This is a genomic window from Marinobacter sp., from assembly GCF_041687235.1.
Taxonomy (GTDB): Bacteria; Pseudomonadota; Gammaproteobacteria; order Pseudomonadales; family Oleiphilaceae; genus Marinobacter.
Map to the genome: position 1 here is coordinate 17,632 of NZ_JAWLCH010000012.1, position 95,925 is coordinate 113,556.

Below are 95,925 nucleotides of genomic sequence, written 5' to 3' on the forward strand. Positions count from 1 at the left end.
TGCCGCCGGCCTGCGTTTCGGCCACTGCGGCTGGAACACCGGCACCGGCCCGACCCCGGAAGCGCCGTTTGGTGGCATGAAGGCTTCTGGTATTGGCCGTGAAGGCGGCCTGGAAGGTCTGTTCGAGTTTGTGGAAGCTCAGACAGTGCCAAGAGGCTTTTGAGAGAAGCTATCTCCAAAGCGAGATAAGCGCGGGGGCGGGCCTCTGTTCAGGACTGTCTGTGGCCAGGGACGGCCACAGCCAAGCGCACATGGATGTGCTCGTAGCGTGTCCTGAATAGAGGCCCGCCCTCGTGCTTTTCCCCTCAAAAAGAGGGCTAACCCAAGCCCAAAAGAAATCCCGCTTTTCTCCTGTTATACTCTTCGACCTGTTTATTTAACCAGTAGCGAACCGATTCTTTATGGACGTCTCCCACATCATCGATCCCCTGAACGATGCCCAGCGTGAAGCTGTTACCGCTCAGAACGATCACCTTTTGGTTCTGGCCGGCGCCGGAAGTGGCAAAACCCGTGTTCTGGTGCACAGGATTGCCTGGTTGATGACCGTGGATCGGGTGCCGCCGACGGGTATCCTGGCGGTGACCTTTACCAACAAGGCCGCCAAGGAAATGCGTTATCGCATCGAGCAGATGATGCAGATTCCTGCCCGTGGGCTCTGGTTCGGCACCTTTCATGGCATCGCCCATCGGCTGCTGCGTTCGCACTGGAAAGACGCCGGTCTGCCGGAGAACTTCCAGGTATTGGACAGTGACGACCAGCTGCGGCTGATCAAGCGGGTGATGCGGGAAAACCAGATCGACGAGAGCAAGTGGCCGCCGAAACAGGCCCAGTGGTTTATCAACAGCCAGAAGGACGAAGGGCTGCGGGCAGATCACATCCAGGAGAATCCGGGCGATCATTTCCTGTCGATCATGCTGAAGGTCTATCGTCAGTATGAAAAGCTCTGTCAGCAAGGTGGTCTGGTGGATTTTGGCGAGCTGCTGCTGCGTTCCCACGAACTCTGGCTGCATCGGCCCGAGCTTCTGGCCCATTACCAGAGCCGGTTCCAGCATATCCTGGTGGACGAGTTCCAGGACACCAACACCATTCAATATGCCTGGCTGCAGGTGCTGGCCAGCAATCGCGTGCCAATGACGGTGGTGGGGGACGACGATCAGTCTATCTACGGCTGGCGGGGTGCCAAGGTTGAGAACATCCAGCAGTACCAGCGGGATTTCCCCAATGCCCGGTTGGTGCGCCTGGAGCAGAACTACCGCTCAACCCAGATGATCCTGAAAGCGGCGAACGCGGTGATCGCCAACAACCAGGGCCGGCTGGGCAAGGAACTCTGGACGGACGGCCCGGAAGGTGAACCGATCAGCCTCTACGCGGCGTTCAACGAGCAGGACGAAGCCAACTACATCGCCGATAGCATCTCCGCATGGGTGCAGGATGGCAACCTGCGCAGCGAATCCGCCATTCTTTACCGCTCCAACGCCCAGTCCCGGGTGCTGGAAGAATCCCTGATGCGCCAGGGCATTCCTTACCGGGTGTACGGTGGCCTGCGCTTCTATGATCGTCAGGAGATCCGTAACGCATTGGCGTACCTGCGTCTGGTCCAGTATCGCCGCGATGACGCAGCCTTTGAGCGGGTGGTGAACGTGCCGCCCCGGGGCATCGGCGCCAAGAGCCTGGCCGAGCTTCGGGAATACGCGACCGAGCAGAGCATCTCATTGTGGGAATCCGCCGAGCGTTTGCTGGAAGCCGGGCAGGTTAAAGGCCGGGCCAAAACCGGACTGCAGTCGTTTATCGCCATCATTGAAGGCCTTTCCGAAATGGTAGGCGATGCGTCGCTGCAGGGCCTGATGAAACAGACCATCGAAAACAGTGGTCTGAAAGATTACCACGCCAGTGAAAAAGGCGAGAAAGGCCAGGCCCGGGTGGAAAACCTTGAAGAACTGGTCAATGCCCTGTCTGACTATGAAGTGGAGGATGGCGTCGATCCGCTGGCGGAATTCATTGCCCAGGCGGCCCTGGATGCCGGCGAGTCCCAGGCGGAAGACCATGAAGACAGCGTTCAGTTGATGACCTTGCACTCCGCCAAGGGTCTGGAGTTCCCGTTGGTGTTCCTGGCCGGTGTGGAAGAGGGGCTGTTCCCCCATGGCATGTCTCTGGAAGAGCCTGGCCGCATGGAAGAGGAGCGCCGTCTGGCCTACGTGGGCATAACCCGGGCCATGAAAAAGCTGGTGCTTACTTACGCCGAATCCCGCCGTTTGTACGGTCAGGAAAAGTTCAATGCGTTGTCACGGTTTGTCCGGGAGATTCCGGGCGATTGCCTGCAGGAAGTGCGGCTACGCAATACGGTAACCCGCCCCGCTATGGTGGCGCGTCCGAATGAGAGCATGTTCAGCCAGGATTCGGCGCAGCAATCGGGGTTCAGCCTGGGGCAGCGGGTGCGTCATCCCAAGTTTGGCGAGGGCATCGTGATGAATTCCGAGGGGAGCGGGCACCATACTCGGGTGCAGGTGAACTTTGATGAGGGTGCCAAGTGGTTGGTTCTGGCTTATGCGCCTCTGGAGGCCTGTTAGATTCCGCGCGGTTATGACGTGGCTTGAGTTTTTGGAGTTATGCCCAGGGACGGGTAGCGCTCTCCAAAACACGCTCCTTGCGGCACATCCCTGTGACGCTTGGGCTCCGCCATCCATGGCTCCGCACAGTTTTGGACAGCGCTACCCGTCCCTGTGCGTCTGAAAATTCGTGGCGTTCCGCGCGTCGATCTGGCGTCAGCGGTCTTACATCAAAACCGCGTAAATCACACCCGCCAGAACAATCCTGTAAACCACATACGGCCACATCCCCACCTTGTTCAGCCACTTCAGGAAGAAGTGGATCGCAGTAATGGCCATCAGGAATGAGGTCACTCCACCGATCAGGAAACCATTCCAGTCGACGATCACATCCGAGGTTGCCACTTCCAGCAGTTTCACGGCCGATGCCAGCACGATGATGGGAATTGCCAACAGGAACGAGAACCGGGAGGCGGTTTCCCGGGTCATGCCGAGGAACAGGCCGGCGGTGATGGTGACGCCGGAGCGGGAGGTTCCGGGGACCAGGGCCATGGCCTGGGCGATGCCGACCAGGACGGCGTCTTTCCAGTTGAGTTTGTCGAGGGTGCGCTGGCGTTTGGGCAGCCAGTCCGCAAGGCCCAGTAGCAGGCCGAAGAACAGGGTGGTGAAGAAGATGACTTCCACCGCCCGCAGTTCGTTGTCGATCATGTCCAGCAGGGCCAGGCCGGCCAGGCCGGCAGGGATGGTGCCGATCACCAGGTACCAGGCCAGGGCCCCCTGGCCGACGATTTTGCGCTGGCCAATGGAGATCAGTCCGTCCCGGGCGATACCAAAGACATCCCGCCGGAAATAGAGCACAACCGCCAGTAAGGTTCCCACATGCACGGACAGGTCGAAACCCACGCCCTGATCGGTCCAGCCGAACACGGCCGGGGTGAGGATCAGGTGGGCGGAGCTGGAGATGGGGAGGAATTCGGTCAGTCCCTGGAGAAGGCCAAGGAATAGGGCCTGAAAAACGTCCATTGCGTGGATTCCGTCAGAGTCAGTGCGTCAGAAATGTGGCCGCGATATTAGCAGGGTGGGGGTGAGCTGAACAGCTGATGCAGGTAATGCCAGCGCCGTGATCAATGCTCGGCGCTGGCTGCCGGGGTGCTACGCGGGGAATCGATCCCGGGTCTTGTTGGCAATGCGAACAAGCACCAGCATCAGTGGCACTTCCACCAGCACACCAACCACGGTTGCCAGCGCAGCCCCCGACTGTAGACCGAACAGGGCAATAGCGGCGGCGACCGCCAGTTCGAAGAAGTTGCTGGCGCCGATCATGGCTCCGGGTGCTGCGATGCAGTGGCGTACGTTCCAGAGCCTCGCCCAGCCGTAGGCCAGGAAGAAGATCAGGAAGGTCTGCACAATCAGTGGCACGGCGATCAGTACGATATGGAGCGGGTTGTTCAGGATCACTTCGCCCTGGAAGGCGAACAGCAGCACCAGGGTGACGATCAGCGCCGCCGGGGTGACCGGGCTGAGCCGCTTCATGAACACGTCGTCATACCACTGCTGGCCGTGGCGGGAGATCAGGGCGCGACGGGTCAGGTAGCCGGCTGTCAGCGGAATCACGATGTACAGGACGACGGACAGCAGCACGGTATTCCAGGGTACCTGGATGTCGGAAATGCCCAGCAGGAACACAACAATCGGCGCGAAGGCAAACAGCATGATGATGTCGTTCAGCGATACCTGAACCAGGGTGTAGGCGGCATCGCCTTTGGTCAGGTAACTCCACACGAATACCATGGCGGTGCAGGGCGCCGCACCCAACAGGATCGCGCCGGCCAGGTACTCGCTGGCCAGTTTCGGGGCAATGAATGGCTCGAAAACCACCATGAGGAAGAACGAGGCGATGGCAAACATGGTGAAGGGCTTGATGAGCCAGTTCACGATGGTGGTGATGGCCAGGCCCTTCGGCTCTTTTCGCACCCCGACCACTGCACTGAAGTCAATCTGCGCCATCATCGGGAAAATCATCGCCCAGATCAGTATGGCGATGGGAATGGAGACCTGCGCGTATTCGAAACGGGACAGGGTTTCCGGCACCACGGGCGCAAACTGGCCCAGGGCGACGCCGGCGATGATGGCCAGAGCCACCCACACCGACAGGTACCTGCCGAACAGGTCCATGCCTTCGCCGGAGCCTTCTGCCTGACTGGTCTCGGTATTGCTGCTCATTGCCTTTCCCTCACATGGACCGCTGGTTGACGCGTTTGGACACTTCTTCGGCAGTTTCGACCCGCTCCGAGTAACGGTCGGTCAGGTAGTCGCTGCGATCCCGGATCAGCAGGGTAAACTTCACCAGCTCCTCCATGACATCGACGATTCGATTGTAATACGGGGAGGGCTTCATTCGGTCGTTATCATCAAATTCCAGAAACGCCTTGGGCACCGACGACTGATTGGGGATGGTGACCATCCGCATCCAGCGCCCCAGCACCCGCAACTGATTGACAGCATTGAATGATTGGGAGCCGCCACAGACCTGCATCACGGCCAGGGTTTTGCCCTGGGTGGGGCGCATGCCCCCGATAGACAGCGGAATCCAGTCAATCTGGGTTTTCATGATGCCGGTCATGGCACCATGACGCTCGGGTGAACACCAGACCATGCCTTCAGACCACTGGGCAAGATCACGCAATTCCTGGACTTTCGGGTGTGAGGCGTCTTCCGCGTCGGCCAATGGCAGGCCGCGGGGATTAAATACCCGGGTTTCCGCGCCCATGGCTTCAAGCAATCGGGCAGCTTCTTCAACGGCCAGTCGACTGAACGAGCGTTCCCGCAACGAACCATACAGCAACAGAATCCGTGGCGGATGTGACGAAGGTTTTGCCTTGAATAGCTGGTCCGCTGTTGGAGCGCTGAACAATTCCGGATCGACGTTGGGGAGGTCCTGGTCCTGGGTGCTCATTTTTTTGCCGGATTCCTTTACTCGTGGAGAGGTTGAATCTATTATGCATAAAAATAGATATTCATTAAAGCGAATATATGGAAGGTCGGATATGAAGCGCCGCGTTTTGTTCGTTTGTACCGCCAACAGTGCCCGCTCCCTGATGGCAGAAGCCTTGCTCCGGAACATGGCCGGAGACCGGTTTGAAGTGGCCAGCGCCGGTACCGAGCCAACCAGCCCCCACCCGATGGCACTGCAGGTCCTTGAGGAAGCCGGCATCGCCACTGAGGGCTTGCACAGCAAACAGCTGGCGGATGTTCAGGGGCAATACTGGGATTACGTGATCACCCTTTGCGAGAAAGCGGCCAGTGAGTGCGGTACGGTCTGCCAGCCAGCCCAGCAGATTGCCTGGGATTTTCCAGATCCGGTACCGGCAAACCGCCACGCCACCTTTGCCCTCACTCTCAAGGAAATCAGGGAGCGCATCGCCCTCTTTGCACTGGTGCATCAGAAAGAAACCGGGCCGAAGCCGGCCAGTTACGACCCGGTGGCGGTGTTCAAGGCGCTGGCTGACGACTTCCGCCTGTCGGCGCTGTTACTTATCCGCAGCCAGGAACAACTCTGCGTCTGCGAGCTTACCGAGGCATTTGAGGCACCCCAGCCAAAGGTCAGTCGGCATTTGGCCATTTTGCGGGATGCTGGCCTTCTGGCAACGGACCGACGGGGCCAATGGATCTACTATTCCCTGAATCCGGAGATTCCACAGTGGCTAGGCCGGGTGCTGGATGAAACCGCCAGTCATAACGCCCGATTGATAGAGAACCCGCTTGCACGGTTGCAGGCCATGGCAGACCGCCCGTCTGTCCAATGCCTGTAATACACCCGTTGTTTAATGTAAGGAACAGAGTCATCAGGAGCAAGGCATGACCAAGATCAAGGTAGGCATCAACGGATTTGGCCGCATCGGCCGGTTGGCGCTGCGGGCAGCGTGGGGTTGGCCCGAGCTGGAATTTGTCGCCATCAACGATCCGGGAACAGACGCGGGGAGTCTCGCGCATTTGTTGAACTTTGACAGTATTCATGGCCGCTGGAGCCATGAAGCCCGGGCAGACGGCGACGACATGGTGATTGACGGCCAGCGCCTGCGTGTGACCCGCAACCGGGCTATCTCGGACACCGATTGGTCCGGCTGTGACCTGGTGATCGAGGCCAGCGGTGTGAACAAGAAAGTGGAGGTGCTTCAGGCCTATCTGGATCAAGGCGTCAAGCGGGTGGTGGTCTCCGCCCCGGTCAAGGAAGCCGGTGCGAAAAACATCGTGGTTGGCGTCAATGACGATATTTTCGACCCGGCCAACGACCGTATTGTTACCGCTGCCTCCTGCACCACCAACTGCCTGGCGCCGGTGGTGAAGGTGATTCATGAAAAACTGGGCATCAAACACGGTTCTATCACCACCATTCACAGCCTGACCAATACCCAGACCATTATTGATGCGCCCCACAAGGATCTGCGCCGGGCGAGAGCTTGCGGCAGTTCACTGATACCCACCAGCACCGGTTCTGCGACGGCGATTATCGAGATATTTCCGGAACTGAAAGGGCGGCTGGATGGCCACGCCGTGCGCGTGCCGCTAACCAATGCGTCGCTGACTGACTGCGTGTTCGAAGTCGAAACGGCCACAGACAGAGACACCGTAAACCAGTTGTTGAAAGAGGCCGCCGAGGGTGAACTGAAGGGTATTCTGGGCTACGAAGAGCGCCCACTGGTGTCCATCGACTACAAGACCGACCCGCGTTCCTCCATTGTTGATGCCCTGTCCACCCTGGTGGTCAACGGCACCCAGGTGAAAATCTACGCCTGGTACGACAACGAATGGGGCTACGCCAACCGCACCGCGGAGCTGGCGCGCAGGGTAGGTTCTGCCTGATATGACCGCCGCCATCCGACAGTACCTGGTGATCACCGGCAACTACTGGGCCTTTACCCTGACGGACGGTGCCCTGCGGATGCTGGTGGTGCTGCATTTCCACCAGCTGGGTTACTCGCCCCTGGAAATTGCCCTGCTGTTCATCTTCTACGAGTTCTTCGGGGTGGTGACCAATCTAGTGGGCGGGTACCTGGGTGCCCGCATGGGCTTGAACCGCACCATGAACATCGGGCTGTTCCTGCAGATTGTGGCGCTGGCCATGCTGGCGGTGCCGGCGGCGATGCTCACGGTGCCCTGGGTGATGGCGGCGCAAGCATTGTCCGGCATTGCCAAGGACCTGAACAAGATGTCCGCCAAGAGCGGCATCAAGCTGCTGGTGCCCGATGAGCAGCAGGGCACCCTGTACAAGTGGGTAGCGATTCTCACCGGCTCCAAAAACACTCTCAAGGGTGTCGGCTTCTTCCTTGGTGGTGTGTTGCTGATGGCAGCCGGCTTTACGGGTGCGGTCATCATCATGGCAGTGGCTCTGGGGCTGGTCTGGCTGGCCAGCCTGTTCCTGCTGGGGCAGGACCTGGGCAAGAGCAAGGCAAAGCCCAAGTTCAGCGAGATTCTTTCCAAGAGCCGGGCTATCAACGTCCTCTCCGCGGCACGCATGTTTTTGTTCGGGGCCCGGGATGTGTGGTTTGTGGTGGCTTTGCCCGTGTACCTGCACACGGTCTTCGGCTGGGACTTCTGGAAAGTAGGCGGTTTTATGGCCACCTGGATTATCGGCTATGGCTTTATCCAGACCATTGCACCGCGCATCACCGGAAAGATGGAGGGCAAACAACCGGCGGTGCTCTGGGCGGCCGCCCTGGCGCTGGTTCCTGCCGCCATTGCCATTGGCCTGACGGCGGGCTGGTCACCGCAGATCGTGATTGTTGGTGGGTTACTCTTATTTGGCGTGCTGTTTGCCGTCAACTCGTCCCTGCACAGCTATCTCATCGTCAGCTATGCCCGTGGTGACGGGGTTTCCCTCGATGTCGGCTTCTATTACATGTCGAATGCCGCTGGCCGGCTGCTGGGAACGATTCTTTCCGGGTGGGTGTATCAGGCCTGGGGGCTGGAGGCCTGTCTCTGGATATCATCGGGTTTGGTGGCCATGGCAGCATTACTGTCGGTGTTGTTGCCCGAGCGGCGACCGGTGGTGGCTTGAGTTGGGGTCAGAAACGAATGACCAACCCGGCAGCTGCTTCCACCTGCAAGTAGCCACTGCTGTCGAACCTGAGCTCGCATCCGCCGGAGCAGAACACTGAACCTCCCGAGTTAAGGGCGGTGTAAACGCCGCGAAGATCCAGCCTCAGGCGTAGTTGTTCAGTCAGGAAAAACTGATACCCGCCACCCAGGGACAGGGCCGCCCGGTGGTGGGTTTCGTATTTGGAATCGTCCGGCTCCAGCCGGGTAACCCCGAACACACCAGAGACAAACCCGCCGTGATTTTGCCCGCCCGGGAAATACAGCCCGCCGAACTGGAGTTGGTAGATCGTCAGGTCGATGGAATCCACGCCCGGTGCGAACAGGCCATTGTCCAGTCGGGCCGAAGTGCTCTGCCGACCGAAATAGAGTTCTCCCTGTTTGCCGGGCTCTGCCAGATCAAAATTGAACGCCAGGCCCTGGCTGGCGGAATCCCGGAAGTCGATCTGGTCTGACGTGCTGGCGCCGGCGGTCTCGATATCCACCGAACTGCTCATGCGAAAACCTGCAAACGGCGCCAGGCTCACGTCCGCCGCCCCGGGAGTCGGTGTCAGGCTCAATGCGAGTAGCGCTGCTATGGGAATTCGGGGATTCATACAGTTGCTCCGATGCCTGGGTCGATGGTGGTTGGGCAGATTCCATGTAACGATACTACCATTGCGGGTCACCAGGCCTTGCCAATGATCCACAGGCACCAAAGTAGCATGGGCGAAACAGCCCCCGTGAAGCTACGCTTGGTCCATCGCTCGCATAAAAGACAACAAGAATGATCGACCTGCTAAGACGCTATCCCCTTCCTGTCATTGTTCTGGCCCAACTATTCGGCACCTCGCTCTGGTTCAGTATCAACGGTGTCTGGCTGTCGCTGTCCGCGGAACTGGGGCTGACGGAAACCGATCTGGGCCGGCTGACCCTAGCGGTACAGGCGGGGTTTATCGCCGGTACCCTGACCATCGCCGTGACCGGTCTGGCGGACCGCTTTGGCGCCAGCCGGATTTTTGCGCTCTCAAGCCTGCTGGGTGCCCTGGTTAATGGCGGGTTTGTTTTTGCCGCAGGTGCACCGCCACTGGATTTCCTCCTGCGATTCGCCACCGGTCTGTGTCTTGCTGGCATATACCCCCTGGGCATGAAAATGGTGATCGCCTGGACCCCCAAATACGCCGGCGCGGCACTGGCCTGGCTGGTAGGCATGCTTACCCTTGGCACCGCCCTGCCACACCTGATGCGAGGCGCAACGCTCGGTATGCCCTGGGCGTGGCCGCTGATGGCGGCGTCCTGCCTGGCACTGGCCGGAGGTTTGCTGGTGTTTCTGCTGGGCGACGGGCCGCATCTGCCGAAAAGCAGCGGCCGGCTGCCCCTCAGCCAGGGGATGGCAGCCCTGCGTATCCCGAGATTCCGGGCGGTGGCCGGTGGCTACTTCGGCCATATGTGGGAACTCTATGCCTTCTGGACACTGACGCCCCTGTTGATCGGCCGGGAACTGCAGCGTCTGGGGCAGGGTGATGCACTGGTTCCCTGGTTGTCGTTCGCAGTGATTGGTATCGGTGCTGCCGGCTGTGTTGGCGGCGGCCGGCTCAGTCGAACCCTGGGCAGCGAATGGGTGGCCCGGCGGGCATTGATCGTGTCGGGCACCATCTGTCTGTTATATCCCTGGCTGAGTGGTTTATCCCCGGTGTTTCTGATGGCGTTGCTGCTGGTGTGGGGTGTTGCAGTGATCGCGGATTCGCCGCAGTTCTCGGCACTGGCCGCCGAGACGGCGCCCCGTGAGTCCGTGGGATCCTCGTTGGCGGTCATGAATGCCGTAGGATTTGGCCTGACATTACCGGCCATCTGGCTCACCAGCGGCCTGTGGGGGCAGCTGGGAGTCTGGGTAGTGCTGCTTTTGGTTCCCGGCCCAGTTCTGGGTTTGTGGTCCCTGGGAAGAAAGCCGTCTACACCGGCAAGCTCATGATTCCAGCCAGCTGACGATCTCGTCCCGCCCGGGAATGGAGCCGCTGTGCACCACCTTGCCGTCAATAGCTACGGCGGGCGTGGACATGACCTGATATTCCATGATTTTGGCCGGATCGGTGACTTTTTCGACGGTTACGGTTTGTCCCAGGTCGTTTGCCACTCGCTCGATCGTTTCAGCCGTTGTAACGCATTTCTTGCAGCCGGTTCCGAGAACTTCAAAGGTTTTCATGGGTTTTCTCCTGATAATGGTTAACGGTAAACCTGCCCTCAGGTCGTGGCAAACAGCCACGGCCCTATGGCATTGATAACCCAGCCGACCACCATAAAGTTAGCCAGCAGGATGATGAAAATCAGCGCAAGCAGGCGGAATGTCATCACCTGCTTGAGCATGATGAATTCCGGGAAGCTGGCCGCTACAGTGCTCATGCAGAAGGCCAGGGTGGTGCCCACGGGCAGCCCCTTGACGATCAGGCTCTCCATCACCGGAATGACGCCGGTGGCGTTGGAGTAGAGTGGCAAACCGGCGAAAACAGCGGCCGGCACGCTCCACCACTGGCCGGAGCCGAGGTTGTCGGCAAACCAGCCATCGGGTACGAAGCCGTGCAGGGCCGCGCCAAGGCCAACGCCGATCAGTACCCACTTCCAGATTCGCCCAACGATTTCCCGAAGTTCCTCTTTGGCGAATTGATGGCGCTCGGCAAAGGTCATCTTTCGGGATTCAGGTAGTTCCGGGTTTTCAGGCTGTTCATGGGCCTCCTTTGCGGCCTTCTGATAGGCTTTGGCGGCGAAGTCCTTCAGCCAGCGCTCGCCTTTCAGACTGTCGAGTATCATGCCGCCGACGATGCCGACCATCATGCCGATCACCACATAGGCGAGGGTGAATTTCCAGCCAAGCAGGCTCCAGAGCATGATCACCGCAACCTCATTGATGATCGGTGATGTGAACAGGAATGCCATGGTGATGCCCAGCGGAATCCCGGCGCTGGTAAAGCCCAGAAACAGCGGAATGCTGGAGCAGGAACAGAACGGTGTGATTGCACCGAAGCCAGAGCCGAAGACATAGCCGGCAAGCCGGTTCTTGCTCTGGATATAGGCACGCACTCGCTCGAGGTCCAGGGCGGCGCGGGCAAGTGCAATGATGTAAATCATCACCACCAGCAGGAACAGAATCTTGGTGGTGTCCTCAATGAAAAAATGAACGGACGTGCCTATCTTTGTGGCCGGATCCAGGCCAAGAAGGCTATAGGTCAGCCAGGTGGCAAAATCAGAAAAGTAATCGAGCATTGCCGTTTTGCGCCTCTGTTAATGAAACCTGATAACCTGAAGACGAATAACCGGCCGAAAGGATACTTTTGATTTGTCCGGCAATGGTGTTTCAAAATCTGAATGTCGGTGGTTGGCTGCTGTCTAAACCCTGGGCACTGAAAAACTGCAGAGGAGGAGTGCTGAAAATGGCATTTGAGTGCGTTTTGCAAGCCTGGCATAACCATCAGGCAGAACTGCGCCATTTTCTGCTCGGCCAGTTGGGCGAGCCCGCATTGAGTGACGATATGCTTCAGGAGGTGTTTCTCAAGGCAATGCGCGAGGGGCGCTCCTTTTGCGAGCTGGACAATCCCCGGAGCTGGCTGTTCCGGGTCGCCAGGAATGCGTTAACGGACCGTTATCGTTTGCAAAAGCACTGGGTGCCGGTGCCTGAGTATTTGCCCGATCATCCCGGCGATGCGGTGGATCCGGTGGCGGAGCTGGACGTTTGTATCCGGGGGGCATTGCCCGAGCTCTCGGACGAAGATCGAGAGATTCTCGAAGCCTGCGATCTGGGGCCGTTTTCCCAGGAAGAATTTGCCTGCAAAGAAGCCATCTCACTGCCCGCCGCCAAAGCGCGCATTCGTCGTGCCAGGCAACGACTGCGGGATCAGTTGGCGATCCGCTGCAAGGTTGTTCTGGATTCATCGGGCAAGGTTTGCTGCCATGCCGCCAATCGTGCGGTCTGACCGGCCACGTGGCGAAGCACCAAGAATTCTTGTGCTTTCCGGTTACGATGCTGCCAGTCACAGGCGTTGGCGCGAACAGATGATCGCCATGTTTTCGGGCTTTGAATGGCAGAGCCTGGTATTGCCGGCCAGGTTTTTCCGTTGGCGCATCCGAGGTAATCCACTGAGCTGGCTCAGCGAGCCAGTCCTACAGGAACGTTGGGATCTGATTATCGCGACATCCATGGTGGATTTGGCAACTTTGCGGGGTCTACACCCACGCCTTGCCAATACCCCCTCCCTGCTCTACATGCATGAAAACCAGTTCGCCTTTCCGGTATCCCGTGGCCAGAACACCAGTGTGGATCCGCAGATGGTCAACCTTTACAGCGCTCTGTCGGCCGATTGCGTGGTGTTCAACAGTGGCTGGAATCGGGACAGTTTTCTAGACGGCGTCGATTCTTTCTGCCAGAAACTGCCTGACAGGGTGCCCGAAGGGCTGATCGAAACTCTGCGCGATAAGTCCCGGGTGATACCGGTGCCGATTGAAGACCGGTTGTTTGCTGAGCGCCCGTCACTGGCGGACCGAAACTGTCCGCATCTGCTCTGGAACCATCGTTGGGAATACGACAAAGGGCCCGATCGTCTGCTGAATTTGCTGCAGGTGCTGGAACAGCGCTCGGTACCGTTCCGGTTGAGCCTGGTGGGCGAGCGGTTTCGCCGTTATCCGAAGGCATTTGACCGGATCCGCGAACGGTTTGATCCTTGCATCGAACACTGGGGATTCCTGGAAAGTCGTGAAGACTACGATCATCTGCTGCGCCAGGCGGATATTGTTGTCTCCACAGCACTGCATGATTTCCAGGGTCTGTCCATGCTTGAAGCCATGGCGGCCGGCTGCATGCCCCTGGCTCCGGACCGGCTTGCCTATCGGGAATACGTGCCGGAACTGTGTCGCTATGACAGCTATGAACAGGATTTGGAGCGAGAGGCGGAAGCTGCCGCCGACAGCCTTGAAGCGCTGCTGGCAAAAGGCGCGTCAGCCTGCCCGCCAGAGGCTTGGCGAGCGTCCAGGCTGGCGGTTGATTACCAGTCCCTGTTTAACGGTCTGATCAATCCCGGCTCTTGCCGGTCCTGATCCTGTTTCTTCCCCAAACCTGTCTTAGATCAAACCGGCCCCCTTGCGGTTGTCACCGTCGATACTAGACTCAAAGCTGTCTGTCGGCCTCACCACAGGGAGTCGTGGCCATGGAGTTCCATACCCTCGACGGCAATGAAGCGGTGTCCTCGGTGGCTTACCGCCTGAGCGAGACCATTGCCATCTATCCGATTACCCCCGCTTCAGTGATGGGCGAACACGCTGATGACTGGGCGGCTATGGGCAAACCCAACCTCTGGGGTCAGGTGCCCAGCGTCGTGGAAATGCAATCTGAGGCAGGCGCTGCCGGCGCCATGCATGGTGCGCTGCAGGCGGGCTCACTGGTGACTACCTTCACCGCCTCCCAGGGGTTGCTGCTGATGCTGCCCAACCTGTACAAGATTGCCGGTGAACTGTCGCCGTTCTGCATGCACATTGCCGCTCGCAGCATTGCCACTCACGCCCTGTCTATCTTCTGCGACCATTCCGATGTGATGAGTGCCCGCGGTACCGGATTTGCCCTGCTGGCTTCGGGGTCGGTTCAGGAAGCCCAGGATATGGCGGCGATCGGCCACGCGGTAACCCTGGAAAGCCGGGTACCGGTAATGCATTTCTTCGATGGGTTCCGGACCTCCCATGAGATTTCCAAGATTGCAGCGCTCAGTGACGAGGATTTGCAGGCGCTGGTATCGCACGAAGGGGTGGAAGCACATCGTAGCCGTCGGATGACGCCGGACCGGCCAGTGGTTCGCGGCACGTCCCAGAACCCGGACGCTTTCTTCCAGGCCCGGGAGGCCATCAACCCCTTTTATCAGGCCTTTCCAGAGACGCTTGAGGGCGTGATGGACCGGTTTGCCGGGATTACCGGTCGCCAATACCGGCTGTTTGATTATGTCGGCCATCCGGAGGCTGACAGGGTGGTCATCCTGATGGGCTCGGGCGCCGAATGCGCCCATGAAACGGTGGAATGGTTGATGGAGCAGGGCGAGAAGGTCGGCGTTCTCAAAGTGCGCCTGTTCCGGCCCTTTGCCACGGACCGTTTCCTGAGCGCCTTGCCTGAGACTGTAAAGCATCTGGCCGTGCTGGATCGAACCAAGGAGCCAGGGGCCCAGGGTGAGCCCCTGTTGCTGGAAGTCAGTGGCGCCTTGATGGAAGCTTACAGCCGGGGCGATCGCCAGGTGCTGCCCCGGGTGATCGGGGGCCGCTATGGTCTGTCTTCCCGGGAATTTACCCCGGCCATGATCTGCGCCATTTTCGACCAACTGAAAGCCGAAGCCCCGAAAACCCGTTTTACCGTCGGCGTGCGGGACGATATTACCCATCTGTCGCTGGACGTGGACAGCGAACTGGATATTGAGTCCCCGAAAACCCGCCGGGCCCTGTTCTTCGGTCTGGGTGCCGATGGCACTGTCAGCAGTAACAAGGCCAGTATCAAGATTTTGGGTGAGGGCACGGACCTGTTTGCCCAGGGACATTTTGTCTACGACTCAAAGAAATCCGGGGCCACGACAGTGTCCCACCTGCGGTTCGGACCGCTGCCGATCCGCTCCAGCTACCTGATCAACAGGGCCCAGTTCGTGGCCATTCATGCGCCCCAGTTCCTGGAGCGTTTTGATGTTCTGGAACACGCTGCCGAGGGAGCCACGGTGCTGCTGAATGTACCTTGGCCAAAAGAGGAGGTCTGGGACCGGTTGCCCCTTGAGATCCAGCGGGTTCTGGTCGAGCGCAAGGCTCACCTGTTTGTGATTGATGCTGCCGAGGTGGCGGAAAAAGCGGGGCTGGAGCGGCGGATCAACACGGTAATGCAGGTCTGCTTCTTCGCCCTGGCGGATATCCTGCCCCGGGATGAGGCCATTGCCCGCATCAAGGAATCCATCCGCAAAACCTGGGGCCGCCGCGGGCCGGAAGTGGTGCGCCGCAACGTGGAGGCTGTGGATTCGGCCCTGGGCAATCTGCACGAGGTACCGGTACCGGATAAGGTAACGGCAAACCGCACCCGACCACCGAGGGTGCCTGAGGATGCGCCGGACTTTGTCCAGAAAGTCACTCGCCTGATACTGGAAGGGCAGGGGGACAAACTGCCTGTCAGTGCTTTTCCGCCGGACGGTACCTGGCCCACGGGGACCAGCCAGTATGAGAAGCGAACCATCGCCCTGGAAATCCCCATCTGGGAATCCGACCTCTGTGTGCAGTGCAACTTTTGCGCAATGATCTGCCCGCACACCGCGATCACCAGCAAGGTGTTTGAGCCCGAGACGGTCAAAGGGGCGCCAGAGGCGTTCGAGGTGGTGCCGGAAACCCACACCTCGGAGCTGGAGGGGCTGGATTACCGCATTCAGGTGGCGCCGGATGATTGCACCGGCTGTGGTTTGTGCGTTGAGGTCTGCCCCGCGAAGGATCGGACCCAGCCCAAGCGGAAGGCCATCAATATGCAGCCGATTGAAGAGCACCGTGAAGTGGAGGCGGACAACCTGGCGTTCTTCCGGCAATTGCCGGATGTGCCCAGGGATCGTATTCCCCGTGATTTCAAATCCCTGCCGCTGCTGATTCCCCTGTTCGAATATTCCGGCGCCTGTGCCGGCTGCGGCGAAACCCCTTACATCCGTCTGCTGACGCAGTTGGTGGGGGACCGGCTACTGATTGCCAATGCCACCGGCTGCTCCTCGATCTACGGTGGCAATCTGCCCACCACGCCTTACACGGTTAATGCTGACGGCCGGGGGCCCACCTGGAACAATTCGCTGTTTGAAGACGCCGCGGAGCTGGGAATGGGCATGCGTCTGGGTCTGGACAAGCTTGTGGGTCGGGCCCGGCAGTTGCTGGACCAACTGCAGAGCCAGTTGCCAGAGGGGCTTTATGCCGACCTGACCGGTACCTGCACCACGGTTGATGAATCGGCTATGGCATCGCGGCGCACAGCGATTGAGCAGCTTCACCGCTGGCTGGCAGACCAGCAGGGGCCAGAGGCCCGGGAGCTCGACAGCCTGGCCGACGAGCTCTGCCCGAAAAGTGTCTGGGTGATTGGTGGGGATGGCTGGGCCTACGATATTGGCTATGGTGGTCTGGACCACGTTCTGGCTTCGGGTCAGAATGTGAAACTGCTGGTGCTGGATACCGAAGTCTATTCCAACACGGGTGGCCAGCAATCCAAGGCGACGCCCATGGGAGCCATTGCCAAGTTTGCCTCCGCTGGCAAGGCAACCCGCAAGAAGGATCTGGGCCTGCTCGCCATGAGTTATGGCCATGTCTATGTGGCCCAGATTGCCATGCAATCCCACAGCAACCACACCACCAAGGCCCTGCAGGAAGCGGAGAGTTTCGATGGCCCGGCTCTGATCATTGCCCACAGTCCCTGTATTGCCCACGGTTACGACCTGGTGCACTCCCCGGCACAGCAGAAGCGGGCGGTGGACAGCTGGGCCTGGCCGCTGTATCGGTTTGATCCCCGGCGTATCCACGAGGGGCTGCCGCCCCTGCAACTGGACTCCCTGCGCCAGAAAGTCACCATGAAGGCCTACATGCAGGAGGAAGCCCGGTTCCGGATGCTGGAGCTGAGGGATCCCCAGCGCTACGAACAGCTAGTGGCTGCGGCTTCGGAGGCGGCCAATGAACAGCGTGAGCTCTACAAGCAGCTGGCGGGGATCCACTTTGAGCCCCACGAATCGTCCGGCGCAGATAACGAGAAGGGAGAAGGTCATGACTGAGCTGGCAACCCGTTGGCTGGGACTGGAGCTCCGCTCGCCCCTGGTGGTCGGCGCCAGCCCGCTGACCGATGACCTGGACGCCCTGAAAGCCTGCGTTGATGCAGGGGCGGGTGCCGTGGTCATGCATTCGCTGTTCGAGGAGCAGTTGGTGGCGGAGCAAATGGCGGCGCATAAGTTCATTGACTCCCACATCAACATGGACGCCGAGGCCCGATCGTTTTTCCCGGAATCCGAGTTGTTCGAGATGGGATCGGACAGCTACCTGCAGCGATTGGAGCTGCTGCGACACTCACTGGGTGTGCCGGTGGTTGCCTCACTCAACGGCATCTCGACGGGGGGCTGGACCAGGCATGCACGTGAGCTGGAAGGGGCCGGCGCCCATGCCATCGAACTGAATCTCTATGACCTGGCCTCGGATCCGAAGGAAACAGCCGAAGCACTGGAACAGCGGCAACTTGCGGTTGTGAGGTCAGTGGCCGAGCAGGTGAGCATTCCGGTCAGCGTCAAGCTATCGCCTTTCTATTCGGCATTGCCGGCTTTTGTGGCAGGCATTGAAGCGGCTGGCGCCCACGGGCTGGTTTTGTTCAACCGTTTTTACCAGCCCGATATGGACCTGGACGAGCTGGAGTTGAGCCGGGAAGTGGTGCTCTCGTCCAGCGCCGAGCTGCCCTTGCGCTTGCACGCGGCGGCCATGCTGTATGGCCAGACATCACTGGAAATGGCGGTTTCGGGTGGCGTTCACAGTGGTGATGATGCGGCCAAGGCAATTCTTTCGGGCGCTTCCGCTGTGCAGGTGGTTTCCGCCCTGCTGTCGGAGGGCGCCGGCGCCCTGTCGAGGATTACCCGGGAAATGACTGGTCGGCTTTCCAGGATGGGGTACAGTTCAGTTTCCGAAGCCCGGGGCGTTTTGTCCATGGCAAACGCCCCGAACGCCCGGACCTGGGAACGATTGAATTACGCCCGCCTGCTGCATGGCTGGAAATGATGCTCAGAGGCTTTGTTCGGGCACTTCCCGGATCCGCCCGTGTTCGTCAATGGCGACATAGACAAACAGTCCCTCGGTCACCTTGCGCGGATGCTTGGCGGTACGGTCGAGGGTCCACACTTCCACACTGATTTTCATGGAACTGCGACCGATATCTACCAGCTCGCAGTAGCAACCCACCTGAGACCCTACCCGTAATGGCGAAAGAAATTCCATCCGGTCCATGGCCACGGTGGCATTACGGCCCTGGGAAATACGCCCGGCCATGGTCGCAGCAGCGATATCCATCTGCTTGACCAGCCAGCCCGCGAAGACATCGCCATTGGCGTTGGTATCAACGGGAAGGGGGATTACCTGAAGGGTGAGTTCACCACGGGGCGTGGGTTTGTCATCGTCATACGCGGTCATAATACTGCCTTCTTGCGAGCCTGGAATTGTTTTAACTCGCATGGTAACGGCCTGAAGCGCCGCTGCAAGCAAATTTGAACATTCCTGACTATATTTCAAAAGCTGTAACAAAGTTGTCACAGAGAGCCATTAGTCTGCACCCATCGGTAAAGCACATCCGACAAAACGTCCAAACCAAAAAATGGAGACATGACGTGATGAAACTGAAAGCCGCACTGACAACTGTTGCTCTTGCTGGCAGCATTGCAGCCGTATCTACCCCGGCCATGGCCCGCGATACCATCAACATCGTAGGCTCTTCCACGGTTTACCCGTTCGCAACCGTGGTTGCCGAGCGTTTTGGTCGTAACACCGACTTCCCGACTCCAAAGCTGGAATCCACCGGCTCCGGCGGCGGTCTGAAGCTGTTCTGTGAAGGTGTTGGTACCCAGCACCCGGACATCACCAACGCCTCCCGTCGCATGAAGCCGAGCGAGTTTGAACTTTGCCAGTCCAACGGCGTCAAGGACATCACCGAAGTGCGCATCGGTGCCGACGGTATCGTTATCGCCAACTCCAAGGACGCGGGCAAGGCTAACTTCACCCTGGAGCAGGTTTTCTTGGCCCTGGCCAAAGAAGTGCCTGATCCCAACGGCGGCGACAAGCTGGTTGCCAACCCTTACCAGAAGTGGAGCGACATCGACTCCAGCCTGCCGAACAAGGCCATCAGCGTAATGGGTCCCCCTCCGACCTCCGGTACCCGTGACGCCTTCGTTGAAATCGCCATGCAGGGTGGCTGCAAGCAGTACGATTTCATCAAGAAGATGGACAAGAGCGACATGAAATCTGTGTGTCACTCCATGCGTGAAGACGGCCCGTTCATCGAAGCCGGTGAAAACGACAACCTGATCGTTCAGCGTCTGGCGCAGGATTCAGGCACCTACGGTATCTTCGGCTACAGCTTCCTGATGGAAAACTCTGGCCAGATCCAGGCAGTCACCATCAATGGTGTTGAGCCGACTCCGGAAGCCATCTCCAGCGAAGAGTACCCGGTTGCCCGTTCACTGTGGTTCTACATCAAGCAGGCGCACGTTGGTGTTGTTCCGGGTATCCAGGAATACGTTGCCGAGTTCACCAGCGAGAGCGCCTGGGGCGACAACGGCTACCTGGTTGACGTAGGTCTGATTCCGAGCCCGCGTAACGAGCGCATGGAAATTGCCAAGCGCGCCAAGGAACTGCAGCCGATGACCGGCAAAGAACTGTAAGGTTCGAGCAGGGCACGTCAGGGATGACGAAAAAGGAACGCGGGCCTTACGGTCCGCGTTCCTTTGTTACATTTGTGTGAATATTTTTGTGCGGCAAACTGGCAAAATAGACGCCGAGCCAACTTCAAGCCATCAATACAGAGACTGATATGCAGACGGCCAATCTTCTGCCCCTGGTTCTGGTTCTCGCCGTGGTTGCCTATGGCCTCGCTTATATGCGATCCCGGGCCGTGGCAGCGCCCCTGGGCGGCATCCGGAATCTTAAAGCTCTTCCCTTTTACTACGCGGCGCGGGCAGCACTCTGGTGTGCCATCCCCGCCCTGATTGTCCTCGCAGCCTGGGCCGGCTTTGAAGGCAAGGTTATCCAGGGCATCGTGATTGCATCGTTGCCCCAGGATGTCTGGCCTGAATCTCCCGGAGAGGCGAGTCTGATTCTTTCCCAGATCAGTAACGTCGCGGCAGGAAAGCTGAATCCGGAATTCGTGCCAGAGCATATTGTCGGGGCTGCATCGGTGCTTGAGACGATGGATAATCAGAGCGAGAACTTTAAAGCCGCTCTGGTTTTGCTGGTTGCCGTGTCCGGTGCCGCGTTCGCGTGGACCCGTGTTTCGCCTCACATCAACGCAAGACTTAACGTAGAGACAACCCTTCGCCGCATTTTCTTTGTTTGTGCGGCGCTGGCGGTCCTGACGACGGCGGGTATCGTCTTTTCAGTGATTCTGGAGACCATCCGGTTTTTCGGTCGAGTACCGATCAGCGATTTTCTGTTCAGTACCAGTTGGAGTCCCCAGACCGCCTTGCGGGCGGATCAGGTGGGGTCTGAAGGGGCTTTCGGGGTTATCCCGCTGTTTACCGGCACCCTGTTGATTTCTGCCATTGCCCTCCTGGTGGCAGTGCCCGTTGGCCTGTTGTCAGCCATCTACCTGTCCGAATACGCCAGCAAACGGGTACGTTCCACCGCCAAGCCTGTGCTTGAAATGCTGGCGGGTATTCCGACCGTTGTTTACGGCTTCTTCGCTGCGCTGACGGTTGCTCCGTTTATCCGTGACCTTGCGGAAATGGTCGGCCTGGAGGCGTCTTCCCAGAGTGCACTGGCCGCGGGCCTGGTTATGGGCATCATGATCGTGCCGTTCGTCTCTTCGCTCTCTGACGATGTCATCAATGCGGTTCCCCAGTCCATGCGTGACGGCTCCCTGGCGCTGGGCGCCACGCAGTCCGAAACCATGAAAAAGGTTATTTTCCCCGCCGCGCTGCCGGGGATTATTGGCGGCATCCTGCTGGCTGCTTCCCGTGCCATTGGTGAAACCATGATTGTGGTGATGGCAGCGGGCCTGGCCGCAAACCTGACAGCCAACCCCCTGGAGTCGGTAACGACCGTGACCGTGCAGATTGCAACCCTGCTGGTGGGTGACCAGGAGTTTGACAGTGCCAAGACCCTGTCCGCATTTGCCCTGGGTATGCTGCTGTTCATCGTTACGCTGCTGCTGAACGTGGTGGCCCTCAAGATCGTTCGCAAGTATAGGGAACAGTATGACTGATCAACGTTCTCAGGCGGAGATTGTCCGCAACTCCCTCAAGCGCCGCTATCGAAAGGAACGCCGGTTCCGGTTGTATGGCATGCTGGCAATATTCATTGCCCTTGCCTCCCTGGCTATTCTTTTTGCGGACATTATCACCAAAGGCCATACAGGGTTCGTCAAGACCACGATTACTCTGGATGTGACCCTTGATTCCGACATGATGTACCTGGACGATCCCACCGACGCGGATCAGCGGTCCATGGCGGACTTTGTCGCGCCCATCATTGCGGCCCTGCAGGAGCATGTTCCGGAGGCTGACAGTGCGGCCGAGAAGCGGGAGTTGGGCCGCCTGATCGGTAGCTATGGCGCCAGTCAGATTCGTGACCTGTTGAAAGATAATCCGGACTTGCTGAACACCACGCAAACCATTGAGTTTCTGGCGCACGATCGGGTCTCGACCTACGTCAAGCACGCGGATAATCCGCGGTACAGCATTAAACTGTCCGAGCAGCAGCAACGCTGGGTGGACGAACTGCTGGAAAAAGGCGTTCTCGATACCAGCTTCAACGATGTGCTGTTCAGCCGGGGGGACTCCAGGGAACCTGCGAATGCGGGTATTCTCGGGGCCATTGTCGGTTCTCTGCTGACCATGCTGGTCACACTGGCGATCGCGTTTCCCGTGGGTATTGCCGCCGCAGTGTATCTGGAGGAATTTGCGCCCCAGAATAAGATTACCGACTTTATCGAAGTCAATATCAATAATCTGGCCGCCGTTCCGTCGATCATTTTCGGTCTGCTTGGCCTGGCGGTCTTTATCGGTCTCTTCGGCATGCCCCGCTCGGTCCCGGTGGTGGGCGGCATGGTATTGGCGTTGATGACACTGCCAACCATCATCATTTCCGGAAGAGCGGCAATCAAGAGCGTGCCGCCCTCCATACGGGAGGCTGCAGAGGGTGTTGGCGCCTCCAAGATGCAGGTGGTGCTCCATCACGTGATACCCCTGGCGATGCCCGGCATGCTCACCGGCTCCATCATCGGTATGGCCCAGGCGCTGGGGGAAACGGCACCCCTGCTGTTAATCGGCATGGTGGCCTTTATTGTGGATGTACCGAGCGGCTTTCTCGATTCAGCCACCGTATTACCGGTACAGATATATCTGTGGGCCAGCAGCTCTGAACAGGGCTTCATCGAGCTGGCGTCCGCCGGCATCATGGTGCTGCTCACCTTCATGATCAGTATGAACGCACTGGCCATCTGGCTCCGTAAACGTCTTGAGCGTCGGTGGTAAGGAGATTATTTATGAATACTATGAACCCAACCGTAACCAGCGAAGCGGATATGCCTGAAGAAACGATTATTCCGGTGCAGGAAGAAAAGCCGGCGGAAACCGTGATTGAAGAAGGAAAGACCGTGGGTCATCCATTTTCGGATGAGCCCAAGTTCAAGCTCCGTAACGTCGAAGTGTTCTATGGCGAAGATCGGGCCATCAAGAATATCAGCCTGGATATTGGTCGCAACGAAGTCATTGCCTTCATCGGTCCCTCCGGCTGTGGCAAGTCAACGTTTCTTCGATGCCTGAACCGGATGAACGACAGTATCGATATCTGTCGGGTCAAGGGTCAGTTGGCCATTGACGACCATGATATTTACGATCCGAAGCGCGATGTTGTGGAGCTGCGGGCCAGGGTTGGCATGGTGTTCCAGAAGCCGAACCCTTTTCCCAAGTCCATCTATGACAACGTAGCCTACGGCCCCCGTATTCACGGCCTGGCCAATCGCAAGTCGGATCTGGACGACATTGTTGAGAGCAGTCTTCGCAAAGCCGGTCTCTGGGATGAAGCCAAGGACCGTCTTGATGCCATTGCAACCGGCATGTCCGGTGGCCAGCAGCAGCGTTTGTGCATCGCCCGTGCGATCGCCGTCAGCCCGGAAGTGATTCTGATGGACGAGCCCTGCTCGGCACTGGACCCGATCGCGACCGCCAAGGTGGAGGAGCTGATCGCCGAAATGTCCGAGAGCTATACTATCGTGATCGTGACCCACTCGATGCAGCAGGCGGCCCGGGTATCCCACCGTACGGCCTACTTCCACCTGGGGCACCTGGTGGAAGTAAACGAGACCAACAAGGTATTCACCTCGCCGGAACATGAACTGACCGAGTCCTACATCACCGGCCGTTTCGGCTGATTCCGGACCTGAGGAATTTTGGAGAAGAACAGTATGCCTACGAAGAAGGATGACGTTTACGGGGATCATATCTCCCACAAGTTCAATGATGAACTGATGGAGCTCAAGACCGAGTTCCTGAAAATGGGTGGTATGGTTGAGGCGCAGCTTGAGAGGGCCATTGAGGCTCTTGTTGACGGTGACGGATACGCGGCAGACGAGATTCGTGCCAACGACAAAAAAGTCGATCAGATGGAAATTGAGATCGATGAAGAGGCCACGCTGATTATCGCCCGCCGCCAGCCGACGGCACGTGATCTGCGTCTGGTGATCTCGGTAATCAAGATGGTCGCCGACCTGGAGCGCGTTGGTGATGAAGCCAAGAAAATCGCCAAGCTGGCTATCAACCTGAGCGAGGAAGGTCATGCGCCCCGGGGTTATGTCGAGGTCCGGCACATTGGCAGCCATGTGCTGGCTCTTCTCCACGATGCGTTGGATGCGTTCGCTCGGCTGGATTCCGAGCAGGCATTGCGGATCATGAAGGAAGACAAGCGCGTCGATGAGGAATATCAGGCAGCGGCCCGTACTCTGCTGACCTTCATGATGGAAGATACCCGCAACATTTCACGATGCATGTCTGTGATGTGGGTGCTCCGTGCCCTGGAGCGGGTGGGTGACCACGCCTGCAACATCGCCGAGAACGTGATCTTCATGGTCAAAGGCGAGGACGTTCGTCATACGCCGGTGGAAGAGGCTGAGAAAGTCGTAGGTCGCTGATTTATCAGGCTTGGGAGGAGGGCCGCCGTGTGGTGCGGCCCTCCTCCCAAGTCTAAAACAATCAGGCCTGCTTCATTTTGTCGGTATAAGGCGGCCAGCCCAGCGGCTTGCCACCGAGAACGTGCAGGTGGATGTGAAACACCGTCTGCCCGGAATTCTCCCCGCAATTCATGACAACCCGATAGCCGTCGTCGGCAAACCCCTTCTCCCTGGCGATCTTCGCTGCCACCAGATACAGATGCCCCACCAGCTCCCGATCGTCTTCGGTGATGTCGTTGATGGTGGCGATGGGCTTTTTCGGGATGACCAGAAAATGCACCGGCGCCTGCGGGTTGATGTCACTGAACGCCAGGGCGATGTCGTCTTCGTAGAGGATGTCCGCGGGGATTTCGCGGTTGATGATCTTGGTGAAAATCGTCTCTGACATGGTGGCTCCTTTGCACTTGTCCTTGGGATTGTTGTTTGGCTCTAAAGCTGATTCAGGCCCGGAATCCGGGAGGTTATCTGCCGCACCACGGCCGGCAGTTCCTCGTCGATGCCCATGGCGTAGCGGGCCACCCGGTTGCGGGCGAAGGGCAGGGCTCGGGCGGCGCCGAGGCCCAGATTGCGCAGCAGATGAACGGGCGGAATCCGGTTACTGAACAGATGGTAAAACACATCCATGGTCAGCATCATTCTGCGGTTCGCTGGTCGGCGCTGTTGCTCGTACAGGTTCAGCCACTTTGGCGCGGCCAGATCATCACCGGCGCGCTTGGCTTCCTTGAGAACTGACTGAAGGGCTTGAGCGTCCTGGAAGCCCAGATTAACTCCCTGGCCGGCCAGGGGGTTGATGGTGTGGGCTGAATCGCCGGCCAGAACCACTCGGTTACTGTAATAGTGTTTGGCATGTTGACGGGCAATCGGGAATGACGCTCTGCTGTCGATATGGGTTAGCAGGGGTAGGCTCGACGGGAATGCCGACTGGATTTCCGCCATCAGTTTACTGGGTTCCAGGGCTTTCAGGCGTGCCAGTTCATCGGGACAGTCGTACCAGACCAGTGAGGCCCAGCTTTCACCGGGGTGTTTCGGTCCGGCGCTGTGCAGTGGTAGAAAAGCCCGTGGGCCGGAGGGTTGGAAACCCTGCCAGGTAATGTCTTCCACCGGCCCCTGGTAACGTACCGAGATAACCATCGCCTGCTGGTCATACTGGTTCCGGGTAACGCCAATGCCGGCCAGGTCCCGGATCCGGGACTGGGCGCCGTCGGCGCCAACCACCAGGGGCGCGGCGAGTTCGCCGCCATCGTCCAGGGTAATGGTGACGGATTCATCCGTCTGTTCCAGCGATGACACCCCGTGACCGTGTAGCAGGGTTACCTGGGGGCAGGCCTCTGCCGTCTGCCAAAGGGCCTGTTGGGTTATGGAGTTCTCGACGATGTGGCCTAGATGGTGCGCGCCGAGTTCTGAGGCATCGAACTGTACTTCGGCCAGCTTTCGGGGCACCAGATTCTGCAACGGATGGTGGGTTTCATCCCACACAGCCAGACGTTTGTAGGGCGTCGCCCGCATGTTACCGATGCGGTCCCAGGCGCCAAGACTCTCAAGGTAGCGTTCACTGCCTGCGCTCAGGGCAGAGACCCGGATATCCGGGGCGTTGTCGGGATTAAAGGTGGGCGGCGGAGCCCGGTCAACCAGGGCAACGCGGAAGCCATTCTGGCCAAGGCCAGTGGCGAGGGCGGCACCCACCATGCCGGCACCAACAACCACAATATCAAAGGCTTGAGTCATATCGGATTCCTGTCTGATGCCCTCAGTTTACGCGATGACGGCAGCCAGACAAGAGACCGGGATCAAGCCGGCCGGAAAAGAGTCAGTACCCCGCCATACCGGATACGCGCTGCTTGGTTACGTCATCAGGCCGGCGGCGGCCTTTGACCAGCCAGGCGGGCTTTTGGGCTCCGGGTTTGGTGAAGCCCTGATTCAGGACCATAGGTTGCACCAGGGTCAGGAAATCGGCGGTTTTCATATGGACCGATTCACTGTGACTGCCTGCGGCAAAAGCCAGCTCCGGTTGCTCTGTAAGAGATTCCGCGCAGTACACCGTCATTCCGAACAGGTTGCCGAACGGGGGCATGGCGCCAACTTCACAATCCGGGAAGCGGTCCTGAAATTCCTGTTCGTCTGCAAGATCCAGGAAATCGGTCTCCAGAATCCTGGACAGTCTGTCCCAGCGGATTCGCCAGGTTGCCGGCATCACCAGCATCGCCATTTTGCCGTCCAGTTCGATAATGACTGTTTTTACGACGCGATCGCCGGCGATCTTTACGTGGTGGGCCAGTTCCTGGGCGGTAAACGCAGGGGGGTGAGAGAGACACATGTATTCCACACCTGCCTCATCGAGGAATTCCTTTAACTGCTGTACCGGCATAGTGACAACCTCCTACCAGCAATGACAGCGTTCCGGAGCCTGTGTTGATCAGCATCTCTGGCCCCGACGGACTGGCGGGGTTGGGAAACCCCGCCATTAATGGTCAGCTTAGTTGAGGTTACGCAGTTTGCGAGTAACCGGATGTATCAATGAGAAACGGATCGCGAATCTCAGTCGGTTTTAATCATATGCACATCGCGCTGTGGGAACGGAATGCTGATGCCCTCCGCGTCGAACGCTTTCTTTACCTTTTCGTGCATGTCCCAGTAGAACGGCCAAAGGTCGGCGGACTTGGTCCAGGCCCGAACGGTCAGGTCAACCGAGCTCTCGCCCAGGGCGCCAACAACGATCAGAGGCTCGGGATCTTTCAGGGCACGCTCGTCTTCTTCGATCAGGCGCTTGCAGACCGCCTTGGCCTTGTCGATGTCGTCGCCGTAGCCGATGCCGAAGCTCATATCGCAACGACGGGTTTCATAAGCGCTCAGATTGGTCAGGCTGGCATTGGCCAGTTGACCGTTCGGGATTACGATCCGGCGGTTATCGAAGGTGTCGACAATGGTGTACAGGATGGAAATTTCCCGGACCGAACCGAGATAACCCTGGGCGTCGATGACATCGCCGACCTTGAACGGCTTGAAAATCAGGATCAGCACGCCGCCTGCGAAGTTTGCAAGACTGCCCTGCAGCGCCAGGCCGACCGCCAGACCGGCGGCACCGACAATAGCGATGAAGGATGTGGTGGCAATGCCGACCATGGATGCGACGGAGATCAGCAGCAGAATCTTGAGGATGACGCTGATGAGGCCGCAGAGGAACTTGTTCAGGGTAGGGTCTTTCTTGCCCAGTTTGGCGTCCAGGACGCCGACAAACCGGTTTATCAGCCAAAGGCCCACGATCAATGTGACGATGGCCAGAACCACTTTCGGGGCATAGGTCATGACCAGAGACATGGCCTGATTCATGAGTTCCGAGGCACCGCCTTCAGCGCCAAATAGGTCTTCCATAAAGGACTCCTTGTTCGTTGGTATTTTTCATAAGTGTCGGATTAACGGACAAAATCCTGCAACAACGTGATTCGTCTACCTCTGTATATAGCAGACAAATGTCAGGGGTGTGTATAGCAGGCCGAATATTCCGCCAGATGCTTACGCAATCGAGCGTTCGCTGGCCCAATCGAGAATGGTCTTGGGGCCCCCGCGGACAAGAATCCGGCCTTCTTTCTGGCTCAGTTGGTAGTCGTACATGGGGTCGTAATAGTCCTGAAGCAGCGCCTGAATCCAGGTGTTGTGGGCGCCAGTCTGTCCGGTGGCTTCCTGCTGCTCAAGCGCCTCTGCCATCAGGCGGCGTAGCTGCTTGTGACGCTCACCGCCCAGGCGCTTGCGAATGCGATCGATGGCACTCAACAGGTAGTCCCGGAAATTCAGCCAGCCCGCTTCGGCTCCGTCGCGGTTCACATAATCTGCGCACATACCCTCAACGTAGTCTTCCCGGATGATGGCAACACGCTCTTCCATGGGTTGCTCAAGAATCAGCAGGGGCGAGGCGGCCATTCGTGCCTTTAGCGACTCGGGCAGGGCGCAACGCCCTACCAGGCGGCTTTCATCTTCCAGGTAAACCGGGCCCTCTCTGAAATGACGGGCTTTGAGCATGGCCACGGCCAGCCGGTTCTCGAAATCGATCTGTGAGGGTTGGGGGGTGACCTGGCGCCCGAAACTGGAGCCCCGGTGGTTGGCCAGGCCCTCAAGATCCACCGGATTGGGGAGCTGTTTCAGAACCCGTGTCTTGCCGGTGCCGGTGCGACCGCTGAGAATATGGAATTCGCCGGACTCGATCTGCGCTTCCAGGCTGTCGATCAGAAACCGGCGCAGCGCCTTGTAGCCGCCTTTGACCAGCGGATAGTCAATGCCGGCCTCCCGGATCCACTGTTGGGTAAGCCGGGACCGCAGGCCGCCCCGGAAGCAGAAAAGGTAACCCTCGGGATGGCGGGCAACAAAGCGCTTCCAGGCTTCAATACGCTGGGCCTTGATGTCGCCGGATACCAGTTGATGGCCCAGTTCGATGGCCTTGTCCTGGCCTTTTTCCTTGTAACAGATGCCGACCCGGTGGCGCTCCTCGTCGTTCATCAGTGGCGCGTTTTCGGTATTCGGAAAACTGCCACGACTGAACTCAACCGGCGCCCGGACGTCCATCAGGGGCACGTCGTTCAGGAACAGGGAAAGGTAGTCGTCGGTATCGGGTCTGCTTGCCATTTCAGCGGTAAACCAGTTGTCAGATGGAGGCGGCAGTATAGCGGAAAAGGGTGTTTTCTGCTTGTCGCGCCCTGTTTCCCGACAGGGTCATGGGTACAATGGCGCCTTCGTGAAATTCGAGGTTGGATACCCCATGTCAGCAGACTGTCTGAATCAACACCTGCGCAAAACCCTGGCCCGGGGCCGGGTGGCCGTGTCCCGCCCTGCCAGTTGTGAACGGATTGCCCTGTATCTGTTTGACCCGACGGTGCTTGAGGGGCCGTTATCCCATGAGGAGGCCCAGGCGGTGGTTGCCGAACCTGCCTACTGGTCCTTTTGCTGGGCCAGCGGCCAGGTGCTCGCCAGCTGGATTCTGGACAACCCCAAGTGGGTCGAGGGTAAGCGGGTCCTGGATTTCGGTTCCGGATCCGGGATAGTGGCCGTCGCAGCGGCGATGGCCGGAGCAAGGGAAGCCATCGCCTGTGACATTGACCCGGCTGCCCTGGACGCGGCCAGGGCCAATGCGGCCCTCAATGGTGTTTCCGTTGGCCTCTGCGGTGACTGGGCAGACCGACCGGAGGATCTGGACGTGGTGACAGCAGCGGATGTGCTCTACGATCCTGAAAACCGGCCGTTGCTCGGAGTTTTTCGCGAGGCGGCACCCCGGGTGTTGCTGGCGGATTCGCGGATGAAAGTGTTGGGTGACAGTGCCTACAACCTTCAGACGACGGTTGAAGCCCGTACCTGGCCGGATCTGAATGAGTTCGAGGAGTTCAATCAGGTGCGTATTTATTTGGCCGGGGAGGCCGGGAGAGGCTGAAACCCGAAACCGGGCTTAAAAAAAAGGGCAACCATGCGGTTACCCTTTCTCGGAACAGGTCGGCGCTTCCGTGCGCAATGGGCAACAGCCATGTTGCGAGATCCTTGAGCCACTCCGTGGTGCCGGCATCCGAGCCAGCTATCCGAATAGTTATCCCTTAAGCGAGGCGTCCCTGTGTCCTTGCCTCTCCCTGCAATCCATGCCGGGGTGCATCCAGTGCGTCGTCCTTTTCCCTGTCATCCTTGATGTACACACTATACCAATGGAATTCTGACAAACGTGTGAACTGTGCACGCGCCGATCGGAGTGTCTGGACCGGTTAATCCAATAAAATATGATAATCAGTGAGTTAGGTTTTCTCTAAGGGCTGTGTCGAACCACTACGTACGCAATGTCACTGCAAGTTCTCACGCCTTTGTGAGAAATATCTCACAAGGATTCTGGCGAATTTCGCAAGTCCGGTTTGGCGGCCGCAGGGAGGCCGGGCCAGGGTAGGAGGCCGATGGCGATGCCTGCGCCGTCCGCGGCCAGATCGGCGAGTGAAAATTCCCGGTAAGGCAGGTTTGCCTGGATAATTTCGATGCCCAGACCGAAGCCCAGCAGCGCCGGGGCAAACCAGATGGCCTTGAGCTCCGGCCAGGCAAGACGGGTCAGGATCGTCAGTTCCAGAAAGGCGATCAGGTGGTTTACCTTATCGCTGGAGGAGGAGGGTACGGGGTAAGGACTATCGGTTGTTGCAAGAAACCCGATGGCCAGTACCGACATTACGAACGCTGCGCGCCACAGGGGGCGACAGTTCAGAAGGCTGGTCAGTTGTTTTCTCAATGTATCCATCGGGGAAGTCACTGAACGATCTCGGGCTGTGGGAATGTAGCCAACATGATATGCTTTGCGCCCCGTCATTGTCATTGAAGCGGAGGTCCTGCCAGCGATGCTCAAGGGTAATTTTTTTCGTGGACTGGGCTACCTGGGTGAAGGTTTCCGCCTGATTCGTCAGCCCGGCCTGCGGCTGTTCGTCATTATTCCACTGGTTATCAATATTCTGCTTTTCGGCTTGCTGTTCTTCTTCATGGGAGAGCTCTTCGCCGGCCTGATTGCCGCCGCCATGGCCTGGCTGCCGGACTGGGCCTGGCTTCAGGCACTGGATTGGCTGTTCTGGATTCTTTACGGAGCCGTCATTGTATTGATGCTGGCCTATGGTTTCGTGATTGTTGCCAACCTGATCGGCTCCCCGTTCTATGGCTACCTTGCCGAGCTGACGGAGAAACACCTGACCGGTCAGGAGGTGAACACCGACGACAGCTGGGCTTCCATCATCAAGGACATCCCCCGTGCACTCTGGCGTGAGGTTCAGAAAATTCTGTACTACCTGCCGCGGGCTATTGGCCTGCTCATTATCGGCCTGATACCGGTTGTTAATCTGGTTGCAGCGGTTCTCTGGTTTCTATTCAACAGCTGGATGATGGCTTTGCAGTATGTGGACTATCCCGCCGACAACCACAAGGTCAGTTTCCCGGCCCTGCGCCGGTTGCTGGGTGACACGCGGTTGTCTGCCTTCGGCTTTGGCCTGCCGGTGGCGTTGGCCGCCATGGTGCCGGTGCTGAATCTGTTTGTGGTGCCGGCGGCGGTGTGTGGGGCAACGGCTTACTGGGTGCGTGAGAACGGCGCCACAAGAACTTAACTGGTCTGGAGGTTTCTTGGATACATCGGAATTTGTTATTGGTCAGCGTTGGGTCAGTCATAGTGATACCGGCCTGGGGCTCGGAATTGTTACGGATATTTCCGGGCGCCGGGTGACCCTCGGGTTTCCTGCTGCCGATGAAGAGCGCACCTACGCGATTGATAACGCCCCTCTGTCTCGCATTATCTACCAGCTGGGCGAGGAGATTGAAACGTTTGATGGCGAGCGCTACACGGTTCGAGCGGTTGAGGACATTGGCGGTGTGCTCATGTACCACGCAGACGATGGCACCGATCTGCATCAGATTTCAGAAGTAAAACTCGCCGGTTCGGTGAACTTCTCAGCGCCGCATCAGCGGTTGTTCGCAGGTCAGTTTGATCGTAACGGCGCCTTTCGCCTGAGGTTCGCTACGGTTCAGCACATGAACAGGCTTCGGGCGTCCCCGGCCCAGGGACTGATCGGCGCGCGTACCCAGCACCTGCCGCACCAGATCTACATTGCCCATGAGGTTGCCCGGCGCCATGCGCCACGGGTTCTTCTGGCCGATGAAGTCGGCCTGGGCAAAACCATCGAGGCCGGGCTTATCCTGCACTATCAGCTGCATACCGGGCGCGCTAAACGTGCTCTCATCGTGGTGCCGGATTCACTCACCCATCAATGGCTGGTGGAAATGCTTCGCCGCTTCAATCTGCGTTTCTCGATCGTGGATCAGGGTCGCTACGATGCCCTGAAAGACGAGGAAAGCGACGTTGATGCCCTCGTTAACCATATTTTTGGTGATGAAGACGCGGTCAACCCTTTTGAGAGCGAGCAACTGGTGCTCTGCAGTCTCGATTTCCTGAAGAAAAGCCAGAAGGCACGGGACGATGCCCTGAAGGCCGAATGGGACCTGATGATTGTGGATGAGGCCCACCACCTGGCCTGGAGCCCGGAACAGGTCAGCCCGGAATACCAGATCGTTGAGGAATTGTCGGCGGTCAGCCGGGGTTTGTTGCTGCTGACGGCGACCCCGGAGCAGGTTGGTGTTGCCAGCCACTTTGCCCGCTTGCGGCTGCTGGACCCCGCCCGCTTTCATGATTTGGAAGCTTTCCGGAAAGAAGAGCAGCAGTACGAGGCCATTAACGCCGTGGTCCGTCGTCTGCAGGATGACGGATCGGGGATCAGCGCCGGGGACCAGACACTGCTTCAGGACTGGCTGGGTGATGAACTGGACCAGTTGTTGGCCGGCGAGGATCCTCGCCAATCGGTCATCGATGCCTTGCTGGATCGTCATGGCACCGGCCGCGTACTGTTCCGGAACACCAGGTCGGCGATCCAGGGATTTCCTGAACGCCGGCCCAATCCAGAACCTTTGCCGTGCCCTGCTATGTACGACGGGAAGGCGTCGGGCACTGAGGGGCTGGCGCCGGAGCAGCTGGTTCCCGAGGAACAGTGGCTGGCGGAGGATCCCCGGGTTGCGTGGCTCGAGAAAAAGCTGGTCAGCCTGCGCCCGGCCAAGGTTGTTGTTATCTGTGCCAGCGCTGAGACAGCCATGGCGCTCGAGCACTACCTTCAGCTGCGCGCGGGCATCCGCAGTGCGGCTTTCCACGAGCACCTGAGCCTGATCGAGCGTGATCGGGCGGCCGCCTATTTTGCCGACACAGAGCAGGGTGCTCAGGCATTGATCTGCTCGGAGATTGGCAGCGAGGGCCGGAACTTCCAGTTTGCCCATCACCTGGTGCTGTTCGATCTGCCCGCCAACCCGGATCTGCTCGAGCAGCGCATTGGACGGCTGGACCGGATCGGTCAGACAGAAGCCATCGATATCCACATTCCCTTCTTGCGTGGGACCAGTCAGGAAGTTCAGTTCCGCTGGTTCCATGAGGGTCTGAATGCCTTTGCCGAGAGTTGCGCAGTCGGCGTCGCGGTTCAGGAGGCCGTCCAGACCCGTTGGCAGCAGGCCATGGAAGGTGATGCGTCGGTGACAGATGAACTGGTGAGGGATACAGCGGAAGAGGCGAAACGCCTGAAAACGCTGCTGCAAAATGGCCGTGATGCCCTGATTGAGCTTAACTCCTGCCGCCCGGAGGTGGCCGAGGATCTGATTGCCGCCATTGAAGAGGAAGAAGGCGAGGCCCGGGTTCGGGATTACATGATCGAAGCCTTCGACATACTCGGGGTGGATGTGGAAGACCATGCCGAGCATTCGGATGTTCTGCGTCCCGGCGAACAGTATCAGGCCGGTCATGTGGCCGAGTTGCCGGAAGACGGAATAACCGTGACCTGGGATCGCCAGAACGCCCTGGAACGGGAAGATCTGGCATTCATGAGCTGGGAGCACCCGATGGTGACCGGGGTGATGGATTCGGTCACCAGCTCGGGGCTGGGCAAGGCCGCGCTTGCCAGCCTTTCGGTCAAGGCGCTACCTCCGGGTACCTTGTTGATGGAGGCGCTGTTTACCGTGCACTGTCCGGCGCCCGAAGCGCTGCAGCTGACCCGCTATCTGCCGGTTTCACCATTGCGGTTGCTGGTGGATGTCAATGGCAAGGAGCTGTCCGGTGCGCTGCCTCATGATCGGCTGAACGATCTGTGTTCAAATATCCGCCGGCGAACAGCCCAGGCGATCGTGCCCCAGATTCGCCCGCAGGTTGAAACCATGGTGGACCATGTGGAGCGGCTTTCCGAGCCTCATCTGGAGCCTCTGAAAACCCGCGCACTCGAACAACTGTCGGCCAGCTTCGAGCCGGAAATACGGAGGTTGGAGGCGTTGCAGAAAGTGAACCCGTCCATCCGCGAGGAAGAAATCGACTTCTTCCGTAACCAGTTTGAGGCGGCAAAAGAGGCCATAGGTCATGCCAGCCTGGCGTTGGAAGGCATTCGTGTGATCGTGACCGCATAACTCACGGTGTGACCGCCGTAACTGGCTGACTGTGCGGCATTTGCTGGTCAGCCCTCATCTGATGCGGTACCGTAAACGTAACGGTTTATAGTCTTCGACATTCCCGAACCATGGATGACAGAGAGAACCTATGATGACTTTCATACTGTTTGTAGTGGCACTGGCCGGCCTTCTGATTGTGATGCGGCGCGAGTCCGGTGCAACCTCCGCCATTGGCGTGATGGCCGTAACGGGTGTGCTCTCGCTGATTTTTGCCTCTGGCTGGCTGGCGCTGGTCTTGTTCCTCGGTGCCGCGGCAACCGCTGCAGCCGGTCTGCCGGGCTTTCGTCAGAGCTGGCTGACGCCCCGCATTTTCGCCATGTTCAAGAAAGTTGCGCCCAAGGTTTCGGATACCGAGAAAGTGGCCCTGGAAGCCGGCACTGTTGGCTGGGACGGTGAACTGTTCACCGGCCGTCCGGACTGGCACAACCTTCTGATTAACCGCAATACCGGTTTGAGTGAGGACGAACAGGCGTTCGTGGACAATCAGTGCACCCAGGCCATTTCCATGTGCAATGCCTGGGATGTAGCCGTCGAGCGGGCAGACCTGCCGAAGGAGCTTTGGGATTTCCTTAAGAAAGAGAAGTTCTTCGGCATGATCATTCCGAAAGAATACGGAGGCCTGGAGTTTTCCGCCAAGGCCCAGACGGCGGTGCTTCAGAAGCTGGCTGCCAACGAATCACTGATGGTCTCTGTCGGGGTGCCGAACTCGCTCGGTCCGGGTGAGTTGCTCGTGAAGTACGGCACCGAAGACCAGAAGAACCACTACCTGCCTCGCCTGGCTGATGGCCGCGAGATCCCATGCTTTGGTCTGACTGGTCCCCGAGCCGGATCCGATGCAACGTCGCTGCCGGACACCGGCATCGTCTGCAAACAGAAAGTCGACGGCAAGGAAGTGGTTGGTATCCGGCTGAACTTCGAGAAACGCTGGATCACTCTTGCGCCCATCGCCACCGTTGTCGGGCTGGCATTCCGGATGTTTGACCCGGATGGCCTGCTCGGCGATACCGAAGACTACGGTATCACCTGCGCGCTGATCCCGCGGGACACCAAAGGTATGGAAATTGGCCGTCGACACTGCCCGATCGGTAGCCCGTTCCTGAACGGACCGATCAAGGGTAAGGACGTGTTCATCCCTCTGGACTACATCATCGGGGGCGTGGATATGGCCGGCCAGGGCTGGCGGATGCTGGTTGAGTGCCTGTCTGTTGGCCGATGCATCACGCTGCCTTCTGGCGCGGCCGGTGCGGCTGCCTACTCGGTTGGCACGGCCGGTGGCTTTACCCGTATCCGCCGTCAGTTCAATACGCCGGTTGCGGATATGGAGGGCGTTCAGGAGCCATTGGCCCGGATCGCCGCGAAAACCTATATTTCCCAGGCGGCGGTCAATCACACGGCCAACATGATTGATAAAGGCGAGAAGCCGGCCGTACCTTCGGCGATCCTCAAGTACCACCTCACCGAGTTCCAGCGTGGCATCCTCACCGATGCCATGGATGTTCATGGTGGCAAAACAGTGACGCTTGGCCCTCGCAATTATCTGGGTATTGGCTACAGCGGTGCGGCAGTTTCGATCACCGTTGAAGGTGCCAACATCATGACCCGCAGCCTGATGATCTTCGGTCAGGGGGCCATTCGCTGTCATCCCTATGTGCTCAAGGAGCTGGCGGCCAAAGATAATGATGATATCAAGGCCTTCGATGATGCCTTCTTCGGCCATGCCGGCCTGATTTTCGGTAACGCCGCCCGCGCCTTTACCCAGGCGCTGGGCCTTGGCCGGGCGGATGTGCCGTTCGACAGCGCCAGCCGCAAATACGCCCAGGCCGTGGCCCGTTTCAGCGCGGCCTTCGGGCTCTGCTCGGATGCTGCGATGACCACACTGGGCAGCGAGCTGAAAATGCGCGAGCTGATCTCGGCGCGGTTGGGTGATATGTTGTCCAACCTGTACCTGGCCTCCATGGTGCTGAAGAACTGGCACGAGACCCAGCCGGTGGAAGGCGAAAAAGAAGCCATGGAGTACAGTCTTGAGCTGTTGATGCACCGCACCGAAAATGCTCTGGACGAGTTCCTGCAGAACTTGCCGAATCGGGCTGTGGCTATGGTGTTGCGCGCTGTTACCATGCCCCTCGGTCGCCGCTGGGGTGCTCCGCAGGACGACCTGGCGCGTAAGCTGGCACGTGCTATCTCCACCGATACGCCGATTCGCAACAAGTTGATTGCAAGCGTATGGACCAGCGACGGTGAGGGTACCGTGGTGAATCCGGTGGCCCGGTACAATGGTCTGCTGAAAGATTATGACAAAGCAGAGCAGCTGTACCGGAAGGTCACCAAGGCCTACGCCAAAGGTGAGCTGCCCATGACGGCATTACACCCGGAAGAGCGGTTTGAAGCGGCCCTTGAAGCCGGCATATACACCAAGGAAGAGGCCGACTTCATGCGTCAGTATGAAACCGTGGTTCTGGAAATGCTGACGGTGGATGACTTCCCGTTCGATGCGTTTGCACAGAACAAGGAGTTGGTGATTGATCATAATCCTGCCTGACAGAAGACTGCCCTGACATGTGGCTGTCTTTCCTCGCAGTAAGCGTTGGCGCCGTGATCGGCGCCAACCTTCGTTGGGCTCTGGGGTTGTGGCTGAACACCAGCTACCATGCCGTCCCCTACGGCACGTTGGTCGCCAACCTCAGTGGCGGCTGGCTGATTGGCCTGCTGATCGGCTATTTCAGTCATGGCACATCATTGGCGCCGGAGTGGCGGCTGTTTGCCATCACCGGTCTTTGTGGGGCCCTCACGACATTCTCGACCTTTTCCCTAGAGATGTTCGCCGCCATACAGGAAGGCAAATGGGCGATGGCGATTACCGGCATTCTTGCCCATGTAGTCGGCTCCATCCTTATGACTGCGCTGGGAATTTACACCTTCGGCCTGGTGAAAGGATGATGGGTACCACTACCTACATAAATTCTCGAAAATACCCTTGGCAAGCTCCGAATTCAGGAGTAGAGTGAAGGGCGTAGGAAAGATTCAGCAAAGCATTTCATGAATAAGACGTACCTCCGCAGTTAGTAGTGACCGTCCTGTTTTTGATTCCGCGAGTTCTGTTTTTCCGCAAAACGCCGACCTGACACCATGAAGGTGAGAGGCGGCAGATAATATGATTGATTTCAGGAAGTTTAAGTATGTCTACTACTACCGGTACTGTTAAGTTCTTCAACGAAGCAAAAGGCTTTGGCTTTATCACTCGTGAAGGCGGCCCGGACGTTTTTGTTCACTACAGCGCTATTCAGGGCAGCGGTTTCAAAACTCTGGCAGAAGGCCAGCAGGTTGAGTTCACCGTTACCCAGGGCCAGAAAGGTCCTCAGGCGGAGAACGTTGTTGCCCTGTAATCCCTGATGGATTCGGCAATAACCGCCAAAAAGGCAGCTTCGGCTGCCTTTTTTAATGTCTGAAATAATGTCTCGCCAGATGCCCTGCTTTTGTCATTTTCCCCCCGTTGTGTAATCTTTACCGACCTGCTGCTCGTTTAACCGGAAGTCGAGGTCTCCAGGACACATTACATGCTCCGACTGCTCAAGGCTGCCTGGATCCTGTTCTGGGCCATATTGCTTACCCTGATTCTGTTCTTCCCGATCGTGATTACGGCCCTGCTTGGCAAGCGGGGGGACGCTGCCTTTCACGGTACACAGATTTATGCCTGGCTCATCCTCAAGGTTTGTGGTATCCGGCTCAGAGTCCATGGCAGGGAAAATATTGAGCCCGGTCAGCGCTACGTGATCCTGAGTAATCACGCGTCCTATCTGGATCCCCCTGCACTGGTGCTTGCCCTCGGACTGCAATACCGGTGGGTGATCAAGAAGGAGTTGCGCAAAGTGCCCCTGTTCGGGCTGGCACTGGAAACCTCCCGGAACCTGTTTATCGATCGTTCCAGGGGCAGCGACGCTCTGGAAAGTATAAAACGTGGTGTTGCCCAGCTTCCGGATGGCACCAGCATTCTGATTTTTCCGGAAGGTACCCGATCATGGGATGGCAAGCTGCTCCCGTTCAAAAAGGGCGGTTTTGTCATCGCCCAGGACGGTGAGCTTCCGATTCTTCCCGTCACCATCTGCGGTTCTCACCAGCGCTTACCCAAAGGTCGTGCGGCGTTTACCAGTGGTGAGATTCAAGTCGTCATCCATCCCCCGATGGCTTCCGGGACTTTGCCCCTGGATGACTTGATGACGGATGTCCGTAACAGCATTGCGTCCTCCCTTTGAAACAAGAAAAACCCGGCCGTTGAGCCGGGTTTTGCTATGCCAGGGTTGGGCCAGTGTCACTCGGCAAAGATGGTCTCGTAGAACCGCATGGTGCCGTCCCAGGAACGGTTAGCGGCTTCTTCGTCATAACCAATCGGCATGCCGAACTCCTCGGCAACCCTGTCTGCATCCGGGTTGGTAAAGGAGTGTCGGACGCCCGGGAAGGTGACGAGTGTCAGATCCACTTCGGCATCCTGCATTTCCTTGACCAGGCCAGCCACCTGATCGGAGGGAACCATGTTGTCTGCGCCGCCGGTGTACACCTGAACCCGGGCCTTTACCTTGCCGGGCTCAGCACTGATGGGGCTGCCAAGGGCCCCGTGATAGCTGACTACGCCATCGAGATCAACGCCCATCCTGGCCATGTTGAGAACGACTGCACCGCCAAAGCAATAGCCCTGAGCGGCAATACGGGCGCCATCGACGCTTTCGTGGTTCTGCAGGATTTCCATTGCCTTGATGAAGCGTGCTTTGACCTGGTCCATGTCCCTGGTTGCTTCTTTCATGAACTCCTGAGCGGTGTCTGGATGATCGGCCTGCTTGCCCGAGCCATACATGTCCAGGGCGAAGGCCGTATAGCCTGCCGCCGCAAGCTTCTCCGCCTGATCCCGGGCGAACTCATTGTGGCCCCACCATTCGTGAACCACCAGCACACCCGGGCGTTTCTCCTCGACTTCATCATCCCAGGCCATGTAACCGGTGAAGGTGGTTTCACCGACCTTGTATTCGACGGTCTTGGTTTGCATTTCTGCCAGTACCTGCGTGCTTGCCAGAGTGAGTGACAGCGCTACGGTGGCCGCTGTTGTTTTCAGGGTTGTCATAATCAGTTCTGCTCCTTTCGAATCCGATTGTTTTATTTTCGAACATCCATTTGCCAAGCTGATAGTACGACTCATCCTGAAAATAGTAGCAGATGGTGAGTTGCGAGGATCGTAAGGGGTGTGAGCAGTGACATAAAGCTGCCCTGCTCGTTGTCGGTATGTTTGATTGCGGAACGTCTCATCGAGCCACGGGAGAGTATTCAATGCATGAACATCCCACCGTTGATCGACAAATCCGCACCGGTAATGAACGAGGATTGCTCATCTGCCAGGAAGGCAACCAGTCTGGCAATCTCATCGGGTTGGCCAAACCGCCCGACGGGAATCTGCGTTTTGATCTGCTCCCGGATCTTTTCATCAATGGCCAGAACCATATCGGTTTCGACGTAGCCGGGTGAAATGGTGTTCACGGTAATGCCTTTTCGGGCGGTTTCCTGAGCCAGGGCCTTGGTGAAGCCATGGATACCGGCTTTGGCGGCTGAATAGTTCACCTGGCCAAACTGACCTTTCTGCGCATTGATGGAGGAGATGTTGATAACACGACCGTAGTTCTGGGCAATCAGGGTATCGAGAAAACAGCGGGTAACGTTGAATACCCCGTCCAGATTGGTGTGTATGACTTCTTTCCAGGCATCCACAGGCATTTTCTTCATGACTGAATCCCGCGTAATCCCGGCGTTGTTGACCAACACATCCAGTCGTCCGTATCGGCTCAGGAGCTCGTTGGCCGCAGCCTCACAACTCTCGGTGTCGGCGATATCCATTTGTACGAGATCAATTTCCAGACCTTCCGTAGCCAGGCGGGCTTGCCATTCAAGGGCTTGCGGTTTGCGCTCTGCATTTCTGAACGTCGTCGCGACCTGGTAACCCTGGCTTGCGAGAACTCTGCAGATTGCTTCTCCGATACCGCGGGTTCCGCCGGTAACCAGTGCGACTCTTGAGGTTTTCTGAGTTGTCATTGTATTTCCCTCCATTGTGATTGCGAGTTAGGTGACAGAATCTCCTAGAGGAGTCCGATTGTCCTGGCTTCACGCTCCAGACTTTCTCGAAATTCCGGATCGGAGATATTGATCAGTGCTCTGGCCCTTTGAGGAATCGAAAGGCCTTTGAGGTTCACGCAGCCATGTTCTGTCACGACCATATGAACGTCGTTCCTCGGGTCTGTTACGGTGCCGCCCCGAAGCCTTGGCACAACACGGCTGACGGTTCCGCCTTGTGCCGTCGAACGAAGGGCCACGAAGGAACGACCGTTTCTGGACGCGTAAGCCCCACGCACAAAATCCAGTTGCCCGCCGCTTCCCGAGAATGGTCGATCACCCAGTTGCTCTGAGTTGATCTGACCGGTCAGATCGATTTCCAGTGCTGAATTCACGGAAACCATATTCTCGTTTAACCGGATAATGTCCGGGTTATTGACCCAGGAGGCCGGATATCCAACGATGGAGGGGTTGTCGTCCAGGAAGTCGTAGAGCTTTCTGTCCCCAAGCGCAAAGGTGAACACGTGCTTGTGCTGCATCCAGGTTTTCCGTTTGCCATTGAGAACGCCAGACTGAATCAGTGGCATCATTGCCGGAGAAAACAGTTCGCTGTGTAAACCCAGGTCGTTGTGGTTGGCCAGGCCTGCCAGGACGGCATTGGGCACCCCTCCCACGCCAATCTGTAGCGTGTCGCCGTCGTGGATCTGAGCAACGATCTGATCGGCAATTCTGAGGTCAACGTCAGTTGGAGGATTGGGTGTGGCCTCGATCAGTGGCTGATCGTTTTCCACGATCAGATCAATTTCCGAGATATGGACGGAGCACTCACCGAAGGTTCGAGGCATGTGACGATTGACCTCGACAATGACTTTCCTGGCTTTTCGGATGACAGAGGCGCCGTAATCGGCGTTGGTGCCGAGGCTGAAGTAACCATGGCGGTCCATGGGCGAAACCGTCACGAGAAAGCACTCGGGATCAATGTGCTCTGTTAACAGGCGACCGGCCTGGTGCAGCATGGCCGGTACAAATTCAATCCAGTTCGGGGACTCGGATTGCGCAATTGCGTTCCTGTCGGAGTGGCTCAGAAACAAGGGGCGGGGTGTGACAAACTCCTGTAAGTCTGGCGCCAACAGGGTTTCACGCAGAGTTTCGGTACCATGAAGGTAATAGAAGGCCAGGGGGCCGATCAGCCGATCCTTCAGCGCGTCTGCGGTTGCCGCCATCAGGGCGGGCGGTTGGGCAGCGCTCATGCCCAGGATCAGATTTTTACAATCGGCGAGTGTCGCTACCGCCTCGTGGGGAAGTCGTTTCCGCTCCAGGTAAAGAGCCTCTAACCCCGGATCCAGACTGTCCATATGCCACCGGCCTCAATTTCCATGAATTAGCGCCAAGGATGTTCGACTCTCGTGACGATTCAATGAATAAAAAGTGACCAATGTGTGAGGGGTGTTCGCGCTCAAGTGGTCAGATGGGCCAACTTCAATTCTCTGAGCATGGGCCGCCGCTTTTTTTGATGGCTTTGCATGCGTTTTAAAATATTATCCAGAGCCTCCACCGCCTCAGTGATGTGAGGGCCTTTGTTGAGCATCACGCATTCCGCTCGGTGCGCCATGACAGCGTCCGATATCTCGGCCCGTGATGGCACGCCTTTCCGAGCCAGATTCTCAAGGACCTGGGTTGCCCAGATGACAGGCACGTGGGCCGCCTCACAGACTGACAGTATTTCTTCCTGAACTTCGGCCAGGCGCTCGTACCCGCACTCCACAGCCAAATCTCCGCGGGCAATCATCACGCCACAGCATGGCCAACGCATGGCAGCCAGTAACATCCTCGGCAGGTTTTCGAACCCTTTTCGCGTCTCTACTTTCAGCACGATTGGCAACTTTTCTGCGCCGAGGTTCTTGAGCTGTTCTTGCAACAGCTGGACATCTGCAATTGAATTGGCGAACGACATCTCCACGACGTCGGCATGCTCTGCGATGAACGCAAGGTTCCTGAGATCTTCGTCGGTCAGGGCGTTGATGTTCAGTTGGCTGTCAGGAAGGTTGATGCCTTTTGCGCTGCGAAGTTTGCTGCCTTCCGGGCGCGCATGACGAATCCGTACCCAGAACCGGTCCGATTCAGTCTTCTCAATGACGCCGCCGATCTTTCCATCATCAAACCAGATGGTTTCGCCTTGGCGAACCTGTGAAACTACGGTAGGCATGGTGCAGCTTATGGTTGCCGGTTTGAGCAGGTTGCCCGCAGTGTCCCTTTCCTCATTGTGTCCCTGGACGGGATCAGAGGTTACCAGAACCATGTCGTCCCTCTTCAGGCGCAATACACCTACTTGGGGCGGGAAGTCCCGGATTTCTGTCTGCAGCCGTTGGGTCTGCCTTCCGTTCTCGAGGTGTAATTTTACTCCTGGTCTTACATAGCAAGCCTTGATGCTCTCTACGCAGCAGCCAGACTCGGTAATATTCACCACCGTCCATTTTCGGGATTTTTTTCGTGCGTCTGTCAGTGTGATCTCATCACACCGATGGAGGCATTTTAAAAAATTGCCGGAGACCTGGAATTGGGCTGCACAGTCCTCTGGGGCAACAGACGGGTTTTCAGAAGAGGTAAGCCAAACCCGGGCAGGGATCACTGTGATACCGTTTTCATCCCTTTTTGGACGAACATGGACGACTTTCGCTCCCGGCTCAATGTCACCGGTTCGTATTTTGGGGCCGCCAAGATCCATGAAAATACGGCAGTTCCGCCCATGACTCTGCTCTGCGCTTCGAAGGTTGCGGATCATGGCTTGCCAGATCTCCGGACTGTCATGCGCGCAGTTAATCCGCATGCAATTCATCCCCTTCGCCATCAATTGATGAATGATGTTCGGGTCGTGGGCGGCCTCGGTCGGCATAGTGACCATGATGCGAACAGTGCGCTCGCACTGATAGACCCCCAGCAGTTGATCGGCGTGATCGCTGAGAAGCCTGGAGCCGTCCTCGATTGTAGAAGTCGTTTTGTCCTCTTCATCCGTAGTAAAGTTTTGCTGTCCCAGAATCGAGGCCAATACCCGAATGACTGCATTGAGGGTAGGGAGCACACACGACTCAGCGCGGCCGAGAGACGAAAGACCCAATAATGAGAGTCTCTGTTGTAAAGGGCGAATGTCGTGCTGCCGGAGTGAAAGGTAGTGAAGCAGGTTTCTGGCGCTGGCCACATAGGCGGGATCAAGGTTGTCCAACTGGTTTCGATGTCCGGCCGCGTCCTTGGTAACAGTATCTCGGAGGTGTTTCAGGGCATCGAGAAGGCCCCCAACCTCTTCGATCTCGTAAGGCGTCAAGGTTGATACCGATGTCTCTTCCATCCGAAACCTCCTGCGACTGGCTGGTGCGTCGGAACCGGGATGATCCGTTAAAGCCAGACTGACCAAATAATGTTCACTAAGACAATGTCGATAAGTGATGTTGCCGTTTCATGAAGCTTTTGTTGCTCCGGTGGAGAACTTGCTAATTCAGGAAGTAACCTCTTGACTAAACTGCATTCAGGCACTCAAGAATTCCGAATGGTTTGGAGGCAGTCCATGAGAATAGGCGTACCCAGGGAAATCAAGAATCGCGAATACCGGGTTGGCATGACACCGGCGGCAGTTCATGAACTGTGTGGCCACAATCATGAGGTTGTTGTGGAAACCGGGGCCGGCGCGGCCATCGGGTTTTCAGATGAGGATTATCGACAGGCGGGGGCCAATATTCGTCAGACTGCCAGGGAGGTTTTCGACACTGCCGAGTTGATCGTCAAGGTCAAGGAGCCCCAGGCCGAAGAGCGGGCCATGCTGAAGCCGGAGCACACACTCTTTACCTACCTGCATCTCGCCCCGGACAAGGCGCAGACCGACGACCTTGTAAAGTCCGGAGCCACCTGCATCGCCTATGAAACCGTCACTGACCGTGCGGGCCACTTGCCCCTGCTGGCACCGATGTCGGAAGTGGCCGGGCGTATGTCGATTCAGGCCGGCGCCCATTGCCTGGAGAAAGCCATGGGCGGGCGCGGCGTTCTGCTGGGTGGTGTGCCTGGTGTCAGTCCGGCCCGGGTCGCGGTGGTTGGTGCTGGTGTCGTCGGCCAGAATGCCGTAGCCATGGCGGTTGGGCTGGGTGCCCAGGTGACAGTGCTGGACCGGAATATGGAGGTTCTCCGGCACCTGGACCACCTCTACGGCAACCGGGTAACAACGCTGTTTTCCACGGCTCAGACCCTCGATCAGGCGGTAACGGAATCGGATCTGGTGATTGGCAGCGTTCTCATTCCCGGAGCTTCGGCGCCCAAGCTGATTACCCGTGACATGATCCGTCGGATGCCAGAGGGGAGCGTGATTGTGGACGTGGCTATTGATCAGGGTGGGTGTGCCGAAACCTCTCGCGCAACAACTCACGACGACCCCACGTATATTGTTGATGGTGTGGTACATTATTGCGTGGCAAATATGCCGGGCGCCGTGGCCCGTACGTCGACACTGGCGCTGAACAACGTGACCTTGCCTTTCGTGGCAGCCCTGGCCAACAAAGGCCCGGACCGGGCGATGAAGGAAGATCCACACCTGAGGGCCGGGCTCAATGTTGCCGCAGGCAAGGTGACATATCGGGAAGTGGCCGAAGCCACCGGGCATCCATACACCAACCCTGAATCCCTGTTGGGATCCTGAGCGTGAAACCCTCGGAGAAGCCATGAAACTGATCGGATCCACCACTTCACCATACGTTCGACGCATTCGTATCCTGCTGGATGAAGAGCCCTACGAATTCATTAATCTCAATATCTATGGCGAAGGTCGCGACCAGCTGCGGCGCAACAATCCGACCCTGAAGATCCCGGTACTCGAAGACGGCGGCCAGGAAATTTATGATTCCCGGATCATCGCCCGTTACATCAGTGCCAAGCAGGGCCGCGATCCGCTGACCTGGGACCAGGAGAACCAGCTGACCATGATTGACGGGGCCAATGACTCCGCAGTCACCATGCTGCTCTCGGAAAAGTCCGGCATTGATACCAGCCAGGACCTGATGTTCTATAACCTCCAGCGTGAGCGAATCATGACCACGTTGCGCACGCTGGCGGCGATGGCGGAAGAGGGGCAGTTCGAAACCTGGAATTATCCGGCTATCTGCCTCTACTGTCTGGTGGACTGGCTGGATTTCAGGGAACTTGTCGACTTTACCGGCGTTGAAAGCTTGCTGTCCTACCGGGACAGTCGCCGGGATTACCCGTGGGTTGCCGAGACGGATCCCCGCAATTCCTGATTCTTGGCGGCCGGCAACCCGTCGGCCGCCCATCTCATAATTTAAGTTGAAATTAAGCCCTCTGAAAGGTTGCAGAAGCTATTCTGTGCTTTTATCTTTGGTCATTACTTAATCATTTAAGTGCTCATTCCGGACCCTGGTCCGATTTTTTTGAGCTGACCACTTAATGCATTAAGTTTCAGATGAATTGCATCAAAAAACAGACCTTACAAAAACAATATGAGGTTCCGACAGATGGTTTCTGGTAAAGCACCAATCCGTAATCCCCTGGCCGCGGCAGTGTCTATGGGCCTGCTGGTCTCGATGTCCCTGGCCGCCCAGGCTCAGGATAGCGTGGAAGAACGCCTGGCTGCACTGGAAGAAAAGCTCGCTGAAGTTGAGCCCCAGGCCACGGGTGCCGAGGGATTTTCTTTCAACACCTACGCCCGCTCCGGCCTGTTGCTCAATGGCGACCTTCAAAGTGCCCCGGGCGGACCCTACCTCACGCCTGCCGGTTCCGTTGGCGGCGCAGTGGGTCGCCTCGGCAATGAGCCCGACACCTATCTTGAGGCAATACTCAACTACAAGCAGGAAGCTGAAAACGGCACCAAATCCCACTATCGCCTGATGATCGCCGATTCCACCACCTCCAGTAACGACTGGACCGCCGGTGACGGCGCCCTGAATGTTCGTCAGGCCTATGTGGAATTCAGCGACATTGCCGGTTTCAGCGGCATCTTCAGTGATTCGGCAATCTGGGCCGGTAAACGGTTCGACCGGGATAACTTCGACATTCACTGGCTCGACAGTGATTTCATCTTCCTGGCCGGCACTGGCGCAGGTATCTACGACGTAACCTTCATTGAGTCGGTAAAATCCAACTTTTCCGTATACGGCCGTAGCTTTATCGATTTCCCGTCAGATCCGCAGACGGCAGACGAGACTTCAAGCACCGACAGCCTGATCCTCACGGCCAATAACTATTTCGGTGATGTTCAGTTGATGCTCAATGCCATCAATGCCCAGGACAATGACACTCGGGTTGTTGAGGGTGTTCAGGAAGCGGCAGACACCGGTTTCCACACCATGCTGGCCTACCATGGCGGTGACTTCTTTGGCCTGTCCGACGGTAACTTCAAGGTGGCAGTGATGCATGGCCAGGGCCTGGGTGCCGAGGCCAAGAATATCGGTGCGGACGGCGACCTGCATGAGGATGCGGTCAGCACTCGCCTGGGGATTTACGGTACCACTTACCTGAGCGAGAACTGGCGCATTGCCCCCGCTATCCTGGCGGAAACCAGCGAAGACCGCTACATCAAGGGAGATGAGTACCAGTGGCTGACGTTCAATACCCGGCTGGCCCACGAGATCGGCAGCAACTTTGAAATGCAGTACGAAGCTTCCTGGCAGACCATGGATATCACCCCGCTGGGCTATGCCGGTCGGAATGCGGTTGACGGTGACTACTCCCGGTTTACCGTGGCGCCCACTTTCAAACCCCAGGTCGGCGGCTTCTGGAATCGGCCGGAGATCAGGGTGTTCGCCAGCTACTCAACCTGGGATGACGAGCTCGACGGCTATGCCAGCGGCGACGCTCTGGGTGACGCGGAAACAGACTTTACCAGTGGTCAGTGGACCTTTGGTACGCAGATGGAAATCTGGTTCTGAAACCGACAATAACAAACCGAGGTGACTAACATGTCCAGATTCAATCGTAACCTGTGGATGGCCGGCAGCCTGGCGGCTTTTGCCCTTGCTGGCGGCGTGCAGGCCAAAACCATCACCATCTCCTGTGGTGCCGTGGGTGCCGAGAAGCAGCTTTGTGAGGAGGGCACCCAGGCCTGGGCGGATCAGACCGGCCACGAGGTGAAGGTGGTGTCCACGCCCAACTCAGCCACGGAACGACTCTCCCTGTACCAGCAACTGCTGGCGGCCCAATCCAGGGATGTCGATATCTTCCAGATTGATGTGGTCTGGCCGGGTATGCTGGCACAGCATCTGGTAGACCTCTCGGAGCATACCAACGGTGCCGAGGATGCCCACTTTGAGTCCCTTGTGCAGAACAATACCGTGGATGGCCGGTTGGTGGCGATGCCCTGGTTTACCGATGCAGGTGTGCTGTATTACCGCAAGGACCTTCTGGACAAGTACGATCAGGAGGTTCCGGAAACCTGGCAACAGCTTACCGATTCCGCCCGTGTGGTCATGTCAGGCGAACGTGAAGCCGGTAACGACCGCTTCTGGGGGTTTGTCTGGCAGGGCCGGGCTTACGAAGGTCTTACCTGTAACGCCCTGGAGTGGGTCAGTTCCCACAACGGCGGCACGGTGGTGGATGCCGAAGGCAATGTCACCATCAACAATCCTCAGGCCCGGGAAGCGCTGACGCTGGCCAGCACCTGGATTGACGATATCTCCCCGCGTAGCGTGCTGAACTACACCGAGGAAGAGGCACGGGGCGTGTTCCAGTCCGGTAATGCGCTTTACATGCGTAACTGGCCCTACGCCTGGAGTCTGGCCCAGAGCGATGACAGCCCGGTCAAGGACAAGGTCGGTGTTGTGGCACTGCCCAGGGGTGGTGAACAGGGCAGCCACGCAGGCACCCTGGGGGGCTGGCAGTTGGCGGTTTCCCGCTACTCCGCCAACAAGGACGAGGCGGCAGATCTGGTCCGATTCCTCACCAGCTATGAAGAGCAGAAACGCCGGGCGATCCAGGGCAGCTATAACCCCACGATTCCGGGACTGTATGAAGATGGAGAGGTTCTTGCGGCCGTGCCCTTCTTCGGCGAGCTGTTCGAGACCTTCAAGAACGGCGTGCCCAGGCCGTCATCAGTGACCGGGGACAGTTATGGCCGGGTCAGCAATGCGTTCTTCAACGCCACCCATCAGGTGCTTTCTGGCGAGGCGGAGCCGGAGCAGGCGTTGAATGGTCTGGAGCGTCAGCTTCAGCGTCTTGGCCGTCGGGGCTGGTAACCGGCCATGGCTCATACCACTCCGGCACCTTTAGAAACGGCCGCGGGCGGCAAATCGCCGGCCCGGGCCTTTCCCGCCAAACGGCAAGCCAGCCGGGTGCGCCGCCAGCGCCTGCGGGCGGCATGGCTGTTCCTGATTCCCATGCTGGTTGTGCTGGCAGCTGTGGCGGGCTGGCCACTGATGCGGACCATCTGGTTCAGCTTCACCGATGCCAGCTTCTCAAACATCAGTGAATACGGCCTGGTGGGCTTCGAGAACTACCTGGTGTACGACAACGGCGCCTGGTATGGCGTGTTGGCCGACCCGACCTGGTGGAATGCGGTCTGGAACACGCTGTTCTTCACGGTGGTGTCGGTAGGCATGGAGACCGTGCTGGGTCTGATCATCGCGCTGACCCTGAACGCCCAGTTCCGGGGGCGGGGCTGGGTTCGGGCAGCCACGCTGATTCCCTGGGCGGTGCCAACCATTGTGTCCGCCAAGATGTGGGGCTGGATGCTCCACGACCAGTTCGGGATCATCAACGAGATGCTGATGGGTATCGGCCTGATCGCCGAGCCCCTGAACTGGACGGCCAACGCGGATCTGTCCATGTGGGCGGTCATCATGGTGGATGTCTGGAAAACCACACCCTTTATGGCCCTGCTCACGCTGGCGGCCCTGCAGATGTTGCCCTCGGACTGCTATGAGGCGGCAAAAGTGGACGGGATTCACCCGGTCCGGGTGTTCTTCAAGGTCACCCTGCCGCTGATCCTGCCGGCGTTGATGGTCGCCATTATTTTCCGGGTACTCGATGCCCTGCGGGTGTTCGATGTGATTTACGTGCTGACATCCAACAGTGCGGACACCATGTCCATGTCGGTCTACGCCCGACAACAGCTGGTGGAATTCCAGGATGTCGGATACGGTTCGGCGGCCTCCACGGTGCTGTTCCTGATCATCGCCCTGCTGACCATCAGCTATCTCTATCTTGGCCGCAAACAGATCGGGGGTGAGGCATGAACCGCAAACTGCTTAAGAAAATCGCGGCGAAAACCGGTTTCGCTGTCCTGCTGGCGGGGATACTCCTGTTCACGGTGTTTCCGTTCTATTACGCGATCGTGACCTCGTTCAAGAGTGGTTCCGAACTGTTCGATGTGACCTGGTGGGTGAGTTCCTTCGATTTCTCCAATTACCTGTCGGTGATTGGTGACGGCTCCTTTGTGGGCAGTATCTGGAACTCTGTACTGGTGTCCTTCGCCACGGTGATCATTGCCATGGTATTTGGCCTGACAGCCGCCTATGCCCTGGGTCGGGTGCAGTTCCGGGGCCGCAGTGCGGTGCTGATGATTGTGCTCGGGGTGTCGATGTTTCCGCAGGTGGCCGTGCTGTCAGGCCTGTTCGAGGTGATTCGTGTGCTGGATCTCTACAACAATCCGCTGGCGCTGATTTTTTCCTACACCATCTTCACGTTGCCGTTTACGGTCTGGATTCTGACCACCTTCATGCGGCAGTTGCCGAAGGAGCTGGAAGAGGCAGCCATTGTTGACGGTGCCTCGCCCATGACCACCCTGTTCAAGGTGTTTATCCCGCTGATGTGGCCAGCCATGGCCACAACAGGCCTGCTGGCGTTTATCGCCGCCTGGAACGAGTTCCTGTTTGCACTCACCTTCACACTCACCGACGACCAGCGCACGGTGCCTGTCGCCATTGCCCTGCTGACCGGCGGCTCCCAGTACGAGCTGCCCTGGGGCAACCTGATGGCGGCGTCTGTCATTGTTACGGTGCCGTTGGTGTTGCTGGTGCTGATTTTCCAACGTCGTATCGTATCCGGCCTCACGGCGGGTGCGGTGAAAGGTTAATTGAGGAGTTATTGTATGATCCAGTCACAGCCCTGGTGGAAAGGTGGCATTATCTACCAGATCTATCCCCGCAGCTTTCTTGACAGCAACGGGGATGGCATTGGCGACCTGAAGGGCGTTACCCGCAAACTGCCCTATGTCGCCTCCCTGGGCGTGGACGCTATCTGGCTGTCTCCGTTCTTCACCTCGCCCATGAAAGACTTCGGCTACGACGTCTCTGACTACCGGGGGGTTGACCCGATTTTCGGGGCCATGGACGACTACCGCGCTCTGGTGGTCGAAGCCCATCGGCTGGGCCTGAAAGTGATCATTGACCAGGTGCTCAGCCACACGGCCGAGAATCACCCGTGGTTCGAGGAAAGCCGTTCCAGCCGGGATAATCCGAAAGCTGACTGGTTTGTCTGGGCTGACCCAAAGCCTGACGGCACCCCGCCCAACAACTGGTTGTCGATTTTTGGTGGCAGTGCCTGGGCCTGGGACAGTCGCCGGGGCCAGTATTACCTTCACAATTTCCTGGCCAGCCAGCCGGATTTGAACTTCCATAACCCGGATGTGCGCCAGGCACAGCTTGACAATATGCGGTTCTGGCTGGAGCTGGGAGCGGATGGCTTCCGCCTGGACACCGTGAACTTCTATTACCACAGCCAGGGACTGGAGAATAACCCCGCCGTTCCCGCTGGTGAGAACAAGACCTTCGTGGCCAAGGGCGTCAATCCGTACACCTATCAGCGCCACGTTCATGATCTCAGCCAGCCGGAGAACCTGGCGTTCCTGGAGGACCTTCGTGCCCTGATGGACGAGTTTCCGGATACCACCCTGGTGGGCGAGATCGGAGATGACCGGCCACTCGAGCGCATGGCCGAGTACACCCGGGGCAGCAACCGACTGCATATGGCCTATTCCTTTGACCTGCTTTCCGACCAGCATGGCCCGGAGTGGGTTCGCGATGTGGTGGGCCGTTTCCAGGACGGCCTTGGCGATGGCTGGGCCTGCTGGGCCCTGAGCAATCATGACGTGGTGCGGGTGGTCTCACGCTGGGGTGAGCATGCGGAGGATCCCCACGCCTACGCCCGCGTGCTTATGGCCCTGCTGCTCTCGCTTCGCGGCAGCGTGTGCATCTACCAGGGTGAGGAGCTCGGTCTGCCGGAAGCCTGGGTGCCTTTCGAGGCATTGCAGGATCCCTACGGCATCGAGTTCTGGCCGGAATTCAAGGGCCGGGACGGTTGCCGTACCCCCATGCCGTGGACCCCGGAAGCCAACGGTGGCTTCACCACGGGCACGCCCTGGCTGCCGGTGGACCGCCACCATCTCGAGCTGTCGGTTCAGAGTCAGGAAGACAACCCGGATTCTACCCTTAATAGCGTTCGTCGGCTGATCCGCTGGCGCCAGAAACAGCCCGCACTGGTTCAGGGTGAGCTGGAGCTGATTGAGAACACGGGCGATGCGCTTTGCTGGGTTCGCAGGGCTGAGGAACAGTCCATGCTGGTGGCGCTCAATGTTACCGGCCAGGAGCTTCGACTCCCGGTGCCCTGTGATATTGACCGGGTTGCAACCGGTCATGGCTTTACCGGCTTTATCGATGGCGGCGACCTTGTCCTGCCACCATATCAGGCTTTATTTGCAGAGTTGTAAAAATTGTCGCGGCGCCCGGCCTGGACCGGGCGATTAACAGAGGAGTCTCCACCATGGCATGCGTGGAACTGAAAAATATAAACAAGACCTTTGGACAGATTGAGATTCTGCCGTGCGTAAACCTGCGCATCGAAGACGGCGAATTCGTGGTCTTTGTCGGCCCCTCGGGTTGTGGTAAGTCGACCATGCTCCGGCTGATTGCCGGGCTGGAGGACCCCACCAGCGGGGATATCGAAATAGATGGGGAAGTGGTCACTGACCAGTCACCGAAAGAGCGGGGTGTGGGCATGGTGTTCCAGTCCTACGCCCTGTATCCCCACATGTCGGTGTATGAGAACATCGCCTTTGGCCTCAAACTGGGCAAGGCGAACAAGAGCAAAATTCGGGAATGGGTGGAAAAAACCGCCGAGGTCCTGCAGTTGGAGAAGTTGCTTGACCGCAAACCCCGGGAGTTGTCCGGCGGCCAGCGCCAGCGGGTTGCCATTGGTAGGGCCATGGCCCGGGAACCCAAGATCATGCTCTTCGATGAGCCGCTGTCCAACCTTGATGCAAGCCTGCGGGTGCAGATGCGCACCGAAATCGCCAAGCTCCATGACCGGCTGCAGTCCACCATGATCTACGTCACCCACGATCAGGTTGAGGCCATGACCCTCGCTGACAAGATTGTGGTGCTCAACGGCGGCAACATCGAACAGGTGGGTACACCCTACGAGCTCTACGAAACGCCGGCCAGCCTGTTCGTGGCGGGATTCATCGGTTCGCCGAAAATGAACCTTATGCCTGGCACGGTTGAGGGGGAAGCTGGCGCGTCTAAAACCACCATCGAGATCCGTGGCCTGGGAGCGTTGACCGTCAACCGGGATACGTCCGCCCTGAAACCTGGCGACAAGGTGACCGTGGGTGTTCGCCCAGAGCACTTCCGTCTGGCGCTTTCAGGGCCCGATCACGGCCTCGAAGTGGTCAACGTTGAGTATCTCGGAAACGAGGCTTATGTCTATGTTGAGTTGCCTGGCATGGAAGAGCTCATGATTGTACGCCAACCGGTGCCTTGCGATGTTCAGACCGGGCAGCGCGTGACACCGACCACGGAGCCCGAACTGGTGCATGTGTTTGATGGCAGTGGCCAGGCTCTTCGGCCTTTCAAGGCAGAACCGGAAGTGGCGGAACAGCTGGCCGAGACCCAATGAAACCTGAGAACCAAAGGCGGGAGAGACGAGTGTGACGGATAAGGCCAGACGTCTGACAGTGAAGCTGATGGCGGAGAAGCTGAACGTTTCCACCGCCACCATCTCCAATGCCTTTAATCGGCCGGATCAGTTGTCTGAATCCCGTCGCCGCTGGATTCTGGAAGAGTGCAAGCGGCTTGGTTACATGGGGCCGAATGCGGCAGCCCGAAGCCTGCGAACGGGGCGGACTGGCAACGTCGGAGTGATGCTGGCCGACAATCTGGCCTACAGCTTGACGGACCCGGTGGCCAGCGAATTCCTGCATGGTCTGGCGGAGGTTCTGGACCGACGTCACATGAATATGCTGTTGCTCTCAAGTCAGGATGATGACGAGCACCGGAGCCGGCTTCAGGAATCCATGGTGGATGGGTTCATTGTCTATGGCTGGCTAAAGAAGGGTAGAACCTACGAGCGGCTGCTGCAGCACGGCAAACCCATGGTCGCGGTGGATTTTGATCTGGAGGGGTGTACCTGGGTCAATATCGATAACTACGAGGGTGCTCGCCGCAGCGCCGAACACGCGCTCCGGGAACCCCCTGAAAACGTCGCCATTCTCGGCCTTCGCCTGGTGGACACCGACCGTGTTTGCCGTATCCGTGACCGGGAACTGTTTAACGAGGCGAGGGCGATCTCCGTTCGCCGGCTCCATGGCTATACCGATGCCCTGGAAGCCGCCGGCTACCGGGTGCCCGCAGAACGCATCTGGTCCACACCCACCAATACCCACCAGGATGCCTACCAGGCGGCACGGGAAGCGCTGACCAGCAGCCCCAGGCCGGATCTGTTGCTCTGCATGAGTGACCGGATCGCCCTGGCGGCCATTCAGGCCTCGCTCCAGATGGGGTTACGAGTGCCCGAGGACGTCCGGATTGTCGGGTTTGACGGTATTCCCGAGGGCGCAAACATTCACCCGTCATTGACCACGGTCTATCAGCAAAGCGCGGAAAAGGGTCGCATCGCAGCCCGGATTTTCCTGGGAGAACAGGAGGACTCCAACGTGCTCCTGCCCACCTGTCTGCTGGTGCGCGAAAGCTGCCCCTGAAATCTGCCCCCTTGATACAGTAAAGAGCCCGTGATCATGACACTTGACGTACTCTGCTTCGGTGAAGCCCTGATCGACATGCGCGGTGAAAGCGTTGACGGTCAGACCCGTTTTATTCCCCAGCCCGGTGGCGCGCCCGCCAATGTTGCGGTCGGTGTCGCGAGGCTTGGCGGCAAATCCGGTTTTGCAGGCCAGGTTGGTGCCGACCTGTTCGGTCACCAGATCGTCGCCTCGTTGACCGGGTTTGGTGTCGATACATCGCTATTGGTGCAGACCCGTAACGCCAACACGGCGCTGGCCATGGTTGCCCTGGATGATGCCGGCGAACGTAGCTTCACGTTCTACCGTAATGCCACGGCGGATCTGCTGTATGAATCCGAGCAACTGCCCGACGGCGCGTTCGCAGGGCAGCCAATCTTTCATATCTGTTCCAACACCCTGACGGAGCCGGTTATTGTGGAAACGACCCTGGCCCTGGTGGCGCGGGCCAGAAAGGCGGGTTGTCTGGTGAGCTTCGATGTCAATTACCGAGAACCGCTCTGGCCGGATCCAGAACGGGCGCCGGAACAGATTCGTGCCCTTGCCCTGCAGGCAGATCTGGTCAAGTTCAGCCGGGAAGAACTGGCTGCGCTTTACGGTGACCGGGGCGATGCGATGGTTGAAGAGCTTCGTGGTCGGGGTGTTCAGTTGGTACTGGTTTCTGACGGTCCTGATGCGCTTCAGGCCTGGGCGGGTGAACGGCAGCACACACTTGTGCCCCCGGAGGTGCGGGCAGTTGATACGACTGCTGCCGGCGATGCCTTTGTTGCGGGGCTCCTGTATCAGTTGGCTGATGACGGGGTGACTTCGGGCGGGCTCGGATCCTGGCTGGCTCAGCCCGGCAATCTGGACGGGGCCCTGGAGTTCGCAAGCCGGTGTGGTGCCATCACTGCAACCCGGTTCGGAGCCTTCGATGCCTTGCCGTCAAAAGCCGATTTGCAGGACCTGTGAATGAGCGCTCAAATCTCAGACTGGATTTTGATCAATTTCCCTTCCCTGATTGCCGTTCTTGACTATAGTTAAGAACAAGGAACGGCTTCTGATCTGACAGTTTCCGCTTTCCGTACGTATAAATACCAACAATAGAAAAGAGAGGGGGTCATCCATGCTCCTGTCACATGCGTTCGGTCTCTTCACCCATCCTGATGAAGAGTGGGCTTCCATACGAAAAGAACATGAAACACCACGTCGCGTTTATGTTGCCTATGTACTTGTTCTAGCAGCCATTGCGCCCATCTGTGCCTATGTTTCGACCGCTTATTTTGGTTGGACGATAGGCAACGAGAGGCTGATCAAGCTCACCGAAATCAGCGCTCTTCAACTGAGCATTCTCACCTATCTGGCGATGCTCGTTGGCGTCTTCGCGCTGGGATATGCCATCAATTGGATGGCCAAGACCTACGGCGCCAAGGAAGAACACGTGCCCTCCAACGGCATTGCCCTGGCGGCCTATTCCTGTACGCCGCTGTTCCTTGCCGGCTTTGCACTGCTGTACCCGGTTCCCTGGTTCAACGCCATCGTCTTTCTGGTTGCCGCCTGTTACGGAGCCTATCTCATGTATGACGGGCTGCCGATTGTCATGGGTATCGAAAAAGAACGGGCCGTCATGTACGCCGGTGCGTTGCTGACCGTCGCCCTGGTGATCCTTGTTTCCACCCGGGTCGGCTCAGTCATTCTCTGGAACTTCGGAGTTGGTCCGGTGTTCATCAGCGGTTGACCCGAAAACTGTCAAGTCAGCCATCAAGAGAGGGGAGTCTAGGGCTCCCCCTGTTTTTTGGACGGACAGTGAATTTATTTGATTTTTGGAGGGATGTCGGAGATTTCCTTGGCTTTTGTTCGCCACTTGAGCTTCACTTCGACTTCCTGTTTGTCACCTTCATCGCTTGCGCTGACAGAGACTTGCAGCAGCTTTCCAGGCGCCAGAATAAGATCCCCATCGCTGTCCTCAAACTCAAGCTTCCCCTTCTTTACAGCGTTTGCTACGGCAACCAGGAGTTCTCTGGTTGCTTGTCTGTCCAGAAGTGAGTCGTGGCGAAACTTTGTTTTTGATTTCATCTACCGCTTTTCCTCCAGTCGTCCTTTTCGGCCCGGCTTGAATACCTTGGCTTTGGGGTAGTCACAGCTAAGCCCGATTACGCCCCGCTTTTTGTCGATAAGGGTCACGCCAATCCCATAGCCATCCAACCCCTCACGCTTTCTGGAATGCGAGTCGAGGGTTATGTCAGCTTCGATGTGTACCAATCCGTTTTTGAGCGCTATGCGTTGGCCGTTATGTTGATTGACGTGTCCATGCACCAGCACGTGGATTCCTGCACGTTTGGTCGCCGCGGCGCCTCGTTCGGTGAGCGGTAAATCTGCTTTGCGGTACTTTGTTCGGAAAGTGTTGGCAAGGGGGCTGTAGTAGAAGTTGAACAGGTGCTGGGTCATCAGATTCCTTTTAAAAGCCTGATTGATATGCTTGATGCCCCGTTTGGCGAGCAGTTCGGCCATTTGATCGTCCAGTCCGGCATGCAGAAAAAGAAAGGAACCGCGCTTTTTGACTAACCGCATCTTTTTGAAAAACCAGCTGAATTCCCCACTTTTTTTGAGAAAAAGTGAACGGCACTTCATGGAGGCGGCGTAAACCTGCTGGAGTGAGAGCCCGGCCGTTGCGCAGTGTTCTTCAAAGCTGTTGATTTTTGACTGCATTTTGCCGATTTCTCGATCAATGCCTTCTGCTGTCAGGAAACCCGCTGCAAAAAACGGAAATGTCTCGAACCAACCCTCCTCTGGAAAGAGTAATTGTCGGCATTCTGCTTCCGATGGCACGCCTTTGTGCCAGTGGGTGTTGGCCAGGTATTGATCAAAGACTTCCTTGAAGAGTGGCACGACCTTGCGTCCCATCCTGACAAATAGATGCTGGCTGCCGGCATCTGTCTGCCTTTCCAGCGATAGCAATCCCATCAGGAGTCTGAGATCGTGATTGCCTGCCAGCAGGCTGATGTCGGCCTTGAGCCGATACAGGTGCGCAAGGCTTCTGAGCAGAGCCAGATTGCTGGGCCCCTTATCCAGACAGTCTCCGCCGATGACAATTTCAGCCTTCTTTCCGAAACGAGTCAGTTCGTACTCGCAAAGGTTTGAGCCTTCCCGTTCTATGACTCCAGCTGCTACCAGGGAAGCCTCGAAGGCCTCTGCATCCGCGTGAGGATCGGAGATAAAGACAACGGGTTTCTTGGGCCAGGTGAAGCCATTTTTATGAGTCCGGTGCAGAAGGGCATCCAGCGCCTCATCGTTATTGACCGAAGTGGGATCGTCTGGCCAGGCTTCCCAATCCGTCGGTAAGCGTGAAAGTATTGTGCTGTGGTGCTTTTGGTCGTTCACCGGCGGTAAGACGTGTTGGGTTGCCATGGCATCCGCCTTCTAGTCTATGGGGTCAGCGTTTTGACGATGTTTCCAGTTACCGTAAATCCGGTTCCAGTGTTGATCCACCCTTTCGAAAACGACCGGATGCCCGTGAAACATGCTCAGCTGTCTAATATTGCTGAACGGTATGACACCTAAATGATAGCTTGCGTGACGGATAGATGCGCCATGCCCCACGACGATCTGGATTCGCTGGTTTTTCTCAAACACAGGTAGAGATCCAAGATGGCAGGCGACGCGTTCACCGGCTTCCAGTAAAGACTCCGCTCCGTCGAACGGCAGCTTGAATTCACTGTTCGATTTCCATCCCTCCGGCAGTGGGCCAAGACGCGGATCCATGTCAACGATACGCTCTATTTCGCTTACGCTCAGGTTTGCCAGAGCACCGACACTCCGCTCGCAAAGGGCCGAAAAGCTTCGGGTGCGAGGTTGATCGACAAAAAAAGCCCCCAGTTCCTCGCGAAAAATTTCGGCGGTTTGCCAGGCCCGAAGCAGAGTTGAGCAGTGAATGTCGGTTTCAAGCAGGTACCCGGAATCGGAAAGCCACTTTCCGAACTGCTTCGCCTGGTTCCGGACCTCTTCTGCGCCCTCCGTTGTGAGGGGATAGGGTTGCAGCGCGCTCGGAGTGTTCTCCAGTTGCCGATACGCACCATGCCGGATGAGAGCCAGCGCAGCCATTAGAGAATGGCCCTTGATCCAAGAAGCTCAAAGGCGCGATCAAAGTCGGCTTTCCCGGTAAGCCGGAATACCCGGACGCCTTTGAGATGTTCAGCATAGTACTCACAGGATTGGGCGGCAGAACCGGGGAACTGGCCATCGACGTTCTGGAAAAAGGGGCCGGGGCTTTTGCGCAGGCCTTCCAAAACCTCAGGTTGTCGCTCAATGTCCACAGGATTGAGTTCCGTCTGCTCCGACGAATCAAGTGACCAATCCAGCAATATGAGGTTTTTAAGTGTGCCTGAGAGGCTAATCTTGTTTTCCCCATAACACTGGGAAATAAGTACATCGTACTTTTGCTCGATATCCCAAAGCTCGTTAGCTGGCATATGTGCAAACCGGTTTTGCTCCTCCCGCGGAAGGATGTGCTTTAGTCGCTCGGAATTGATCAGAGTGCCTGGATTTACCCTCGGATGCTTGGCCAGTCCGAGAACTTTCACATCACCATCATCCGGTTGAAAAAGAATCCGGTCGTTTGAAAGAAATCGGACGGGCTTTGCTTCCAGCGCCCTGAGCATCAGTGTGGATTTTCCGCCCCCTGAACTGGCGGCAATGGCCGTTGTAGTGCCGTCGATATCGAAGGCGGCGGCGTGGCCAAGGAGATAGCCTTGTTGCTGGTAGTGATTGAGAAACTGGTTGTTGATGAAATTCACAACTTGCGACCGGTTCGCATTGAGATCTCCGATTACCAGAGGCTTGTCCACGGACTGGAACATGGCCATGTCCGTGCGAACTTTCCGTATCCAGCGTCCCCTCGGTGTGTCCATGTAGGATTCTTTCAGTCCGAGTGGACTTGCCTTGCTGCGTTGGACTGGCCGCCAGTTGGCTGAGCAGAAGTCAGGCTGGGTGTTGATCAGGAACAGCTGTTTCCAGGCGACGATCTGACTGCAGTCAGACAGGCCTGAGTAATAGTGTTGCAAATACTCCAGAATCGAACTGTCGTCCGCCAGGATCGTGAAACCGAGGCCCTGGAATATCAGCGAAAGCTCTGCTGAACACGCGGATTTGGCACGGCTGATTTCCGCTTCGTTAACGACATTGATCATCAAAAGGCCCCCAGTTCAGCCAGAACATGCTCACAGAGTTTCTCTGCAGCATCAATTCCGCAACCCTTGAGGGCGCCACTGAATCCTCCGAATGCAGAGACTTCGAAAACGACGGGTCCTTCATCGGTCAGAGCAATGTCCACGGTCGTAAAACTCAGGTCAAAGCATGACTGGGCCCTGCGACCCAGTTCGATAAGTTCGGGAGTGGCATCGTAGGATTGATACTTGCCGCCACTGTGAATGGTCGTGTTCCAGGCATCACCGGCACCAATCCGGGCATAGGTGCAGAGGTATTCGCCTCCCAGAAATACCATGCCGAGATCCTGCCCGCCGAGGTAAACAAACTTCTGGAGATAGAACAGGCCATGCTCCTCCCTGAACTCCCTGAGTTTGCGGACGTTGATCTCTCTCGCATCGCCTGCCTCAAGTACCAACATGCCTCTAGCCTTGGTTGAATACAGCGGTTTGAGAATCGCTTTGCCGAACTGTTCAATGACCTCCAGGGCCGCGTCAATGTTTTCGGTGACCCTGGTGGCCGGCAGGGAAACGTTGCTTCTGGCCAGAGCTGAGGTGCCTTCAAGCCGGTTGATAAGACGCCCGACCTGTTCAGGCCGGCTGAAACATCTCACTCCGTCTGCTTCCAGGGTGGCCAGCATGCGAATGCGGTCGTCGGCAGCAGGCGAGTATGTCTCGCTGATTTTCTTGATAATGACACCGTCTAGCTCGTTCAGAACCAGATCGTGGTAGAGCAAACGTCCGGTATCGAGCTCCAGCATGACCTCGGACATATCGACAACGCAGCGGAACCCCGTGTACCGCTCGACGTGATCAGCCAAAACTTCCGTTGACCATTTACCGGGTGTCCCGATTACTGCAATACGCTTGTTACTCACTGAAAATGTCCTCTAGCGGGAGCCTGTATTTTTCCGGTGCTTCAATCGGCAGATGCGCGACGGATTCCAATAGATAACCCGCCCGGTGGGCAAGTCGGGTTGCAAAACGTTTGTCGTAAATGAACCGCGTGGATGTCGCAAACGATCGGGCAAGAGCAATCGCCAGGCGTGTATCGAAGCTGTGATCCTTGCTGTTTTTGGCAAACCTTTTGGCGAACTGGTAAAGGTATCTCATCAGCTGCATCAATTCCTTTCTGGCACCGGAATCCATGATTGGCAGGCGATAAATCGAGACCATCAAAACGGAAAGATCCTGCACGTAATCAGAATAGGATGCTCTGTGCAGATCGATAAAGTAGATGCGGTCCTTCAGATCATCGTAAAGAAGGTTGTCGACATTGAAATCGCCATGGATCAGAACCGAGAATGGAGCACGCACGTGGTATTCTTTGCGTTCGACCTGATTGATCAGTTCGCTGAAGTCCGGGCGTGACAGTCCGCAAACAGTTTGCCCTGTGCTGAATAACGTGGGATGGGTGCGGTGAGTTTCCGGCATCCTTTTGCGCAGTTGCTCCATATAGCCAGGCTCAGGGCGTTCCCGGGTCCAGGATGCTTTCCAGATCTTTCTGAGAGTCTTTGCCAGACGGGTGAGGAGAAGATTAGCGGAATCCCACTGATCGTTCAGCAGCATGGATTCCAACGTACAGCCTGGCAGGTGCTCGATGACCAGAGAAGCCGGTTCGTTTTCCTGCCCTATGTGGTGGGATATGACATTTGGCGCGACCTTGGGGAAGATACGCTTCCACTCATCTACTCCGGATACTTCCTCGAGAACCTTGTGAGCCTGGCCCTCTTTGTAAACGGCCATTACCTCGCCAGCGGGCCCATGCTCTGTTCTCAATGCGGCAACAGTGCTTCCACTACGAGTCAGTGCCAATCGCTCGATGCCAAAGTCGCCACTTTCAGACGTGAAGGCGTGGGCGGCGTCCTTGAGCTGCTTGTAATTCTGCAATCGGACTGCAGGTCCGAAGTTGGAGGCCAGCAACGCGTCCGCTACGTCGGTCAGCAAATGAATCATGCGGTTGATCTGAAAGCGTATAACGCCAGCGAGCTCGTCATCTTCTAGTGCCAAAGACTTACCTTTGCCAGTAATGTCCCTCAAGCTCCTGGTGATTTTCTTTGCGCGACGCCCCAGTTTAAGGCCCTGACGGGTGTTCGCCTGCTCCGGGTTAATGACCACCAGGGCAAGGGATTTTCGTATCCGCCGCAGCAGTTTCGCGTAGTCCCTGAATCGTTCATCTGATACCTGTTTCAAAAGCTCGATATCGACAAATTCGATGCAAGCCTGGCCAAGTTGGTCAAGCAGCCGGGATAGGCGTTCAAGCGATTTGGATTTCTGGAAGCCCGGTCCATCCACCTTGCGTCTGTGCACCTCCAGAGCGACGGAAAGCTCAACTTTTTCCTGCAGGGTCTTTCTATAGCCTCTGCGACTGATGAGCCGTTGAGCGGCGGTAGCACCCGGGCAAGTCACATAAACTTCAAGTAACTCAAAGTGCTTTTCCACTTCATATCGTAGAAAATACAGATGCTCGAGAATTGAGGCGTTGATAGGTCTCTTAACCCTTAAAAATGTGACTGGATGGCGGACACTATAAGCAAATGTGTGGCCTCTTGCGTTACATCTTTTTTACACCGTTTCAGAGATGTATGGCAAAAAAACGATTCACCTGTAACAGCCTGAGCCTGCCAAGAGGGCTTAGTAGAGGGCATGATCTGCGCCTGGCCCGGTATCGAAAAGCACCGGAGTTGGGGCCCAAGATTCTTTTCTTCAGCGGTGGCTCTGCATTACGCACTTTTTCTGAAGTGCTCGCCAGCTATACCCACAATTCCATACATCTTGTAACGCCCTTTGATTCCGGTGGCAGCTCGGCAGAATTGCGGCGCGCGTTTGCGATGCCTGCTGTCGGTGATCTGCGCGCCCGTTTGCTTTCGTTAGCAGACGATTCCGTCACAGGACACCCGGAAATTTTGGCGCTTTTTTCCCACCGGCTTACGAACAAAAATGGCAAGGTCTCCCTTGAGCAAAGCCTTCAGGATCTGTCGAATGGCAGGCACCCCCTGCTTAAAGCCATTGCAGAACCAATGCGTTCACTCATCCAGAGCTACATCGCGGAATTCCGGCAACAGATGCCCCCGAGTTTTGATTTGGCCGATGCCAGTGTGGGTAATCTGATACTGACCGGTGGTTATCTCCTTCACAATCGTTCGCTGGATCCCATTGCTTTCCTTTTTGGCCAGTTGATCAAGACCCGTGGAATTGTCCGGACAACCACCGATGCGGATCTCCAGCTTGAGGTAGAGCTGGAGAATGGCCGAATAATCAGGGGACAACACCGTTTTACCGGGAAAGAAACCGCCGAAATCGATTCGCCGATTAAATCCATGAAGCTCTCGGGTGAAGCAGACGATGTCGATCCGCTGAATGCGTCGAGGGTATGCAAGGAAACGCGGAAGCTTATCGATTCCGCAGAGCTTCTGGTGTTCCCTCCCGGCAGTTTTTACAGCAGTATCATCGCCAATATTCTTCCAAAAGGTGTCAGTAAGGCGATTCAAAAGAATTCGGCGCCAAGGGTTTATGTTCCAAGTCTCGGGACAGATCTTGAAACTCTGGGAATGACATTGGTCGACCAGATACGAGTGTTAGAGGGCTATTTGCCGGCCAGAGCCACGAATAGTCCTGGGAAGAAGCCTGGAATAGACTTGCTGTTATTCGATTCGCGGTTGCTTGAAGTCTCGAATAGCCAGATTGAGAGTATCCGGAATAACCTCGGTGTTCAGGTTATCGACGTCGATCTTGCAAAGGATGACCTGGATCTGAATCGCTATGACGATATCAAGCTTGCTGAGGCCTTGCTGGCCCTGACCTGAGCTTCGAATGCCTCTTTGCTTGACGTGATTTGCCATCCCCCTGTCGCAATTTAGCAATGTGTTCTTAACGAAGCCGGACTAGGTTCTTCTGTTGGAGTAGTAACGGCAGATGCTGCAGGCAGCCGAGGCTACAAAGGATGAACGCAGGGGAAGGCATAACAATGAAACAACTGACACGACGGGATTTTCTGAAAGCATCGGCCATGGGTATGGGGGCCGTGGTGGTTTCTACCGGTCTGGCAGGCTGTGTATTGGACAGTTCCGATAATCGGACAATCAACTTCACCCACGGCGTCGCGAGTGGTGATCCGCTTGCCGATGGCGTCGTGCTCTGGACCAGGGCAGCTCCGGAGGCAGGCAAGGGGCGTCCGGTGGGCGTGGCCTGGGAAGTGGCCACTGACGAGAACTTCGAGAACCTGGTGCACTCCGGGAGCGCGGAGGCCGCCGAAGATCATGATTTCACCGTAAAAGTAGACGTTCGAGGACTGGCGTCGGGGCAAACCTACTATTACCGCTTTCAGACTGCCGATAGTCAGTCACCGGTCGGAATGACCCGGACTCTGCCTGAGGGTAGTGTTGATTCCGTCCGTCTGGCGGTGGTGTCCTGCTCGAATTACCCGGCCGGCTACTTTAATGTTTACCGGGAGATCAGCAAGCAGAGTGATCTGGATGCGGTTGTGCATCTGGGCGACTATATCTATGAGTACAGCTCCGACAGCAGCAGCTATGCGGCAGAGGATGCCGCCGCTCTCGGGCGGACCTTCCCCGAGGACAACAATCTGGAGCTGATTGAACTGGCGGATTATCGCCGGCGCTATGCCATCTACCGGGCCGATCAGGATCTCCAGTTCCTGCATGCCAGAGTCCCGTTCATTGTGGTCTGGGATGACCACGAGGTGGCGAACGACACCTGGGAGGAGGGGGCCGAGAATCACAATGACGGCGACGGGGACTTCACCGAGCGCAAACTCAATGCCCTGAAAGCCTATTTCGAATGGATGCCAATCCGTCCCGTGATCGAGGGCAGCGACGAAGCCATTTTCCGGACCTTCCGGTTCGGTAACCTGGTGGACCTCCACATGCTGGACACCCGGATCATCGGCCGCGACCAGCAACTGAATTACATGGACTACTTCACAGGACAAGGGCTGGACGAGGCTCGCTTTACCGCGGATGTCGGCAGTCAGAACCGCACGCTGCTGGGGGCTGAGCAGTTGCTCTGGCTGCAGTCTTCCCTGAATTATTCAACCGCCACATGGCAGGTGCTCGGTCAGCAGGTATTGATGGGCCGGATGAATTTGCCGGCAGAGCTTCTGGTGGGTATCGCCACGGAACAGTTTGGAGGCCTTCCGGAAAAACTCGCGGAACTGGCTCAGATCAAAGGCCGCGCTCTTGCGGGTGACCCCTCTCTGACTCAAGAGGAGCTGGCACGGATCAATACCGTCGCGCCTTACAACCTGGACGCCTGGGATGGTTACCAATACGAACGGGAAGTGGTTCTGGGTACCGCCAAGGCGCTGAACAAGAATCTGGTGGTGCTGGCGGGGGATACCCATAACGCCTGGGCCAATAATCTCAAAGACATCAACGGTGACCAGGTTGGCGTGGAATTCGCCACTTCCGCGGTCACGTCACCCGGCCTTGAGGAGTATCTGGGCATTCCGGATGAGATGATTCAGGGGGCGGAACAGGCCATTGGTCTTCTGGTAGATGATCTGGATTACCTGAATGTGAATCAGCGAGGCTACATGGTGGTAACTTTCACTCCGGAAGAAGCCCGTGCCGACTGGCATTTCGTGGACACTATCAAGTCACGGGAGTATCAGGTTGATGCGGTGCGAAGTGCTTCCCGTCGGGTATTGCCCGGTCAGGGCAACCGTACCGTGGAAAACGTCACTGCCGGGTAGGGCGCCAGACTTCCCCGTTAGCTATCCTGTCCTTGATGCAGCGCAAGTCACCCCGGGTACCTTCCGGGGTCTAATGGTGATGTTGTAACGACAGGGAGCTCTGAGGATATGTCTGAATCTGTGGAACTGGACAGCGGGGAGCGCGAGCAGGGGGAGCCTGAGTGGCATGTGCTTCCGTCTGCTGATGCCAGGCAGCAACTGAAGGCAGAGGCGCCTCTGTCTGATGACGAGGTCCGGCACCGCCTGGCCAGTCATGGCCCCAATGCGCTGCCGGAGGCGCGCGCAAGGGGGCCATGGGCGAGGCTGGGCCGGCAGCTCAAAAATTTCCTGATTTACGTGTTGGCAGTGGCCGCCGTCATAACGGCCAGCCTCGGCCACTGGGTGGATGCAGGTGTCATTCTCGCCGTCGTTGTTATCCAGACCCTGGTGGGCTTTATTCAGGAAGGCAAGGCTGAGCAGGCCCTGTCGGCCATTCGACACATGCTTGCGCCGAAAGCCAGGGTGGTAAGGTCCGATGGCCAGCATCAGATAGACGCTGCGACTCTGGTTCCGGGCGATACGGTGCTGCTTGAGCCCGGCGACCGCGTTCCTGCCGATCTCCGTCTGGAAAAATCCCACAACCTGAAAATCGATGAGGCCATTCTCACGGGTGAGTCCGAGGCCGTTGATAAATCGACGGACGCGGTAGCTGCAGATGCCCCGTTGGGGGACCAGTCCGGAATGGCATTCTCGGGGACCATGGTTGCGACCGGGACGGGCCGTGGTGTTGTGGTCCGTACTGGTGCAAAAACCGAGATCGGCCGAATTTCCGGCCTGCTTGCCCAGACCACAACACTGAAAACCCCTTTGCTGGAACAGATGGACAGGTTCGCCCGAATCCTGTCCATCATCGTTATTATTGCCGGACTTGCGATTCTTGGCGGCGGCTATGTATTCAGCGGTTTGCCATTCCGGGAACTGTTCATGGCTGTTGTGGGCCTTATCGTTGCTGCGATTCCCGAGGGGCTGCCGGCGATTCTCACCATTACTCTGGCCATCGGTGTGCGCCAGATGGCTCGTCGTCAGGCGGTGGTCCGCCGAATGCCGGTTATCGAAACCCTGGGCGCGGTGTCGGTAATCTGTTCGGATAAAACCGGAACCCTGACCCGAAACGAAATGATGGTAACCCGGGCGGTGTTGTCCGGTGTCCGGCTGGAGGTGACCGGCGAAGGCTATGATTTTGAGGGTGCCGTGAAGGGTGAACAGGGCCAGGTGGCGAATTCCAGCCATCTGGATGAGTTTGCGCGGGCAGCGGCCCTTTGCAACGACGCCCATGTTCACCACGACTCCGGCACGGTAAGGATTAATGGTGATCCCATGGAGGCTGCTCTGTCGGTGTTCGCCCGAAAAGCCGGGTTTGATGCTGAAGGCAGTGCCGCCGACTGGCCTCGCAAGGATGAAGTGCCTTTCGATACCCAGAATCGCTTCATGGCCACACTGAACCACGACCACCACGGACACAGTGTGATTTACCTGAAAGGAGCGCCGGAGCGCATCCTCGATATGTGTGCCAGCGAGGTTGGTGAATCCGGGGACGCCACGGAACTGCGTCGGGACCTCTGGGAAGAGGTCATTGACGAGATGGCATCTGAAGGCCTCAGGGTGCTGGCCCTGGCCCGAAAACCGACAGAGCGGGGCGTCAGCGAACTGTCGATTGAGGATCTTGAGCAGGGTGCAGAACTGCTCGGCCTGGTCGGTTTGCTGGACCCGCCAAGGCAGGAGGCAATTCGCGCGATTGCGGAGTGCCACGATGCCGGGATCCGGGTCAAGATGATTACCGGTGATCACGGGATAACGGCAGGCGCTATTGCCCGCAAGCTGGGCCTGAAAAACACCGAGCGGGTGCTGACCGGTAAGGAGCTGGACCAGCTGGATGATGACCAGCTTCGCGATCTCGTGAGCGAGGTGGATGTCTTTGCCCGGACCAGCCCGGAACACAAGTTGAGGTTGGTGACGGCACTTCAGGCCCTGCATGGGGTTGTGGCCATGACCGGGGACGGGGTTAATGATGCCCCGGCGCTGAAGCGGGCGGATGTCGGGATCGCCATGGGGGTCAAGGGGTCCGAGGCCGCCAGGGAAGCCTCTTCGGTGGTGCTGCTGGACGACAACTTTGCCAGTATTGCCGCAGCCGTGCGCGAGGGCAGAACGGTCTACACCAATCTGAAAAAAGGCATTGCCTTTCTGCTGCCCATTAACGGCGGCGAGTCCATCAGCCTGGTTACCGCCCTGCTGTTGGGGCTGACACTGCCTATCTCTGCCTTGCAGATTCTGTGGGTGAATATGGTCAGCTCTGTGGTGCTGGCCATGACCCTGGCGTTTGAACCTGCGGAACCCGATGTCATGAAACGCCCGCCAAGGGCACGGGATGAGTCCCTGTTGCGGGGATTCGTAGTCTGGCGTGTGGTCTTCGTTTCGTTGCTGTTCCTTGCGGGCATTTTCGCCGCCTGGTACTGGGCCATGCACCAGTATGGGGATGAGACGACCGCCCGTACGCTTGCGGTCAATACGCTGGTGGCAATGGAGATGTTCTACCTGTTTGCCGTGCGCTACTTGGATTCAGCTTCAATCACCCTGCGCGGAGTACTGGGTACACCGATTGTCCTGCTGGCGGTTGCCACGGTGATTGCGTTGCAGTTGCTCTTCACTTATTTGCCCTGGTTTAACCAGACCTTCGGCACACAGGCGCTGAGCCTTGAGTTGCTTGGCTTTGCCGCTGCGTCCGGTGTGGTGCTGCTGGTAATTCTGGAGATCGAAACCGCGTTGAGAAAACGCCTGATCAAGGCAAGCCCCGGGTAATCACGGCCGGGTCGCCCCGGCCCTCCACAGCGGCAAGCTCAGCACTGGAAAGCCACTCCCCAGGCGGCCTGTTCATGACGCTGGCGCAGGCAGCCAGGGCATGGCCCCAGGAGCAACCGTTGGCGAACAACATGCCGGCTTCGTTCAGTGTGCCGCCGCGGTTGATGTAACCCAGAACCCGGGCCTGTGACGGTTCCGGGAACAGTGGATACAGGTGTCCCCGGAACACCTCAGGACGCATGTGAGTCAGTGCGACGCGACGGTGAATACGGTGTGGGAACAGTCGCTCCCGCTCGAATTCAGAGAGACAGACTTCGGCTTCCAGGGTGTCTCTTGGCTGGCGGAACCTGCCAGGTTCCTGGATATAGACCAGCCGGAACGGTGTGCCGGTTTCCCGCAGGCGTTCACACGCCCGTATGGCTTCGGATAACTGATAGGCACCATTGGCCATAAGCAGCAGTGGCTCGCCCGCAGAGGTGTCCTCGTCCACCACGAGAGCGCCATGCCTGGCCAGCAGTTCCGCTTCCTGGGTATCAAAAACACAGGGGCGCTCCCGCTTGGGGATCACCATGCACGTGATCTTGCCCCGGTCTCTGAACACCGATGGCAGTGTCGCCAGGGTGCTGTTGTAGTCAGCTGGAAACAGAACCCGGGATACGTCGTTCATCTCGGCAAGCATGCTTTCACAGAAGGTGGTGTCCTGGTGGGATTGCTCGTTCTTGCCGTTTTCCCAGGTGTGTGAGGTGGCAATGACCGGCAGGCCAAGCCAGCGTGCCGGTCGGCCGACTTCTTTCTGGTGCCGGGCAAAGATCAGCTCCTGGCGAATTGCACCGAGCATCTTTACGCAGAACGCCTCATAGCTGGCTACCAGGTTCAGTCCGGCTTTGTTGGCGAGGCAGGCAGACACCACGGCCTCCTCGTTGAGCGCGGTGATGATCTTGCCGTGGATGGATTCCTGATTGCTCTCGGGGTCGTTTACCCGATGTTTGAGATCGTCCAGGACACCGCCCAGACGGTTGCTTGCCAGCTCGTCCGGATTGCCAACCCGTGCCCTGAGCCCCGGGTTTTCAGCGACCAGCGCCCGGAAAAAATCGTCGACCGCCTTCATGGGTGAGCTGCGGTCAGGAGCGGCCGGCAGCCGTGGGATCACCGGATCCGGCGGATTGCGGGTCGCGAGGGCATGATCCCGCTCCAGGGGGCGTGACTGCCCGGCGTGCTGGTTCAGTTGAGTGATACAGTTCTGAAGTTGGTCGGGGGCCACCCACAATCGGGCAGCATGTTCGTTAAACAGCTCCCTGGCCCTGGCGTCCATCCGTGGATTACCCGGAAGCGGCAGATTGTGGGCCGGATTGCTGCCGGCGCCAAAAAATCCGTACCCTTTGCTGGTCTCTGCAATGCCATAGGGCACTCGAACGGGGTAGCGGCTTTCGCCCCGCAGAGCGGCCTCGCCATTGGTGGCAAGTGCCTGCTCCATTTCATACAAGGCACATACAAAGGCTGCAGGATCCCGGCCATCAAACCGGAAGGGTACGAAGCCCCGGTGCTCAAGGTGTGCTTCAAAACGTTCAAGGCCTTCGCGAGTGCCCAGCTCGGTGCGCTGCTCAATACGCCGGCCATTGGCGATCATCACCGGCATGACCGCGCCGCAGTCTTCGGCCCGCCACCAGCGGGGAACCCAGTCGCTGCCACGCTGTTCCTCGGCGGCGCCGTCTGACAGGAAGGCCACCAGGGATTCTCCGGGCAGGGGCATGTGCGCATACTGAAGCTCCGCAAACCCCAGATAACCACCTTCGAGAATGCCACCAGCGGTATGTGGATTGACGTGGCTGCCCAAGGGGGCGGCCATGGTCCCGTCCGGCTTCTGGCGGTAACTGTAGAAATCGGCGACTAGCGTCGAAAGCCCGTCAGGCCCTCGATAACGCTGTGCCTGTTCCGGGTGCAGATTGCCGGTGAGCACGTTCAGGGCATCCACTGCCGCCACGCAATGGCCCTGACCCATCAGCCAGCTTCGGGTCCGTGCGGTCAGATTGTTCAGGGCCAGGTAGCCGGCATACGCCGGCACCATGTTCAGTGCACCCCCGGTGTGGCCTTCCGGATTGGTCTTGAAATCCTGGGGCGCCAGGGGCTGCCCCGTGGTATCGACCCGGCGTGCGTAAGTCATATGAACCACCAGCCACAATCCGGCACTGGCCAGACGATCCAGATCCGCAAGCTTGCGATAGACCGTCGCTGCATCCGGCTGGTGCCCTGCTGCAACCAGGTGCTCCGCCAGGACCCTGACCTGATGTTTCGTGGTTTCATTGTGCTGGATGACGCCATAGCCGTCGCACCAGCGCCGGTAATCCGGGCAGTCTGAGGCGGTGTGATTCACCGGTGCTGTCTGTATTGGCAATGGCATGAGATGCCTCCATGGCGTCAGTATGTCAGTGGATTTTAGAACCACCGCCGTGAGTTGCCATTGATGCAGATCAGTCGGAAATACATCTTTTCTTTGAAGCGATTTGCCCCGCGATCGCAGGCCGGAGGGTAGCCCTCGCCAAAATACGCTGTGAATACCTCCCTGTACGCTCGGCTCCGCCATCCATGGCTCCGCACGATTTTGGCGAGAGCTACCCTCCGACCCGCACCAGAGCTCGGACTAGACCTCCCATTGCCGAATGCCATGGTTTCTGAGAGTCTGTTCCAATAAGCCATCTGTAAAGGAGACTCCCATGACGCAAGACAAGAATCAGGACAAGCGCCGGAAATATTCGGCACCGGTGGTCGATGGCATTGGCAAATCCGCCAGTCGCGCCATGCTTCGGGCGGTCGGGTTTACCGATGAGGATTTCAAAAAACCCCAGATCGGTATTGCGTCTACGTGGAGTAATCTCACCCCCTGCAATATGCACATCAACCGGCTGGCAGAGGAGTCTGCCGCCGGCGCCGATGAGGCGGGCGGCAAGTCGCTGATCTTCAATACCATCACGATATCGGACGGTATTGCCAACGGTACCGAGGGCATGAAGTATTCCCTGGTGTCCCGGGAGGTGATTGCCGATTCCATTGAAACGGTTGCCGGCTGTGAAGGATTCGATGGCCTGGTTGCCATCGGTGGCTGCGACAAGAACATGCCGGGCTGCATGATGGGGTTGGCCCGCCTGAACCGGCCGTCGGTGTTTGTCTATGGTGGTACGATCATGCCCGGCGAGAACCATACCGATATCATCTCCGTTTTTGAGGCCGTAGGTGCCCATGCCCGTGGCGACCTGGATCTGATCGAGGTCAAGCAGATCGAGGAGACAGCGATTCCAGGGCCGGGCTCCTGCGGTGGCATGTATACCGCCAACACCATGGCCTCGGCCATTGAGGCCATGGGCATGAGCCTGCCCGGCAGCTCTGCCCAGAACGCAGTGTCAGAGACCAAGGCAGAGGATTGTCGTGGTGCCGGGGCGGCGGTGCTGAATCTGCTGGAGAAGGACATCAAGCCCAGCGACATCATGACCCGGAAAGCCTTTGAGAATGCCATCACCGTGGTGATCGCTCTGGGTGGCTCCACCAATGCGGTGCTGCACCTGCTGGCCATGGCCAGTACGGTCGGTGTGGACCTGGAACTGGAAGATTTCGTCGAGATTGGCAAGCGGGTGCCGGTGCTGGCGGATCTTCGCCCGAGCGGCCATTACATGATGTCGGAGCTGGTAGCCATTGGCGGTATCCAGCCGTTGATGAAGATGCTGCTGGATCGGGGGTTGTTGCATGGGGATTGCCTGACCGTGACCGGCCAGACCCTGGCAGAAAACCTGGCCGACGTTGCGCCCTATCCGGAGGGGCAGGACATCATTCATGCCTTTGATAATCCGATCAAGGCGGACAGCCATTTGCGAATACTGTTCGGAAACCTGTCGCCAACCGGCGCGGTGGCCAAGATCACCGGCAAGGAAGGCACGCACTTCACTGGTCGGGCCCGGGTATTCCATTCGGAAGAAGAGGCCCAGGAGCGGATTCTGGATGGCACGGTGGTGGCCGGCGATGTACTGGTCATTCGCTATGAAGGTCCCAAAGGCGGGCCGGGTATGCGGGAGATGCTCAGCCCCACCTCAGCCATCATGGGCAAGGGGCTGGGTAGCGACGTAGCGTTGATTACCGATGGCCGGTTTTCCGGCGGCAGCCACGGGTTCGTGGTTGGCCATGTTACGCCGGAAGCGGCCGAGGGCGGCCCCATTGCGTTGGTCGAGGATGGCGACACCATTACCATTGATGCCGTCAGTAACCGGATTGAGCTGGATGTCTCCGATGAAGAGCTGGAGCGCAGGCGCCAGGCCTGGCAGGCGCCGCCTCCGCGATTTACCCGGGGTGTTCTGGCCAAGTACGCCCGTACTGTCAGTTCCGCCTCCAACGGAGCCATTACCGATCTGCCATGATCTGATGGCGCCGGGCAATCGCTGCTATAATCCGGCGCTGGGGAGGCAGTCATTGCCCGGACAGAAAAAGAGAGAAGAGGCATAGAGGCATGGGTAATTGGCGTATTGCCATTGGTTGGGTATGTTTGCTGGCACTGCTGCCCTGGCTCTCGCACGCCAATCAGCAGGAGGCATCCACCAGTACCTCATCTGCGTTGAAGGAGGCGGGCCCCAATCTGGCGTCAGTGAATGCAGCGGTTGCGGTAGCCGGTGATAACGAGCTGATTTTCGGCAAGAATGCGGATCGATCCGTACCCATTGCCTCGGTCACCAAGGTTATGACAGCGCTGGTTGTGCTTGAGTCCGGAGAGCCGATGAATGAATGGCTGACCTTTCACAAGCGCCATACGCCGGCCGCTGCCAACGCATACAGCCGCATTCGCGTCGATTCACAGATGCGCCGGAAGGATGTGTTGCGCATAGCGCTGATGTCGTCGGAGAACTTTGCCGCCTACACCCTGGCAAGGAACCATCCGGGAGGGTTTGGTGCCTTTATTGATGCGATGAATGCCAAGGCTGTGGCCCTGGGTATGAAAGGTACCCGGTTTGTCGACCCGACCGGGCTGTCATCCGAGAACCTGTCGACCGCCGCTGATCTGGTGAAGCTGGTAAATGCCGCAGCCGCTTATCCCGAAATCCGCGAGTACTCCACAACCGGTTATTTCCGGGGCCAGTTCCGAAAGCCCCGTTACAGTCTCTCGTTCGGTAACACCAATGCCCTGGTTCACAGGGACAGCTGGGGCGTGGGCCTGAGCAAGACCGGTTATCTGTCCGAGGCGGGGCGCTGCCTGGTCATGGTTTCGAAGATGAACGGCAAGGAAGTGGTTACTGTTCTGCTGGACTCTCTCGGTACCCGATCACCCCTTGGGGATGCCGGGCGGATCAAGCGCTGGCTCGACACCGGAGCCCGGGGTTCCGTAGCGGCAGCGGCCCGGCGATATGAACAGGAAAAGAACGCGTCTTATGCGACCGCAGGTAACAGCACGGTCAGTCTGAACTGACTCTGAAAGGAATCCCGCCATGATCCAGATCTTCACCACCGGTGGCACCATCGACAAGGTGTACTTCGACGCCAACAGCGAGTTCGAGGTGGGCCACAGCCTGCTGCCGGAGTTGCTGTCCGAATCGAATATCCACGAGGGTTATCGCCTTCGGGAACTGATGCGCAAGGACAGCCTGGAAATGAATGACGAGGATCGCCATCGGATACTGGAGGCGGCCAGGGAGTGTGACTGTGACCGCATCGTTATTACCCACGGTACCGATACCATGGCGGATACCGCGGCGGTTTTAGCCGGCCTCAAGGACAAGACGATTGTACTGACCGGTGCCATGCAGCCGGCCCGAATGCGCCGCACCGATGCGGTGTTCAATGTCGGGTTTGCCTGGGCTGCGGTGCAACTTTTGCCTGCGGGAGTTTATATCGCCATGAATGGTGAAGTGTTTGAAGCCGGGGCTGTTCGCAAGAATCTCCAGGCGCAACGTTTCGAGCGGACCTGAATTCAGGCCAGGCTGTCTTTTTCCTGGCAGGTCAGTTCCCGATAGCCGCCGGGCTTAAGCGCCGTATCCAGTGAAACCTGCCCGATCCGCACGCGGTGCAAGGCCTCAACGTGGTTGCCAACCGCCGCCAGCATGCGCTTGACCTGATGGTAGCGCCCCTCCGAAATCGTAAGCTCAATGATCCTGTCTTCCAGAACCGTTATCCGGGCCGGCCGTGTTGGCCTGGGGTCGTTGTGCAGATCCACGCCGTGCTCCAGTTGTTGTGCCGCAGCCTCGGTGAGTGGTTCGCTCAGCGTCACCCGGTAAGTCTTTGGGCAATCGGTTCTTGGTGAGGTGACCCGGTGTGACCACTGGCCATCGGTGGTGAGCAACAGCAAGCCGGTGGTATCAGCGTCCAGCCGGCCGGCAATGTGGAGGTTTCGGGTAATGTCTGCAGGCAACAGGTCCAGCGCCGTTGGGTGGTCACTGTCGGTTGTCGCACTCACCACGCCTGCGGGTTTGTTCATCATCAGGTAGCGCTCGCCCGGCAGACTCAGAGGGGTGCCCGACAAGGCCACCCGTTCATGGCCGGCCAATTGGCTGTTGGCGCTCCTACATGGTTGATCATTGACCGTTACCTCCCCGCGGCTGATGGCCCGTTTGGCCTCCTTGCGGGAGAGTTCGGTACTGTTGGCAATAAACTGGTCCAGACGCATGGTACTCAGCAGTGTTGTCCCGGTGCCGGTGTGCTCAGGCTGGCCAGGCAAAGTACCGGGGTTTTGCCGGTCATCCGGGACCAGAGCAGCCCCAGTGCTTCGGTATTTACATCGGGCCGTGGGGTCCGGAAGCTCGCCGTCGGCTCGATACCGCTGCCATTCCGGGTCGCCAGAACAAAGGTAAACGGATGTGCACCGGGAATGCCGAGCCGGATGTCGGTGGCGGTAATTCGGTCATTCACCTGGCTGTAATCCAGAAATCCCCGGGTAAACCATTCCAGGCGCTGGGCCTCGGGCAGGTCTGCCACTGCCTCGGCCAGATCCGGGCGGCGTGGAAAATACTCGAGATTCAAAGGCGTATCGCCGTCCAGAAATCCGGTAACAATTTCTACCCGCTGATCTCCCTGCAAAGCTGTGGCGCGCCACAACAGGGTGTTGAAAGGCATGGGTTGAACCAGTAGAGCTGGATTTTCCAGCCCGGCCTCCGCGAGCGCGGGCTGTACCCGTTGAGTAATGACCTGTTGAGCCAGGACACTCCAGCCCAGGTACAGGGTGGACACCGCCAGTCCCGCAACAACAGCTGACTTGGCCGGCGGCCGGGCCAGGAAAAACAGACAGCCGGCCAGCAGGGGCAGTGTGTAGAGCGGGTCGATAATAAAAATACTGCTGATGGCCACAGGTGGCCCGATGGGCCAGAACAGCTGGGTACCATAGGTCGTAAAGGCATCCAGAAGGGGGTGGGTGATCAGGATCAGTCCGGTCAGCGCGAGCCATCGCTGGAGGCTCAGTTGCGGTTTCCAGCGCCAGAGCAGCCAGGCCAGGGCCACTGCAAGGGGGGCAAGAATGAACAGCGAGTGGCTGAACCCCCGATGTTGGGTGAAATTGGCGACGGCGGTCCCATAGTCGATAACCACATCCAGATCCGGCAGGGTGCCCAGCACGGCGCCGGTCAGCAAGACCGAGCGGCCAAGGGTTTTGCCAGCAACGGCTCCGGCTATGGACGCACCGAGTGCGGCTTGGGTGATGGAATCCATGAATCTCCGCAACAATACCTTGAAGAATATCTCAGATATTATGCGCTGATTCGCGGATCAGATCACCGGGTAGCAGGAAAGTCACCGGCGGCTCGGACACCGGTGGGGGATTCACGCTTTACGACGACGTGCAAGGCCCAGGCCCGCAAGGCCGAGCCCTAGGAGTGCGAGGGTGCCCGGCTCCGGAACAGAACGAACGTTCAGCTTGGCGAGGAGGTTAACGGAGGTGGCCTTGCCTTCCTCGGTGTAAATCTCATCGACGCCGCCTTCGAAGCCCAGTAGGGTCAGCGAGTAGATGCTGGAGCTGAACTGGAATTCCGAGCTTTCGATCATGCTGTCCAGGCGCACGATGTCATCAACGTCTTTGGTTGAGCAGCCAAAAATAAAGGACAGCGGGCCACAATAGACGTTCGGTGTCTCGTTATGAGAGAACTCGAAAGTATAGGGGCCGGTGACGGTGCCGTTATCGGGGGTTGTTGAAAAAGTTGCGTAGACGTCGAGATTGGCGCCAGTGATGCTGTCGCCTGTGATGCGGTTGTTGAAGTGGGTGAAACTGCCAAGAACAAACGGATCGCTGGACATGATGGTTTCGGGCAGGTTGTTGGCCCCTTCAAAGCCATATCCGCTTTGCGGTCCCTGCGAGCACTCCTTCCACCACAGTTTACCGGAGCAGGTAACCAACCCTTCGCCCCAGCGTAAATTATCGGTTCCGACACCCTGGATATTGCTGCCACCAGTGGGGGAGCCCCAGGCGCCGGTGACGGCTTCCAGATCAACCGGGAACGCTGTTGCCGTCGCCGCAAAGCTCATGGCTGCACCTGCAACGAGTCCTTTCATCAATGTCTTCATGATCTACACCTTGCCTTGCTACCAGCTATTCAGTTTGTCCCGGTACCTTCGGGAAATGCCGAGTAGTCAAAGCCAGATTCGTGCCAAATCCCTAACTTCTTGTTAAACGGCAGTTCTTGCTTTTTTTGATGGGTCATGTGTAAAAAATGCTGACAGATTGGGTCAGCCACCACTCGTTATGGCCAGTGTCTCCAGAAGGGTGTCGGAAGGCATGCCATCTGCTATCCAACCTCTGGATTTCTGGAACTCGCGAATAGCTCCACGAGTATTTGAGCCCAGGATGCCGTCAGGATTGCCGCTTTCAAAACCTTTTTCGTTCAGGATTTGTTGCAGCTGAATAATCTGGTCGCGGGACAGAGTTGGTTGGTCTTCCGGCGGCGGATTCTGTAAACCGCCGGCGCCAGCGATCCGGTCCGCCAGATGGCCCACTGAAATTGCGTAGAATTCCGAGTGGTTCCAGCCCATGATTACCCGGAAGTTGCGGTAAACCAGGAATGCCGGGCCTTTATGGCCACTGGGTATTACCAGCGCGGCATCGATTGGCTCCTGGGCCAGGGCGTTACCGAAGGCGTCCGTGATACCCATCCTGCGCCAGTCTTCCAGTGGCAGGCGGCGACCATCTGACAAACTGAAATCAAAGTTGTCCGGCAGGAGTACCTCGCGCCCCCAGCGGTAATCGCCGTCCCAGCCCATGGACTGCAGGAACTTGCCCGCAGACATCATGGCATCAGGCAAGCTATTCCAGAGGTCGCGGCGTCCATCACCATCAGCGTCGACGGCGTGCTGCAGGAAAACAGTCGGCATGAACTGGACGTGACCCATGGCGCCGGCCCATGAACCTTCCATCTGCTCCGCCGGAATGGCTCCTTCGTCGATGATCTTCAGGGCGGCGATAAACTGTTCGGTGAAGAAGGTGCTTCGGCGCTGATCACAGGCCAGTGTGGCCAGGGAACTGGGCACCGACATCTTGCCAAAGTAACTGCCGAAATTGGTTTCCAGGCCCCAGAACGACACCAGATAGGGCGCGGGTACGCCGGTTTCCCTGGTCACCCGGTTGAGCAGGTCTCGGTGGTTTTCCAGAAGTTCCCGGCCACGGGCGATGCGGGTTTCATTCACCCGGCGGTTGAAGTAATCCGCAAAAGTGGTGGTAAATTCCGGTTGCCGTCGGTCCAGCTCGATCACTCGCTCAATGTAGTTGGCGCCAGCAATGACGTCCCGCGCGGTCTGTTCGCTGACGCCGGCACTGATTGCCTTGCTCTGCAGTGTCTGCTTGCACTCGGCAAATTGTTCGACTGTCATTATGGGAATGCTTTGAGCCTGTGCACTAAATGACAGGGCTGACAGTGATAAGGCAGCCAGGGTGCGGTGAATGTTTGGCCGGGTAATCAGATGGGTCACAGGAAACCTCGTGTAACAAAGGAGTGCGGTTGTTGTGGCCATGTTAGCCTGTTTTGGGTTCGGGAAAATACTGTGTTGGCGACAGGCGGGTGACAATTCCTTAATGGGCCCTGGCATGTGTCGCGTTTGTCGTCTTTTTGTTGCGGGCTGGTCACTATGGGCGCTTGATGTTCTATAGTTTGTGGATGCACCCAAGTCTCGAGCGGATGAGTTTATGGCAACACTGAAAGCGCTGGTCGTGGATGACGCCAGCTTTGTACGTGATCTGGTCAAGCGAACCGTGCGCCAGCGTTTTCCGGTGATCGAGACAACCGATGCCCAGAACGGTCGGCGGGCCCAGTCACTGATGTCCCGGACGGCGTTTGATCTGATTCTGTGCGACTGGGAAATGCCCGAGATGTCCGGGCTGGAGTTGTTACAGTGGATGCGCCAGCAGCCTCAATACGAAAAGGTGCCGTTCATTATGATCACCAGCCGGGGCGACAAGGATCATGTTATTGAAGCGGTAAAAGGAGGCGTTTCCGAGTATCTGGGGAAGCCTTTCAGCCCAGAGGGCTTGAGCAATAAAATCATCAAGGTGATGGGGCGAAGGCTGAAAGACGCCATGGATCGGAGTGGAAAGTCCATGGCCAGCCCAGCGGATGCGTTCAAGGAGTCTGCGAACCTGCTGACCCGCAAACCGGAACCCGCTGCCCAGAGTCCGGCATCTTCAGCGCCCTCGCAGGCAGCCCCTTCCGCAACACCCAAGCAGGCGTCGCCCCGGGGGTCGATGAGTCTTGCATCGGTGCGCTTTGCTGAAAGCACCCTGAAATCGGTGGTCAAGGATATCAACCTGACGGAAGTCCGGGTGATTGCCAAGCGGGATCAGGTGTTTCCGGGGATTCTCGATCAGGCTGTGGTGGATATCGAAACAGGGGAGGGGCAGATGGCCCGCCTGAATGGTTACGTGCACCAGCTACAGGCGGTGGACAAGCGCCAGGACACTGATTTTGTCAGCGTCACCATCCGCTTTGTTGATGAGGATCCGAAAAAGCTGGAGGACCTGTCCAGGTTTGTTGCCCGCTTCAGGGCGGGTATGCGCTAGGCGGAACCCTATTCAGACGTTTCAGGAATCCGCTCTACCAGCCGTTCTCTCGGGAAGTGGCAGATGAATTCACTGCCCTCTCCGATTCGGCTGCGAATCTCCAGGTTACCATCATGATTGAGCAGCACGTGTTTGACGATCGCCAGGCCAAGGCCAGTGCCGCCGGTGTCCTTGTGGCGGCTGGGATCGGCCCGGTAGAAACGTTCGGTCAGGCGAGGGATATGGACCGGGTCGATGCCGATCCCGGTGTCCTTCACTGACAGGTGGGCGCCCTCCCGGTTGGTGGACCACAACACGGTGATCTGACCGTTTGCCGGCGTATATTTCACCGCGTTGAAGATCAGGTTCGAGAAAGCACTTCTCAGCTGGCTTTCATCCCCTTTCAGCAATCGGTGGTCACCGATATCGACCTTGATTTCGTGCTGTTTGTCACCGCTGAGCGCCCGGGCATCATGGCAAATCTGGCCCAGCAACTGATCCACGTCTGTCAGTGTGTCGTTGACCGTCTGTTCCCCGGTCTCGATTCGTGACAGCAGGATCAGGTCAGTAATCAGGGCTTCCATCCGGGATGACTGGGCAGCCATGGTGTTAATGGCGCGGCGCCACTTGGGCGGCAAGTCGGCGGCGTTGTCCACCAGGGTTTCGAGGTAACCGCTGATGACCGTGAGCGGAGTACGCATCTCGTGGGAAACATTACCGACAAAGTCCCGGCGCATCTGCTCCAGCTGGTAAAGGCGGGTCACGTCCTTGGCGACAATCAGGCGGTCATCATCGCCGAACAGGCTGATCTGGATTTGCAGGTGAATATGGGGTTTGGCCGGTGAATGTATTTCCAGCGGTTCGCGGTAATCCCGGGAATCGAAGTAGGTCTTGAAGGCCGGCGTACGGATGAGGTTGTGAATGTACTGGCCCTGGTCGGTGTTGCGCCGGAAACCCAGCAGGTATTCAGCTGAGCCGTTCCACCATTCCATGGCTCCGCGGGAGTCGGTCATGATCACGCCGTCGCGCATGGCGTTGGTGGACTCCTGCACCCGGTTGATCTGGGCCCTTAGTCGGTCCTGGGTGAGCAGATGATTCTGGTGCAGTTTATGGAGGTTGTCGAAGATATCGCCCCAGAGCCCGATACTCTGAGGCGCCTCGTCGGTGGCGCTCGGGTTGGCCAGCCACTGGTACAGGCGTCGAGCCTGAACCAGCGTCCACCAGAGATAGACCATCAGGCCAAAGGTAAGGCCGTATACCGGCTCACCAAAGTAGAGACCAACCAGGGTGGAGGCGACCAGGCCACTTACAATGTAACGCAGGTACCGAGACCAGTTGTGTTGCATCAAAAACTGCCTTGTGTCCATTCCGGGGCTGATGCTCAGCTGGCCGGAGTTACTTACGCGGCTCTGGTTGAAAAGCGGTAACCGGTTCCTCTGACCGTCTGGATCAAGTGGTCATAGTCATCACCGAGCGCCTTGCGGAGGCGACGGATATGAACATCCACCGTCCGTTCTTCAACATAGACGTTACCGCCCCAGACCTGGTCCAGAAGCTGGGAGCGAGTATATACCCGTTCCTGGTGAGTCATGAAGAACTGGAGTAGCCGATACTCGGTTGGGCCCATGGTGAGGGCGCCTTCCTGAGTGGTGACTCTATGCCCTACGGGGTCCAGGGTCAGGCCTTCCACCTCAATCGGGCTGTCCACGCCCGGGGGTGTTGCGCGCCGCAGTACCGCTTTCAGGCGGGCAACCAGCTCCCGTGGGCTGAATGGCTTGGTGATGTAATCGTCGGCACCAACCTCCAGTCCCTGTATCTTGTTATCTTCCTCAACCTTGGCAGTGAGCATGATAATGGGAATGTCGGCGGTCGCCTCTTCTTTTTTCAGGCGGCGTGCCAGCTCCACACCACTGGTGCCGGGCAGCATCCAGTCCAGGAGCACGAGATCCGGGTGTTTGTCGACAATCAGGGCATGGGCTTCCCGGGCGTCCGCTGCCTCCAGATAGTCATAATCCGCCATTTCGAGGGCTACAGCGATCATCTCGCGGATAGGCGCCTCGTCATCGACGATCAGGACAGTTTTTCCAGTCATGAGCTTTAACCTGTGTCAGACCTAGATTTGTTGCTGCCTCATTACAACGCCCAAGTGTTACAAGTATATGACAGGTTCAGCCAATGATGAGATCAATTACGAGGCCCGCAAAAACCGCGAACCCCGCCCAGTTGTTATTCAGAAACGCCTTGAAGCAGCCCTCACGTTCCCGCTCCCGTGCCAGATACTGGTGATACACGAACAGGCAGGCCATGGCCACTACGCCCAGGTAATAGAAGGTGCCCAGTTCAGCGCGGTGGCCCACCATAATCAGAATCAGAACAACCATGCCCTGCAGCATGCCAATGATCGCTTTATCGGCATCGCCGAACAGGATGGCGGTGGACTTGATGCCCACTTTCAGGTCGTCGTCCCGGTCTACCATGGCATAAAAGGTGTCGTAGGCGACGGTCCAGAGTACATTGGCAGTGAACAGCAGCCAGGTGAGCTGGCTCAACTCACCGGCCTCGGCTGCCCAGGCCATGGGGATTGCCCAGGAAAACGCAGCTCCGAGAAACAGCTGCGGAAGGTGGGTATACCGCTTCATGAACGGGTAAATGAATGCCAGCAGAGCGCCGCCGAAGGACAGATACAGAGTTAGCGAGTTGGTGAACAGAACCACCATCAGGAAGGAAACCAGGCACAGACCGGCGAACAACGCCACCGCCTCCCAGGGTTTGACCCTGCCGGCCGTGAGCGGACGATCCTTGGTGCGTTTGACGTGTTTGTCCCAGTCCCGGTCGGCAAAATCGTTGATGGCACAGCCGGCAGCGCGCATGAAAAAGACGCCCAGGGTGAAAATGATGACATTGCCAATGCCGGGGCTGCCGTCCCCCGCCAGCCACAGCGCCCAGTAGGTGGGCCACAGTAAAAGCAGGGTTCCGATCGGGCGGTCAATTCTGAGCAATCTGGCATAGTCCGCCAGCCGGTTCTGGACGTGGTCTGGCACGGCATCAAGCAACATGGGGTGCATCCGTCTGGTATTCTGCGAATTCAGCAAGTGCAGGGGATTATAGCCAGTGGCAGGAGGCCGGTTAAAGCGTGTGCCGTTGAATAAGGGCTGGCAGCAGGTATTCGCCTACCAGCAGGGAGCTGTTGTGGCCACTGAACAGGGAGCGCCGGGCCAGTTCCGGCTGCCCTGATTGGGCCGGCTTGCAGAGGCCGGTTTCAAGCGGGCCCCGTTGCCAGTGGGGGCTGGTGAACAGGTAGGCACCCAGGGGACGGTTGCCAAGGTGAAGTAGCCGCCTGCCTTCACCCTCCAGGCAGCTCAGGGGAATCAACGTACGCGCCAACACCCAGGGTTGGTTATCACCACACAGGCTGACCTCTCGTATCCAGGCATGCTGGCGGTGCGGAATGGCCAGGCGCCGGGCTTCTTCCGGCGTTGGCGTTGCGAAGCCCTCATGGCGGACCTCAACATGAAACGACCGGCTGCATTGTTTCTGCAGAGCCCGCGTAAACGAACCCTCCACTTGCAGCCAGTACCGGGCAGCGCCGTGAACAGCCGGATTGCGGAGGCCCGCAGCCGTCAGCGATTGATACCAGTCGGTCGGGGGAATACTCAGGCAGCGGTCGATGTCAGAGACCCTTGACTGCATAGATGCCGGGCGCATTACGCCAGTAGCCTTTGTAGTCCATGCCATAACCGAACAGGAACCGGTCTTCCACTTCCAGGCCGGTGAAATCGGCCTTCAGGTCAGGGCGGGCTTTGCGGTCATGCTGTTTGTCGACGAGTACGGCCGTCAGCACTTCAGTGGCACCATGGGCACGACAGTAATCGGCAATGGCGCACAGGGTCGTACCTTCGTCGAGAATGTCATCAACAATCAGGATGGTACGGCCATTCATGTCGGCTTCTGGCTGCAGCTTCCACTCCAGGATACCGCCAGTGGTTTCCTGTCGGTAACGGGTGGCGTGCAGGTATTCGGCCTGGACCGGAAACCGGAGCCGGGGCAACAGCTGCCCGGTAAGGATCAGCCCGCCATTCATGACGCAGAATAACAGAGGGTTGCTGTCCTTCAGGCGGTCGGTAATATCGTCGGCCAGGTTGCCGATTGCGGTCTGTACCTGCTGTTCGTTGACCAGGCAATCGGCTTCGGCCATAACCTGGTTCATTTCGGCGACGGTATCGGTCATATCGGTCGGTCCTGTCGTAAAACGGGCGATTATACCGAAGAGGGACGGCAGAAGGGAGGGGCGGTGCCTTTCGTCCGGGTCTGTACTTGTGGCTATTGGCAGAAAACCCCGGGATTGTCCGTCGGCATTGGCATTGGTCAATTCCGGGGCGATGGGTATGATGGCCTGATTCGACGGTGGTTCGTATCTGTTAACTGAATAAAACACTTGCGTGTATGATTGTCTGACAATTACTATTGCGCCCGGACGATATTGGGAGAAACTCTATGAAGAAGTGGCAGTGTGTGGTTTGTGGTCTGATTTACGATGAAGCCGAAGGCTGGCCCGAGGATGGCATTGAGCCCGGCACCAAGTGGGAAGATGTGCCGGAAGACTGGGTCTGCCCTGATTGTGGTGTAGGCAAGGAAGACTTCGAGATGATTGAGATCGGCTGATATTGCCCGGCACGGCAGGTAAAACCCGCCGAGGTTCGTTAAATACAGGAACGCGGTTATGACTGAACAGGCCCCCATCGTTATTGTTGGCACCGGGTTGTCCGGCTACTCACTGGCGCGGGAAATCCGTAAACAGGATAAGGAAACCCCTGTCCTGATGGTGACTGCCGATGACGGCGTGAGCTACTCCAAGCCTATGCTTTCCACGGGATTCACCAAGGGAAAGGACGCTGATGGCCTGGCCCAGGGCGCGACCGACGCCATGGCTGAGCAGTTGAATGTCCAGATCCGCACCTTTGCCACGGTCACCGGCATTGATGCCGATGCCCACGAGCTGATTCTCGGTGACGAACGCCTTGCCTACAGCAAGCTTGTTCTGGCCTGGGGCGCCGATGTTATCCGGCTGGGGCTGGACGGTGATGGCCAGGAACATGTGTTCTCGATCAACGACCTGATGGACTACCGTGCATTCCGGAGCGCCCTCGGCCAGGGTCAACGGGTGGCGATCATGGGGGCCGGCCTGATTGGCTGTGAGTTTGCCAACGACCTCCGCAACGGCGGTTATGACGTTGACGTGATAGCGCCCTCCGAGGGGGTGATGCCCGGATTGCTGCCGGAGGTTGCAGCCAATGCTGTCCAGCAGGAGCTGGAGAACCTGGGCGTTGGCTTTCACCTTGGTACTGTGGTTGATCGAATCAACCGGAAGGGCGAAGGCGTCAGCCTGGCCCTTGCCAATGGTGAAGTGCTGGATGCGGACCTGGTGTTATCTGCCGTTGGTCTGCGCCCACGAATCGGTCTGGCCCAGGCTGCCGGACTTGAAACGGGCCGCGGCATCGTGGTCAACCGCGCCCTGGAGACTTCTGCGCCGGACGTTTACGCACTCGGTGATTGCGCCGAAGTCGATGGGCACGTTCTGCTCTACGTGTTGCCGTTGATGGCCTGTTCGCGTGCGCTTGCAAAAACCCTGGTCGGTGAGCGGACAGAGGTCAGCTATGGCACCATGCCGGTGATGATCAAAACGCCCTGTTGTCCCACGGCCGTCTGCCCGCCACCTTCTGAGGCCGAGGGCCATTGGGAGGTTGAGCAGGATGGCACCAACGTCAAGGCCTTGTTCAAGAACCCGGACGGCGATGTTCTGGGATTCGCAGTAACCGGCAGCTTTGCCATGGAGAAGCAGGCCTTGTCCAGGGAAGTACCACCGATACACGGCTAACGCTCCCGTTCCGTTCGATAGCCCCGGTTCCACGGGGCTGTTTTGTCACAGCCTTTCACGGCTTTTCATTGCGAAATTTCCCCGCTTGCGGTAGAAAACTCCTTCGTGTGCTAACGAAATCACAGGAGCAGGCATGCTTGAGGTAACCAAGAAGCTGGTGGACTTGCTGGATCTCTCGCCCATCGGTGACGACCATTTCCAGGGTGACAGCGAGGATCTGGGCTTCCCCAACGTGTTTGGCGGGCAGGTTCTGGGCCAGGCGTTGATGGCGGCCAGCCGCACCGTGGAGGGGCGGCTGTGCCATTCCCTGCATGCCTACTTTCTGCGTCCGGGCAATCAAAGCATGCCCATTGATTATGAAGTTCAGCGGGTCCGGGACGGAGGCAGTTTCTCTGTGCGCCGGGTGATTGCCCGCCAGGATGGCAAGGAAATCCTGACCGGGTCCATGTCGTTCCAGGTGACCGAGGAAGGTTTTGAGCATCAACTGACCATGCCGGATGCACCGGACCCGGAAACGCTTCGCTCGGAACAGGAGTGGGGCGAATTGCTGGCCCCCCAGGTGCCGGAAAAAATGCGGCCTATTCTGACCCGTGATCGTCCGATCGAGATCCGGCCCGTGAACCCGGTCAATCCATTAAAGCCCGAAAAACGCCCGCCCCATAAACAGAGTTGGTTTCGAGCCCAGGGGCATCTGCCGGATGATCCCGTGCTGCACCGTTGCCTGCTGACGTACGCCTCAGATTTCCAGTTTCTGGGAACGTCGCTGAATCCCCATGGACTGACCTTTATGAGCAAGGGTCTGCAAGTGGCCAGCCTGGACCATGCCATCTGGTTCCACCGGGATTTCCGGATGGACGAGTGGTTGCTGTACGACAAGGACAGCCCCAGTGCTTCAGCTGGACGCGGTTTCAATCGCGGCAACTTCTTCAATCAGGAGGGTGTGCTGGTGGCCTCCACGACGCAAGAGGCGCTGATTCGTCAGAAGTCGTAAGCCTTTATCCAAGCTTGCGCTGGTCCGGTTGTTGATGATTTCGGCCCAGCCAGTCGATCAGTTCGTCAAAGGGCAGTGGCGGCGTGAGCAGGTAACCCTGGATCATGTCGCAGCCCATGTCCCTGAGCAGATTTGCGGTTAAACGGTCTTCCACGCCTTCGGCCACCACCTGGTAGCCCAGGCTGTGGCACATATCGATGGTGGTCTGGACAATGACCCGGTCCTCCGCCTCGGTCGCAAGTTCGGTGACCAGTGAACGGTCGATCTTGATCTCACTGGCCGGCAACTGCTTGATGTACGACAGCGAGGAATAGCCGGAACCGAAATCGTCGATCGACACCGGAATGCCAGTGGCATTCAGTGAATTCAGGGCCTTCAGGGAGTTGCCGGGATCCTGCATCATGGACGTTTCCGTCACCTCGAAAATGATGCCCCCCTGATGGCTGTGATAACTGTTCATCAGTCGTTGCACAAAGATGGGAAAGTCCGGTTCCCGCAGGTTATTGGGCGAAATGTTGATGGATATGTTCAGGGGCCAGCCATGATCCAGCAGCCGTGATCGCAATTCCAGGGATTGCTCGAGCACCCAGCGCGTCAGGGGCTTGATCAGTCCGGTCTGTTCCGCAAGGCTGACAATCTCATCGGCGCGAATCGGTTTCGCCCGTCCGGGCCAGCGGATCAGTGCTTCCATACCGACAATCCGGCCCGTTTTCAGGCTCTGTTTCGGTTGCATGAACAGTGTGAGCTCGTCAGTCATGAGCGCATGCCGAAGCTCGGAAACCATGGTCAGACGTTCTGCGCTGTAGGAGTCCCTTGTGGGCTTGTAGTAGGCAATGCCCCGCTCTCGCGCCGATTCGGATCCCTCGGCAATGACGGCACGGCGGATCAGGGTATTGGCATCCGTGCCATGCTCCGGGAAGATCGCCACGCCCAGTCTCGGGTCCAGGGGGATCTGCATGCCCAGGTAGTCAATCGGGTAACGTATGCCTTCCAGAGCCTTGAGAATGGCCCTGGGCACCGAACCTGTCGCGTCGGCATCGACAATAAACGCGAATGTCTGTGGGTCCAGCGACGCCAGAAAGAAATTGCGCTGGTCAGTCTGTTCTACCGGGATGGCCCCCGGCAATTCTCTGGCAACCGCATTGTAGTGCTTGGAGGCCAGTTCCAGAATCCGGTCACTGTTGCGATGCCCCAGGGTTTTGGTGACCGACTGCAGGTTGTTCAGGTGGATAATGGCGACGCCATAACGCCGTTCCGGAGCGCGCATCATCAGGTCATTCAGCATCATTTCGAGACTGCTGCGGTTGGGAAGGCCGGTGAGGGGATTGTGCAGGGCGTGATCCATCAGTTTCAGCTCGGCGGCTCGCCGTGCAGCCAGGGCATTCAGTTCTGCCTCCCGCGCTTCAACCTTGTCCTGCCGTTCCTGGTACAGCCTTGCCGCCAGTGCCAGGGTGAGCAGAATAGCCTCCAGCGCCGACCCGATTTGCATGCCGTAGGTGGTGACAAAATTGTTGGGTAGCAAGCCGTATTTATTGGCCGCGGTTATCGCACTGCCTAACGTCAGCGCGGCCCAAGCCACTGTGTAATAACCGGCCTGTGGGTTCCCCTTCCACCATTGAACCGGCCCCAAGACGGTGAGCAGCAGGCAACTGGGTATTGCCAGGGCCACGGTTAGTCGACTACCGGTACTGTAATCCAGGAAGAACGTCATCAAGGCAACCGCTGCATTCAGTGAGATCATGAATACCACGAGCCGGTTCAGGAAAGGGCCTGTGTGTGTCAATTTCAGGAATGAGCGGGAGAACACCAGCGTGAACAGAAGAGCAAAGGGCACCGTCAGCAACATTATCTGGTTCTGCAGAGCAGGGCTGTTCGGCCAGAGAAACTGGAAGGTGGCACCATTGAGGCTGCCAATCAGAAATAGATAGCCAAGTGTTGACAGCACGTAGAGCAGGTAAACGGGCTCTCTGAGAGCGGCAAAGATAAACAGGTTGAAGAAAATGACCGTAATCAGGATGCCATAGTAGAGCGCATGCATCTGGTCTTCGGTAGATGACTGTTCGAAGAAAGCCTGGGCATTCCAGAGCCTGACCGGTATCTGCATGGCACCCTCGGTGCTTACCTCAAGCAGGATCTGGTATTCGCTGGCAATACTCTGTTCAAACGGGAACAGGAAGTGCCGGTGCAGTATCGGGCGCTGATCGAAAGGAACATGATCTCCGGTTACGATGCGCCGGGCTATGCGGTCGTTTTCCAGCAGATGGAAGGTAAGCTTGTCCAGCTGTGAGTACCGGACTTCCAGCAGATTAATGCTGGCCGGATGCGAAACCGGAAATCGGAGCCAGACGGTATCCCGGATGTAGCCGAAATTGGGGCTTTCTTCCTTCAGGGTTTGCCAATGGTCGGAGGCCAGGGCCTCCCTGGCGGAAAGACCGCTATCGGGAGCGACGCGCAGATACTCGATCTGCGGAACATAAGAGGCCTCAGCGCCCAGGGAGGGAGCAGCGAGGCCTGATAACAGCAACAGTGTTACCAGTAAACGAAGCCAGGAGGTATATGCCACGTTGTACCGCTTTATTGTCATTGTCCATCGGAGTATGGCGTGTCGCCTTTGGCGGCTCAAGTCGCTGACGGGCCCTGTTTCGCAAATTTTTGTAGCCGGGAATCAGAGCTGTTCAAGCCATGCCCTGACCCAGGGGATCGCTTCCGCTTCCGGTTCCATGGTTTCCAGTGCATCAATACGAAGCGTGTCTCCGATCTTGCGGGCGGAGGTTTCGTAAAGCGCTTCTTCCATCAGGTCGCCTGCGCCGCAGAATGTGTCTCCGTAGGAGCTGTCGCCCAGTACAATGATGCCGAAGGATCGACCCGGCTGCTGCGGCAACTGATCTCGCAGAGCCAGATAAAAAGGCAACAGGTTGGCTGGAAGCTCACCCTGTCCGGTGGTGGATGTGCAGACCAGAAGTGGCTCGTTGCTTGAGGTAATGTCTTCCAGTGCCGGGTTTTCCAGCACGGTGATCTGGTGCCCCTCGCTTTCCAGTTCCTTCTTGATGGCTCTGGCTGTCAGGAGCGCGCCACCATACACGCTGCCTACCAATATCCGGATTGCTGTCATAGGTTACCTGTTCACTGATCCTGAGAATGACCATACGGTCGGATGGTGGCGCACGATCATAGCGGGAGTGCTTTACGGCCTCAAGCCGAGGGTGAAGGGGAAGCGAACGAATCCGTCTCCTGGCTTCGAACCCTTGGCGCGATCCGGTTGCGACCGGCTCCCTTGGCGTTGTAGAGGTTCAGGTCAGCTTGTTTAAGCAGATCATCAAGGGAGCGGGCCTTTGCAATCGAACAGACGCCGGCACTGATGGTTACTGGCAGTGCCTGTTCTCCCAATCGGAAAGGGTGTCTTGCTACCTCGGACCGCAGCCTTTCAGCCAGTGTCAGAGCCTGTAGCAGGGAGGTGTCCGGCAGCAGCACCAGAAACTCCTCGCCGCCCCACCGGGCCGCCACATCGGTCTGCCGGATGACGGTTTGCATCAAACCAGCGAACTCCTTCAGGACCTCGTCGCCGGCATCGTGTCCGAACCGGTCGTTGATCTGCTTGAACAGGTCCAGATCAATCAGGGCAACGGAGAAGTGATGGCCGGAGCGCTGGTAACGGGAAAATTCCATGGCCAGACGGTTTTGCATGTCCCGGCGGTTGGACAACCCGGTCAGTTCGTCGGTTCGCGCGGCGTGCTCATGGGCTTCGGCAAGGGCCAGAAGTTCGTTGCGTGCTTTCAGGCGACTGGCCTCAAGCACAAAGCAGAAAATGGATTCAAAGGTGAGCGTGGCGAAGAACCGGATTTTGAAGTCCATGCTGTATTGCGCCGAGACCAGAGGCAAGCCGGGAAACTGGAACACCAACACCGCAATCAGATAACAGAAAAGCAGGACTGCTGTGCCGGTTTTCAGGTCGGTGAGGTAGAACAGGAGCGGCGGAAAGACATAGAACCAGAGTGGCCCGGTGTTGTTCTCGCCACCGGAGGCAATCAGGTAGGTGAACAGCAGGCCGACCACCACAATCATTCCGGCTTTCTGTCGGGCGCGGTTGCCGGTGCTGGCAAAGTACAGCATGTTCAGGGTGATCAGCCCGATAAAAGACCAGAGTACCCAGGCATGAGTGGTGTGGTCTGCGAACCAGGCCTTGGCGCCAATACCGACCAGAAAAGCAATGGCAGTTGCAGAGAGCCAGCTAAGCAGCCGTGAGACCTGGGCGTCTTCCCGTTCACCGGCAGCGAGCTGTCCGGAGGAAGTTGAGTGAGGCATTGGAACCTTATGTCGCTGTTTTTGTAATTCTGACGCTTGTATCCCGAACTGTGGGTCAATTTAGTGCGTTTTTGCACTCCCGTCTGTGATGTGTTTACCCTGTTTGGATTGTGACAGTTGTATTTCACTTTTATGTCAAAAAAATTATAGTTGCCCCGCGGCAAAGCTCGCCCCCAATCCTCACAGACTAAACGAGATCTGATCTGTTATGGCCCGTTCGAGCGGATTCCTGGATACCCTACTCAGCAGCCCTACCACGGAACGATACAGGGTCGGCATCAGCCTGCTTTTTCTACTTGGCGTCTGGCTGACTGTCGGATCATTCAGCCAGGGAATGCCCAACAGTATGTTGCTAATGGCGGCTGCAGTCATTGGCGGTTATATGGCGATCAACATCGGTGCCAATGATGTTGCCAACAATGTCGGACCTGCAGTGGGTTCCGGGGCGCTGTCCTTGGGCGCGGCCGTCGTTATTGCGGCCATATTTGAGGCCGGCGGCGCGATCATTGCCGGTGGTGATGTGGTTTCCACCATCAAGGGCGGCATCATTGACCCCTCCAATCTGGAGGACGGACGGGCTTTCGTCTGGCTGATGACCGCCGCCTTGCTGGCGGGTGCGCTCTGGCTGAATCTGGCCACCTGGATGGGCGCGCCTGTCTCCACCACCCACTCCATCGTCGGTGGTGTTCTTGGCGCCGGTATTGCCGCCGGTGGCTGGGGTATTGCTGATTGGGCGGTGATGGGCAAGATTGCCGCCAGTTGGGTGATTTCGCCGGTTCTCGGCGGTGCTCTGGCAGCCCTGTTCCTGTTTGCGATCAAGAAGACTGTGCTCTATCGGAAAGAGGTCATCCCGGCGGCCAGGACCTTTGTTCCCTGGCTGGTGGCGATCATGGCCTGGGCCTTCGGCACCTATCTGATGATCAAGGGCGTTAAGAAAATCGTCAAAGTCGACTTTCTTGAAGCGACGCTGATCGGTCTTGCCGCAGCTGCCGTGGTCTTCTTTATCATGCGTACCCTGGTGGGTCGGATGGCATCGACCATGGAGAACAGCTCGGCGGGCGTGAATACCCTGTTCACCTGGCCGTTGATCTTTGCGGCCGCGCTGCTGAGTTTTGCCCACGGTGCCAATGACGTTGCCAACGCCATTGGTCCGCTGGCAGCGATAAACGATGCTCTGGCTGCAGGCAGTTCGGTTGTGACTTCGGCGAGTATTCCCATGTGGGTGATGATGGTGGGTGCCCTGGGTCTGGCTGTTGGTCTGATGCTGTTTGGTCCGCGCCTGATCAAGACGGTCGGCAGCGAAATCACCGAGCTCGACAAAACACGAGCCTTCTGTATTGCCCTTTCAGCGGCACTCACCGTTATCCTTGCGTCACAGCTGGGTCTGCCGGTCAGTTCCACCCATATTGCCATCGGTGGTGTGTTCGGCGTTGGCTTCCTCCGGGAGTACCTGAAGTCCAACTATGCGACCCAGCTGCACAAGATTATGGAGCACCATGATCCCGCCGAGCAGGAGCGTCTCAAACCCTTCCTGGATGATTTCCGTAATGCCTCGGTGGAGGAGATGGAGAACCTGCTCAAGCAGGCCAAGAAGAAAAAGCAGGTGCCCCTGTCCAAGTCCGAGCGCAAGCGCCTGAAGAAGATTTACCGGGAAGAAATGGTCAAGCGTTCGCACCTGGTACGCATTGCGGCAGCCTGGATTATTACGGTTCCGGCCTCAGCCATGATGGCGGCGATCCTGTTCTTTACGCTCCGGGGCTTGTTGATCTGACCGGGCTGGTTGTATAAACCGAGTTTGGTCATACTATCTGTCAAAAGGGGTGTCTCACCCCTCAAGCCTATTTGTCCATGGAGTGAAGTATGAGTTCATCCGTTGAAAGCCGTCAGGCGAAGATGATTGATGAGCTGAGGACCTTTATCAAGAAGGTTCTGAGCGATCCGACCATTGCCGTTAAATCCATGGAGATCGCTCGCAAGCATCGCGGTCAGCCGAACGCCGAGGAGTTGATTGCACGGGAGATCAGTGCCAGCACCAATATCCGGATTCCGGAGAACTGGAGCGAGGCGGACAAGATGTTTCTGGATATCATCCACGATGTTCTGGATGATGAAGAGGCGCTTTACTGATCTACTCCAGGCTCTTGGCCTGAAACCTGGGGAGAGGAGCCGGCTGGCGGGACGTTTCAAAAACACGCTGTGAATACGTCCCTGTACGCTTGGCTCCGCCATCCCTGGCTCCGCACAGTTTTTGAAACGTCCCGCCAGCCGGCTCTTCAGGCTCCAGTGTTTGCCGCCGTTTTTAAGCCTGTCTGGCGTTTGGCTGCGCCTGTTTTAATACAGCATCTGCCATCTGATGGAGAATGCTGATCTCATCCTCGATCCCTTCGTCCTGTGATAACTCTCTCTGTTCCGAAAGAATGTCGGCCAGGATTTCTTTGGTGGTCAGCGGGTTGGCCAGTACCACCCGGAAAACGATGCACGGGAAGTTGTAGTAACGGGCCGGCTCAAGTCGGGTCCGTGACACGAACGCCTTGCCCCGTTCCCGTTGGGTCTTTTGGATGAACTTGGTGATCCGGTTCAGGCAGGTGTTGAGCTTTTCCGCCTGCAGTGGATCGGCGCATGCCAGGGCTTCCTGGACGTTTTCCGGGCAGTAGCGGTAGGTGAGGATGTTCAGTTCCGGTTTTGTGACCAGTTCGAAATCCGGTTCTGCTTCGATCATGTCCGCGAAGGTCTTGGCCTTGTCGATGCCCTGGTCGATCAGGATCTCGTAGCCTTCCCGGGCCAGGATTTTCAGGCCGGAGTGGATCAGCATGGACATGCCGGGCCGCGAGCCCTCGAGGGTGGTGCTGCCAAGGTCCCGGGAGCCCTTACGGATGATGTACTGGGCGTGGTGTTCAACGGCGCTGGCCAGGCTTGGGTCGCGGAATACCACGAGGCCCACGCCCATGGGTACGTAGAGCTGTTTGTGGGCGTCGAAGGTGACGGAGTCGGCCTTCTCGACGCCGCGCAACAGGTGCTTGTAGGTGCGGGAGAACAGGGTCGGCCCGCCCCAGGCCGCGTCCACATGGAAGTGGGCGCCGAATTCCCGGGCGATGTCGGCCATGGCATCCAGCGGGTCGACGTTGCCGGTTTCGGTGGTGCCGGCGACTCCGCAGATGGCCATGACCTTGATCTTCTGGCGCTGAAGTTCCAGGCACTTGTCCCGCAGGGCGTCGGTGTTGATGCGGTTTTCATCGTCGGTATCCACCGGAATCAGGGATTCCCGGCCCAGGCCGAGCACGTCGGCGGCCTTGCGCAGGGAGTAGTGGCCCCGGCGGGAGACAACGATGGCCGCTCCTTCGTAGCCGTAGTATTTCAGGGCACGGAACAGGCCCTCCTGGTGCAGGCCACGGAAGCTGCCTTCAGCCGGGAACGCCCGGTTGCGGGCGACCCAGAGGGCGGTCAGGTTAGCGACTGTGCCGCCGGAGCACATGGCACCCAGCGCGTAACGGGGGTCGTGCATCCACTTGCGGTAGAAGGCGCCGTCTTCCTGGTATACCAGGCGGTGAATCATTCCCAGTACCTGGCGCTCCATGGGGGTAAAGGCCTTGGAGGTTTCGGTTTTCACCAGGTTCTGGTTGAGGGCAATCATGATCTTCGACAGCGGCAGCATGAAATAGGGCAGCGCTGAGGTCATGTGCCCGATAAAGGCTGGCGAGGCGGTGTGAACGGAGTTGGCCACCAGTTTGTCGAGCAGGAACTGGGCCTGTTCAGACACGAAGACGGGCTTCTCCGGGATGCTGTAGTCGGAGAAGTCTTTCTCCACATCCGAGAGATCCCGTTCAACCGCAACGATATGCTCCTGCAGGAAACCTGCAAGGTTGCGGGAGATGTTCTGGTCAATCCGGCTCAGCGTGGATTCCGGCGCCTCGGGCACCGTGAATACGCGATACATGGCCTCTACCGAGGCCTGTGCGGATTTTTTCTTTCCGGTCATAGGCGCCACTCACACTCAGTGGTCATCCGAAGGGCCGGTTCCGGATGCCCTGCGGATACGGCCGGCATTCATGTCCGGCATTGGTTTCTGGTCACCTGCCCCTGGCAGGTGCACTGGCATCCCTGAGGGGGCGTAGTATACGGCCTGGCGACAGGTTACGCCACACGCCCCCTGGCCGGGTTATTTGGTCAGAGTATTTCCCGGTGGCTATCCAGTATGGCAGCATCTACCCGTTCTTCGATGGCTTTTTCAATCTGGTCCAGCCGTTGGGTAATCTGCTGGGAGGAGGTACCCAGGGCTGCGATGGTCCAGGTGGCGCAGTCAAGGGCGTCCTGGTCGGCGGTTTCGGCAACGGCCAGGTCGGGTTCTTTGCCCCAGAGGGCTTTCAGGGCGGTGAAGACTTTACGCTTGGCTTTGAGGTCGTCGCAGCCGTAGAGCTGGAAGTGCAGGGTCAGGACGCCTACGTGGGGCGTGATCACCGGCTGCTGGGGCTTTTGACCTTCCCTCAGGAGTTTTCTCAGGGCTTCTGACATGTCTGGTTCGCCAGGGTTTAAATGGGCCGAAAAGATGTCGGATTACGGCTTCGCCTAATCCGACCTACTGTCCGGGTAAAAGTTAACCGTAGGTCGGATTAGCCAAAGGCGTAATCCGACAGATCTGGATAACAGCAACCCTTTAGCCTACTACAGGCGTTGCCCGTTTGATAATGGCTGCCGGATCGGTGCCCGAGGGCAGGTTACCGTAGTTCATGCCGCCACTGGATTGCAGTCGGGAGGCGCAGAAGGCGTCGGCGACGGCGGCATCCGAATGGCGGAGCAGCAGAGAGCCCTGCAGGGCCAGGGCCATGCGATCGACCAGGTTGCGGGCGCGGTACTGGAAATCGCTGATGTCGGCGAAGTCGTGTTGCAGCTGAGCCAGGAACTGGTCGAAGCGGCGGTCGGCGCCTTTGGCTTCGGCGGCTTCCCTGAAGAAGGCGTCGAGGGTTTCCGGCTCTTTTTGCAGGGCGCGCAGGGTGTCCAGGCACTGGACGTTGCCGCTGCCTTCCCAGATGGCGTTAACCGGGGATTCCCGGAACAGCCGGGGCATGATGCAGTCTTCCATGACGCCGCTGCCGCCGATGCATTCCATAGCCTCGTAGGCATGGTTCGGCGTGCGTTTGCAGATCCAGTATTTGCCGACCGGGGTGGCCAGGCGGGCCAGGAGACGTTCGTGTTCCTTGTCCTGGTTGTCCAGCGCGCGGGCAATACGCATGGTGTAGGCCAATGCGGCTTCGCTTTCCAGAGCCAGGTCGGCCAGGACGTTCTGCATCAGCGGCTGATCGATCAGTCGAGCGCCGAAGGCGCTGCGGTGACGGCAGTGGTGACTGGCCTGGGCGATGGCCTGACGCATGCCGGCGGAGCTTCCGATCATGCAGTCGAAGCGGGTCATG

General features: G+C 57.9%; 84 protein-coding genes. 45 read left to right on the forward strand and 39 right to left on the reverse strand.

What is annotated here, in order from left to right; all coding sequences use genetic code 11:
* A partial coding sequence (locus tag ACESMK_RS15205; RefSeq protein ID WP_373000803.1) for an aldehyde dehydrogenase family protein occupies positions 1-163 on the forward strand: 163 nt, incomplete at its 5' end.
* A gap of 238 nt (positions 164-401) precedes the next feature.
* Positions 402-2,567 carry a DNA helicase II gene (uvrD, locus tag ACESMK_RS15210; protein WP_373000565.1) on the forward strand — a complete coding sequence of 722 codons (2,166 nt, stop codon included), beginning with the start codon at positions 402-404 and terminating at the stop codon, positions 2,565-2,567.
* Between the two features lie 204 nt (positions 2,568-2,771).
* Here the strand turns inward: uvrD and ACESMK_RS15215 are convergent, their stop codons facing one another.
* The 3 genes from ACESMK_RS15215 to arsH all read right to left on the reverse strand — a co-directional run bounded on the left by ACESMK_RS15215 (position 2,772) and on the right by arsH (position 5,502).
* Positions 2,772-3,569 (reverse strand): undecaprenyl-diphosphate phosphatase, encoded by a 798-nt coding sequence (locus ACESMK_RS15215; RefSeq protein WP_373000568.1) that lies wholly within the window; start codon positions 3,567-3,569, stop codon positions 2,772-2,774.
* Positions 3,570-3,698: 129 nt separating this feature from the next.
* Positions 3,699-4,769 carry an ACR3 family arsenite efflux transporter gene (gene arsB, locus ACESMK_RS15220; protein ID WP_373000572.1) on the reverse strand — a complete coding sequence of 357 codons (1,071 nt, stop codon included), beginning with the start codon at positions 4,767-4,769 and terminating at the stop codon, positions 3,699-3,701.
* A gap of 10 nt (positions 4,770-4,779) precedes the next feature.
* Positions 4,780-5,502 (reverse strand): arsenical resistance protein ArsH, encoded by a 723-nt coding sequence (gene arsH, locus ACESMK_RS15225; protein ID WP_373000576.1) that lies wholly within the window; start codon positions 5,500-5,502, stop codon positions 4,780-4,782.
* 91 nt (positions 5,503-5,593) lie between these two features.
* Between arsH and ACESMK_RS15230 the strand changes: the two genes are divergently transcribed.
* Genes ACESMK_RS15230 through arsJ form a run of 3 tightly spaced genes read left to right on the forward strand, consistent with a single transcriptional unit; the run spans position 5,594 to position 8,604 of the window.
* Entirely contained in the window at positions 5,594-6,358 is a 765-nt protein-coding gene (locus ACESMK_RS15230) for a metalloregulator ArsR/SmtB family transcription factor (RefSeq protein WP_373000579.1), read from the forward strand.
* 46 nt (positions 6,359-6,404) lie between these two features.
* The gene (locus ACESMK_RS15235) at positions 6,405-7,409 is read left to right on the forward strand and encodes an ArsJ-associated glyceraldehyde-3-phosphate dehydrogenase (protein ID WP_373000581.1); all 1,005 of its coding nucleotides are present in this window, start codon (positions 6,405-6,407) and stop codon (positions 7,407-7,409) included.
* A gap of 1 nt (position 7,410) precedes the next feature.
* Positions 7,411-8,604: an organoarsenical effux MFS transporter ArsJ gene (arsJ, locus tag ACESMK_RS15240; protein WP_373000584.1), complete on the forward strand. Its 1,194-nt coding sequence runs from the start codon at positions 7,411-7,413 to the stop codon at positions 8,602-8,604.
* A 7-nt stretch (positions 8,605-8,611) separates the two neighbouring features.
* Here the strand turns inward: arsJ and ACESMK_RS15245 are convergent, their stop codons facing one another.
* Positions 8,612-9,238: a hypothetical protein gene (locus ACESMK_RS15245; protein WP_373000588.1), complete on the reverse strand. Its 627-nt coding sequence runs from the start codon at positions 9,236-9,238 to the stop codon at positions 8,612-8,614.
* 170 nt (positions 9,239-9,408) lie between these two features.
* Between ACESMK_RS15245 and ACESMK_RS15250 the strand changes: the two genes are divergently transcribed.
* Complete coding sequence (locus tag ACESMK_RS15250; RefSeq protein ID WP_373000591.1) at positions 9,409-10,593, forward strand: MFS transporter; 1,185 nt, start codon at positions 9,409-9,411, stop codon at positions 10,591-10,593.
* Here the strand turns inward: ACESMK_RS15250 and ACESMK_RS15255 are convergent.
* Positions 10,588-10,824, reverse strand: a complete 237-nt coding sequence (locus ACESMK_RS15255; protein WP_373000594.1) for a thioredoxin family protein — start codon at positions 10,822-10,824, stop codon at positions 10,588-10,590. The two genes, ACESMK_RS15250 and ACESMK_RS15255, sit on opposite strands and share 6 nt — an antisense overlap.
* 38 nt (positions 10,825-10,862) lie before the next feature.
* On the reverse strand, positions 10,863-11,879 hold the full coding sequence (locus ACESMK_RS15260; RefSeq protein WP_373000597.1) for a permease: 1,017 nt from the start codon (positions 11,877-11,879) through the stop codon (positions 10,863-10,865).
* 167 nt (positions 11,880-12,046) lie between these two features.
* On the opposite strand from ACESMK_RS15260, the gene ACESMK_RS15265 reads away from it, so the two are divergent.
* The 4 genes from ACESMK_RS15265 to ACESMK_RS15280 all read left to right on the forward strand — a co-directional run bounded on the left by ACESMK_RS15265 (position 12,047) and on the right by ACESMK_RS15280 (position 18,392).
* Positions 12,047-12,586 carry a sigma-70 family RNA polymerase sigma factor gene (locus ACESMK_RS15265; RefSeq protein ID WP_373000600.1) on the forward strand — a complete coding sequence of 180 codons (540 nt, stop codon included), beginning with the start codon at positions 12,047-12,049 and terminating at the stop codon, positions 12,584-12,586.
* Complete coding sequence (locus tag ACESMK_RS15270) at positions 12,564-13,703, forward strand: DUF3524 domain-containing protein (RefSeq protein WP_373000603.1); 1,140 nt, start codon at positions 12,564-12,566, stop codon at positions 13,701-13,703. Before ACESMK_RS15265 ends, ACESMK_RS15270 begins: the two co-directional genes overlap by 23 nt.
* A 110-nt stretch (positions 13,704-13,813) precedes the next feature.
* Positions 13,814-17,407, forward strand: a complete 3,594-nt coding sequence (gene nifJ / locus ACESMK_RS15275) for a pyruvate:ferredoxin (flavodoxin) oxidoreductase (RefSeq protein WP_373000606.1) — start codon at positions 13,814-13,816, stop codon at positions 17,405-17,407.
* Positions 17,400-18,392: a dihydroorotate dehydrogenase-like protein gene (locus ACESMK_RS15280; protein WP_373000609.1), complete on the forward strand. Its 993-nt coding sequence runs from the start codon at positions 17,400-17,402 to the stop codon at positions 18,390-18,392. The genes nifJ and ACESMK_RS15280 overlap by 8 nt, the downstream gene beginning before the upstream one ends.
* A 3-nt stretch (positions 18,393-18,395) precedes the next feature.
* Here the strand turns inward: ACESMK_RS15280 and ACESMK_RS15285 are convergent, their stop codons facing one another.
* Entirely contained in the window at positions 18,396-18,800 is a 405-nt protein-coding gene (locus ACESMK_RS15285) for an acyl-CoA thioesterase (protein WP_373000612.1), read from the reverse strand.
* Between the two features lie 194 nt (positions 18,801-18,994).
* On the opposite strand from ACESMK_RS15285, the gene ACESMK_RS15290 reads away from it, so the two are divergent.
* The 5 genes from ACESMK_RS15290 to phoU all read left to right on the forward strand — a co-directional run bounded on the left by ACESMK_RS15290 (position 18,995) and on the right by phoU (position 24,507).
* Positions 18,995-20,044: a substrate-binding domain-containing protein gene (locus tag ACESMK_RS15290; protein ID WP_373000614.1), complete on the forward strand. Its 1,050-nt coding sequence runs from the start codon at positions 18,995-18,997 to the stop codon at positions 20,042-20,044.
* A 149-nt stretch (positions 20,045-20,193) separates the two neighbouring features.
* Entirely contained in the window at positions 20,194-21,582 is a 1,389-nt protein-coding gene (gene pstC / locus ACESMK_RS15295) for a phosphate ABC transporter permease subunit PstC (RefSeq protein ID WP_373000618.1), read from the forward strand.
* Positions 21,575-22,852, forward strand: coding sequence for a phosphate ABC transporter permease PstA (gene pstA / locus ACESMK_RS15300; RefSeq protein WP_373000620.1), 1,278 nt, complete (start codon positions 21,575-21,577; stop codon positions 22,850-22,852). The genes pstC and pstA overlap by 8 nt, the downstream gene beginning before the upstream one ends.
* A gap of 11 nt (positions 22,853-22,863) precedes the next feature.
* Positions 22,864-23,751, forward strand: coding sequence for a phosphate ABC transporter ATP-binding protein PstB (pstB, locus tag ACESMK_RS15305; protein WP_373000622.1), 888 nt, complete (start codon positions 22,864-22,866; stop codon positions 23,749-23,751).
* 33 nt (positions 23,752-23,784) lie between these two features.
* On the forward strand, positions 23,785-24,507 hold the full coding sequence (phoU, locus tag ACESMK_RS15310; protein ID WP_373000625.1) for a phosphate signaling complex protein PhoU: 723 nt from the start codon (positions 23,785-23,787) through the stop codon (positions 24,505-24,507).
* Between the two features lie 61 nt (positions 24,508-24,568).
* On the opposite strand, the gene ACESMK_RS15315 is transcribed toward phoU, so the two are convergent.
* The 5 genes from ACESMK_RS15315 to mnmH form a co-directional block, all read right to left on the reverse strand.
* Positions 24,569-24,934 (reverse strand): histidine triad nucleotide-binding protein, encoded by a 366-nt coding sequence (locus tag ACESMK_RS15315; protein WP_373000628.1) that lies wholly within the window; start codon positions 24,932-24,934, stop codon positions 24,569-24,571.
* Between the two features lie 41 nt (positions 24,935-24,975).
* Entirely contained in the window at positions 24,976-26,271 is a 1,296-nt protein-coding gene (locus tag ACESMK_RS15320; protein WP_373000632.1) for an FAD-dependent monooxygenase, read from the reverse strand.
* Positions 26,272-26,353: 82 nt separating this feature from the next.
* On the reverse strand, positions 26,354-26,911 hold the full coding sequence (locus ACESMK_RS15325; RefSeq protein ID WP_373000635.1) for an aminoacyl-tRNA deacylase: 558 nt from the start codon (positions 26,909-26,911) through the stop codon (positions 26,354-26,356).
* Between the two features lie 170 nt (positions 26,912-27,081).
* The gene (locus ACESMK_RS15330; protein ID WP_373000638.1) at positions 27,082-27,915 is read right to left on the reverse strand and encodes a mechanosensitive ion channel family protein; all 834 of its coding nucleotides are present in this window, start codon (positions 27,913-27,915) and stop codon (positions 27,082-27,084) included.
* 141 nt (positions 27,916-28,056) lie between these two features.
* A complete protein-coding gene (gene mnmH, locus ACESMK_RS15335) occupies positions 28,057-29,160 on the reverse strand; it encodes a tRNA 2-selenouridine(34) synthase MnmH (RefSeq protein WP_373000641.1) in 1,104 nt (367 codons plus the stop codon).
* Positions 29,161-29,293: 133 nt separating this feature from the next.
* On the opposite strand from mnmH, the gene ACESMK_RS15340 reads away from it, so the two are divergent.
* The gene (locus ACESMK_RS15340; protein ID WP_373000644.1) at positions 29,294-29,959 is read left to right on the forward strand and encodes a class I SAM-dependent methyltransferase; all 666 of its coding nucleotides are present in this window, start codon (positions 29,294-29,296) and stop codon (positions 29,957-29,959) included.
* A gap of 429 nt (positions 29,960-30,388) precedes the next feature.
* Here the strand turns inward: ACESMK_RS15340 and ACESMK_RS15345 are convergent, their stop codons facing one another.
* Positions 30,389-30,793 carry a VanZ family protein gene (locus tag ACESMK_RS15345; protein WP_373000647.1) on the reverse strand — a complete coding sequence of 135 codons (405 nt, stop codon included), beginning with the start codon at positions 30,791-30,793 and terminating at the stop codon, positions 30,389-30,391.
* 97 nt (positions 30,794-30,890) lie between these two features.
* On the opposite strand from ACESMK_RS15345, the gene cysZ reads away from it, so the two are divergent.
* The 6 genes from cysZ (at position 30,891) to ACESMK_RS15375 (ending at position 38,810) form a co-directional block, all read left to right on the forward strand.
* Entirely contained in the window at positions 30,891-31,640 is a 750-nt protein-coding gene (gene cysZ, locus ACESMK_RS15350; RefSeq protein ID WP_373000805.1) for a sulfate transporter CysZ, read from the forward strand.
* Positions 31,641-31,656: 16 nt separating this feature from the next.
* Positions 31,657-34,518, forward strand: coding sequence for an RNA polymerase-associated protein RapA (gene rapA / locus ACESMK_RS15355; protein ID WP_373000650.1), 2,862 nt, complete (start codon positions 31,657-31,659; stop codon positions 34,516-34,518).
* Positions 34,519-34,648: 130 nt separating this feature from the next.
* On the forward strand, positions 34,649-37,099 hold the full coding sequence (locus ACESMK_RS15360) for an acyl-CoA dehydrogenase (protein WP_373000653.1): 2,451 nt from the start codon (positions 34,649-34,651) through the stop codon (positions 37,097-37,099).
* Between the two features lie 17 nt (positions 37,100-37,116).
* Positions 37,117-37,497 (forward strand): fluoride efflux transporter CrcB, encoded by a 381-nt coding sequence (gene crcB / locus ACESMK_RS15365; protein ID WP_373000656.1) that lies wholly within the window; start codon positions 37,117-37,119, stop codon positions 37,495-37,497.
* Between the two features lie 239 nt (positions 37,498-37,736).
* Positions 37,737-37,943, forward strand: coding sequence for a cold-shock protein (locus ACESMK_RS15370; protein ID WP_008172950.1), 207 nt, complete (start codon positions 37,737-37,739; stop codon positions 37,941-37,943).
* Between the two features lie 171 nt (positions 37,944-38,114).
* Complete coding sequence (locus ACESMK_RS15375; protein ID WP_373000659.1) at positions 38,115-38,810, forward strand: lysophospholipid acyltransferase family protein; 696 nt, start codon at positions 38,115-38,117, stop codon at positions 38,808-38,810.
* Positions 38,811-38,866: 56 nt separating this feature from the next.
* Here the strand turns inward: ACESMK_RS15375 and ACESMK_RS15380 are convergent, their stop codons facing one another.
* The 4 genes from ACESMK_RS15380 to ACESMK_RS15395 form a co-directional block, all read right to left on the reverse strand.
* Positions 38,867-39,670 (reverse strand): dienelactone hydrolase family protein, encoded by an 804-nt coding sequence (locus ACESMK_RS15380; protein ID WP_373000662.1) that lies wholly within the window; start codon positions 39,668-39,670, stop codon positions 38,867-38,869.
* Positions 39,671-39,870: 200 nt separating this feature from the next.
* Positions 39,871-40,629 (reverse strand): acetoacetyl-CoA reductase, encoded by a 759-nt coding sequence (phbB, locus tag ACESMK_RS15385; RefSeq protein WP_373000665.1) that lies wholly within the window; start codon positions 40,627-40,629, stop codon positions 39,871-39,873.
* Between the two features lie 44 nt (positions 40,630-40,673).
* Entirely contained in the window at positions 40,674-42,002 is a 1,329-nt protein-coding gene (locus ACESMK_RS15390; RefSeq protein ID WP_373000668.1) for an acetyl-CoA hydrolase/transferase family protein, read from the reverse strand.
* A 101-nt stretch (positions 42,003-42,103) separates the two neighbouring features.
* Entirely contained in the window at positions 42,104-43,990 is a 1,887-nt protein-coding gene (locus ACESMK_RS15395) for a pyruvate kinase (protein ID WP_373000671.1), read from the reverse strand.
* A 216-nt stretch (positions 43,991-44,206) separates the two neighbouring features.
* On the opposite strand from ACESMK_RS15395, the gene ald reads away from it, so the two are divergent.
* The 11 genes from ald to ACESMK_RS15450 all read left to right on the forward strand — a co-directional run bounded on the left by ald (position 44,207) and on the right by ACESMK_RS15450 (position 56,363).
* Positions 44,207-45,325, forward strand: a complete 1,119-nt coding sequence (ald, locus tag ACESMK_RS15400; protein WP_373000674.1) for an alanine dehydrogenase — start codon at positions 44,207-44,209, stop codon at positions 45,323-45,325.
* Positions 45,326-45,347: 22 nt separating this feature from the next.
* A complete protein-coding gene (locus ACESMK_RS15405) occupies positions 45,348-45,920 on the forward strand; it encodes a glutathione S-transferase N-terminal domain-containing protein (RefSeq protein WP_373000677.1) in 573 nt (190 codons plus the stop codon).
* A gap of 234 nt (positions 45,921-46,154) precedes the next feature.
* Positions 46,155-47,567: a carbohydrate porin gene (locus tag ACESMK_RS15410; RefSeq protein ID WP_373000680.1), complete on the forward strand. Its 1,413-nt coding sequence runs from the start codon at positions 46,155-46,157 to the stop codon at positions 47,565-47,567.
* A gap of 57 nt (positions 47,568-47,624) precedes the next feature.
* Positions 47,625-48,869 (forward strand): ABC transporter substrate-binding protein, encoded by a 1,245-nt coding sequence (locus ACESMK_RS15415; protein WP_373000808.1) that lies wholly within the window; start codon positions 47,625-47,627, stop codon positions 48,867-48,869.
* 6 nt (positions 48,870-48,875) lie between these two features.
* A complete protein-coding gene (locus ACESMK_RS15420) occupies positions 48,876-49,868 on the forward strand; it encodes a carbohydrate ABC transporter permease (protein ID WP_373000683.1) in 993 nt (330 codons plus the stop codon).
* Positions 49,865-50,707: a carbohydrate ABC transporter permease gene (locus ACESMK_RS15425; protein ID WP_373000686.1), complete on the forward strand. Its 843-nt coding sequence runs from the start codon at positions 49,865-49,867 to the stop codon at positions 50,705-50,707. Before ACESMK_RS15420 ends, ACESMK_RS15425 begins: the two co-directional genes overlap by 4 nt.
* Positions 50,708-50,722: 15 nt before the next feature.
* Positions 50,723-52,339, forward strand: coding sequence for an alpha-amylase family glycosyl hydrolase (locus tag ACESMK_RS15430; protein ID WP_373000689.1), 1,617 nt, complete (start codon positions 50,723-50,725; stop codon positions 52,337-52,339).
* A gap of 53 nt (positions 52,340-52,392) precedes the next feature.
* Positions 52,393-53,526: an ABC transporter ATP-binding protein gene (locus tag ACESMK_RS15435; RefSeq protein WP_373000692.1), complete on the forward strand. Its 1,134-nt coding sequence runs from the start codon at positions 52,393-52,395 to the stop codon at positions 53,524-53,526.
* A gap of 31 nt (positions 53,527-53,557) precedes the next feature.
* Positions 53,558-54,607, forward strand: coding sequence for a LacI family DNA-binding transcriptional regulator (locus ACESMK_RS15440; RefSeq protein ID WP_373000695.1), 1,050 nt, complete (start codon positions 53,558-53,560; stop codon positions 54,605-54,607).
* A gap of 36 nt (positions 54,608-54,643) precedes the next feature.
* The gene (locus tag ACESMK_RS15445) at positions 54,644-55,597 is read left to right on the forward strand and encodes a carbohydrate kinase family protein (RefSeq protein WP_373000698.1); all 954 of its coding nucleotides are present in this window, start codon (positions 54,644-54,646) and stop codon (positions 55,595-55,597) included.
* Positions 55,598-55,751: 154 nt separating this feature from the next.
* The gene (locus ACESMK_RS15450; protein ID WP_373000701.1) at positions 55,752-56,363 is read left to right on the forward strand and encodes a Yip1 family protein; all 612 of its coding nucleotides are present in this window, start codon (positions 55,752-55,754) and stop codon (positions 56,361-56,363) included.
* A 74-nt stretch (positions 56,364-56,437) separates the two neighbouring features.
* Here ACESMK_RS15450 and ACESMK_RS15455 read toward each other — a convergent pair whose 3' ends face one another.
* Genes ACESMK_RS15455 through ACESMK_RS15480 form a run of 6 tightly spaced genes read right to left on the reverse strand, consistent with a single transcriptional unit; the run spans position 56,438 to position 62,268 of the window.
* Positions 56,438-56,701 (reverse strand): amphi-Trp domain-containing protein, encoded by a 264-nt coding sequence (locus tag ACESMK_RS15455; protein WP_373000704.1) that lies wholly within the window; start codon positions 56,699-56,701, stop codon positions 56,438-56,440.
* A complete protein-coding gene (locus ACESMK_RS15460; RefSeq protein ID WP_373000707.1) occupies positions 56,702-58,033 on the reverse strand; it encodes a metallophosphoesterase family protein in 1,332 nt (443 codons plus the stop codon). It lies immediately after the preceding gene.
* A gap of 12 nt (positions 58,034-58,045) precedes the next feature.
* The gene (locus ACESMK_RS15465; RefSeq protein ID WP_373000710.1) at positions 58,046-58,726 is read right to left on the reverse strand and encodes a histidine phosphatase family protein; all 681 of its coding nucleotides are present in this window, start codon (positions 58,724-58,726) and stop codon (positions 58,046-58,048) included.
* Positions 58,726-59,811, reverse strand: a complete 1,086-nt coding sequence (locus ACESMK_RS15470) for an HprK-related kinase B (protein ID WP_373000713.1) — start codon at positions 59,809-59,811, stop codon at positions 58,726-58,728. The genes ACESMK_RS15465 and ACESMK_RS15470 overlap by 1 nt, the downstream gene beginning before the upstream one ends.
* Positions 59,811-60,704, reverse strand: coding sequence for a GAK system ATP-grasp enzyme (locus ACESMK_RS15475; protein ID WP_373000716.1), 894 nt, complete (start codon positions 60,702-60,704; stop codon positions 59,811-59,813). Before ACESMK_RS15475 ends, ACESMK_RS15470 begins: the two co-directional genes overlap by 1 nt.
* Positions 60,697-62,268: an aminoglycoside phosphotransferase family protein gene (locus tag ACESMK_RS15480; RefSeq protein ID WP_373000719.1), complete on the reverse strand. Its 1,572-nt coding sequence runs from the start codon at positions 62,266-62,268 to the stop codon at positions 60,697-60,699. The genes ACESMK_RS15475 and ACESMK_RS15480 overlap by 8 nt, the downstream gene beginning before the upstream one ends.
* A gap of 143 nt (positions 62,269-62,411) precedes the next feature.
* Between ACESMK_RS15480 and ACESMK_RS15485 the strand changes: the two genes are divergently transcribed.
* From ACESMK_RS15485 to ACESMK_RS15495, 3 genes are all read left to right on the forward strand, one after another.
* Positions 62,412-63,632, forward strand: coding sequence for a GAK system CofD-like protein (locus ACESMK_RS15485; RefSeq protein ID WP_373000722.1), 1,221 nt, complete (start codon positions 62,412-62,414; stop codon positions 63,630-63,632).
* Positions 63,633-63,793: 161 nt separating this feature from the next.
* Positions 63,794-65,539 (forward strand): alkaline phosphatase D family protein, encoded by a 1,746-nt coding sequence (locus tag ACESMK_RS15490; RefSeq protein ID WP_373000725.1) that lies wholly within the window; start codon positions 63,794-63,796, stop codon positions 65,537-65,539.
* A gap of 108 nt (positions 65,540-65,647) precedes the next feature.
* Positions 65,648-68,374, forward strand: a complete 2,727-nt coding sequence (locus ACESMK_RS15495) for a cation-translocating P-type ATPase (RefSeq protein WP_373000728.1) — start codon at positions 65,648-65,650, stop codon at positions 68,372-68,374.
* Here the strand turns inward: ACESMK_RS15495 and ACESMK_RS15500 are convergent.
* Positions 68,355-70,772 carry a xylulose 5-phosphate 3-epimerase gene (locus ACESMK_RS15500; RefSeq protein WP_373000731.1) on the reverse strand — a complete coding sequence of 806 codons (2,418 nt, stop codon included), beginning with the start codon at positions 70,770-70,772 and terminating at the stop codon, positions 68,355-68,357. The genes ACESMK_RS15495 and ACESMK_RS15500 overlap by 20 nt on opposite strands.
* Positions 70,773-71,085: 313 nt before the next feature.
* On the opposite strand from ACESMK_RS15500, the gene ilvD reads away from it, so the two are divergent.
* The 3 genes from ilvD to ACESMK_RS15515 all read left to right on the forward strand — a co-directional run bounded on the left by ilvD (position 71,086) and on the right by ACESMK_RS15515 (position 74,313).
* Positions 71,086-72,774 (forward strand): dihydroxy-acid dehydratase, encoded by a 1,689-nt coding sequence (gene ilvD, locus ACESMK_RS15505; protein WP_373000734.1) that lies wholly within the window; start codon positions 71,086-71,088, stop codon positions 72,772-72,774.
* An 89-nt stretch (positions 72,775-72,863) separates the two neighbouring features.
* Positions 72,864-73,814 carry a D-alanyl-D-alanine endopeptidase gene (gene pbpG / locus ACESMK_RS15510; RefSeq protein ID WP_373000737.1) on the forward strand — a complete coding sequence of 317 codons (951 nt, stop codon included), beginning with the start codon at positions 72,864-72,866 and terminating at the stop codon, positions 73,812-73,814.
* Between the two features lie 19 nt (positions 73,815-73,833).
* Complete coding sequence (locus tag ACESMK_RS15515) at positions 73,834-74,313, forward strand: asparaginase domain-containing protein (RefSeq protein ID WP_373000740.1); 480 nt, start codon at positions 73,834-73,836, stop codon at positions 74,311-74,313.
* Positions 74,314-74,315: 2 nt separating this feature from the next.
* Here ACESMK_RS15515 and ACESMK_RS15520 read toward each other — a convergent pair whose 3' ends face one another.
* From ACESMK_RS15520 to ACESMK_RS15535, 4 genes are all read right to left on the reverse strand, one after another.
* Positions 74,316-75,008 carry a pseudouridine synthase gene (locus ACESMK_RS15520; RefSeq protein ID WP_373000743.1) on the reverse strand — a complete coding sequence of 231 codons (693 nt, stop codon included), beginning with the start codon at positions 75,006-75,008 and terminating at the stop codon, positions 74,316-74,318.
* A 5-nt stretch (positions 75,009-75,013) separates the two neighbouring features.
* A complete protein-coding gene (locus ACESMK_RS15525; protein WP_373000746.1) occupies positions 75,014-76,042 on the reverse strand; it encodes a metal-dependent hydrolase in 1,029 nt (342 codons plus the stop codon).
* A 111-nt stretch (positions 76,043-76,153) separates the two neighbouring features.
* On the reverse strand, positions 76,154-76,891 hold the full coding sequence (locus ACESMK_RS15530) for a THxN family PEP-CTERM protein (RefSeq protein ID WP_373000749.1): 738 nt from the start codon (positions 76,889-76,891) through the stop codon (positions 76,154-76,156).
* A 162-nt stretch (positions 76,892-77,053) separates the two neighbouring features.
* On the reverse strand, positions 77,054-78,190 hold the full coding sequence (locus ACESMK_RS15535) for a lytic murein transglycosylase (protein WP_373000752.1): 1,137 nt from the start codon (positions 78,188-78,190) through the stop codon (positions 77,054-77,056).
* Between the two features lie 313 nt (positions 78,191-78,503).
* Between ACESMK_RS15535 and ACESMK_RS15540 the strand changes: the two genes are divergently transcribed.
* Positions 78,504-79,373 (forward strand): response regulator, encoded by an 870-nt coding sequence (locus ACESMK_RS15540; protein WP_373000755.1) that lies wholly within the window; start codon positions 78,504-78,506, stop codon positions 79,371-79,373.
* A gap of 8 nt (positions 79,374-79,381) precedes the next feature.
* On the opposite strand, the gene phoR is transcribed toward ACESMK_RS15540, so the two are convergent.
* The 5 genes from phoR to ACESMK_RS15565 all read right to left on the reverse strand — a co-directional run bounded on the left by phoR (position 79,382) and on the right by ACESMK_RS15565 (position 83,580).
* Complete coding sequence (gene phoR, locus ACESMK_RS15545) at positions 79,382-80,698, reverse strand: phosphate regulon sensor histidine kinase PhoR (protein WP_373000758.1); 1,317 nt, start codon at positions 80,696-80,698, stop codon at positions 79,382-79,384.
* 53 nt (positions 80,699-80,751) lie between these two features.
* Positions 80,752-81,444, reverse strand: a complete 693-nt coding sequence (gene phoB, locus ACESMK_RS15550; RefSeq protein WP_373000761.1) for a phosphate regulon transcriptional regulator PhoB — start codon at positions 81,442-81,444, stop codon at positions 80,752-80,754.
* Positions 81,445-81,520: 76 nt separating this feature from the next.
* Positions 81,521-82,408, reverse strand: coding sequence for a 4-hydroxybenzoate octaprenyltransferase (gene ubiA, locus ACESMK_RS15555; RefSeq protein WP_373000764.1), 888 nt, complete (start codon positions 82,406-82,408; stop codon positions 81,521-81,523).
* Between the two features lie 70 nt (positions 82,409-82,478).
* The gene (locus tag ACESMK_RS15560) at positions 82,479-83,042 is read right to left on the reverse strand and encodes a chorismate--pyruvate lyase family protein (RefSeq protein ID WP_373000767.1); all 564 of its coding nucleotides are present in this window, start codon (positions 83,040-83,042) and stop codon (positions 82,479-82,481) included.
* Positions 83,023-83,580: a hypoxanthine-guanine phosphoribosyltransferase gene (locus ACESMK_RS15565; RefSeq protein ID WP_373000770.1), complete on the reverse strand. Its 558-nt coding sequence runs from the start codon at positions 83,578-83,580 to the stop codon at positions 83,023-83,025. The genes ACESMK_RS15560 and ACESMK_RS15565 overlap by 20 nt, the downstream gene beginning before the upstream one ends.
* Before the next feature lie 266 nt (positions 83,581-83,846).
* Here ACESMK_RS15565 and ACESMK_RS15570 point away from each other — a divergent pair, with 266 nt between their 5' ends.
* The 3 genes from ACESMK_RS15570 to ACESMK_RS15580 all read left to right on the forward strand — a co-directional run bounded on the left by ACESMK_RS15570 (position 83,847) and on the right by ACESMK_RS15580 (position 86,218).
* On the forward strand, positions 83,847-84,014 hold the full coding sequence (locus tag ACESMK_RS15570) for a rubredoxin (protein ID WP_008173532.1): 168 nt from the start codon (positions 83,847-83,849) through the stop codon (positions 84,012-84,014).
* A 58-nt stretch (positions 84,015-84,072) separates the two neighbouring features.
* On the forward strand, positions 84,073-85,227 hold the full coding sequence (locus ACESMK_RS15575) for an NAD(P)/FAD-dependent oxidoreductase (RefSeq protein ID WP_373000773.1): 1,155 nt from the start codon (positions 84,073-84,075) through the stop codon (positions 85,225-85,227).
* A gap of 133 nt (positions 85,228-85,360) precedes the next feature.
* Positions 85,361-86,218, forward strand: a complete 858-nt coding sequence (locus ACESMK_RS15580; RefSeq protein WP_373000776.1) for an acyl-CoA thioesterase — start codon at positions 85,361-85,363, stop codon at positions 86,216-86,218.
* A gap of 4 nt (positions 86,219-86,222) precedes the next feature.
* Here ACESMK_RS15580 and ACESMK_RS15585 read toward each other — a convergent pair whose 3' ends face one another.
* From ACESMK_RS15585 to ACESMK_RS15595, 3 genes are all read right to left on the reverse strand, one after another.
* Positions 86,223-88,802: an EAL domain-containing protein gene (locus tag ACESMK_RS15585; protein ID WP_373000779.1), complete on the reverse strand. Its 2,580-nt coding sequence runs from the start codon at positions 88,800-88,802 to the stop codon at positions 86,223-86,225.
* A gap of 81 nt (positions 88,803-88,883) precedes the next feature.
* A complete protein-coding gene (locus ACESMK_RS15590; RefSeq protein WP_373000782.1) occupies positions 88,884-89,330 on the reverse strand; it encodes a flavodoxin in 447 nt (148 codons plus the stop codon).
* Positions 89,331-89,410: 80 nt separating this feature from the next.
* Entirely contained in the window at positions 89,411-90,520 is a 1,110-nt protein-coding gene (locus ACESMK_RS15595) for a GGDEF domain-containing protein (RefSeq protein WP_373000785.1), read from the reverse strand.
* 208 nt (positions 90,521-90,728) lie between these two features.
* Here ACESMK_RS15595 and ACESMK_RS15600 point away from each other — a divergent pair, with 208 nt between their 5' ends.
* Both ACESMK_RS15600 and ACESMK_RS15605 read left to right on the forward strand, forming a co-directional pair.
* Positions 90,729-92,291 (forward strand): inorganic phosphate transporter, encoded by a 1,563-nt coding sequence (locus ACESMK_RS15600; protein ID WP_373000788.1) that lies wholly within the window; start codon positions 90,729-90,731, stop codon positions 92,289-92,291.
* 89 nt (positions 92,292-92,380) lie between these two features.
* Complete coding sequence (locus ACESMK_RS15605) at positions 92,381-92,647, forward strand: hypothetical protein (protein WP_296934337.1); 267 nt, start codon at positions 92,381-92,383, stop codon at positions 92,645-92,647.
* 172 nt (positions 92,648-92,819) lie between these two features.
* On the opposite strand, the gene panP is transcribed toward ACESMK_RS15605, so the two are convergent.
* From panP to ACESMK_RS15620, 3 genes are all read right to left on the reverse strand, one after another.
* Entirely contained in the window at positions 92,820-94,496 is a 1,677-nt protein-coding gene (panP, locus tag ACESMK_RS15610; protein ID WP_373000791.1) for a pyridoxal-dependent aspartate 1-decarboxylase PanP, read from the reverse strand.
* Positions 94,497-94,684: 188 nt separating this feature from the next.
* On the reverse strand, positions 94,685-95,029 hold the full coding sequence (locus ACESMK_RS15615) for a DUF503 domain-containing protein (RefSeq protein WP_373000794.1): 345 nt from the start codon (positions 95,027-95,029) through the stop codon (positions 94,685-94,687).
* Between the two features lie 142 nt (positions 95,030-95,171).
* A partial coding sequence (locus ACESMK_RS15620) for an acyl-CoA dehydrogenase family protein (protein ID WP_373000797.1) occupies positions 95,172-95,925 on the reverse strand: 754 nt, incomplete at its 5' end.

What these genes read in the sequence shown, in the direction of transcription:
- uvrD (WP_373000565.1), top strand. Translation starts at nt 402, where the DNA reads ATGGACGTCTCCCACATCATCGATCCCCTGAACGATGCCCAGCGTGAA.
- ACESMK_RS15215 (WP_373000568.1), bottom strand. Translation starts at nt 3,569, where the DNA reads ATGGACGTTTTTCAGGCCCTATTCCTTGGCCTTCTCCAGGGACTGACC.
- arsB (WP_373000572.1), bottom strand. Translation starts at nt 4,769, where the DNA reads ATGAGCAGCAATACCGAGACCAGTCAGGCAGAAGGCTCCGGCGAAGGC.
- arsH (WP_373000576.1), bottom strand. Translation starts at nt 5,502, where the DNA reads ATGAGCACCCAGGACCAGGACCTCCCCAACGTCGATCCGGAATTGTTC.
- ACESMK_RS15230 (WP_373000579.1), top strand. Translation starts at nt 5,594, where the DNA reads ATGAAGCGCCGCGTTTTGTTCGTTTGTACCGCCAACAGTGCCCGCTCC.
- ACESMK_RS15235 (WP_373000581.1), top strand. Translation starts at nt 6,405, where the DNA reads ATGACCAAGATCAAGGTAGGCATCAACGGATTTGGCCGCATCGGCCGG.
- arsJ (WP_373000584.1), top strand. Translation starts at nt 7,411, where the DNA reads ATGACCGCCGCCATCCGACAGTACCTGGTGATCACCGGCAACTACTGG.
- ACESMK_RS15245 (WP_373000588.1), bottom strand. Translation starts at nt 9,238, where the DNA reads ATGAATCCCCGAATTCCCATAGCAGCGCTACTCGCATTGAGCCTGACA.
- ACESMK_RS15250 (WP_373000591.1), top strand. Translation starts at nt 9,409, where the DNA reads ATGATCGACCTGCTAAGACGCTATCCCCTTCCTGTCATTGTTCTGGCC.
- ACESMK_RS15255 (WP_373000594.1), bottom strand. Translation starts at nt 10,824, where the DNA reads ATGAAAACCTTTGAAGTTCTCGGAACCGGCTGCAAGAAATGCGTTACA.
- ACESMK_RS15260 (WP_373000597.1), bottom strand. Translation starts at nt 11,879, where the DNA reads ATGCTCGATTACTTTTCTGATTTTGCCACCTGGCTGACCTATAGCCTT.
- ACESMK_RS15265 (WP_373000600.1), top strand. Translation starts at nt 12,047, where the DNA reads ATGGCATTTGAGTGCGTTTTGCAAGCCTGGCATAACCATCAGGCAGAA.
- ACESMK_RS15270 (WP_373000603.1), top strand. Translation starts at nt 12,564, where the DNA reads ATGCCGCCAATCGTGCGGTCTGACCGGCCACGTGGCGAAGCACCAAGA.
- nifJ (WP_373000606.1), top strand. Translation starts at nt 13,814, where the DNA reads ATGGAGTTCCATACCCTCGACGGCAATGAAGCGGTGTCCTCGGTGGCT.
- ACESMK_RS15280 (WP_373000609.1), top strand. Translation starts at nt 17,400, where the DNA reads ATGACTGAGCTGGCAACCCGTTGGCTGGGACTGGAGCTCCGCTCGCCC.
- ACESMK_RS15285 (WP_373000612.1), bottom strand. Translation starts at nt 18,800, where the DNA reads ATGACCGCGTATGACGATGACAAACCCACGCCCCGTGGTGAACTCACC.
- pstC (WP_373000618.1), top strand. Translation starts at nt 20,194, where the DNA reads ATGCAGACGGCCAATCTTCTGCCCCTGGTTCTGGTTCTCGCCGTGGTT.
- pstA (WP_373000620.1), top strand. Translation starts at nt 21,575, where the DNA reads ATGACTGATCAACGTTCTCAGGCGGAGATTGTCCGCAACTCCCTCAAG.
- pstB (WP_373000622.1), top strand. Translation starts at nt 22,864, where the DNA reads ATGAATACTATGAACCCAACCGTAACCAGCGAAGCGGATATGCCTGAA.
- phoU (WP_373000625.1), top strand. Translation starts at nt 23,785, where the DNA reads ATGCCTACGAAGAAGGATGACGTTTACGGGGATCATATCTCCCACAAG.
- ACESMK_RS15315 (WP_373000628.1), bottom strand. Translation starts at nt 24,934, where the DNA reads ATGTCAGAGACGATTTTCACCAAGATCATCAACCGCGAAATCCCCGCG.
- ACESMK_RS15320 (WP_373000632.1), bottom strand. Translation starts at nt 26,271, where the DNA reads ATGACTCAAGCCTTTGATATTGTGGTTGTTGGTGCCGGCATGGTGGGT.
- ACESMK_RS15325 (WP_373000635.1), bottom strand. Translation starts at nt 26,911, where the DNA reads ATGCCGGTACAGCAGTTAAAGGAATTCCTCGATGAGGCAGGTGTGGAA.
- ACESMK_RS15330 (WP_373000638.1), bottom strand. Translation starts at nt 27,915, where the DNA reads ATGGAAGACCTATTTGGCGCTGAAGGCGGTGCCTCGGAACTCATGAAT.
- mnmH (WP_373000641.1), bottom strand. Translation starts at nt 29,160, where the DNA reads ATGGCAAGCAGACCCGATACCGACGACTACCTTTCCCTGTTCCTGAAC.
- ACESMK_RS15340 (WP_373000644.1), top strand. Translation starts at nt 29,294, where the DNA reads ATGTCAGCAGACTGTCTGAATCAACACCTGCGCAAAACCCTGGCCCGG.
- ACESMK_RS15345 (WP_373000647.1), bottom strand. Translation starts at nt 30,793, where the DNA reads ATGGATACATTGAGAAAACAACTGACCAGCCTTCTGAACTGTCGCCCC.
- cysZ (WP_373000805.1), top strand. Translation starts at nt 30,891, where the DNA reads ATGCTCAAGGGTAATTTTTTTCGTGGACTGGGCTACCTGGGTGAAGGT.
- ACESMK_RS15360 (WP_373000653.1), top strand. Translation starts at nt 34,649, where the DNA reads ATGATGACTTTCATACTGTTTGTAGTGGCACTGGCCGGCCTTCTGATT.
- crcB (WP_373000656.1), top strand. Translation starts at nt 37,117, where the DNA reads ATGTGGCTGTCTTTCCTCGCAGTAAGCGTTGGCGCCGTGATCGGCGCC.
- ACESMK_RS15370 (WP_008172950.1), top strand. Translation starts at nt 37,737, where the DNA reads ATGTCTACTACTACCGGTACTGTTAAGTTCTTCAACGAAGCAAAAGGC.
- ACESMK_RS15375 (WP_373000659.1), top strand. Translation starts at nt 38,115, where the DNA reads ATGCTCCGACTGCTCAAGGCTGCCTGGATCCTGTTCTGGGCCATATTG.
- ACESMK_RS15380 (WP_373000662.1), bottom strand. Translation starts at nt 39,670, where the DNA reads ATGACAACCCTGAAAACAACAGCGGCCACCGTAGCGCTGTCACTCACT.
- phbB (WP_373000665.1), bottom strand. Translation starts at nt 40,629, where the DNA reads ATGACAACTCAGAAAACCTCAAGAGTCGCACTGGTTACCGGCGGAACC.
- ACESMK_RS15390 (WP_373000668.1), bottom strand. Translation starts at nt 42,002, where the DNA reads ATGGACAGTCTGGATCCGGGGTTAGAGGCTCTTTACCTGGAGCGGAAA.
- ACESMK_RS15395 (WP_373000671.1), bottom strand. Translation starts at nt 43,990, where the DNA reads ATGGAAGAGACATCGGTATCAACCTTGACGCCTTACGAGATCGAAGAG.
- ald (WP_373000674.1), top strand. Translation starts at nt 44,207, where the DNA reads ATGAGAATAGGCGTACCCAGGGAAATCAAGAATCGCGAATACCGGGTT.
- ACESMK_RS15405 (WP_373000677.1), top strand. Translation starts at nt 45,348, where the DNA reads ATGAAACTGATCGGATCCACCACTTCACCATACGTTCGACGCATTCGT.
- ACESMK_RS15410 (WP_373000680.1), top strand. Translation starts at nt 46,155, where the DNA reads ATGGTTTCTGGTAAAGCACCAATCCGTAATCCCCTGGCCGCGGCAGTG.
- ACESMK_RS15415 (WP_373000808.1), top strand. Translation starts at nt 47,625, where the DNA reads ATGGCCGGCAGCCTGGCGGCTTTTGCCCTTGCTGGCGGCGTGCAGGCC.
- ACESMK_RS15420 (WP_373000683.1), top strand. Translation starts at nt 48,876, where the DNA reads ATGGCTCATACCACTCCGGCACCTTTAGAAACGGCCGCGGGCGGCAAA.
- ACESMK_RS15425 (WP_373000686.1), top strand. Translation starts at nt 49,865, where the DNA reads ATGAACCGCAAACTGCTTAAGAAAATCGCGGCGAAAACCGGTTTCGCT.
- ACESMK_RS15430 (WP_373000689.1), top strand. Translation starts at nt 50,723, where the DNA reads ATGATCCAGTCACAGCCCTGGTGGAAAGGTGGCATTATCTACCAGATC.
- ACESMK_RS15435 (WP_373000692.1), top strand. Translation starts at nt 52,393, where the DNA reads ATGGCATGCGTGGAACTGAAAAATATAAACAAGACCTTTGGACAGATT.
- ACESMK_RS15445 (WP_373000698.1), top strand. Translation starts at nt 54,644, where the DNA reads ATGACACTTGACGTACTCTGCTTCGGTGAAGCCCTGATCGACATGCGC.
- ACESMK_RS15450 (WP_373000701.1), top strand. Translation starts at nt 55,752, where the DNA reads ATGCTCCTGTCACATGCGTTCGGTCTCTTCACCCATCCTGATGAAGAG.
- ACESMK_RS15455 (WP_373000704.1), bottom strand. Translation starts at nt 56,701, where the DNA reads ATGAAATCAAAAACAAAGTTTCGCCACGACTCACTTCTGGACAGACAA.
- ACESMK_RS15460 (WP_373000707.1), bottom strand. Translation starts at nt 58,033, where the DNA reads ATGGCAACCCAACACGTCTTACCGCCGGTGAACGACCAAAAGCACCAC.
- ACESMK_RS15465 (WP_373000710.1), bottom strand. Translation starts at nt 58,726, where the DNA reads ATGGCTGCGCTGGCTCTCATCCGGCATGGTGCGTATCGGCAACTGGAG.
- ACESMK_RS15470 (WP_373000713.1), bottom strand. Translation starts at nt 59,811, where the DNA reads ATGATCAATGTCGTTAACGAAGCGGAAATCAGCCGTGCCAAATCCGCG.
- ACESMK_RS15485 (WP_373000722.1), top strand. Translation starts at nt 62,412, where the DNA reads ATGGCAAAAAAACGATTCACCTGTAACAGCCTGAGCCTGCCAAGAGGG.
- ACESMK_RS15490 (WP_373000725.1), top strand. Translation starts at nt 63,794, where the DNA reads ATGAAACAACTGACACGACGGGATTTTCTGAAAGCATCGGCCATGGGT.
- ACESMK_RS15495 (WP_373000728.1), top strand. Translation starts at nt 65,648, where the DNA reads ATGTCTGAATCTGTGGAACTGGACAGCGGGGAGCGCGAGCAGGGGGAG.
- ACESMK_RS15500 (WP_373000731.1), bottom strand. Translation starts at nt 70,772, where the DNA reads ATGCCATTGCCAATACAGACAGCACCGGTGAATCACACCGCCTCAGAC.
- ilvD (WP_373000734.1), top strand. Translation starts at nt 71,086, where the DNA reads ATGACGCAAGACAAGAATCAGGACAAGCGCCGGAAATATTCGGCACCG.
- pbpG (WP_373000737.1), top strand. Translation starts at nt 72,864, where the DNA reads ATGGGTAATTGGCGTATTGCCATTGGTTGGGTATGTTTGCTGGCACTG.
- ACESMK_RS15515 (WP_373000740.1), top strand. Translation starts at nt 73,834, where the DNA reads ATGATCCAGATCTTCACCACCGGTGGCACCATCGACAAGGTGTACTTC.
- ACESMK_RS15520 (WP_373000743.1), bottom strand. Translation starts at nt 75,008, where the DNA reads ATGCGTCTGGACCAGTTTATTGCCAACAGTACCGAACTCTCCCGCAAG.
- ACESMK_RS15525 (WP_373000746.1), bottom strand. Translation starts at nt 76,042, where the DNA reads ATGGATTCCATCACCCAAGCCGCACTCGGTGCGTCCATAGCCGGAGCC.
- ACESMK_RS15530 (WP_373000749.1), bottom strand. Translation starts at nt 76,891, where the DNA reads ATGAAGACATTGATGAAAGGACTCGTTGCAGGTGCAGCCATGAGCTTT.
- ACESMK_RS15535 (WP_373000752.1), bottom strand. Translation starts at nt 78,190, where the DNA reads ATGACAGTCGAACAATTTGCCGAGTGCAAGCAGACACTGCAGAGCAAG.
- ACESMK_RS15540 (WP_373000755.1), top strand. Translation starts at nt 78,504, where the DNA reads ATGGCAACACTGAAAGCGCTGGTCGTGGATGACGCCAGCTTTGTACGT.
- phoR (WP_373000758.1), bottom strand. Translation starts at nt 80,698, where the DNA reads ATGCAACACAACTGGTCTCGGTACCTGCGTTACATTGTAAGTGGCCTG.
- phoB (WP_373000761.1), bottom strand. Translation starts at nt 81,444, where the DNA reads ATGACTGGAAAAACTGTCCTGATCGTCGATGACGAGGCGCCTATCCGC.
- ubiA (WP_373000764.1), bottom strand. Translation starts at nt 82,408, where the DNA reads ATGTTGCTTGATGCCGTGCCAGACCACGTCCAGAACCGGCTGGCGGAC.
- ACESMK_RS15560 (WP_373000767.1), bottom strand. Translation starts at nt 83,042, where the DNA reads ATGCAGTCAAGGGTCTCTGACATCGACCGCTGCCTGAGTATTCCCCCG.
- ACESMK_RS15565 (WP_373000770.1), bottom strand. Translation starts at nt 83,580, where the DNA reads ATGACCGATACCGTCGCCGAAATGAACCAGGTTATGGCCGAAGCCGAT.
- ACESMK_RS15570 (WP_008173532.1), top strand. Translation starts at nt 83,847, where the DNA reads ATGAAGAAGTGGCAGTGTGTGGTTTGTGGTCTGATTTACGATGAAGCC.
- ACESMK_RS15575 (WP_373000773.1), top strand. Translation starts at nt 84,073, where the DNA reads ATGACTGAACAGGCCCCCATCGTTATTGTTGGCACCGGGTTGTCCGGC.
- ACESMK_RS15580 (WP_373000776.1), top strand. Translation starts at nt 85,361, where the DNA reads ATGCTTGAGGTAACCAAGAAGCTGGTGGACTTGCTGGATCTCTCGCCC.
- ACESMK_RS15585 (WP_373000779.1), bottom strand. Translation starts at nt 88,802, where the DNA reads ATGACAATAAAGCGGTACAACGTGGCATATACCTCCTGGCTTCGTTTA.
- ACESMK_RS15590 (WP_373000782.1), bottom strand. Translation starts at nt 89,330, where the DNA reads ATGACAGCAATCCGGATATTGGTAGGCAGCGTGTATGGTGGCGCGCTC.
- ACESMK_RS15595 (WP_373000785.1), bottom strand. Translation starts at nt 90,520, where the DNA reads ATGCCTCACTCAACTTCCTCCGGACAGCTCGCTGCCGGTGAACGGGAA.
- ACESMK_RS15600 (WP_373000788.1), top strand. Translation starts at nt 90,729, where the DNA reads ATGGCCCGTTCGAGCGGATTCCTGGATACCCTACTCAGCAGCCCTACC.
- ACESMK_RS15605 (WP_296934337.1), top strand. Translation starts at nt 92,381, where the DNA reads ATGAGTTCATCCGTTGAAAGCCGTCAGGCGAAGATGATTGATGAGCTG.
- panP (WP_373000791.1), bottom strand. Translation starts at nt 94,496, where the DNA reads ATGACCGGAAAGAAAAAATCCGCACAGGCCTCGGTAGAGGCCATGTAT.
- ACESMK_RS15615 (WP_373000794.1), bottom strand. Translation starts at nt 95,029, where the DNA reads ATGTCAGAAGCCCTGAGAAAACTCCTGAGGGAAGGTCAAAAGCCCCAG.